Source organism: Micromonospora sp. WMMA1363 (assembly GCF_030345795.1).
Taxonomy (GTDB): Bacteria; Actinomycetota; Actinomycetes; order Mycobacteriales; family Micromonosporaceae; genus Micromonospora.
Window position 1 is genome coordinate 5,293,839 of the sequence record NZ_JAUALB010000001.1, and the last position, 111,136, is coordinate 5,404,974.

At 71.3% G+C, this 111,136-nt stretch carries 118 protein-coding genes, 2 tRNA genes and 5 pseudogenes (2 of these 125 only partly in view); 68 read left to right on the forward strand and 57 right to left on the reverse strand.

Features of this window, described 5'->3' with window-relative positions:
• From QTQ03_RS24695 to QTQ03_RS24705, 4 genes and pseudogenes are all read right to left on the reverse strand, one after another.
• A protein-coding gene (locus QTQ03_RS24695) for a ketopantoate reductase family protein (RefSeq protein WP_289280128.1) crosses the window boundary here: on the reverse strand, positions 1-419 show its beginning. The gene continues 505 nt to the left of window position 1, outside the view; 419 of the gene's 924 nt are visible here — the first part of the coding sequence; it begins with the start codon at positions 417-419; its stop codon lies off the left edge, out of view.
• 346 nt (positions 420-765) lie between these two features.
• Positions 766-916 (reverse strand): annotated as a pseudogene (locus QTQ03_RS30780) (DNA starvation/stationary phase protection protein); the annotation flags it as partial.
• A 141-nt stretch (positions 917-1,057) separates the two neighbouring features.
• Positions 1,058-2,086: an alpha/beta fold hydrolase gene (locus tag QTQ03_RS24700; RefSeq protein WP_289280974.1), complete on the reverse strand. Its 1,029-nt coding sequence runs from the start codon at positions 2,084-2,086 to the stop codon at positions 1,058-1,060.
• 145 nt (positions 2,087-2,231) lie between these two features.
• The gene (locus tag QTQ03_RS24705) at positions 2,232-3,065 is read right to left on the reverse strand and encodes an alpha/beta fold hydrolase (protein ID WP_289280129.1); all 834 of its coding nucleotides are present in this window, start codon (positions 3,063-3,065) and stop codon (positions 2,232-2,234) included.
• Between the two features lie 136 nt (positions 3,066-3,201).
• Between QTQ03_RS24705 and QTQ03_RS24710 the strand changes: the two genes are divergently transcribed.
• From QTQ03_RS24710 to QTQ03_RS24720, 3 genes are all read left to right on the forward strand, one after another.
• Positions 3,202-3,801, forward strand: a complete 600-nt coding sequence (locus QTQ03_RS24710) for a TetR/AcrR family transcriptional regulator (RefSeq protein ID WP_289280130.1) — start codon at positions 3,202-3,204, stop codon at positions 3,799-3,801.
• Positions 3,802-4,163: 362 nt separating this feature from the next.
• Positions 4,164-4,370, forward strand: coding sequence for a hypothetical protein (locus QTQ03_RS24715; protein WP_289280131.1), 207 nt, complete (start codon positions 4,164-4,166; stop codon positions 4,368-4,370).
• 74 nt (positions 4,371-4,444) lie between these two features.
• Entirely contained in the window at positions 4,445-5,017 is a 573-nt protein-coding gene (locus tag QTQ03_RS24720; protein ID WP_289280132.1) for a RodZ family helix-turn-helix domain-containing protein, read from the forward strand.
• Between the two features lie 228 nt (positions 5,018-5,245).
• On the opposite strand, the gene QTQ03_RS24725 is transcribed toward QTQ03_RS24720, so the two are convergent.
• On the reverse strand, positions 5,246-6,247 hold the full coding sequence (locus tag QTQ03_RS24725) for a 2-hydroxyacid dehydrogenase (protein WP_289280133.1): 1,002 nt from the start codon (positions 6,245-6,247) through the stop codon (positions 5,246-5,248).
• A gap of 291 nt (positions 6,248-6,538) precedes the next feature.
• On the opposite strand from QTQ03_RS24725, the gene QTQ03_RS24730 reads away from it, so the two are divergent.
• Complete coding sequence (locus tag QTQ03_RS24730) at positions 6,539-7,507, forward strand: aldo/keto reductase (protein ID WP_289280134.1); 969 nt, start codon at positions 6,539-6,541, stop codon at positions 7,505-7,507.
• A 151-nt stretch (positions 7,508-7,658) separates the two neighbouring features.
• Here QTQ03_RS24730 and QTQ03_RS24735 read toward each other — a convergent pair whose 3' ends face one another.
• Positions 7,659-8,114, reverse strand: coding sequence for a GNAT family N-acetyltransferase (locus QTQ03_RS24735; RefSeq protein ID WP_289280975.1), 456 nt, complete (start codon positions 8,112-8,114; stop codon positions 7,659-7,661).
• Positions 8,115-8,226: 112 nt separating this feature from the next.
• Here QTQ03_RS24735 and QTQ03_RS24740 point away from each other — a divergent pair, with 112 nt between their 5' ends.
• From QTQ03_RS24740 to QTQ03_RS24750, 3 genes and pseudogenes are all read left to right on the forward strand, one after another.
• Complete coding sequence (locus tag QTQ03_RS24740) at positions 8,227-8,829, forward strand: TetR/AcrR family transcriptional regulator (protein ID WP_289280135.1); 603 nt, start codon at positions 8,227-8,229, stop codon at positions 8,827-8,829.
• Between the two features lie 63 nt (positions 8,830-8,892).
• Positions 8,893-9,255, forward strand: a pseudogene (locus QTQ03_RS24745) (magnesium chelatase); the annotation flags it as partial.
• A 132-nt stretch (positions 9,256-9,387) separates the two neighbouring features.
• Positions 9,388-9,855 carry a hypothetical protein gene (locus QTQ03_RS24750; RefSeq protein ID WP_289280136.1) on the forward strand — a complete coding sequence of 156 codons (468 nt, stop codon included), beginning with the start codon at positions 9,388-9,390 and terminating at the stop codon, positions 9,853-9,855.
• A gap of 216 nt (positions 9,856-10,071) precedes the next feature.
• Here the strand turns inward: QTQ03_RS24750 and QTQ03_RS24755 are convergent, their stop codons facing one another.
• The gene (locus tag QTQ03_RS24755; protein WP_289280137.1) at positions 10,072-10,788 is read right to left on the reverse strand and encodes an RICIN domain-containing protein; all 717 of its coding nucleotides are present in this window, start codon (positions 10,786-10,788) and stop codon (positions 10,072-10,074) included.
• Positions 10,789-11,008: 220 nt separating this feature from the next.
• Between QTQ03_RS24755 and QTQ03_RS24760 the strand changes: the two genes are divergently transcribed.
• The 6 genes from QTQ03_RS24760 (at position 11,009) to QTQ03_RS24785 (ending at position 17,075) form a co-directional block, all read left to right on the forward strand.
• The gene (locus QTQ03_RS24760) at positions 11,009-12,391 is read left to right on the forward strand and encodes an FAD-binding oxidoreductase (protein ID WP_289280138.1); all 1,383 of its coding nucleotides are present in this window, start codon (positions 11,009-11,011) and stop codon (positions 12,389-12,391) included.
• Positions 12,388-13,731, forward strand: a complete 1,344-nt coding sequence (locus QTQ03_RS24765; protein ID WP_289280139.1) for a class I SAM-dependent methyltransferase — start codon at positions 12,388-12,390, stop codon at positions 13,729-13,731. The genes QTQ03_RS24760 and QTQ03_RS24765 overlap by 4 nt, the downstream gene beginning before the upstream one ends.
• 675 nt (positions 13,732-14,406) lie before the next feature.
• Entirely contained in the window at positions 14,407-14,679 is a 273-nt protein-coding gene (locus QTQ03_RS24770) for a hypothetical protein (protein WP_289280140.1), read from the forward strand.
• On the forward strand, positions 14,649-15,437 hold the full coding sequence (locus QTQ03_RS24775) for a CHRD domain-containing protein (protein ID WP_289280141.1): 789 nt from the start codon (positions 14,649-14,651) through the stop codon (positions 15,435-15,437). The genes QTQ03_RS24770 and QTQ03_RS24775 overlap by 31 nt, the downstream gene beginning before the upstream one ends.
• A 377-nt stretch (positions 15,438-15,814) precedes the next feature.
• The gene (locus tag QTQ03_RS24780) at positions 15,815-16,573 is read left to right on the forward strand and encodes a MerR family transcriptional regulator (RefSeq protein ID WP_289280142.1); all 759 of its coding nucleotides are present in this window, start codon (positions 15,815-15,817) and stop codon (positions 16,571-16,573) included.
• Positions 16,574-16,790: 217 nt separating this feature from the next.
• Positions 16,791-17,075 (forward strand): putative quinol monooxygenase, encoded by a 285-nt coding sequence (locus tag QTQ03_RS24785; protein ID WP_289280976.1) that lies wholly within the window; start codon positions 16,791-16,793, stop codon positions 17,073-17,075.
• Between the two features lie 28 nt (positions 17,076-17,103).
• Here QTQ03_RS24785 and QTQ03_RS24790 read toward each other — a convergent pair whose 3' ends face one another.
• Positions 17,104-18,651 carry a gluconokinase gene (locus QTQ03_RS24790; protein ID WP_289280143.1) on the reverse strand — a complete coding sequence of 516 codons (1,548 nt, stop codon included), beginning with the start codon at positions 18,649-18,651 and terminating at the stop codon, positions 17,104-17,106.
• 252 nt (positions 18,652-18,903) lie between these two features.
• Here QTQ03_RS24790 and QTQ03_RS24795 point away from each other — a divergent pair, with 252 nt between their 5' ends.
• Positions 18,904-20,058, forward strand: a complete 1,155-nt coding sequence (locus tag QTQ03_RS24795; RefSeq protein ID WP_289280144.1) for a hypothetical protein — start codon at positions 18,904-18,906, stop codon at positions 20,056-20,058.
• Between the two features lie 197 nt (positions 20,059-20,255).
• On the opposite strand, the gene QTQ03_RS24800 is transcribed toward QTQ03_RS24795, so the two are convergent.
• From QTQ03_RS24800 to QTQ03_RS24810, 3 genes are all read right to left on the reverse strand, one after another.
• Positions 20,256-20,624 (reverse strand): VOC family protein, encoded by a 369-nt coding sequence (locus QTQ03_RS24800; RefSeq protein ID WP_289280145.1) that lies wholly within the window; start codon positions 20,622-20,624, stop codon positions 20,256-20,258.
• A gap of 415 nt (positions 20,625-21,039) precedes the next feature.
• Positions 21,040-21,534, reverse strand: a complete 495-nt coding sequence (locus QTQ03_RS24805; RefSeq protein WP_289280146.1) for a flavoprotein — start codon at positions 21,532-21,534, stop codon at positions 21,040-21,042.
• Entirely contained in the window at positions 21,531-22,778 is a 1,248-nt protein-coding gene (locus tag QTQ03_RS24810; protein ID WP_289280147.1) for a helix-turn-helix transcriptional regulator, read from the reverse strand. Before QTQ03_RS24810 ends, QTQ03_RS24805 begins: the two co-directional genes overlap by 4 nt.
• Before the next feature lie 230 nt (positions 22,779-23,008).
• Here QTQ03_RS24810 and QTQ03_RS24815 point away from each other — a divergent pair, with 230 nt between their 5' ends.
• The 4 genes from QTQ03_RS24815 (at position 23,009) to QTQ03_RS24830 (ending at position 26,283) form a co-directional block, all read left to right on the forward strand.
• Entirely contained in the window at positions 23,009-23,263 is a 255-nt protein-coding gene (locus tag QTQ03_RS24815) for a hypothetical protein (protein WP_289280148.1), read from the forward strand.
• Positions 23,260-23,556 (forward strand): DivIVA domain-containing protein, encoded by a 297-nt coding sequence (locus tag QTQ03_RS24820; protein WP_289280149.1) that lies wholly within the window; start codon positions 23,260-23,262, stop codon positions 23,554-23,556. The genes QTQ03_RS24815 and QTQ03_RS24820 overlap by 4 nt, the downstream gene beginning before the upstream one ends.
• Complete coding sequence (locus QTQ03_RS24825) at positions 23,553-23,840, forward strand: hypothetical protein (protein ID WP_289280150.1); 288 nt, start codon at positions 23,553-23,555, stop codon at positions 23,838-23,840. Before QTQ03_RS24820 ends, QTQ03_RS24825 begins: the two co-directional genes overlap by 4 nt.
• Positions 23,841-23,901: 61 nt before the next feature.
• Complete coding sequence (locus tag QTQ03_RS24830) at positions 23,902-26,283, forward strand: acylase (RefSeq protein WP_289280151.1); 2,382 nt, start codon at positions 23,902-23,904, stop codon at positions 26,281-26,283.
• Positions 26,284-26,325: 42 nt separating this feature from the next.
• Here the strand turns inward: QTQ03_RS24830 and QTQ03_RS24835 are convergent, their stop codons facing one another.
• From QTQ03_RS24835 to QTQ03_RS24860, 6 genes are all read right to left on the reverse strand, one after another.
• On the reverse strand, positions 26,326-26,694 hold the full coding sequence (locus QTQ03_RS24835; protein WP_289280977.1) for a DUF4180 domain-containing protein: 369 nt from the start codon (positions 26,692-26,694) through the stop codon (positions 26,326-26,328).
• A 13-nt stretch (positions 26,695-26,707) separates the two neighbouring features.
• The gene (locus tag QTQ03_RS24840; RefSeq protein ID WP_289280152.1) at positions 26,708-27,136 is read right to left on the reverse strand and encodes a helix-turn-helix domain-containing protein; all 429 of its coding nucleotides are present in this window, start codon (positions 27,134-27,136) and stop codon (positions 26,708-26,710) included.
• Between the two features lie 121 nt (positions 27,137-27,257).
• Complete coding sequence (locus QTQ03_RS24845; RefSeq protein WP_289280153.1) at positions 27,258-28,115, reverse strand: ABC transporter permease; 858 nt, start codon at positions 28,113-28,115, stop codon at positions 27,258-27,260.
• Entirely contained in the window at positions 28,112-29,125 is a 1,014-nt protein-coding gene (locus QTQ03_RS24850) for an ATP-binding cassette domain-containing protein (protein ID WP_289280154.1), read from the reverse strand. The genes QTQ03_RS24845 and QTQ03_RS24850 overlap by 4 nt, the downstream gene beginning before the upstream one ends.
• The gene (locus QTQ03_RS24855) at positions 29,122-29,310 is read right to left on the reverse strand and encodes a hypothetical protein (RefSeq protein ID WP_289280155.1); all 189 of its coding nucleotides are present in this window, start codon (positions 29,308-29,310) and stop codon (positions 29,122-29,124) included. Before QTQ03_RS24855 ends, QTQ03_RS24850 begins: the two co-directional genes overlap by 4 nt.
• A 219-nt stretch (positions 29,311-29,529) precedes the next feature.
• Positions 29,530-30,066 carry a DUF1697 domain-containing protein gene (locus QTQ03_RS24860; protein WP_289280156.1) on the reverse strand — a complete coding sequence of 179 codons (537 nt, stop codon included), beginning with the start codon at positions 30,064-30,066 and terminating at the stop codon, positions 29,530-29,532.
• A gap of 115 nt (positions 30,067-30,181) precedes the next feature.
• Here QTQ03_RS24860 and QTQ03_RS24865 point away from each other — a divergent pair, with 115 nt between their 5' ends.
• From QTQ03_RS24865 to QTQ03_RS24880, 4 genes are all read left to right on the forward strand, one after another.
• Positions 30,182-30,697: an ArsR/SmtB family transcription factor gene (locus QTQ03_RS24865; protein ID WP_289280157.1), complete on the forward strand. Its 516-nt coding sequence runs from the start codon at positions 30,182-30,184 to the stop codon at positions 30,695-30,697.
• A gap of 156 nt (positions 30,698-30,853) precedes the next feature.
• Positions 30,854-31,984, forward strand: a complete 1,131-nt coding sequence (locus tag QTQ03_RS24870; RefSeq protein ID WP_289280158.1) for a serine hydrolase domain-containing protein — start codon at positions 30,854-30,856, stop codon at positions 31,982-31,984.
• A complete protein-coding gene (locus QTQ03_RS24875; protein WP_289280159.1) occupies positions 31,981-32,796 on the forward strand; it encodes a hypothetical protein in 816 nt (271 codons plus the stop codon). The genes QTQ03_RS24870 and QTQ03_RS24875 overlap by 4 nt, the downstream gene beginning before the upstream one ends.
• 280 nt (positions 32,797-33,076) lie before the next feature.
• Positions 33,077-33,727: a DUF6642 family protein gene (locus QTQ03_RS24880; protein WP_289280160.1), complete on the forward strand. Its 651-nt coding sequence runs from the start codon at positions 33,077-33,079 to the stop codon at positions 33,725-33,727.
• Between the two features lie 68 nt (positions 33,728-33,795).
• Here the strand turns inward: QTQ03_RS24880 and QTQ03_RS24885 are convergent, their stop codons facing one another.
• Complete coding sequence (locus QTQ03_RS24885; protein ID WP_289280161.1) at positions 33,796-34,437, reverse strand: NAD(P)-dependent oxidoreductase; 642 nt, start codon at positions 34,435-34,437, stop codon at positions 33,796-33,798.
• Between the two features lie 291 nt (positions 34,438-34,728).
• Here QTQ03_RS24885 and QTQ03_RS24890 point away from each other — a divergent pair, with 291 nt between their 5' ends.
• From QTQ03_RS24890 to QTQ03_RS24905, 4 genes are all read left to right on the forward strand, one after another.
• Positions 34,729-35,322: a pentapeptide repeat-containing protein gene (locus QTQ03_RS24890; RefSeq protein ID WP_289280162.1), complete on the forward strand. Its 594-nt coding sequence runs from the start codon at positions 34,729-34,731 to the stop codon at positions 35,320-35,322.
• A gap of 204 nt (positions 35,323-35,526) precedes the next feature.
• The gene (locus QTQ03_RS24895) at positions 35,527-36,450 is read left to right on the forward strand and encodes a hypothetical protein (protein ID WP_289280163.1); all 924 of its coding nucleotides are present in this window, start codon (positions 35,527-35,529) and stop codon (positions 36,448-36,450) included.
• A gap of 97 nt (positions 36,451-36,547) precedes the next feature.
• Entirely contained in the window at positions 36,548-36,985 is a 438-nt protein-coding gene (locus QTQ03_RS24900) for a nitroreductase family deazaflavin-dependent oxidoreductase (RefSeq protein ID WP_289280164.1), read from the forward strand.
• A gap of 302 nt (positions 36,986-37,287) precedes the next feature.
• A complete protein-coding gene (locus QTQ03_RS24905) occupies positions 37,288-37,569 on the forward strand; it encodes an adhesin (RefSeq protein ID WP_289280165.1) in 282 nt (93 codons plus the stop codon).
• Between the two features lie 7 nt (positions 37,570-37,576).
• Here the strand turns inward: QTQ03_RS24905 and QTQ03_RS24910 are convergent, their stop codons facing one another.
• Positions 37,577-38,674 carry a beta family protein gene (locus QTQ03_RS24910; protein ID WP_289280166.1) on the reverse strand — a complete coding sequence of 366 codons (1,098 nt, stop codon included), beginning with the start codon at positions 38,672-38,674 and terminating at the stop codon, positions 37,577-37,579.
• A gap of 234 nt (positions 38,675-38,908) precedes the next feature.
• Between QTQ03_RS24910 and QTQ03_RS24915 the strand changes: the two genes are divergently transcribed.
• From QTQ03_RS24915 to QTQ03_RS24925, 3 genes are all read left to right on the forward strand, one after another.
• Entirely contained in the window at positions 38,909-39,316 is a 408-nt protein-coding gene (locus tag QTQ03_RS24915) for a hypothetical protein (RefSeq protein WP_289280167.1), read from the forward strand.
• A gap of 258 nt (positions 39,317-39,574) precedes the next feature.
• Positions 39,575-39,979, forward strand: coding sequence for a cupin domain-containing protein (locus QTQ03_RS24920; RefSeq protein WP_289280168.1), 405 nt, complete (start codon positions 39,575-39,577; stop codon positions 39,977-39,979).
• 63 nt (positions 39,980-40,042) lie between these two features.
• Complete coding sequence (locus QTQ03_RS24925; RefSeq protein WP_289280169.1) at positions 40,043-41,839, forward strand: glycoside hydrolase family 15 protein; 1,797 nt, start codon at positions 40,043-40,045, stop codon at positions 41,837-41,839.
• A 60-nt stretch (positions 41,840-41,899) separates the two neighbouring features.
• Here QTQ03_RS24925 and QTQ03_RS24930 read toward each other — a convergent pair whose 3' ends face one another.
• Together QTQ03_RS24930 and QTQ03_RS24935 are read right to left on the reverse strand one after the other, a co-directional pair.
• The gene (locus QTQ03_RS24930) at positions 41,900-43,093 is read right to left on the reverse strand and encodes a threonine synthase (RefSeq protein ID WP_289280170.1); all 1,194 of its coding nucleotides are present in this window, start codon (positions 43,091-43,093) and stop codon (positions 41,900-41,902) included.
• Positions 43,094-43,120: 27 nt separating this feature from the next.
• A complete protein-coding gene (locus QTQ03_RS24935; RefSeq protein WP_289280171.1) occupies positions 43,121-44,164 on the reverse strand; it encodes a DNA polymerase ligase N-terminal domain-containing protein in 1,044 nt (347 codons plus the stop codon).
• 330 nt (positions 44,165-44,494) lie between these two features.
• Between QTQ03_RS24935 and QTQ03_RS24940 the strand changes: the two genes are divergently transcribed.
• Together QTQ03_RS24940 and ctaD are read left to right on the forward strand one after the other, a co-directional pair.
• Positions 44,495-45,601, forward strand: a complete 1,107-nt coding sequence (locus tag QTQ03_RS24940; protein ID WP_289280172.1) for an FAD-dependent monooxygenase — start codon at positions 44,495-44,497, stop codon at positions 45,599-45,601.
• A gap of 171 nt (positions 45,602-45,772) precedes the next feature.
• Positions 45,773-47,533: an aa3-type cytochrome oxidase subunit I gene (gene ctaD, locus QTQ03_RS24945; RefSeq protein ID WP_289280173.1), complete on the forward strand. Its 1,761-nt coding sequence runs from the start codon at positions 45,773-45,775 to the stop codon at positions 47,531-47,533.
• Positions 47,534-47,857: 324 nt separating this feature from the next.
• On the opposite strand, the gene QTQ03_RS24950 is transcribed toward ctaD, so the two are convergent.
• The 4 genes from QTQ03_RS24950 to QTQ03_RS24965 form a co-directional block, all read right to left on the reverse strand.
• Positions 47,858-49,072: an MFS transporter gene (locus tag QTQ03_RS24950; protein ID WP_289280978.1), complete on the reverse strand. Its 1,215-nt coding sequence runs from the start codon at positions 49,070-49,072 to the stop codon at positions 47,858-47,860.
• A 222-nt stretch (positions 49,073-49,294) separates the two neighbouring features.
• The gene (locus QTQ03_RS24955) at positions 49,295-49,876 is read right to left on the reverse strand and encodes an isochorismatase family protein (protein ID WP_289280174.1); all 582 of its coding nucleotides are present in this window, start codon (positions 49,874-49,876) and stop codon (positions 49,295-49,297) included.
• An 11-nt stretch (positions 49,877-49,887) separates the two neighbouring features.
• Complete coding sequence (locus QTQ03_RS24960; RefSeq protein WP_289280175.1) at positions 49,888-51,174, reverse strand: nicotinate phosphoribosyltransferase; 1,287 nt, start codon at positions 51,172-51,174, stop codon at positions 49,888-49,890.
• A gap of 4 nt (positions 51,175-51,178) precedes the next feature.
• Positions 51,179-53,869 carry a LuxR C-terminal-related transcriptional regulator gene (locus tag QTQ03_RS24965; protein ID WP_289280176.1) on the reverse strand — a complete coding sequence of 897 codons (2,691 nt, stop codon included), beginning with the start codon at positions 53,867-53,869 and terminating at the stop codon, positions 51,179-51,181.
• A gap of 276 nt (positions 53,870-54,145) precedes the next feature.
• Here QTQ03_RS24965 and QTQ03_RS24970 point away from each other — a divergent pair, with 276 nt between their 5' ends.
• The 11 genes from QTQ03_RS24970 (at position 54,146) to rdgB (ending at position 63,349) form a co-directional block, all read left to right on the forward strand.
• Positions 54,146-55,585, forward strand: a complete 1,440-nt coding sequence (locus QTQ03_RS24970; protein WP_289280177.1) for a P-loop NTPase family protein — start codon at positions 54,146-54,148, stop codon at positions 55,583-55,585.
• A gap of 82 nt (positions 55,586-55,667) precedes the next feature.
• On the forward strand, positions 55,668-55,958 hold the full coding sequence (gene clpS, locus QTQ03_RS24975) for an ATP-dependent Clp protease adapter ClpS (RefSeq protein WP_289280178.1): 291 nt from the start codon (positions 55,668-55,670) through the stop codon (positions 55,956-55,958).
• Positions 55,959-55,960: 2 nt separating this feature from the next.
• Positions 55,961-56,455: a DUF2017 domain-containing protein gene (locus tag QTQ03_RS24980; protein WP_289280979.1), complete on the forward strand. Its 495-nt coding sequence runs from the start codon at positions 55,961-55,963 to the stop codon at positions 56,453-56,455.
• A 55-nt stretch (positions 56,456-56,510) separates the two neighbouring features.
• A complete protein-coding gene (locus QTQ03_RS24985) occupies positions 56,511-56,999 on the forward strand; it encodes a M67 family metallopeptidase (protein ID WP_289280179.1) in 489 nt (162 codons plus the stop codon).
• Positions 57,000-57,070: 71 nt separating this feature from the next.
• Positions 57,071-57,412: a MoaD family protein gene (locus QTQ03_RS24990; protein ID WP_289280180.1), complete on the forward strand. Its 342-nt coding sequence runs from the start codon at positions 57,071-57,073 to the stop codon at positions 57,410-57,412.
• A gap of 11 nt (positions 57,413-57,423) precedes the next feature.
• Entirely contained in the window at positions 57,424-58,389 is a 966-nt protein-coding gene (locus QTQ03_RS24995; RefSeq protein WP_289280181.1) for a PLP-dependent cysteine synthase family protein, read from the forward strand.
• 281 nt (positions 58,390-58,670) lie between these two features.
• Complete coding sequence (locus tag QTQ03_RS25000; RefSeq protein ID WP_289280182.1) at positions 58,671-59,417, forward strand: MBL fold metallo-hydrolase; 747 nt, start codon at positions 58,671-58,673, stop codon at positions 59,415-59,417.
• Between the two features lie 92 nt (positions 59,418-59,509).
• Positions 59,510-60,655 (forward strand): glycosyltransferase family 4 protein, encoded by a 1,146-nt coding sequence (locus QTQ03_RS25005; RefSeq protein WP_289280183.1) that lies wholly within the window; start codon positions 59,510-59,512, stop codon positions 60,653-60,655.
• A gap of 106 nt (positions 60,656-60,761) precedes the next feature.
• Positions 60,762-61,910: a glycosyltransferase gene (locus QTQ03_RS25010; RefSeq protein WP_502889820.1), complete on the forward strand. Its 1,149-nt coding sequence runs from the start codon at positions 60,762-60,764 to the stop codon at positions 61,908-61,910.
• A gap of 43 nt (positions 61,911-61,953) precedes the next feature.
• Positions 61,954-62,682 carry a ribonuclease PH gene (gene rph / locus QTQ03_RS25015; protein WP_289280184.1) on the forward strand — a complete coding sequence of 243 codons (729 nt, stop codon included), beginning with the start codon at positions 61,954-61,956 and terminating at the stop codon, positions 62,680-62,682.
• 52 nt (positions 62,683-62,734) lie between these two features.
• Positions 62,735-63,349 carry an RdgB/HAM1 family non-canonical purine NTP pyrophosphatase gene (gene rdgB / locus QTQ03_RS25020; RefSeq protein WP_289280185.1) on the forward strand — a complete coding sequence of 205 codons (615 nt, stop codon included), beginning with the start codon at positions 62,735-62,737 and terminating at the stop codon, positions 63,347-63,349.
• A gap of 104 nt (positions 63,350-63,453) precedes the next feature.
• On the opposite strand, the gene hutH is transcribed toward rdgB, so the two are convergent.
• The 9 genes from hutH to rfbA form a co-directional block, all read right to left on the reverse strand.
• The gene (hutH, locus tag QTQ03_RS25025) at positions 63,454-64,992 is read right to left on the reverse strand and encodes a histidine ammonia-lyase (protein ID WP_289280186.1); all 1,539 of its coding nucleotides are present in this window, start codon (positions 64,990-64,992) and stop codon (positions 63,454-63,456) included.
• Entirely contained in the window at positions 64,989-66,164 is a 1,176-nt protein-coding gene (gene hutI, locus QTQ03_RS25030) for an imidazolonepropionase (RefSeq protein ID WP_289280187.1), read from the reverse strand. The genes hutH and hutI overlap by 4 nt, the downstream gene beginning before the upstream one ends.
• Complete coding sequence (locus QTQ03_RS25035; RefSeq protein WP_289280188.1) at positions 66,161-67,519, reverse strand: formimidoylglutamate deiminase; 1,359 nt, start codon at positions 67,517-67,519, stop codon at positions 66,161-66,163. The genes hutI and QTQ03_RS25035 overlap by 4 nt, the downstream gene beginning before the upstream one ends.
• A gap of 127 nt (positions 67,520-67,646) precedes the next feature.
• The gene (locus QTQ03_RS25040) at positions 67,647-68,861 is read right to left on the reverse strand and encodes an allantoate amidohydrolase (protein WP_289280189.1); all 1,215 of its coding nucleotides are present in this window, start codon (positions 68,859-68,861) and stop codon (positions 67,647-67,649) included.
• 16 nt (positions 68,862-68,877) lie between these two features.
• Complete coding sequence (gene hutU, locus QTQ03_RS25045) at positions 68,878-70,527, reverse strand: urocanate hydratase (RefSeq protein WP_289280190.1); 1,650 nt, start codon at positions 70,525-70,527, stop codon at positions 68,878-68,880.
• 12 nt (positions 70,528-70,539) lie between these two features.
• Positions 70,540-71,391, reverse strand: coding sequence for a MurR/RpiR family transcriptional regulator (locus QTQ03_RS25050; protein WP_289280191.1), 852 nt, complete (start codon positions 71,389-71,391; stop codon positions 70,540-70,542).
• 341 nt (positions 71,392-71,732) lie between these two features.
• Positions 71,733-72,800: an LCP family protein gene (locus QTQ03_RS25055; RefSeq protein ID WP_289280192.1), complete on the reverse strand. Its 1,068-nt coding sequence runs from the start codon at positions 72,798-72,800 to the stop codon at positions 71,733-71,735.
• 279 nt (positions 72,801-73,079) lie between these two features.
• Positions 73,080-73,697, reverse strand: a complete 618-nt coding sequence (locus QTQ03_RS25060) for a dTDP-4-dehydrorhamnose 3,5-epimerase family protein (protein ID WP_289280193.1) — start codon at positions 73,695-73,697, stop codon at positions 73,080-73,082.
• Entirely contained in the window at positions 73,694-74,581 is an 888-nt protein-coding gene (rfbA, locus tag QTQ03_RS25065) for a glucose-1-phosphate thymidylyltransferase RfbA (protein WP_289280194.1), read from the reverse strand. The genes QTQ03_RS25060 and rfbA overlap by 4 nt, the downstream gene beginning before the upstream one ends.
• Positions 74,582-74,668: 87 nt before the next feature.
• On the opposite strand from rfbA, the gene rfbB reads away from it, so the two are divergent.
• The 3 genes from rfbB (at position 74,669) to QTQ03_RS25080 (ending at position 77,722) form a co-directional block, all read left to right on the forward strand.
• Positions 74,669-75,682 (forward strand): dTDP-glucose 4,6-dehydratase, encoded by a 1,014-nt coding sequence (gene rfbB / locus QTQ03_RS25070; RefSeq protein WP_289280195.1) that lies wholly within the window; start codon positions 74,669-74,671, stop codon positions 75,680-75,682.
• Complete coding sequence (gene rfbD, locus QTQ03_RS25075; RefSeq protein WP_289280196.1) at positions 75,679-76,551, forward strand: dTDP-4-dehydrorhamnose reductase; 873 nt, start codon at positions 75,679-75,681, stop codon at positions 76,549-76,551. Before rfbB ends, rfbD begins: the two co-directional genes overlap by 4 nt.
• A 352-nt stretch (positions 76,552-76,903) precedes the next feature.
• Entirely contained in the window at positions 76,904-77,722 is an 819-nt protein-coding gene (locus QTQ03_RS25080) for an MOSC domain-containing protein (RefSeq protein ID WP_289280197.1), read from the forward strand.
• Positions 77,723-77,873: 151 nt separating this feature from the next.
• Here QTQ03_RS25080 and QTQ03_RS25085 read toward each other — a convergent pair.
• From QTQ03_RS25085 to bcp, 3 genes and pseudogenes are all read right to left on the reverse strand, one after another.
• Positions 77,874-78,389: pseudogene (locus QTQ03_RS25085) on the reverse strand (GNAT family N-acetyltransferase); the annotation flags it as partial.
• 164 nt (positions 78,390-78,553) lie between these two features.
• Positions 78,554-78,628, reverse strand: a tRNA-Leu gene (locus tag QTQ03_RS25090).
• 111 nt (positions 78,629-78,739) lie between these two features.
• The gene (gene bcp / locus QTQ03_RS25095) at positions 78,740-79,216 is read right to left on the reverse strand and encodes a thioredoxin-dependent thiol peroxidase (protein WP_289280199.1); all 477 of its coding nucleotides are present in this window, start codon (positions 79,214-79,216) and stop codon (positions 78,740-78,742) included.
• 290 nt (positions 79,217-79,506) lie between these two features.
• Here bcp and QTQ03_RS25100 point away from each other — a divergent pair, with 290 nt between their 5' ends.
• The 4 genes and pseudogenes from QTQ03_RS25100 (at position 79,507) to QTQ03_RS25115 (ending at position 82,159) form a co-directional block, all read left to right on the forward strand.
• Positions 79,507-80,223, forward strand: coding sequence for an energy-coupling factor ABC transporter permease (locus QTQ03_RS25100; protein WP_289280200.1), 717 nt, complete (start codon positions 79,507-79,509; stop codon positions 80,221-80,223).
• Entirely contained in the window at positions 80,220-80,612 is a 393-nt protein-coding gene (locus QTQ03_RS25105; protein WP_289280201.1) for a PDGLE domain-containing protein, read from the forward strand. The genes QTQ03_RS25100 and QTQ03_RS25105 overlap by 4 nt, the downstream gene beginning before the upstream one ends.
• A 10-nt stretch (positions 80,613-80,622) precedes the next feature.
• Positions 80,623-81,392 (forward strand): annotated as a pseudogene (cbiQ, locus tag QTQ03_RS25110) (cobalt ECF transporter T component CbiQ).
• Positions 81,389-82,159 carry an energy-coupling factor ABC transporter ATP-binding protein gene (locus tag QTQ03_RS25115; protein ID WP_289280202.1) on the forward strand — a complete coding sequence of 257 codons (771 nt, stop codon included), beginning with the start codon at positions 81,389-81,391 and terminating at the stop codon, positions 82,157-82,159. The pseudogene cbiQ and the gene QTQ03_RS25115 overlap by 4 nt, the downstream one beginning before the upstream one ends.
• Before the next feature lie 101 nt (positions 82,160-82,260).
• On the opposite strand, the gene QTQ03_RS25120 is transcribed toward QTQ03_RS25115, so the two are convergent.
• Genes QTQ03_RS25120 through QTQ03_RS25130 form a run of 3 tightly spaced genes read right to left on the reverse strand, consistent with a single transcriptional unit; the run spans position 82,261 to position 84,576 of the window.
• Positions 82,261-83,346, reverse strand: coding sequence for a hypothetical protein (locus QTQ03_RS25120; RefSeq protein WP_353890614.1), 1,086 nt, complete (start codon positions 83,344-83,346; stop codon positions 82,261-82,263).
• Positions 83,343-84,056, reverse strand: a complete 714-nt coding sequence (locus QTQ03_RS25125; RefSeq protein WP_289280203.1) for a DsbA family protein — start codon at positions 84,054-84,056, stop codon at positions 83,343-83,345. Before QTQ03_RS25125 ends, QTQ03_RS25120 begins: the two co-directional genes overlap by 4 nt.
• A complete protein-coding gene (locus QTQ03_RS25130) occupies positions 84,049-84,576 on the reverse strand; it encodes a MauE/DoxX family redox-associated membrane protein (protein WP_289280204.1) in 528 nt (175 codons plus the stop codon). The genes QTQ03_RS25125 and QTQ03_RS25130 overlap by 8 nt, the downstream gene beginning before the upstream one ends.
• Before the next feature lie 198 nt (positions 84,577-84,774).
• Here QTQ03_RS25130 and QTQ03_RS25135 point away from each other — a divergent pair, with 198 nt between their 5' ends.
• The 4 genes and pseudogenes from QTQ03_RS25135 to QTQ03_RS25150 all read left to right on the forward strand — a co-directional run.
• A complete protein-coding gene (locus QTQ03_RS25135; protein ID WP_289280205.1) occupies positions 84,775-85,059 on the forward strand; it encodes a hypothetical protein in 285 nt (94 codons plus the stop codon).
• Positions 85,047-86,711: a copper resistance CopC/CopD family protein gene (locus QTQ03_RS25140; protein ID WP_289280206.1), complete on the forward strand. Its 1,665-nt coding sequence runs from the start codon at positions 85,047-85,049 to the stop codon at positions 86,709-86,711. Before QTQ03_RS25135 ends, QTQ03_RS25140 begins: the two co-directional genes overlap by 13 nt.
• Positions 86,712-86,728: 17 nt before the next feature.
• Positions 86,729-87,454, forward strand: a complete 726-nt coding sequence (locus tag QTQ03_RS25145; protein ID WP_289280207.1) for a YcnI family copper-binding membrane protein — start codon at positions 86,729-86,731, stop codon at positions 87,452-87,454.
• 147 nt (positions 87,455-87,601) lie between these two features.
• Positions 87,602-88,060, forward strand: a pseudogene (locus tag QTQ03_RS25150) (hypothetical protein); the annotation flags it as partial.
• Positions 88,061-88,691: 631 nt separating this feature from the next.
• Here the strand turns inward: QTQ03_RS25150 and QTQ03_RS25155 are convergent.
• A complete protein-coding gene (locus tag QTQ03_RS25155; protein WP_289280208.1) occupies positions 88,692-89,933 on the reverse strand; it encodes a glycosyltransferase 87 family protein in 1,242 nt (413 codons plus the stop codon).
• Between the two features lie 68 nt (positions 89,934-90,001).
• Between QTQ03_RS25155 and orn the strand changes: the two genes are divergently transcribed.
• Together orn and QTQ03_RS25165 are read left to right on the forward strand one after the other, a co-directional pair.
• The gene (gene orn, locus QTQ03_RS25160) at positions 90,002-90,598 is read left to right on the forward strand and encodes an oligoribonuclease (RefSeq protein WP_289280209.1); all 597 of its coding nucleotides are present in this window, start codon (positions 90,002-90,004) and stop codon (positions 90,596-90,598) included.
• An 89-nt stretch (positions 90,599-90,687) separates the two neighbouring features.
• Positions 90,688-90,763 (forward strand) — tRNA-His (locus QTQ03_RS25165).
• Between the two features lie 890 nt (positions 90,764-91,653).
• Here the strand turns inward: QTQ03_RS25165 and QTQ03_RS25170 are convergent.
• Positions 91,654-91,884 (reverse strand): winged helix-turn-helix domain-containing protein, encoded by a 231-nt coding sequence (locus tag QTQ03_RS25170; RefSeq protein ID WP_289280210.1) that lies wholly within the window; start codon positions 91,882-91,884, stop codon positions 91,654-91,656.
• Between the two features lie 207 nt (positions 91,885-92,091).
• Between QTQ03_RS25170 and QTQ03_RS25175 the strand changes: the two genes are divergently transcribed.
• On the forward strand, positions 92,092-92,277 hold the full coding sequence (locus QTQ03_RS25175; protein WP_289280211.1) for a hypothetical protein: 186 nt from the start codon (positions 92,092-92,094) through the stop codon (positions 92,275-92,277).
• 28 nt (positions 92,278-92,305) lie between these two features.
• Here QTQ03_RS25175 and QTQ03_RS25180 read toward each other — a convergent pair whose 3' ends face one another.
• Positions 92,306-92,950 (reverse strand): NUDIX hydrolase, encoded by a 645-nt coding sequence (locus QTQ03_RS25180; protein WP_289280212.1) that lies wholly within the window; start codon positions 92,948-92,950, stop codon positions 92,306-92,308.
• A 129-nt stretch (positions 92,951-93,079) separates the two neighbouring features.
• Here QTQ03_RS25180 and QTQ03_RS25185 point away from each other — a divergent pair, with 129 nt between their 5' ends.
• From QTQ03_RS25185 to QTQ03_RS25240, 12 genes are all read left to right on the forward strand, one after another.
• A complete protein-coding gene (locus QTQ03_RS25185; protein ID WP_289280213.1) occupies positions 93,080-93,211 on the forward strand; it encodes a hypothetical protein in 132 nt (43 codons plus the stop codon).
• The gene (locus QTQ03_RS25190; RefSeq protein WP_289280214.1) at positions 93,208-94,131 is read left to right on the forward strand and encodes a DUF2637 domain-containing protein; all 924 of its coding nucleotides are present in this window, start codon (positions 93,208-93,210) and stop codon (positions 94,129-94,131) included. Before QTQ03_RS25185 ends, QTQ03_RS25190 begins: the two co-directional genes overlap by 4 nt.
• The gene (locus tag QTQ03_RS25195) at positions 94,131-94,310 is read left to right on the forward strand and encodes a hypothetical protein (protein ID WP_289280215.1); all 180 of its coding nucleotides are present in this window, start codon (positions 94,131-94,133) and stop codon (positions 94,308-94,310) included. The genes QTQ03_RS25190 and QTQ03_RS25195 overlap by 1 nt, the downstream gene beginning before the upstream one ends.
• A gap of 17 nt (positions 94,311-94,327) precedes the next feature.
• Positions 94,328-94,501, forward strand: coding sequence for a hypothetical protein (locus QTQ03_RS25200; RefSeq protein WP_289280216.1), 174 nt, complete (start codon positions 94,328-94,330; stop codon positions 94,499-94,501).
• 87 nt (positions 94,502-94,588) lie between these two features.
• Positions 94,589-94,720, forward strand: a complete 132-nt coding sequence (locus tag QTQ03_RS25205; RefSeq protein ID WP_289278874.1) for a hypothetical protein — start codon at positions 94,589-94,591, stop codon at positions 94,718-94,720.
• 107 nt (positions 94,721-94,827) lie between these two features.
• Positions 94,828-95,199 (forward strand): hypothetical protein, encoded by a 372-nt coding sequence (locus QTQ03_RS25210; protein WP_289278873.1) that lies wholly within the window; start codon positions 94,828-94,830, stop codon positions 95,197-95,199.
• Between the two features lie 10 nt (positions 95,200-95,209).
• Positions 95,210-95,671, forward strand: a complete 462-nt coding sequence (locus QTQ03_RS25215; protein WP_289278872.1) for a hypothetical protein — start codon at positions 95,210-95,212, stop codon at positions 95,669-95,671.
• 1 nt (position 95,672) lies between these two features.
• Positions 95,673-96,617 (forward strand): hypothetical protein, encoded by a 945-nt coding sequence (locus QTQ03_RS25220; protein ID WP_289280217.1) that lies wholly within the window; start codon positions 95,673-95,675, stop codon positions 96,615-96,617.
• Between the two features lie 84 nt (positions 96,618-96,701).
• Positions 96,702-98,606, forward strand: a complete 1,905-nt coding sequence (locus QTQ03_RS25225) for a hypothetical protein (protein WP_289280218.1) — start codon at positions 96,702-96,704, stop codon at positions 98,604-98,606.
• Between the two features lie 69 nt (positions 98,607-98,675).
• Complete coding sequence (locus tag QTQ03_RS25230) at positions 98,676-99,212, forward strand: hypothetical protein (RefSeq protein WP_289280219.1); 537 nt, start codon at positions 98,676-98,678, stop codon at positions 99,210-99,212.
• A gap of 60 nt (positions 99,213-99,272) precedes the next feature.
• Positions 99,273-100,532 (forward strand): DUF6745 domain-containing protein, encoded by a 1,260-nt coding sequence (locus tag QTQ03_RS25235; RefSeq protein ID WP_289280220.1) that lies wholly within the window; start codon positions 99,273-99,275, stop codon positions 100,530-100,532.
• A 33-nt stretch (positions 100,533-100,565) separates the two neighbouring features.
• On the forward strand, positions 100,566-100,973 hold the full coding sequence (locus tag QTQ03_RS25240; RefSeq protein WP_289280221.1) for a DUF8820 family protein: 408 nt from the start codon (positions 100,566-100,568) through the stop codon (positions 100,971-100,973).
• Between the two features lie 112 nt (positions 100,974-101,085).
• Here QTQ03_RS25240 and QTQ03_RS25245 read toward each other — a convergent pair whose 3' ends face one another.
• The 14 genes from QTQ03_RS25245 to QTQ03_RS25310 all read right to left on the reverse strand — a co-directional run.
• The gene (locus QTQ03_RS25245) at positions 101,086-101,340 is read right to left on the reverse strand and encodes a hypothetical protein (protein WP_289280222.1); all 255 of its coding nucleotides are present in this window, start codon (positions 101,338-101,340) and stop codon (positions 101,086-101,088) included.
• 25 nt (positions 101,341-101,365) lie between these two features.
• Positions 101,366-101,665 carry a hypothetical protein gene (locus QTQ03_RS25250; RefSeq protein WP_289280982.1) on the reverse strand — a complete coding sequence of 100 codons (300 nt, stop codon included), beginning with the start codon at positions 101,663-101,665 and terminating at the stop codon, positions 101,366-101,368.
• 10 nt (positions 101,666-101,675) lie between these two features.
• On the reverse strand, positions 101,676-102,518 hold the full coding sequence (locus QTQ03_RS25255) for a hypothetical protein (protein ID WP_289280223.1): 843 nt from the start codon (positions 102,516-102,518) through the stop codon (positions 101,676-101,678).
• A complete protein-coding gene (locus tag QTQ03_RS25260) occupies positions 102,515-102,979 on the reverse strand; it encodes a hypothetical protein (protein WP_289278865.1) in 465 nt (154 codons plus the stop codon). Before QTQ03_RS25260 ends, QTQ03_RS25255 begins: the two co-directional genes overlap by 4 nt.
• Before the next feature lie 10 nt (positions 102,980-102,989).
• A complete protein-coding gene (locus QTQ03_RS25265) occupies positions 102,990-105,746 on the reverse strand; it encodes a hypothetical protein (RefSeq protein ID WP_289280224.1) in 2,757 nt (918 codons plus the stop codon).
• 15 nt (positions 105,747-105,761) lie between these two features.
• Positions 105,762-107,837 (reverse strand): phage tail tape measure protein, encoded by a 2,076-nt coding sequence (locus tag QTQ03_RS25270; RefSeq protein ID WP_289280225.1) that lies wholly within the window; start codon positions 107,835-107,837, stop codon positions 105,762-105,764.
• A gap of 123 nt (positions 107,838-107,960) precedes the next feature.
• Positions 107,961-108,416, reverse strand: coding sequence for a hypothetical protein (locus tag QTQ03_RS25275; protein WP_289280226.1), 456 nt, complete (start codon positions 108,414-108,416; stop codon positions 107,961-107,963).
• Between the two features lie 22 nt (positions 108,417-108,438).
• The gene (locus QTQ03_RS25280) at positions 108,439-108,927 is read right to left on the reverse strand and encodes a hypothetical protein (protein ID WP_289280227.1); all 489 of its coding nucleotides are present in this window, start codon (positions 108,925-108,927) and stop codon (positions 108,439-108,441) included.
• Complete coding sequence (locus QTQ03_RS25285; protein ID WP_289280228.1) at positions 108,924-109,052, reverse strand: hypothetical protein; 129 nt, start codon at positions 109,050-109,052, stop codon at positions 108,924-108,926. The genes QTQ03_RS25280 and QTQ03_RS25285 overlap by 4 nt, the downstream gene beginning before the upstream one ends.
• Positions 109,053-109,162: 110 nt before the next feature.
• On the reverse strand, positions 109,163-109,579 hold the full coding sequence (locus tag QTQ03_RS25290) for a hypothetical protein (RefSeq protein ID WP_289280229.1): 417 nt from the start codon (positions 109,577-109,579) through the stop codon (positions 109,163-109,165).
• 70 nt (positions 109,580-109,649) lie between these two features.
• Positions 109,650-110,408, reverse strand: coding sequence for a hypothetical protein (locus QTQ03_RS25295; protein WP_289280230.1), 759 nt, complete (start codon positions 110,406-110,408; stop codon positions 109,650-109,652).
• On the reverse strand, positions 110,408-110,629 hold the full coding sequence (locus tag QTQ03_RS25300; protein WP_289280231.1) for a hypothetical protein: 222 nt from the start codon (positions 110,627-110,629) through the stop codon (positions 110,408-110,410). Before QTQ03_RS25300 ends, QTQ03_RS25295 begins: the two co-directional genes overlap by 1 nt.
• Before the next feature lies 1 nt (position 110,630).
• Entirely contained in the window at positions 110,631-111,044 is a 414-nt protein-coding gene (locus QTQ03_RS25305) for a hypothetical protein (protein WP_289280232.1), read from the reverse strand.
• On the reverse strand, positions 111,044-111,136 hold the 3' end of the coding sequence (locus tag QTQ03_RS25310; RefSeq protein ID WP_289280233.1) for a hypothetical protein. 804 nt of this gene lie beyond the right edge of the window; the window shows 93 of its 897 coding nt (coding positions 805-897); the start codon falls outside the window, past its right edge; the stop codon is at positions 111,044-111,046. Before QTQ03_RS25310 ends, QTQ03_RS25305 begins: the two co-directional genes overlap by 1 nt.

Here is a 111,136-nt window from a genome sequence, read left to right on the forward strand (position 1 = left end):
CCGGGACCAAGGCGGGTCGACTCCACGCGGATCACTCCGGGGGCCACCCGGTCGGGCTGGTAGCGAGCGCGGAGGGTCGCGGGGTGTTCGACGCCGTTCAGTAGCGGTACGACGAGGGCGTCGCCGAGGGCTGCGGGCGGGACGCGGGTGAGCGCGGTGTTCAGAGCGGTCTGCTTGACGGTGATCAGGCACGCGTCGACCGGCTCACGTAGTTCGGTGTCCGCTTCCACATCTGTGGTGAAGTCGCCGAAGTGGCGGCTACGGATCTCGATCCCGCTGCTCCGCAAGGTGTGTGCTGTGGCTTCGCGGGCCAGGCAGATGACGCGGTGGCCGGAGCGGGACAGCAGGGCGGCCAGCAGACCGCCGACGCCGCCCGGACCCAAGACGGCCACCGTGGGCTTGCTCGTCGTGAGCGTCATGAAGTTGTCCTCTCGTAGGTCGGCCCCGGTGATCGGTGGCCGCCTTCAAAGCGATCTTTGCAGAGGTGCGCGTTACGCGCGACTGGGGGTATCGACCAGAGCACGAAGGCGCCGTGTGCCCGCAGGGCGCCGCTGTCACAGCTTCCGACCGAGACGCCGGGGCTGCCCATCCCGACCTACGTGAACGGGCCGATGGGCCATGACCCGCCAGCGTTCCCTTCCACTCTGAACGGAGCGTTACGGACTGCCGGCCGGTACCCGATGTCGGGTGCCGGCGGCGGTGTGGGTGCTGTTTCGGGGTTCCTGGGCGGTGGGTGTGCTTGCCGCTGTGGACGTTTCGGTGTGGTTATCGCTGTGAGTGGAGGAGCCAGGCTTGTTGTTCGATGGTGTGGCCCGGTGGTGGTGAGGATGTCTTGGGTGATGGGGTCGTGGGTGGTGGCTTCGATTGCGCGGTGGATTCCGGTGGCGGTGGTGGTGAGGAGGTGGTGGATTTGGGTCTGCTGCACCTATCGGTGCAGCAGACCCGGTGCCTTTCGGTGTCGTGGTGGCTGGTGGTGGTGTCGCTGTGGGGGTTTGATGCTGCTCGGTGTTGGGGTGGTGGCTGGTGTGGCCGGCCCGCCCCTGCTGGGGGGTGGTGGTTATCGGAGGTTGTTGACGAAGGTGAGGAGGTCGTTGTTGAGTTGCTGCTTGTGGGTGTCGGTGATGCCGTGGGGGCCGCCGGGGTAGGTCTTGAGGGTGGAGTTCTTGATGATCTGGTGTGCTTCGCGGGCGGAGTTGTCGATGGGGACGACCTGGTCGTCGTCGCCGTGGATGATGAGGGTGGGTACGTCGATGCGGTTGAGGTCTTCGGTGAGGTCGGTTTCGGAGAATGCTTTGATCGAGTCGTAGGCGGCTTTGTGGCCGGCTTGCATGCTCTGGAGCCAGAAGGTGTCTTTCATGCCTTGGGAGACGTTGGCGTTGGGGCGGTTCGCGCCGAAGAAGGGTCCTTCGGCGAGGTCGCGGTAGAGCTGGGACCGGTCGGTGAGGGAGCCTTCGCGGAGGCTGTTGAACACGTCGATGGGTACGCCGTTGGGGTTGGTGGGGGTTTTGAGCATCAGGGGGGTGACCGCGCCGATGAGGGCGACCTGCGCGATGCGGTCGGTGCCGTGTCGGCCGATGTAGCGGGCGACTTCTCCGCCGCCGGTGGAGAATCCGACGAGGGTGGCGTTCCGTAGTTTCAGTTTGGTGATGACGGTGGCGAGGTCGTCGGCGTAGTGGTCCATGTCGTTGCCGGTCCAGGTTTGGGAGGACCGGCCGTGGCCGCGACGGTCGTGGGCGATGACCCGGTAGCCGTTGTCGGCTAGGTGCATCATCTGGGATTCCCAGCTGTCGGAGTTCAGTGGCCAGCCGTGGCTGAACACGACGGGCCGTCCGTCTCGGGGGCCCCAGTCCTTGTAGAAGATTTCCACTCCGTCGCGGGTGGTCAGGTAGCCCTCGTTCAGGTTCGATCGTTTCCCGGTCGCGGCGGCGGCGCCGGCTTGGGCCTGGTTGTCGTTGGTGGTGGCGATGGCGGTGCCACCGGCGGCGAGACCGACCGCGGTGACGCCGGCCAGCAGTGTGGTGACCATGCGGCGGCGGCTGCGACCAGCCGAACCGGTGTCGGTGGTGGGGGTGGTGTTGGTGTCCATGTCGGTGGTGTCCTCACGTGGTGAGTGGTCCAAGCGGGCCGGGTAGTGGATGAAGCGGGTGTTGCCTGGTTTCTTGTGCTTGCCCGGCAGGGGCGGGGCCGGCCCTTGTGAGAGGTGCGGGGGCCCCGCCCACCCGGGGTGGGGGTTACTTGGCGAGGAAGGTCAGCAGGGCCTGGTTGACCTCGGTGGCGTGGGTCCACAGCAGGCCGTGGGGGGCGCCGTCGATCTCGACGTAGTCGGCCTGCGGGAGGCGCTTGTGGAACTCGCGGGCGGTCGCGTCGATCGGCAGGATGTTGTCCGCGGTGCCGTGCAGGATCAGCGCGGGTACGTCGATCGTCGGGATGTCCGCGCGGAAGTCGGTGACCCAGGTCGGCACCGCCGCGCTGGAGGCGTACCAGGAGGCGCCGGCGGCGACGTTCCAACTGTTCCGTAGGGCGTCTTCGGACAGGCGGGTGCCGAGGGTGTCGTCGGTGTTGTAGAAGTCGCGGTAGAAGTCGGTGAAGTAGGCGTACCGGTCGGTGGTCACCGCGGCGGAGATCCCGTCGAACACCTCCTGCGGCACGCCGGTGGGGTTGTCGTCGGTCTGGAGCAGGAACGGCTCCAACGAGGCCAGGAACGCGGCCTTCGCGATCCGGGCCGAGCCGTAGCGGGACAGGTACCGGGCGACCTCACCACTGCCCATCGAGAACCCGACCAGCACCACATCAGTCAGGTCGAGGGTTTCCAGGACGGTGTTCAGGTCCGCGGCGAACGTGTCGTAGTCGTAGCCGACGGTGGGCTGACTCGACTGGCCGAATCCCCGCCGGTCGTAGGTGATCACCCGGTAGCCCGCCGTGAGGAGCGCCGCGGACTGCTTCTCCCACGAGTGCCCGTCCAGGGGGTAGCCGTGGATCAACACGACCGGCTGTCCCTGACCGTGGTCCTCGTAGTACACGTCGATGCTGGTGCTGTTCTCGGTCCCGACGGTGATGTATGGCATGACGGCCTCCCAGCCAAGTTCAGAACGCTCGTTCTCGGTTGCTCTGAGGAGTACAGTAGAGAACGAACGTTCCCGGCGCCAGTCAAACCAGCCACATCCCGCCGTGACCGTCGCCACACCACAACAGGAGAACCCCATGCCCACCACCACCCGTAACCGGACCGCAGCGCAGGCCGAGGAGATCCGCGAACACGTCCTGGACACCGCCGACCGGCTCTACTACAGCCGTGGCATCCACGCCGTCGGCATGGACGCCCTCCGCGACGAGGCCGGCGTCTCCCTCAAACGCCTCTACCAGCTGTTCCCCTCCAAAGACGCCCTCGTCGAAGCCGTCCTACAACGCCGCCGCCACATCTGGAACGCCCGCGTCGACGACGCCGTCACCGCCGGCGGACCCACCCCCCGCGGCCAACTCCTCGCCATCTACGACATGCTCGCCCGCTGGTCGAACGACGACGGCTTCCGCGGCTGCATCTTCGTCAACACCTTCAGCGAACTCGGCGCCACCACACCCCACATCGCCACCCTCATCCGCGACCAGAAAACCGAATTCCAAAACCGCCTCGCCAGCATCGTCGCCACCACCGGCGCCCCGGCCGCACTCGCCCACCAACTCGCCGTCCTCGCCGAAGGAGCACAAACCACCGCCGCCATCACCGGCACCACCGACCCCATCCACCACGCCCACACCGCCGCCACCACCCTCATCGACACCGCCCTCAACCAGAGCCACTGACACCCAGCAGGAAACCCACACCACGCCAGGCAAGACCACGCCGACCCTCAACCCGTGGCTCGTGGTCGACAGCAACCCCGACCACAGCAGGGTCACGGTGAACCAGGTCTTCGACTGGACCAGCGTTCGGCGCGAGGACCCCACCACAACGCGGCTACGGTCGTTGACCTACGTGGCAACGTCCCCGACCGGATCTGCCGGCGGCGGGCGTTGCCACATCCCGTCCACCGAGACCGCGGACGGACAGTGCGCTACCGGCTGGATCGGCTGCGCGGCGCCGGCCTGGTCGACGTGGTTCGCCCGGCCGCGAGTCCGGCTCGGCTCTTCGGCACGGGTTACCGCGTCCGGCCGGCGCCCGGCTGTTGGTCGGCACCGCCGCCGGCGACGGCCGCCGCCCGTCCGGGTTGTTCGTCGCGCACTCGGCTGCCGTCGCCGAGGTGTGGCTGGCGCTGCGCGAGCGCGGTCCGGCCGTCGGGCCGCGCCTGGTGGACTGGTGGGCCGACCGGGCCGGCTGGCAGGAGCGGGAAACCCGCTCATCCGGGCTCCGGGCTCCGGGCTGCGCCGGCTGACCCGGGCGCGGTCGCGCTGGTCGATCTGGCCGCCGCTGGCGTTGTGCCACTCGGTCTGCCAGTAAGATATGTCGATGTACGTCGATGAGAGGCGGCCGATGTCCTCGAAGTCTCTTATGGTCGGCGCGGGTGCTGTGGTGGCGATCCTGGTCAGCGGCGTGATCGTGGGCTATGCCCTGCTGGGTGGCGACTCCGAGCCGGTCGCGCCTGCGGTGGCCGGTAGCGCGACACCACTGACGGCCGAGCCGGCGGTCAGCGGCACGCCGCCGCAGGTGGCCGACCCAACGACGAGCAGGACGGTCCCCGCGGCGGCGCCAACCCGCACCAGTACGTCCCAGGTGGCAGTGCCCGCTCCCAGCGACCCGGCCCCGGTAGCCGACGCGCCGGCCTTGGACGTCGAGGTGCTGATGGCGTCCGCCGGCTGTGCCGGGGGGCTGCTCGATCCGAAGTCGTACTCCCGTGATGTGGGTCGATGCACGCTGTCTGGCCATGAGGTGACAGTGGCCGTGTTCGACGACAACGATCGGCGGGACCACTGGGCGGCGTACATCAAGGATGTGGGCGGCACGGTGGTGACCGGTGACGGCTGGGCGGTAGCCGGCATCGGTGCTGCGGGACCGGAGGCGTTCGCGGCAGCCGTCCGCTAGTGCTGGGTTGCCACCCGGGCGCGCCCTCCCCTACCCGCACAGCCACCCGTCCCACCGCGAACTGGCGGTGGCGGTACGAACCCGAACTGTCCGGCGGGGCCCAGTCCGACCGGGCCGACGTGGGGTGCGCCGGCGTCCTCGCACCGACCCCGCGGCCGTCGGGCCTGGCGTGGCCGCGTCGACGGGAAGGGTGCCGGCAGGCCCTTCGTCGCATGGCGAGGGCGGTGGTCAGCAGACCCGCGGTGGGCCGGTGACGGCGTCCGGGCCGGCGCGTTCGATCGCGGTCAGCTGCGCGACAGTGGTGCCGGCGATGTTGTGCAGCGCCTCCTCCGTGAAGAACGCCTGGTGTCCGGTGACCAGCACGTTCGGGAAGGTGTTCAGCCGGGAGAACTCGTCGTCGCCGAGGACGTGGTCGGAGAGGTCCTCGAAGAACAGGTCCGTCTCCTCCTCGTAGACGTCGAGGCCCAGGTAGCCGATGTGACCGCGCTTCAACCCGCCGATCACGGCGTGGGTGTCCACCAGCGCGCCCCGGCTTGTGTTGATCAGCATCACCCCCTCGCGCATCTGCGCGATCCGTTCGGAGTCGATCAAATGATGGGTGTCCGGTGTCAGCGGGCAGTGCAGGGTGACCACGTGCGCTTCGGCGAGCAGTTCCTTGAGCGGGACGTACTCGATCCCGAGAGCGCGGGCCTCGTCGCTTGGGTACGGGTCGGCTGCCAGCACCCGGCAGCCGAAGCCGGTGAGGATCCGGGCCACGCACATGCCGATCTTTCCGGTGCCGACGATACCGACGGTGCGGCCGTGCAGGTCGAAACCGAGCAGTCCGGTGAGGGCGAAGTTGTGCTCCCGCACCCGGTTGTACGCGCGGTGAATCTTGCGGTTGAGAGCGAGTATCAGCCCGACGGTGTGTTCGGCGACCGCGTGGGGGGAGTACTCGGGAACCCGGACCACGGTCAGACCCAGCTGGCGCGCGGCGGCCACGTCGACGTGGTTGAAGCCGGCCGAGCGCAGGGCCACCACCCGGACCCCGACGTCTGCCAGTGCCGTCAGCGTCGGTGCGCCGAGGTCATCGTTGACGAATGCGCACACCGCCTCCGCCCCGGCGGCCAGGCGCGCGGTCTGCGGTAGGAGTCGAGACTCCAGGAACGTCAGCTCGTGGCCGGCCGCTTCGTTCGCGGTAGAGAGAAAATCCCGGTCGTAGGGCTTCGTGCTGAACACCGCCACCCGCATGAGGTCACCTCCGTGCCCGACGTTACGGGCCGACGACGGTGTCCTGGCAGGGTCCACCGACCCCCCGTCGGCATGGCCTTCGGCCGTCCCGGCCCGTCCGACGCCGTCCTACGGTCTGACTCGCGTCGAGCTGTTCGCCGCCTGTGCCCGTGCCAGGCGGTGGGGAGGTGGACGCCATGCCGGTACAGCGCCTACCAGTTCCCGGGGGCCGAAGGGGTAGGAGTGTCCGGTCGGGGTGTGCCGCCGTCGCCTTGGGGCTGACGGTGGACTCGGCCCGGTAGTTTCGAAGACATGCGTTATGTGCCGCTCGACACCCCGAAGCCCCTGTCCGTCATCGGTCTCGGCACCTGGCAGTTCGGGTCCCGGGAGTGGGGCTACGGCCCCGACTACGAGCGCCAGGCGGCGCAGATCGTCCGGCGCGCCGTAGATCTCGGCGTCACCCTGTTCGACACCGCCGAGATGTACGGGTTTGGCCGCAGCGAGCGGATCCTCGGCGCCGCGCTCGGCGACGACCGGGCGAAGGTGGTGGTGGCCAGCAAGATTTACCCGATTTTCCCGGTGGCGCCGGTGGTGGAGCAGCGGGCGGTCGCCTCGGCGGCCCGGCTGGGCGTCACCAGCATCGGCCTCTACCAGGTGCACCAGCCCAACCCGCTGGTCGCCGACCGCACGACGATGCGCGGCATGCGGGCGTTGCAGGACGTCGGACTGGTCGGCGAGGTCGGGGTGAGCAATTACAGCCTGCGCCGCTGGCAGCTGGCCGAGGCCGCGTTGGGCCGCCGGGTGCTGAGTAACCAGGTGCGGTACAGCATGGTCGATCGCCGGCCCGAGGACGACCTGCTCCCGTACGCGCGGCAGGCCGGTCGGCTGGTCATCGCGTACAGCCCGCTCGCGCAGGGCTTCCTCTCCGGGCGGTACGACGCGACGAACCCGCCGGGCGGGGCGGCGCGTCGGGCCAACCCGTACTTCCTGCCGGAGAACCTGGAGCGTGGCGCCGCGCTGATCGAAACGCTGCGGCAGGTGGCCGACGCGCACGACGCCACGCCGAGCCAGATCGCGCTCGCGTACCTGTTACGCCACCCGAACGTGGTGGCGATCCCCGGGGCGTCGGGCGTGGAGCAGCTGGAGCGCAACGTGGCCGCCGCCGAGATCGAGTTGGCCGACGACGAGGACGCCGCTCTGGCCGCCGCCGCCCGCGCGTTCCGCCCGATTACCGGTGTGGCCGCTCTGCCGCGGCTGCTTCGGGCGCGGGCTGGGCGCTGATCGCCGTCGCCGGGCGGCGACCATGGATCGGCGCGCTCCCGCGCGTCGACCCCGATGAACTGGAACATGGCGGCCGGGCCGTTTCTGGTGCGGCCGGTAGGCCGGTAGCCGGTGGCAGCCGCGGCGTGGGCGTCAGGAGGTAGGTAGGGCGTCAGGACAGGTCGCGGGCGTAGCAGACGGAGAGCGGCTCGCCCCGGTACGGGCCGAAGTTGTCGATCCGGCGGTATCCTTCCCGCTGGTAGAAGCGCATCGCCTCCGGCTGGGCGGTGCCGGTCTCCAGCACCAGGGTGCGTACACCCGCGCTGCGGGCCGCATTCTCCAGGGCGCGCAGGATGGCGGTCGCCACGCCGGTGCCGCGGGCGGGCGGCTCGACGTACATCCGCTTGATCTCCGCCTCCCGGTCGCGAAGGAACCGCAGGCCGCCGCAGCCCAGCGCGGTCCCGGACGCGTCGCGGGCGACCAGGAAAACACTGACTGTCTCACCGTTCGGCGGCTCGCCCGGCTCGTGGTCGTCGTTGCCGTAGCGGGCGTCCAGCTCGGCGCGTTGCGCGGCGCGCAGCCGGCTGGCGTCGGCCGACTCCCACGGTTCCTGTTCCACCGAGATGATCTGGTTCATGCTGCCCACCGAGATGATCTGGTTCATGCTGCCTCAATTCCGTAACAGGCGTTACCGTAACGGATGTTACGCTACCGGATGAGCGGTGGCGAGGGGAGGCGCGGTGGGGCGACGGCGGGACCTGGCCGGCCAGCAGGAGCAGCTCTCGGCGGCAACCTGGTCGGTGCTCGCCGAGCACGGCTTGGCCGGCCTCACCCTGCGGGCGGTCGCCGAACGCGCTGGCTGCACCACCGGCATGCTGCTGCACACCTTCGTCGACAAGCGTGCCCTGCTTGCACACGCCCGCGAGCTGCTGCATCAGCGCACCGGGGAGCGGGCCGACGCCGCCGCCTCGGCGTCCGCTGATCCAATCGAGGCGTTGCGGGCGGTGCTCCTCCAGGCGGCGTCCATCACCGAGGAGAAGCGGGAGGAGGCCCGGGTGTGGATCGGCTTCCTGGCCGCCGCGCTGGCCGATCCGGTGCTGGCCGAGCTGCACCGGCGCTACAACCGCTCCTTCGTGGACCGGATCGGGCGGCTGGTCGCCGCCGCCTGTCCGGACCGGGCCCCGGCCGCCTGTGCCGCAACCGCCACAACCCTGGTCGCACTCGTCGAGGGGCTCAACACCCTCGCCGCCGTCGACCCGGGGACGTACAGCGACGAGGCGCAGCAGTCGGCCGTCGACGCGGCCCTCGCGCCGGTGGTGCCGGTCCGGCTGAACCGTCGGTGAACCCCGTGTTGAAGCCGGTTGTCGCGCCGGTCGCCGGCGGGCCGCCGAGATAGCGTTGGCCGGGTGACTGCGCCTTCCCCGGTTACCCCGGTCCCGCCCGCCGACCTGCCCGGCACGCTCGGCGAGCTGCGTGCGGCGGGCCACCGGTACCGTACCGTCAAGCAGGAACTCCGAGACAACCTCCTGGCTCGGCTGCGCGCCGGCGCCGACCGGTTCCCCGGCATCGTCGGATACGACGAGACCGTGCTGCCCGAGGTCGAGCGGGCGGTGCTCGCCGGCCACGACATGGTGCTGCTCGGCGAGCGGGGCCAGGGCAAGACCCGGCTGATCCGGTCGTTGGCCGGGCTCCTCGACGAATGGACGCCGGTGATCGCCGAATCGGTGCTCAACGAGCATCCGCTGCACCCGATCACGCCGGCCGCCCGGTGGTGGAACTTTCCGGCGGCATCAGGTCAGGCCGGCGTGCCGGGGCCGACCCCGTATCCAGAACGCCGTTGGCCACCGGCCGGCGTACGGAGTCCGGCCCGCCGGGCCGCTGATCGCGGCTAGCCTGAGCCGGTGGAGGTGGACAGGCTACGGCGGACGTACGAGGAACTGCTCGCCGTGATCGACGCCGGCGGCTTCGGGCCGCCGCCGGAGGGACAGCTCGGGGCGGAGCAGACCGTCGCCCATCTCGTCACCAACGACGAGCTGATGATCGAGGCGACCGAGGCGGTCATCGCCGGATCGCCGTACGCGTACTACGACCTGGAGACGGTGCACCGGCCCGAGGTCGATTCGCTGGTCGCCGAGTACGGCGGCCTGGCCGGCCTGGCTGCCCTGTTGCGTGCCACCAGTCAAGAGCTGGTCACCCTGGTGGACGGGCTCGGTCCGGCCGCCGAGACGCCCGTGGACACCCACCTGCGCGAGGGCTACGACCTCAACGTCGACGAGCCGCTGCCCTGGGGTCGTGTGCTCGACCTGCACGCCCGCGTCCATCTCCCGAGGCACCTGGCCCACCTCCGCACCCTGCGCCCCCATACCTGACCCGCCCCGGGAAGCCCCGCGATCGTGCGCTTTCCGCCGGACGGAACGGGCCGGGAGGGGCGAACTGCCACCCGGACGTGCAAGATCGGCGGGGCGGGTGGGAGTTCCGTGCCGCGGCCACGCTTCGTTCGCCGCTACCCCGACGAGGGTGCCGGTGCTACCCGTGCCGATCGTCGCGCCGGCCCGGCGGGCGTGGCGCTACCGGGGACTGACCGGTCAACCGAGCCGCCACTGCTGCTCGGGGACGCCCGCGCAGGTGGTCTGCCGGATGTCGGTGCCGGCCTCGGTGCCGCCGTCGTCGGGCCGCGCGCACCGGCCGCTGTGCAGCGCCGCGAGCAGCACCGCCCCGCCACCGGTCGGCACGAGTCGCCACTGCTGGTTGGCCTCGCCGTGGCATGGGTACTGTTGGAGTTTCGCCCCATCGTCGCCGTTGTTGCCCTCGACGTCGAGGCACATCCCGTACGCCTCGTTGGTCAACGTCACCAGGCCCGCGCCGACCGGGTTGGCGACCCACCGCTGCTCGGGGCCGCCGGTGCAGTCGGCGAGCTTCGCGACCGCCTTCTCTTCGCTGCCGTCCACACCGAGGCAGTGACCGGACGCCACGGTGCGGAACACCGTGGGGCCGGTGAGCGACACGGGCGGGGTGGTCGGGGCGGCGCTCGGAGTGGGGGACGGGGACGCCGGGCCGGTGGGGGCGGGTTCGCTCGGTGCAGGGGTGGAGGCGGTGACCGACGGGGTATCCGCGGCCACCGGCAGCGCGGGCGGATCCCCGCCGCCACCGAGCACACCGGCGGCGAAGAAGGCCCCGAGTAGGAGCCCGACCACGCCCACGAGAGCCGCCGCCCGCATCAGCGGGTCGCGCGGGAGCCCGGGACGGGTGGCCTGGCGGCGGTAGATCGTGCCGGTCGGGTCGGGACCTTCGGGGACGGACATACCGGCATCCTGACCCACTGCCCGGGTCCCCGGCCAGCCCGCCGGACCAAGGCGTGACTCAGTCGACGACCCGGACGGGCTTGCAGGGCGCCGCCCGGTCGCAGATCATCTTCGCCTCGAGCTCCGGGTCCGCCGCCCGTTGCCGTGCGGAGCCGGCGGACGCGAAGTGGCCATCGTGGACGTCCCACCGTGGTGGGCGCCGACAGCGTAAGGTGATCTCATGTATGCCGTGCGTGATCATGACCAGGCGGTGGCCCGTCTCCGGCGGTCGTACGCGGCCGTGCCCCCGGGGGAGCCGGTCCGGCTGGCCAAACGCACCACCAACCTGTTTCGCCCGCGCAGCGTGCCCCGGGCCCCGGGGTTGGACGTGAGTGGGCTCGGCAGGGTCCTGCACGTCGACCCGGCCGCCCGCACCGCCGACGTGCAGGGCATGTGCACCTACGAGGATTTGGTCGACGCCACCCTTCCGCAGGGGCTGATGCCGCTGGTCGTGCCGCAGCTACGCACGATCACGCTGGGCGGGGCGGTCACCGGCCTCGGCATCGAGTCCACCTCGTTCCACAACGGGCTGCCGCACGAGTCGGTGACCGAGCTGGACGTGCTGACCGGGGCGGGTGAGATCGTCACGGCCCGTCCGGAGGGGGAGCACGCCGACCTGTTCGCCGCGTTTCCCAACTCGCTGGGCAGCCTCGGGTACGCGACCCGGTTGCGCATCGAGCTGCAACCGGTCGGCCCGGAGGTGGCCCTGCGCAACGTGCGGTTCAGCCGGCTGGAGGAGTTGGCCGACGCGGTCGCGGAGGTGATCGCCACCCGGTCCTGGGCGGGCGAGCCGGTGAACGCGATGGACGGGGTGATGTTCAGCCCCGGCGAGGCGTACCTGGTACTCGCCAGGTTCGCCGACGACACCGGGCCGGTCAGCGACTACACCGGCCAGAACATCTACTATCGGTCGCTGCGCCGGCGCACCCGCGACGCCCTGACGGCGTACGACTATCTGTGGCGCTGGGACACCGACTGGTTCTGGTGTTCCGCGGCATTCGGGGTGCAGCACCCGGTGGTGCGGCGGATCTGGCCGGCGCGCTGGCGGCGTAGCGATGTCTATCACCGGCTGGTCCGCCTGGAGCACCGGCACCAGGTGGCCGCGCGGATCGACCGGTGGCGCGGCCAGCCGGCGCGCGAGCGGGTGGTGCAGGACGTGGAGATCCCGCTGAGCCGCACCGCCGAGTTCCTGCGCTGGTTCGCCCGGACGGTGGGGATGACCCCGGTCTGGCTCTGCCCGCTGCGGCTGCGGGAGCCGTCCGGCCGTGGGTCGGCGCGGGCCTGGCCGCTGTACCCGCTGCGGCCGGGGCAGGACTACGTGAACATCGGTTTCTGGGGGAGCGTGCCGGTCGCTCCGGGCGCCGTCGACGGCGACGTGAACCGGGCGGTCGAGCGCGAGGTGTCGGAGCTCGGCGGGCACAAGTCGCTCTACTCCGACGCCTACTACGACCGGGCGGTGTTCGACCGGCTCTACGGCGGCGACACCTGGCGGGCCGTCAAGGACCGCTACGACCCGGATCACCGGCTCACCGGACTGTACGAAAAGGCGGTAGCACGAGCATGAGCCTCATCGATCGAGATCAGGGAGCGGCGAGCGTTCCGGCGACACCGTCGGCGGGGAGCCGGCGTCCGGGTCCGACCGTGGCCGACATCATCCGCGCGATGACCACCGGGCCGCTGCCGGTTCGGGTCACCGGGTACGACGGCAGTGCCGTCGGCCCGGCCGACGCCGGCATCACTCTCGCCATCCGCTCCGAACGCGGCCTGTCGTACCTGCTGACGGCGCCGGGTGACCTGGGCATGGCGCGGGCGTACGTGAGCGGCGACCTCGGCCTGGAGGGGGTGCACCCGGGCGATCCGTACGAGGCGTTGCGGGTGGTCAAGGACCAGGTGCGGCTGCGCGTCCCGCCGGTGGCCGAGGCACTGCACCTGGTGCGCGGGCTCGGCTGGGAGCGGCTGCTGCCGCCACCGCCCCCGCCGCAGGAGGCGCTGCCCCGATGGAAGCGAGTCCTGAGCGGGCTGCGGCACTCCCGCTCCCGGGACAGCAGTGTGATCTCGCACCACTACGACGTGTCGAACGCCTTCTACGAGAAGGTGCTCGGGGAGTCCATGACATACACCTGCGCGGTGTTCCGGTCCCCGGACGACACGCTGGAGGTGGCGCAGGCGGCCAAGTACGACCTGGTCGCGCAGAAGCTCGCGCTCAAGTCCGGGATACGGCTGCTCGACGTGGGCTGCGGCTGGGGTGGCATGGTCCGGCACGCCTCCCGGGAGTACGGCGTCAAGGCGCTCGGGGTGACCCTGTCGCGGGCGCAGGCGCAGTGGGCGCAGGACGCGATCGAACGTGAGGGGCTGACCGGCCTGGCGGAGGTGCGCCATCTGGACTACCGGGACGCGCCACGCGAGCAGTTCGACGCGGTCTCCTCGATCGGGCTGACCGAGCACATCGGGGTGCGCAACTACCCGGCGTACTTCGGTTTTCTGCGTAACCGGCTGCGGCCCGACGGGCGATTGCTGAACCACTGCATCACCCGCGTGGACAACCGGGCGCCACACCGCTCGGGAGTGTTCATCGACCGGTACGTCTTCCCCGACGGTGAGCTGTGCGGTCCCGGCCGGGTGATCTCGGAGATCCACGACGTGGGGCTGGAGATACACCACGAGGAGAACCTGCGGCGGCACTACGCGCTGACCCTCGCCGCCTGGTGCCGCAACCTGCGGGCTAACTGGGACTTCTGCGTCTCGGAGGTGGGTGCCGGTACCGCCCGGGTGTGGGGCCTGTACATGGCCGGCTCCCGGATGGCGTTCGAAGGTAACAGCATCCAGCTGCACCAGGTGCTCGCGACCCGGACCGGCCCGGCCGGCGATACGAGCTACCCACTGCGTCCCGACTGGTTGCCCTGACCACTGCCATCCGAAGGCCGCGCCGCTGGTTGGCGCAGCCTTCGTCGCTACTGACAGTGAACGCACGGTGCGGGGTGTCGGAGCCGGAGGAAGCGGCCGGCTGAGCGTCCCTACGCATGCGCGGAAGGCAAACCAGGCTCGTCCCGCTCGCTGCTCCTCCCGGGGGCGTCAGCCTCGCTCTCGTCGTTGCGGGTGGTGGCCGCTGCTTGTGCGGCGGGTCACCGGGGTCGTCCGGGTTTCGACCCGGTCAGCCGCGGGCGGCGTCCGGGTTTCGCATCCGGGGGTCCAGGATGCGTGGGATCGTCGCCCCAGTCGGACCTGTCCGAAGAATCCCCTGATGGCTGGTTTACGAAGAACCTCACCTTCGCGTCGTGAATGTGTGACTATCTCACCAAAGGTGCTGTTTCGGCCGAGTGCTGTAGTTCATCACACTTCAGTTCGCGGTTGACCGGCGCCCCACCGTCGGCGTCCTCATTGGATAGACGGTGCTCTGTGGATGAGTCTGGCCAGGCATGACCTAGTGAGGAGCAGTAGTGATGATGGGACGTACCCGACTGTGGGCAGTTGCGCTGGTGGCCGGCGCAGCAGTCGTTTCCACCGCCGCCGCAGGGAGCGCGGCCATGGGCTACGAGGAGGGCGACCTCCCCGGCTCCCGTGAGTGGAGTGACTCCCGGGGTGAGCCGCGTGATCCCGGTGGCCCGGGTCGCCCGGGTGGCCCTGGTGATCTCGGTGGCCCGGGTCGCCCGGGTGGCCCTGGTGATCTCGGTGGCCCGGGTCGCCCGGGTGGCCCTGGTGATCTCGGTGGCCCGGGTCGCCCGGGTGGCCCTGGTGATCTCGGTGGCCCGGGTCGCCCGGGTCGCCCGGGTGGCCCCGGTGACCCTGGTGACTCGCGGGCTGAGCGGTTCAAGGTTCAGGCGATGCTCGACGGTTACCAGGCGAACCCGCTGACGCTCTCGACGTCGGGCAGCGGTCGGTTCGAGGCGCAGGTCGACGAGGGAAAGAAGGAGATCACGTATCGGCTCAGCTACGCGGACCTTGAGGGGAAGGTCCAGCAAGTGCACATCCACTTCGGGAGCGAGCACCAGAGCGGAGGGATCATCGCCTTCCTCTGCTCGGGTCCGAAGGGCGCGGAGGGTGGTGCGCCGAAGGGCGGTCGGGAGTGCCCGGAGACCTCTGCCACGTTCGAGGGAACGATCAGGCCCGGCGACGTCGTCGGCCCGGAGGGGCAGGGCATCAAGCCCGGCGAGTTCGACGAGGTGGTCGATGCGGTCAGGGCCGGCGTCACGTACGTCGACGTGAAGACCGACAAGTACCAGGTCGGCGAGATCCGTGGCCAGATCCTGACCGACGAGGAGACGGACCGCGAGGGCCGTGGCGAGGTGGGCCTGGGCGAGTTGGGCCGTCCTGAGGGCCGTGGCGAGGTGGGCCTGGGCGAGTTGGGCCGTCCTGAGGGCCGTGGCGAGGTGGGCCTGGGCGAGTTGGGCCGTCCTGAGGGCCGTGGCGAGGTGGGCCTGGGCGAGTTGGGCCGTCCTGAGGGCCGTGGCGAGGTGGGCCTGGGCGAGTTGGGCCGTCCTGAGGGCCGTGGCGAGGTGGGCCTGGGCGAGTTGGGCCGTCCTGAGGGCCGTGGCGAGGTGGGCCTGGGCGAGGACCTAGGGGCCCGGGACGGGCGCGATCGCGACTGGGGCGCCGGGCAAGGCGCACGGTAGCTTCCTGTCTGCTCCGTCCGATGCCCCAGGCATAGCTGAGACCCGTGGGCGAACCGGATCCGAAGGGTGTCCCCTCGACGTCAGTCGAGGGGACACCCTTCGCCCTGCACCGGCAGGGCCGGCGCGGCTCCGCGTCGGCCGGGGCCGGTCGGCTCGCCGATTCCGGCTTCACCGCGGGGGCTACGGACCGTGCTCTGGACGAGGACGTGCGTGATGGTGCTCGCTGTGTCGGGCTGCTCCGCCCGTGCGCCGCACCGTTGCGCTGCCGAGCTGTTGACGGGGAACCCTCTTACAGGGGCGTCAGGAAAGGGCATTCCTTGCGTTTGACCCTCACGTAACGGGAGGCGGAATCCTGGATCGCGGAAGGGAGGGAAACCATGGCCTACACGGTGGGACAGGTGGCGAAGGCGGCCGGCGTGACCGTCCGGACGCTGCACCACTACGACGAGATCAACCTGCTGTCGCCGAGTGGCCGCAGTAGCGCCGGCTATCGGCGCTACGACGACGCGGACCTGGAGCGGTTGCAGTTGATCCGCTACTACCGGGAGTTGGGTTTCCCGTTGGAGGAGATCGCCGTGATCCTGGACGACCCGGCGAGCGACCCGGCTGAGCACCTGCGCCGGCAGCACGAGCTGTTGACCGCGCGGATCGGGAAGCTCCAGGACATGGTCGCGGCGATCGAGTTCGCGATGGAGGCACGGAAGATGGACATCCCGCTGACGCCGGAAGAGCGGTTCGAGGTCTTCGGCGACGTCGACCCGGACGTGTACGCCGAGGAGGCGGAGCAGCGGTGGGGCGGCACCGAGGCGTATCGCGAGTCGGCCCGGCGCACCGCCGGCTACTCCAAGGACGACTGGCTGCGCAACAAGGCAGAAAACGACGACTGGAGCCGCCGGCTGGTCGAGGTGATGGCGTCCGGCGCGTCCGCGGACAGCCCGGCGGCGATGAAGCTGGCCGAGGAACACCGGCAGATCATCAGCCGATGGTTCTACGACTGCTCGTACGAGCTGCACACCTGCCTGGCCGACATGTACGTCGGGGACCCGCGGTTCACCGAGTACTACGAGAAGATCCGGCCGGGTACGGCGGAGTATCTCGCCGAGGCCATCCACGCCAACGCGATCAGCCGGGCGTGACGTACCGTGGCCCGGGCGATGCGCCCGTCCGGGCTGCGGCCGGCCGTCGGTCGCCGCCGCCGTCGGTGTTCCTCAGCCCGTGCGGTGGGGTCTTGCTTCCGGCGGAAGCCGGAGGCCGTAGCTCCAGGCGATCGACGTCCGTGGAAGGCTGTGGCGGGTGTCGGTGGTCTGTGGGACGGTGCTCGGCAGGATTGTCTACCAAGCGGAGGTTCGACACGTGTTCATCGTCGCCGGAAGCCTGTACGTCGACCCGGAAGACCGGGACGACTACCTCGCCGGATGCGTGGAGGTGGTGACCGTGGCCCGCGCCACTCCCGGCTGCGTCGACTTCGCGATCAGCCCGGACCTGGTCGAGCCCGGCAGGGTCAACGTCTACGAGCGCTGGGAGTCCGAGGAGGAACTGCTCGCCTTCCGAAGCTCCGGTCCGACCGAGGAGCAGCAGGTGGCGATCCGCGGCGCGGAGGTCCACCGTTACATGATCTCCAGCGTCGAGGCTCCGTGACGGGCTTCGGCCAGCCGGCCCGCGATCGTCAGGCGGGTGGTGGCGCTGGTGCTCGCTCCGGTGGCAGGCCCGGAGCGAGCCGGCGCAGCGATTGGTAGGTCGGGACGAGCGCCTCGTACAGCCCGGAGAAGAGCGGCAGCAGCGACGCGTACGTGGCGGCGGCAGCCGGATCGGGGTACGCCGTCTGCTCGATCTCGACCAGGTCGGCTGCGACGTCGATGGAAGCGACCAGCTCGATCGCTTCCATGCCGAGCAGGGCGGCGCCGAAGCCGGATCCCTCGTGGCCAGCCGGGAAGTGCACCGGCGTGCCGAGCACATCGGCGAGCATCTGTCGCCACAGCGGACTGCGGGCGAAGCCGCCGCTGGCCCGGATCTCGCGGACCTCGTTGCCGGCGGCCCGGATCGATGCGAGTACCAGGGCGAGCTGCTGGCAGACCCCCTCCAGCGCGGCCCGGACCAGGTGCGCGCGGCGGTGCCGGTGGGTCAACCCCACGTACGCGCCGCTGGGCAGGGCAGACCAGTGCGGGGCCCGCTCGTTGAGCAGGTACGGCAGCATGAGCAGACCCCCGGAGCCGACCGGTGCCTGTTCCGCGTGCGCGAGCAGCTTCTCCTTGGCGTCGGGACCGAGATCGGGGGCGAGTGCGTCGCCGGTCCAGCTGAGGACGACGCCGCCGTTGTTGATGGCACCACCGACCGCCCAGCGCTGCTCGGTGAGCGCGTAGCAGAACACCCCGCCGAGCGGGTCGATGCTGGGCCGCTCGACCATCACCCGCATCGCCCCGCTGGTGCCGATCGAGCATGCGGCCACACCCGGGGCGACCGCGCCCAGCCCCAGGTTCGCCAGCGGCCCGTCCCCGGCTCCGACCACGACGGGCGTGTCCCGGGGTAGCCCGGTCGCCGTGGCGGTCCAGGGGTTCAAACCCGGCAGCACCCGTGTGGTTGGGACCAGCTCCGGCAGCTGCTGGTCGGTGATCCCGGCGATGCTCAGCGCCTCGGAGTCCCAGGACAGCGTGTGGATGTCGAGTAGGCCGGTCGCCGAGGCGAGCGAGTGGTCGGTGACCAGCGTGTCGCAGAACCGCAGCAGCAACCAGTCCTTGATGCCCACCCAGTACGCGATCCGGGCGAAGAGCTTCGGGTCCTGCTCGGCGTGCCAGAGAAGTTTCGGCAGCGGTGCCATCGGGTGGATCGGGGTTCCTGTGCGCCGGTGCAGCGCCAGCCCGCCCGGCCCCGCCCGCAACCGCTCCGCCTGCGGGCTGGCCCGCGCGTCGGCCCAGGTGACCGACGGGGTGAGCGGCTCGCCGGCGGCGTCGAGCCCGATCAAGCTGTGCATCGCGCTGCTGAACGACAGCGCGGCGACCGGCCGGTCCAGATCGGCCACCGTGCGCCGGATTGCCTCGACGGCAGCGGCGTGGATGCGTCGCGGGTCCTGCTCGGCGTATCCCGGCTGGACCTCGTCGAGTGGGTAGCCGGCCGAGTGGTGGACGAGCTCGTGGCCGCTGGTGTCGTACGCGATGGCCTTCGTGCTGGTGGTGCCCACGTCGACGCCGACCACGACGCTCGGGAGCGTGCCGGTCATGGATTCCACCCCCTCGCTCCGCGAGCGTCACACGTCGCTGACGTTACCCACCATGAGCCGGGCGGTAGGGGGAAACCGAGCGGTGACTGTGACACGCCCGAGAACATGAATCGGTTTGGCGAAACCACCCTATCGTCCAGGTTGCTCCACTGATTGGGCAATTTGCACCTCGCAACCCGTCCCCGTGCAGGCCGGACCGGAGTTGTCAGATGTGACACCCCGGTTGGTGGCCTACGCGGCGGAGGAGTCGGCGTGGCAATGACTGATTCGACGGGTTCGACCTGGCGGTACCGCTGGGCACAGCGGCAGAACGAACAGCGGCGGCGGGTGTTCCGCGACGCCGACGAGGCATGGCGACGGCGTGACGAGGAACTTCGCCGCCTGCGTACCCTCGCCGCCGAACTCGAGGGCTCGGCCGACGCGGGCGCCGGCCTTCCTCTGGAACTCGCTCCCGGCGAGGTGGTCTTCTGGGTGCTGCCCGCCGCTCAGCTGGTCGAGGTGCGGCACAGCGGGGTGCTGCCCGCGCCCGACCTAACGGTCACCCCGCAGCGCGCGGCGCTGCGCAACCGGCGACCCGACGGCCTCCGGGTCGCCGGCGCCGGAATGGCGGTGATCACCAACCGCCGGCTGGCGCTGCTCGGCGGGCGCGGCCGCCGCGACTGGACGTACGCGAAGATGACCGGCCTGGCGCACGACGCGTCCGCGCCGGTCACGCTGATCCAGGTGCTCGACCGGCGTCGCGCCTCCGGGCTGCTGCTCCCGGTCGACGTGGCGGCCGACTTCCGGTTCAAGCTGACGTTGGCCTTCGCCGACGCGATCGAGCAGCGCAGCTTCGTGATCGCCCAGCTCGACGAGGCGATCGCCGAACACGCCCAGCTCAAGCCTTTCAGGCCGGCTATCGCCACGCCCGCTCAGGCGCGGCTGAGCGGCTTCGTGCCCGGCGGCCGGCGCACCGTCGCCGTCGCCGCCGGCATCGCGCTGCTGGTGCCGGTGGCGCTGCTGGAGTCCGACCCGTCCGACCCGACCCGCTCGGAGGTCGCGGTCGCCGCGACGCCCGCACCTACCGCGATTTCGATCGAAGCCACCCCGACCGAAGCCGTCCCGACGGAGACCGTCTCGGCCGAGGCCGTCGCGTCACCGACATCGCGCCGCGCGTCCCGGTCGCCCGCGACTCCGTCCGGCGGCCTCTGCGGGGCGCCGGCCAACCCGATGGGGTACGGCTTCTGCGACGGCAGCCGGATCCGTGAGCCGGCCGCCGACGTGTGCGACTGGTTCGACTGCGTGCCCGGTTTCTGGGCCGGCCGCGGCTACCTGGTGCAGTGCAGGAACGGCTCGGTCAGCCTCGCCGGCGGCAGTCCCCGGGCGTGCGGGGCGCACGGCGGCGTCCGCCGCGCGTTCCGGCGCTGACGTCGCGCGGATGGCCGCAGGCGGACTCCACCGCACCGCCCGTGACCCGTTGCCGAGCGACGTGGGTCGGTGCGGGGGCCGGCCAACCAACGGCTACCACCGCTGTCATGGCTTTCGCGGCGGGGGCCCACCCGGCGGTCACTCCGTCATCGATCAGGGCTCGCCGTGCCGAGGAGCGCCCGGCCCGCGGCGGGCAGTCACTCCGGGTGGTGGCAGACCGCTTCGACGTTGTTGCCGTCCGGGTCGCGGACGAACGCACCGAAGTAGGTCGCGTGGTACTCCGGCCAGAGCCTAGGGGCGTGCAGCACCTCGGCGCCGGCCGCCACCGCGGCGTCGTGGAACGCCTGCACGGCAGCCCGGTCCGGCGCGGTGAACGCGACGTGCGACTCGACGCCCCCGGCCGCACCGCCCAGCGGGCTGAGCCAGAAGCTGGGGGAGCTGCTGCCGTACCCGACCGCCTCCGGGAACTCCATCAGGCGGCGGGCACCGAGCGGGGCCAGGACGGCGTCGTAGAAGGCGAGACTGGCGGGCAGGTCACGCACCTGGATGCCAAGGTGGTCGAGCATCGAAGCCTCCTCGTGGGCGCTCCGGCCGCCGGGTGGACAGGGCCCGACCGGACGGGGCTGATCGTCGGATGGGCACAAGCTACGACCGGGGTACGACACGTTTCGCTGCGGCCAGCCGGTGGCACCTTCTCCACCCGTCTCACCTTCGTACCGGCCCGAGCAATGACGTCTCCTGGCTGTATGACGCGTTGGCCGCCCAGGCCGACAACTGTTCATGCGCGTGGATCGCTGCGTCGCAGAGCGAATCAGCGCCCATCTGGGAGTCCGCTCTGCGGAACTCTTCGGCGAGGGTTGAGGCGTAATGTACCTGATCCACGCCGATGGTCACGGGTGCGGCGGCCCACGAAGTGGGCAGTTCGATACGGCCATTGGTTTGGAGGCCTGCCAGCGCTGACTATACTTCCGCCGCACGGCGTCAACCAGAGCCTCGGAGCCGGGTGACGACCCCGTGCCAGTCGAGTTCTGCGGGTAGCGCTGCCACGATGACACCCGCGTCTTGCAGCAGCCGCAGGTGCGGGTCGTAACTCGGGTGGGCAGCCAACTGATCCTTGACGTTCGGGAACGCGTAGAGCGGCACGCCTGCACCGAGCGCCTCATTGAGGATGCCGAGCGCGAGTGTGTCGTTGATCCCCTGAGCCCACTTGTTGATCACATTGAATGTGGCAGGTACGACGGCGACGGCCGTGGCCGGCGGATGCGGCTCCGGCTCACCGGGTTTCCGCCAGTCCACTCGGACGGGGTAGCTGGTCTGCTCGGCAAGTGCCTCCCGGTCGATCCAGGTCGCGGCGGTCGGCGTCGCGGTGAGACAGACGGTCCAGCCGTCCGCCAGTAGCAGGTCGATAAGGTCACCGATCCGCAGCACCGGAGGTGCGGCACAGACGAGCAGGGCAAGCACACGCGGTTGGTTCATGCCAGCAGACCGGCCCGCCCTGCGAGTGGCCGCAGCCCTGGTGTTGCCGTCCCTCGCTGCCTCGCCAGCAGGTCGAGCAGGAGCGTGCGGGCCTGCACGTTCGCGTGGACCACCTCGGCGGCGACCCGCTCGGCTTCGAGTAGGTGCAGCACCGGAATCGAGCTGTCGCCGGAGGACATCAGCGCTGCCGCCGCCAGGTCGACGTGCACTTGCGCCCTTCGGCCGACCAGCATCATCGGCAGTCGCGACGTGTCGAGCCGTGTCCCGATCTGTATGGCCTGGTCCGCGTTGCCGGCGCGAACGGCGGCGGACACCGCGTGGATGACGACGTTCGTCGGACCAAAGCCGGTCCAGAGCCGGTTACGGTCAGCGCCCAACGTTGTCGCCAGGCCTTCGGCCCGGGTCAGGAACTGGCTTGCCTGCTTCTGGTTGCCCTGCCGGGCCGCCATGACGGCAGCCAGAAGCAGCAGCGCGCCCTGAGCCGATAGAAGGTCGGGATCGGTGACCGGACGGGCCGAAGTCAAGCGGTCGAGGCTGCCGACCGCTACCTGCTCCGCCTCAGCTGCCCTTCCTGGTTGCCGCATGAGCCCGCAGGCTGCCTGGCATGCGGCAACCGCAGCCAGCGCCGGATCGTCCGCGAGACGGGCGGCGGTGGACGCGCGGTCAGCAGTCAGCAGAGCCGCATCACCATCACCCACCTTGGCCGCGAGCTTTGATGCGGCGATATAGGCGGCGGCGAGCAGTCGAAAGGCGCTGCTGCGGTGGATGCCGGGGGCACTGCTGGTCAGGGCCGTTGCCTGGCCGAGCACGTCTGGCAGCAGGTCAGCGGCGCACGTGTATCTCGCGCTCTGGTAGAGACCGTGCACTCTGCCTACAGATCGCCGGATCTCGACAAGCGACTGTGCCGGCCGAGTAGGCTCTATCAGATAGCTGGCGAGAAAGGTCCGGAGGCGGTCCAAGAGATCCGGCCGGGCTGAGGCGGAGCCGGGATGACGCGTAATGTTATTCATGGCCCGCCCGCGATGCGCTACCACCGACACGTCAACGAGCATGTTGTCGAGTTGTTCGAGCGAAACTTTCAATGCGGAGGCGATTCGGGCTCGATGCCAAGGATGCGGGTCTGTGTCGGCATTCTCCCAGCGCACCACAGTCGACCGCTCCACGCCGAGGAGGTCAGCCAGACGCTCCTGGCTGTATCCGAGCGCCTTGCGCCGCTGGCAGAGCCGGTGTCGCTTCAAGGCCACGGCTGAGCTCCCTCCACTTCGCTGCCACTGTAATAGCACTCCGTCGATCGGCTGTACGTAGACGCTACATTTCTGCATCAGACAGGCCCCTCCGACGCTGTGGTTTCTGACCAGCTCCGCCCCGATGCTGGGTACGTCGTTTCGGGCGGGTTAGCGCTCCTGCCGTGTCGACCCGAGCGACGGCGGCCGTTTCCGTCGGCCCTGGCGTCGCCTGAACTCATTGGAGGGACATGGATTCGATCGACGAGGTCATGGGTGAGCTGCCGCTGCCGCCGTACGTGACCGCCGAGGACGTCGGGTTCGCCGTCAGGGCGTTGACCGTGCACGCCGCCGAGCCGTGGCCGGACGGCCCACGCTGCCGCAACGACCACGCGCCGCACCCCTGCCGGCTGCACCGGTGGGGCCGACGCGTCCTCGACCAACGCGGCCTCACCGACCGGCAGGTCCAACAGCTGATCACCGAGCACCAGGCGCCGCACCGATGATCTACCTGACCGGGCAACGCCCACACCCGCACCACGTCCGCGCCGCCACCTTCGACACCCGCTGGCGCGGCCTCGACCCCACCCAGGTCCACGACTACCTACACCGCGTCGCCGACGAACTCGACCGCCTACACCGCGACCTCACCACCGCGAACACCGAATCCGAACGCATCCGCCAGGCCCTACGCCAATGGCAGACCCGCCACACCCACTGCCACCACCACCCCACCAACGCACCTGATGCGACAGGCACCGGCACACCCGGCACGGCCAACAGCAGGTGGCCGCGATGACCACACCGCGCTGGATCATCCACCTACCCACCACACTGACCAGCCTCGACGAAACCACCACACTGGCCACGGCACTACGCGACTCACTCGGGCACCTCACCGTCATCGACTTCGGCGAGACCACCCTCAGCGAGGAAGACCACCAGTTCCTCCGCACCCGCGTCTGGTGCGACACCCGAACCGACGACGGACAACGCTGCCACCACCCCAACGACCACGACGGACCGTGCGGATCCCTCCGGGCGAACCCCGATGAGACTCGTGGCGATCAATGGGCGACCTGAGTAACTTTCATCACTAGCGTCGGTTGGGTGTGGACAGTCGACACCTCGGAGAGGACGTCGCATGAAGAAAACTGGTCGAAGGCCCAGCCGGCTTGCCGCCGCCACCACCGCCGTCGGACTGGTCGCCGCCGGTCTCACCGTCGCCGGCGGCACCGCCGTAGCCCACGGCCACGGCTACTCCGCCCTGATCCAGCGCGCATCGTACGGCGTACCGCACATCACCGGCCGCGACTTCGCCAGCCTCGGCTTCGGCGTCGGCTACGCGCAGGCCGAAGACAACGTCTGCCTGATCGCCGAGCGGATGGTGACCGTCCGCGCCGAACGGTCCCGCTGGTTCGGCGCGGAAACCGGCAACGTCGGCAGCGACCTCTTCCACCAGAAGGCCATCGACGACCGGGCCGCGGAGCGGCTGCTCGACGGACCCCGCGACGGTATCCGGGCACCCTCCACAGAGGTACGCGACCAGGTACGCGGCTTCGTCGCCGGCTACAACCGGTACCTCCGGGGCACAAAGAAGATCACCGACCCGGCCTGCGCCGGGAAGGATTGGGTACGCCCGATCACCGAGCTGGACATGTGGCGGGCGAGCTGGGCTCGGATGGTCCGGGCCAGTTCCGGCGCACTCGCCGACGGCATCGTCGCCGCCGCGCCACCCACCGCCGGCGGGATCGGCGCGCCACCCGTCGCCGGCGGGATCGGCGTGCCGGCGAGCGCCCCGCAGGCGGAGGCGGTCGTCGCCGCCCGGGACGGTGCGCCGGCCGGAGTGGGCAGCAACGCGTACGGACTGGGGCGGGACGGCACCGCCAGCGGTGCAGGCATGCTGCTGGCGAACCCGCACTTCCCGTGGGACGGTGCCGAACGCTTCTACCGGATGCACCTCAAGGTGCCCGGCCGGTACGACGTCGAGGGTGCGGCGCTGGTCGGCGACCCACTCGTCGAGATCGGCCACAACGGCCGGATCGCCTGGAGCCACACCGTCTCCACCGCCCGCCGGTTCGCCTGGCACCGGCTGGCCCTGGTGCCCGGCGACCCCACCAGCTATCTCTACGACGGCCAGCCCCGCGAGATGACCGCCCGCACGGTCACCGTCCAGACCCCCGCCGGCCCGGTCAGCCGGACCCTCTACGACACCCACTTCGGCCCGGTCGTCGTGGTGCCGGGCCGTTTCGACTGGACCGCCACCTCCGCGTACGCGATCACCGACGCCAACGCCACCAACAACCGCGCGCTCGACGGCTGGCTCGCCATGGGGCGCGCCAGGTCGGTGGGCGAGCTGCGGGCGGTGCTGAACCAGCGGCAGTTCCTGCCCTGGGTCAACGTCATCGCCGCTGACCGCGACGGCCGGGCCCTCTACGCCGACCACTCCGTCGTGCCCCGGGTGACCGACTCCCTTGCCGCAGCCTGCATCCCGGACTCCTTCCAGCCCCTGTACGCGAGCAGCGGCCAGGCCGTCCTCGACGGGTCCCGCTCATCGTGCGAGCTGGGCCGGGACCCGGACGCCGCGGTGCCGGGCATCCTCGGCCCGGCCAACCTGCCCACTCTGGTTCGCGGCGACTACGTGACCAACTCCAACGACAGCTACTGGCTGGCCAACCCGGCGCAACGGCTGGAGGGCTACCCGCGCATCGTCGGCGACGAGCGGACCCGGCGCAGCCTGCGGACCCGGCTCGGCGTGCAGCAGGTACGGCAGCGCCTCGCCGGCACCGACGGGCTCCCCGGGAAGCGCTTCACCACCGGCAAGCTGTGGGACGTGACGCTCGGCAACCGGGCGTACGGTGGCGAGCTGGTCCGCGACGGCCTGGTCCGGGTCTGTGAGGCGCGGTCGGCGGCGACCGCCTCCGACGGCACCACCGTCGACCTGACCGCCGCCTGCGCCGCGCTGCGCGGCTGGGACCTGCGGGTCGACCTGGGCAGCCGGGGCGCGCACCTGTTCACCGAGTTCGCCCTGGCCGGCGGGCTGCGCTTCGCCGACCCGTTCGACCCGGCGGCCCCGCTCGGCACGCCCAGCCGGCTCGCCGTCGACGACCCGAGAGTACGTACCGCCCTCGCCGACGCGGTCGGCAAGCTGGCCGGCATCCCGCTCGACGCCCGCCTCGGCGACCTGCAGACCGAGCCGCGCGGTGCCGAGCGTATCCCGATCCACGGCGGCCGTGCCGAGGCGGGCGTCTTCAACATGATCATCGGTGGGTTCGAGTCCGGCGTCGGCTATCCGAAGGTCCGGCACGGCACGTCGTTCCTGATGGCCGTCGAGTTGGGCCGCACCGGGCCGACGGGCCGGCAGATCCTGACCTACTCGCAGTCGGCCAACCCGACGTCGCCTTGGTACGCCGACCAGACCAGGCTGTACTCGGGTAAGGGCTGGGACACCATCAAATTCACGCAGAAGCAGCTCCGAGCCGATCCGAATCTGGTCACGTACCGGGTGTGGGAGCGGCGCCGCTGACCAGCGGGCAGGGACGAAGCATGACGCTGACGGTGGGATCGCTCAGGCCGCCCCGCGCAGTCGCTCGTCCAGTGTGTCCAGGTCGGGCACGAACCAGACGTGCCCGCCCCGGTTGGACTCGTGTACCAGGGCGCGCAGGGCGGCCGACTCGGCCAGGTGAGCCGCGATGTCCCCGACGATCGCCAGCCGTAGCCGGTAGTTCACGAACTTCTGCATGATCTCCCCGGCGAATCGGGTGCCCAGCGCGAAGAATCGTGTGTCCAGCCGGCTCGCTGGCACGGCCACCGCCTGTGCGCCGAGGAACGCCGACCCGATCAGGTCGAGCGCGTCCCGCTCGGTGGCGATCACCGGCCCGGCCGGGTCGAGTACCAGCACGGATACGCCGGCCCGCTGCTGGATGTGGTCAGCCACGGCTCGCCGCCCGTCAGTCATGGCCGATCACCCCGTCCAGTACCGAGTCGAGTAGCCGCAGCAGGTCGGCGGTGGCGGTCGGGTCGCCGAGGATCATGAGGGTCATCCGGTTCCGTTCGTCGTCGTGCAGGCTCTGGAGGCGCAGCGGGGGACCGGGGTGGTGGCGGGTGGCCGCCCCGGCCTGCAGGAGCGTGCCGAGCCGGTCGGCGGCGGCCCGGTCGACGCCGTCGACGCGGACGATGCTGGACACCTCGACCGGGCCGGCGGAGCCGGCGGCCGGCTCGGCACCGGTCAGCGCCGCCAGGTCGCGCGCGGCGATCCGGTACTGCTTGCCGATCCGCACCGCCCGCAGCCGCCCCGACCGGATGTAGCCGCGCACCGTGCGTACGTGCAGGCCGAGCCGCTCCGCCACCTGCTCTACCGAGTAGATTTCTTCCGTCATTGTTCCCTAAGCTTAGCCGATGGGGAAGCTTAGAGCATGATGAGGTCGGGTCAGGTTGGTCTTTGTCGTCGACTCAGGTCGGGTCGGCTCTTCCGGGTGGCCAACAGATCGATCGCCATCCTCATCGACGGTTGTAGCGGTGCATGGTCAGCGTGCCGAAGACGATCACGAAGCCGGCGCTCCACAGCAGCAGCCACATCGTGCTCGTCGGGTCCGACGAGCCGGCCATCACCGCCCGGACCGCGGCCACCAGATGCGAGATCGGGTTGACCTTGACGAACGCCTGGAGCCAACCGGGCATCGTGGCCGGCTCGACGAAGACGTTGCTGAGGAAGGTCAGCGGAAACAGCACCACCATGCTGACCCCCATCACGGACTTCTCGCTGCGCAGGGTCAGGCCGAAGAACGTCCAGACCCAGGAGAACGCGAACGAGAACACCACCAGCAGGCCGATCCCGGCCAGCACGCCGAGCGGCCCACCGTCGGGGCGGAAGCCCAGCACCAGCCCGACGCCGAGGATGACCACGGCGGCGAGAACGTAGCGCAGTACGTCGCCGAAGATCATCCCGACCAGGGCGGCCGGTCGCCATACCGGCAGCGTCCGGATGCGGTCGAAGACACCCTTCTCGATGTCGTTGTTGAGCCCGAGCCCCGTGTACATAGTGATCATCACGACGCTGGTCACCATGATGCCCGGCAGGAAGAACTGAAGATAGTCCCGGGGGCTGTCGGCGAGGGCACCGCCGAACAGGTACGTGAACATCAGCACCATGATGATCGGGAACGCCGTCACGTCGAACAACTGCTCGGGGACGTGCTTGATCTTCAGCATGGCCCGCCACCCGAAGGTCAGCGACGCCGCCACCGGGCCCGGCCTCGGCGGTCGTGCCCCGGGCGCGAGGACGGTGGCCAGCGCCTCGGCCGACGGGACGTAGACGGTCGGCGCCCGCCCGGTCGTGGTCGTCGCGGTGTCGCTCATCGGGCTGCCTCCAGCTGCTCGCCCCGCTCGTCGGTCGGGGTCGCGGGGTGGTCGGTCAGGGCCAGGAACACCTCGTCCAGGCTGGGCTGGCCGAGGGAGAAGTCGTCGACGACGATGCCCGCGTGAGCCAGATCCGCCAGGGCGCGGGCGGCCTGCTCGCTGGCGGCCAGGTCGGAGCCCTCGCCACCGACCCGGGCGGTCAGCGCCACCGGGTCCGGCTCCAGCTGCACCGGCACGTCGAGCGCCGCGCGTAGCACCTTCTCGGCGTCGGGTCGCTGCCCGGCGTCGCGTAGTCGCAGGTGGACGGTGCCCGACCCGACCGACGACTTCAACTCGCCCGGGGTGCCCTCCGCGATCACCCGGCCGTGGTCGACCACCGCGATGCGGCTGGCGAGCTGGTCGGCCTCGTCCAGGTATTGCGTGGTGAGCAGCACCGTGGTGCCGTGGGCGACGACCGCCCGGATGATCTCCCATACCTGGTTTCGGCTGCGCGGGTCCAGGCCGGTCGTCGGCTCGTCGAGGAACAGCAGGTCCGGGGTGTTCAGGATGCTCGCCGCGATATCGAGGCGCCGCCGCATGCCGCCGGAGTACTTCTTCACCTGCCGCCCCGCCGCCTCGGTCAGCCCGAACGCGGCGAGCAGGCTCTCCGCCCGCTGTCGGGCGGGCAGCTTGCGCAGGCCGAGCAGGCGGCCCAGGAGCACCAGATTCTCCATCCCGGTCAGATCCTCGTCGACCGAGGCGTACTGACCGGTGAGGCTCACCCGGGACCGGACCGCGTCGGCCTCGCCGACGACGTCGTGGCCGAACACCCGGGCCGTCCCACCGTCGGGGCGCGACAGCGTCGCCAGCACCCGCACGGCGGTGGTCTTGCCCGCCCCGTTGGGACCGAGCAGGCCGTAGACGGTGCCCGCCGGGACCTGCAGGTCGAGGCCGTCGAGCGCCCGGGTTGCCCCGAACGATCTGCGGAGGCCCGCAGCCTCGACCGCGAGGCCGGTGGTGCGCGTACTCATGTCTCTACCTCTCTTGTCCGGGTTGTCAGGAGCTGCACGGGCGGGCCGCGCTGCCGTCCGCAGCGCCAGCCCCACCACGTGAGCTGGTCGAGCAGTACCGCGCCGTCCCGGCGCCGCCGGTCCTCGGCCTGCCGGGCGGGCTCGCCGCGGTACAGGTCGACGCCGACGACGACGCGGACGGTCACGGTGCGCGGCGCGGCGAAGACCCGCGGGGCCGGTCGACCGCGTGCGGAACCAGAAAACCGCAGCAGTACGACAGAAACCGGCGGGCTCGACCTGCCACTGGTCGAAGCGTGGTCGATCGCCTGTTTCAACGACGCCGGGAAGCTGCGGTTGTAGGACGTCGTCTCCGACGTGCTGTGGCGTGACCGACGTCGGCGGACCGCCGCTTGCGGGTGGGGCCGTCACGCCGCCAGCTCAGCCAGCGCGCGCACCGACCGCCAGTTCCGGGTGGTGGCTACAACGCCGAGTCTCTTCTCCAGATGTGCGTTGGTGAACTTCGACCGTCCGTAGCCACCGTCCTGGTAGTGCAGGAACACCTCCCGCCCGGTCACCGTGAACGCCACGGTCTCGCCGGCCGGCGCCGCCAGCCCGGCCACCGCCGAGGCTTCCGGCGCGGTGGCGAGGAAAGCCACGAGCAGCCGGGTCGGGTCGGCCTCCCGGTCGGCGTACGGGTTGCCGCCCGCGATCGTCGTCATCTCGTGTGCGCTGCGGACCAGCACCGGAACGGTGACGTCCAGTTCGTCGGCGAGCGCCCGCTCGATGCCCCGAGCCAGGGCCCCGGGGTCGCGGACCGCGCTGCCGAACACCACGTTGCCGCTTCGCAGGTACGTCCGCACGTCCTTGTGGCCGAGGCCGGTGACCAGCCGGCGCAGATCCGCCATGCCGACGCGGACGCCACCGACGTTGACCCCGCGCAGCAGCGCGACCCAGCGCGTCATCAGTCCACTCCCTCCGCTCCGCGGCGATCCACTCCCGCCGCGCCGCGGCGCAGCCTAGCCCCGGCCGCCGACATCAACCCTTGCACGGTAATACGTAAGTTCGTAGTATCGATGCATGGCGGACGTTGAGCAGCGGTTGGCCGCACTGGAGGTGCAGGTCGCCGCGTTGACCGAGCAGGTCGGCGTGGCGGCGCCGGCTGCCGGCGCACCCGCACCCACACCAGCCGACGGAGCGTTGTGGGCACTCGACGGGCTCAAGCAGCGCCTGCCGGCGGACGGCAGCGGCGCGGTGCTCTACACCGGGACCGTCCACCTCGACGGCCAGCACTACGACTGGCAGGACGGGCTGCTCGTCGACGACGTGCTCACCGCCGACTGGACCGAGCTGGCCGCGACCCTGACCGCCCTGGCCAACCCGGTGCGGCTGCGACTGCTGCGCGAGGTGCTGGGTGGCCGGCACGGCACCAGCGAACTGGCCGAGATCGAAGGGCTGGGCACCACCGGTCAGCTTCACCACCACCTGCGTCAGCTCACCGCTGCCGGCTGGCTGCGCAGCACGGGGCGGGGCCGGCACACCGTGCCCGCCGGACGGGTCGTCCCCCTGCTGGCCATCCTCACCGCCGCCCGCTGACGGTGCAACCAGTCGGCCGACCCGGGCGGCGCTGCCCGCCGAACGACCTGTGCTGTCCCGGTCGCCGAGCCCCGCGCTTGACGCACCCCGCCTCGCCGCTCCACACCCGATCCGTGCCATCGCACCCCTCGCGGTGCTGACTCGTCAGGAGCTCCCTTGCGCAAGCCGATGATCATCGCCCTGGGCGTCGGGACTGTCGCGGCGGTCGCCGCCGCGGGACTGCTGCCCCGCGCACCGCGGCTGACCGCGCAGCAGACCGGCGATGCCGATCTCGCCGCCGCCGCCCGACGCGCGGTGGGCGACCCCGAGGGGCATCGCGGCCTCGCCGTCGCCCTGGTGGAGAGCGGGCGTGTCCGCACCGCCGGCCTGGGCGACCGCGACCCGGCGGGCGCGCCCGTCGAGGCGGGTACGCCGTTCGAGATCGGCTCCGTCACCAAGGCGCTCACCGGCATGCTGCTCGCCGAGCGGGCCGCCGCCGGGGCCGTCAACCCCGACGATCCGCTCGCCAGCGCGCTGCCCCGTGTCGCCGGCCCCACCCGCGAGGTGACCCTCGCCGAGTTGGCCAGCCATCGCTCCGGGCTGCCCCGGCTGGCGCTGTCGGTGCCCGAGATCGCGCGGATCTCGTGGGCCAACCTCATCGCCGGCAACCCGTACGCCCGCTGGGACGCCGAGCGGCTGGTGGCCGCGGCGAACGAGGAGGCGCCCGGCGAGGGACGCGGGCAGGTGTCGTACTCCAACGTGGGCATGGCGTTGCTCGGGCAGGCGTTGGCCGCGCAAGCCGGCACCGACTACCCGCACCTGCTGGACCAGCAGGTGCTCCGGCCACTCGGCATGACGCACACGATGATCGCCGGGGAAGGCCTGCCGCCGGACCGGGCGGTCGGCTCCAAAGCCGGCGGTCGGCTCGCCGACCCCTGGGTGAGCGGCGGGTACGCGCCCGCCGGCGTCGGCGTCTGGTCGACCGCGGACAACCTGGCCCGCCTGATCGCGGCGATGCTCGCCGGCACCGCGCCCGGCGCCGACGCCGCCACGCCCCGCTTCACCAAGGACGAACGTGATCGCGTCGGGTACGGCTGGTTCACCACCCGCCACGGCGACCGGGAGGTCGTGTGGCACAACGGCGGCACCGGCGGGTTCCGGGCTTACGTGGGGTTCGAACGGGCCACCGGGCGGGGCGTGGTGGTGCTCGGCAACACCGACCGTGCCGTCGACGGCATCGGGCTGCGGCTGCTCGGCGTATCCGAGGTGGAACCGATGGCGACGGCCAGGCGTTTCCGGTTTGGGTGAGGATCGGGATCGCCCTCGTGTTCCCCGTGCTCGGCGGGCTCGGTCCGCTGCGGACGCTACGCCGCCCCCCCCGGGGGGACCGGCTGACCCTGGTGCCGGCCGCCGTGTGGACGCTGCTCTACCCCGCGCTCGCCCACCGGCTGGGGGACTGGTCCACCGTCCCCGGCTGGCTCTGGCCGCTCGGCATGGTTCGAGCAAGCCGGATTGAACTTTCCGGCGGCGGTCGCCGTACCTACGACCGAGGATGTGGTGCGGCGCGTCTGCCGCTCCGCTACCGGAGCTGCGGGAGGCCTACGGTGCGAGTTGGTGAGCAGTCGACGGATCCCATCGATCAGGTACTGGGCGAGGTACCGGTCCCGGTGCCGCTGACCCCCGAGGATGTCCGGCTCGCGGTCCGGGCGGTCGTCGTGCACACGGCGGAGGAGTGGCCCTCGGGGCCGCTGTGCCGCAACGACGGTGCGACCTACCCGTGCCGGTTGCACCGCTGGGGTCGACGGGTGCTGTTGACCCACGGCCTCAACGAGCGGCAGATCGACGCGTTGGTGCGGCACGGCAACCCGTTCGTGCACGTGCCGTTCCCGTTCACCGTGAACGGACCCGCGCCGGCGCGACACGCGGCTCCGGTGGCGGCGCGCTCCGCCGGCACCGCGCCGCCCCGAACGGCAGCCGCCGCGCCGGCGCGTCCCGGGTACCCGGTTCGTGGCCAGGCGGCTGCCCGGGTGGTCGGGCCGGGCGCGCGGCCCGGGGTGCGGCCGGCCGGTCCGGGCCGTTCCACCCCGGCCACGGCGCCCCGTTGGCCCAGGGCGAGCTGAGCGGAGGTACGCCCGCGACGCTCGGCGCACGACGTCGGCCCGGCCAGGGGTCTCCCCAGCCCGGGCCGGGCCGGCGTCGCTGTCCTGTGCCATGGTCGGGAATCCCTGCGACTGGCCATGGTCGGGTAGCCCCTGCGACCGCGCGAATCGCCCGAACGGGTTGGCAAGCACAGGAATGCGGCAACGGTTGTGCAACCTCATGTCCCGCCACGCCACGGCCGATATGTCCGGGGGGCACGGAGCCCGGTAACGTCAGCGCCGCCGGCGAGGGAGGTGGGGCGTGGCGCGGGGCGGTGTCTTCTGCGTCGAGGGTCAGTGGCACCGCGACCTCAACGAGCGCGGATCCGTCCTCCCCACCCTGGAACTGCTGGAACGGCTCGGGAAGATCAGGTTCATCCACAAGGACGCGGCGACCCGGGACGAACTGTTCTACTTCGTCGACCGCTGGCTGCTCAGGCAGTACGCCGACTACCGCGTGGGGTTCTTCGCCATGCACGGGGAACCGAGCCGGCTCTGCCTGACCGACTGGGAGTCGGTGGCACTCGCCGACGTGGCCGAGCTGATGGCCGGCCGCTGCGAGGGCCGGCGGCTCTATTTCGGCAGCTGTTCCGTGCTGCGCGCCTCCGATGCCGTCCTCCGCGACTTCCTGAACACCACCGGAGCGGCTCTGATCTGCGGTTTCACCCGGGAGGTCGACTGGGTTGAGTCGGCCGCGTTCGAAACCGTTCTCCTTGACGTGCTCGCCAACGGGCAGCGGCACAACGCCGCGGAACTACGGATGGGCTCGGCGCACTGGGCGCCGCTCGCGGCGTACCTCGGCTTCCGGGTGATCTACGCCAGTGGCCGCGCGTGGCGACCTCCCGCCCGGCCCCGCGTCCCCGCCCAGTCCGCCCCGCCGCGTGGTCGCTCGACGGTGCCGCCCGAGCACTGATCCGGGTGACCGTCGGCTCGTGGTGTCCGATCGTCACCGGCGACGTCCCCGACCGCCGCTCCGACTGATCAGTACGCGACCGCGAACCGGGCGTTCTCGTGGTGCGGGTTCTCGATCTCGTCCACCACCGCCACCGCCAGGTCCTCGTAGCTGAGGACCGAGCGGCCCTCGTGGTCGATGACCGGCCGGTCGCCGCCGGTCCGGTAGCGCCCAGTGCGCTCGCCGGGATGGAACTCCAGCGGCGGCGGTGACACATACGTCCAGGTCACCCCGTCGGCCGCGGAGCGGTAGTAGTCCAGCGCGTCGGCCTGTCCCAATGCCGAGTCGCGGTACTCGTCGGGAAAGTCCGGCTCATCCAGATAGCGGGTGCCCTTCGGGGTCAACAAGGTCGACCCGCCGCCGATGTGGATGACTCTCGGGGCGTCCGGCGTCCCGCGCAGCGCCCCGACCACGGTCCGCGCCGCGTCGAGCCAGAGTTCGCGCTCGCCGCCGCCGATGGCCACCACCAGCGCGTCCGCTTCCGCCGCCAGCGCCCGGACACTGCGCTCGCTGGTGGCGTCCCCGGTGACGACCTGAACCCCCGCCGGGAAGTACGACGTGGCCTCCGGCCGGCGTACCGCGGCGGTGACCCGGTGCCCTCGGTCGAAGGCCTCGGTGGTGATCCGGGAGCCTGCGGTCCCGCCCGCCCCGAACACGACGACGCTACTCATACGCTGACCGCCTCCCACCGTCCCTGGCCTACCGGACGCCGCCCAGCCCAGGCTATTGAGTGGTCACGTCGGGCGTCGGCGGAACGGCGATCTCGCCGGCGGCCCGGGGTTGTCACCGGCGGCCGGGGCGCACCGGTGCGGGTGCTCGTCGATCCGCGTCAGGCGTGCCGGGGTCGACGCCGGGTTGGTCCGGATCGATGGCGCGGGCGCCGCTCGTGCCGGCGAACCTACCCGCCGGTATGCCGGCACCGGAAGTCCCGGATCGTCGGTCCCCCGGCCTACCCTGGACGGATGCCGGAGCTGACCGAGGGGACCACGTTCCGCGACGAGGACTGGTACGGCGAGGAGATCATCGACCGGCGCTTCGTCGACTGTGAGTTCCACCGGGTCGACCTGACCGAGGCGCTTACCCGGGGCGCGGTCTTCACCGGGTGCACGTTCGGCAATGTCAGCTTCAACGCCTCCCGGCACGTCGACTCGGCGTTCACCCGGTGCGTGTTCCGTCGCTGCAACCTCTTCGAGGCCGAGTTCACCGGCTGCAAGCTGGTCGGCAGCACCTTCACCGAATGCGATCTGCGGCCGCTGGTCGTCGACGGCGGGGACTGGTCGTTCGTCGCGCTACCCGGTGCCGACCTGCGCGGGGTGCGGGTCACCGCCCTCCGCATGCGGGAGGCCGACCTGACCGGGGCCGACCTGACCGGCGCCACCGTGACCGGAGTGGACCTTTCCGGGGCGTCCCTGCACGGCGTCCGTCTGGTCCGCGCCGACCTACGCGGCAGCGACCTCACCGCGCTCGACCCGACGCGGGTCGAGCGGACGGGGGCGATTCTCGACGTCGAACAGGCGATGGTGATCGCCCAGACGCTCGGGTTTGAGCTCGGCTGACTGGGCCGCCCGCGGTGATGGTCGTTCCGGCCCGCCGCCGACTTTCTGCGGAGCCTGCGAGAACACCACCATCGCGTAACACGACGAACACATAGGACGGATGTGGGGTGGCGGAAAGTCCGATCTGATGCAAACGTGTACGACGCCCGTCGGCGTAACGTTTCGCCTGACGTGAGCGCTGGGTCCGTGGAGAGTGGAGGGTCGGTGTCGGAGGAAGACCACACGCGGACAACGGCCCAGGGGCCCCGCCATGGCCGGTACTCCGACGCCCGCCACCGGCCGACCGCGTTGCGGCAGACCCGCACCGCCCTGCGTCGGCTTGCCCGCGACCGAAAGCGCCGACGCTGGGCGGTCGAGGGGATCACCGTGCTCGCCTGCCTGGTCGCCCTCGTCTCGTACCTGAGCTCAGGCTCCGGACCGGCGCCGGGGGAGCCGGTCGACGACGGCGTTCCGGCGGGGGTGAGGCGACCGAGCATCATCCCCGGGGCTCAGGACCCGCGGGACAGTCAGGCCTCACCTGGGCTGCGTCCCCGACAACGCCCGGCGAGCCCGTCGCCCACGCCGACCACCCCGCCGCCCGCCCCGCCGCCGCTCACCCTGACCCTCGGCGAGGTGCCGGCGGGAGTGGATCTGACCGTCGTGGGTGCTCGGGACTGGATGCACTTCGGACTGCGTGGTGGCGACTCGACGGTGCGCAAGCGTCTCGGCTCCGGTGAGATCCGCGATGAGGGCGGCAGGGGCCGCCGCGGGGCCTGGGACGGCAATCAGGAGATCTTCCGATGGCGCGACGGTGTGCCGGTCACGTCGGCCGACGGGACGTCGCACGGGGTCTACATCTGCGGCGCCGACAAGGGCTTCGCTCTCGCTGTGGCGGGCAATGGCCAACTGCGGACCGTCCACGTCTACGCCGGCATCTGGATGGCCCGGGGTCGCTTCGAGGCCCGACTCTCCAGCGGCGGCCCGACCCACATCCTGCGGCTGGAGGACCCGCACACCAGCCGGTCCGCCGATTTCACGGTCCGTTTCCACGCGCCGGACGGGGTTCGGCTCGTGATGACCTGGACCGCGGAGCGCACCTTCACCGACGATTGCGCCGGCGTCAACCTCCAGGCGGTGGCGCTGCAGTGAGCCGGGCCGCTTCTGGCCGGGGCCCGCTTCCCGGCAGGCCGAGGCCGACCGGGGTAGCGTGGTGCTGGAGCATCGACCACTGAGGATGGGAGAACCGATGGCGGGTGGCGATCAGGTGCTGGACAGTCCCACGGGCTGGGTGGCCGACCACGTCCGGCGGTACGTCGCGACCGACGGAGCTGAGGGGCACGAGTGGCGGCGCGGCGTCTTCACCCTGCTGCTGACCACGCGGGGGCGGCGCAGTGGCACCTTGCGTCGTACCGCCCTCATCTACGGCCGGGAGGGCGACGCGTTCCTGGTGGTGGCCTCGCAGGGCGGCGCCCCGAGGCACCCCGCCTGGTATCTCAACCTGCTCGAGGATCCGCTGGTGGAGGTGCAGGTCGGTCCGGATCGCCTCACCGCTCGGGCACGCACCGCCACGGCGGAGGAGAAACCTCGGATGTGGTCCACGATGGCGGCGATCTGGCCGGCCTACGACGACTACCAGGCGAGGACCGATCGGGAGATCCCGCTGGTGGTGCTGGAACGGGCCTGACCCCGACTCGGCCCGTGCGGCCGTGCGACGCCGTCTCGGCCCGATGGGCCGGGACCGGGCGGGGCCCGGAAGACCGATCAGCAGCGCCTAGCGCAGGCGCCACTGGCGGATGAGCTGATTGGCCGGATTTCATCCGATCGGGTACGGGCCGACGGCCTGGTTGACGGCGGGCCGGACAGGGGGCACCGTTGGCGGTGAGGGGCCCGGTCGTGGGCCCGAGCTGTGACGGCGACGTTCCCTGTCGCCCCGACCCGCCCGTCGGTGGCCGGTCGCGAATCCCAGGACCCACGAGGAGTTCCGCCATGCTCACCATGACCGACAACGCCGTGCTGGTAATCCGAGACCTCGCCACCCAGCAGGACGTCGCGGAGGACGGTGGTGTGCGGATCGCCGCCGGCCCGGAGGCGGGCTCACTCACCGTCGAACTGGTCGCGCAGCCGATCGACGGCGATCAGGTGGTCGACAACCAGGGTGCCCGGATCTTCCTCGACTCGGACGCGGCTGAACTGCTCGGGGACGCTTCCGTGGACGCCACCGTCGACGACGAGGGCATCGTGCAGTTCGGCTTCACCGAGAAGCCGTGACCGTGGCTCAGCCCGCTCGCCGGGCCGCCCCACCCTGGTTCGGCTGCGCGGGCCGTCCGGTGACCGGCCGACCGGGCCGCCATGGCCCCGGCCAGGCCTCCCGCGCCGGCCGGCGCAGCCTCGCCAGCACGTGAGCGAGGTGGTGCGAGGTGCACCAGGCCGCCCAGGCGTTGGCTGAACCAGCCCCAGCCACCTGCCGGGCCCGCCGGAGGATCTCGTGGTCGCCCCACGAGCAGGCGGCGCCGGCCGCCGGCCAGTGCGGGGCGGCTACCAGCGTGCGGCACAGGTCGGCGAATCGGTCGTCAACCCGGCCGCCCCGGCGGGACCAGCGGTAGATCCACCACGCCCCGTCGGTGGTGTACCGCACGGTGAGTAACCGGTCGCCCGTCAGGTCGGCGTTCCGTCCCGCCGGGTTGATGCCGTAGTCGGCATACCCGAGGCCGGGATCCGCCACGTCGCGCCACAGCGACCAGTCCCAGCGGTCGAGGCGGACCGGCTCGTCGGTGGGCAGGCGGGACAGGCTCGGCGGCATCCCGCCGGCTGCCACGCTGACCGAGCGCCAGGCGTGCCGGCGGGCCCAGTCCAGCAGTCGGCGGACCCGTGGCGTGGCGATCCGCACGTCGGCCCGACAGCACACGTCCGCGGCGTCGATCAGCAGGTCGCACTGCTCGGGGTCCAGGCGGGCCCACCGCCAGACCCGCTCCGCCGCTGTGGTGGCCGCGTCGGGACCGGCCCGGTCCGTGCCGATGCGTAGCCGGACCAGCGCGCGCCCGGCGTGGGCCCGGGCCGCGGCACCGTGGGCGACGAGTCGCCGCTCGCTGTCGCCGAGCCCGATCACCGGCACCAGCGGTACGCCCCACCGTGCCAGCTCCGTCTCGGGCGCGTCGGGCAAGGCGGAGACGTCGACCGCCGGGAGTAGCCCCGCTGGCAGCCGACCAAGGACGTCGACGGTGTACGCGCCCGGGAGGGACACCTCGATGACCGGGGTGAGCAGCGGCGTCAGGGCCGGGTCGAGGTGCCTGAGTGCCGCCAGCTCACCACGACGGTTGGCGAGAATGGGGCGGTAGACCGGCTCCGCCTCCCAGCCCTCGTGGACGGGCGCCATACTTCAGACTAGCCACGACATTCGCGTCGATCCCGCACTCCTTGCCACTCGGCCCGCTCCACTGCAGGTCAAAAGGGGTAGCGGTGCGTCAACTGTCCATGATCGGACACTTCTCCGGGTGGTTGCCACCGCGATCCGCGACCTAGTTTCGATGACAAAGGGTGCTGATCGCCGCTGATCCCCCTCAGCTGTTACAACTGCCTCATCGCGCCACCGACGCGGGGAAGGACCGTCATGTCGAGGACCAGACACCGGCGGCGGTCGGCGGCGCAACCCGCGCCGGGGGAGGACGACGCCGTCCGCGCGGATGCGCAGGTCACCACCTGCGCTACCACCGGTCTCCCCGTCACCGCTCGGGTCCTCTTCGCCGTCGTGAACTCCAGCGGGCTGCTGGTCCGGGGGCTCGGTGCCGCCGCGGCCAACCGGCTGGCCCCCGGGATGTACCAGGTGGTGTTCGATCAGGACGTGACCGCCGCCGGCTACGTCGGCACGGTCGGCCTCCCGGGCAGCGTCGGCGTGGCGCCGTCCGGGAAGATCGCCGTCGCCGGCCGGACCGGCATTCCGAACGCGGTTTTCGTCTCCACCTACGCCGTCGACGGCACCGCCGCCGACCGTCCCTTCCACCTGGCGGTGCTGGCCTGATCCGACCTGGCGGTGCTGGCCTGATCCGACCTGGAACGAGCGCACGGCGCCGCCCGACTCCTGGTCGAAGCGCCGCCGCGCTCTGGCCGTCTCCCACCACCGCAGCCGTACGGCGGTACGTCAGCAGGGACCTGGCTCGACCGGACCCGATGCGCCCCGGCCGGAGTCTCGATCCCCGCCCATCGAGCAGCCAAACCTCAGAATGGTGGGCAATTCAACCATTTTCGGCTCCTGGCGTGGTGCACGGCCGCAGCGGGTATGGACCGCGGCATGGAGCATTTCACGATCGCGACCGTCGCCGAGCAGAGTCCGGACTTCCGTCGGGTGCTGTGGACCGGGAAGCACACCCAGCTGGTCATCATGACGATCCCGCCCGGAGGTGAGATCGGTGCGGAGGTCCACGAGGACAACGACCAGATCCTCACCTTCGTCAGCGGCACCGGCGAGGCGCGGGTGGCCGGTGAGAAACGCGAGATCGCCCAGGGTGACCTGGTGGTGGTGCCCGCTGGCACGAAGCACAACTTCGTCAACACCGGGCCGAACCCGCTGGTGCTCTACACGGTCTACGGCCCGCCGGACCATGCCGACCAGGTGGTGCACCGCACCAAGGAGGAGGCCGACGCGGCCGAGGCCGCCGGCAAGGACGAGCCACCCACCTCCTGAGCCGGGGGCGTGGAGCACCCGATCCTGCGGTCTGGCCCTGGCCGATTCGGGTACCCGCAGCAGGTGCACCAGCCGGCGATCTCCGACTACGGGTTTCTCTCCGACTGCCGCTCCGGGGCGCTGGTCGGCCGGGACGGCTCGGTCGACTGGTGGTGCCCGGACCGATTCGACGCTCCCGCGGTGTTCGGACGGCTGCTCGACCCCGGGGCCGGCCACTGGCGGCTCGCACCGACCGGCGCGGGCGCCCCCGGACACCGCGCGCAGCGCGCGTACCTACCGGACACCCTGGTGCTGCGGACCGTGCACCACACCCCGGAGGGCAGCGTCGCGGTCACCGACGCGCTCGCCGCCGAGCTGGGTGCCCGGGGCCACCAACTGGGGTTGAACTCGCCGGCTGTGCTGCTGCGCACCGTGACGGGCCTGTCCGGGCGGGTGCGGATGACGTCGGATTTCGCGCCGCGTCCCGACTACGGTCTGCTCCGGCCGTACCTGCACGGCCAGCCGGACGGCGCGGTACTGGCGGTGGCCGGGGCAACGATGCTGGAACTCCGGTCGGACGGCCCACAGCTGCACGCCGGTACGGACCGGGTCCACACCGAGTTCGAGGTCGCCTCCGGTGACGTCGTCGGGTTCGCCGCCGCCCACGGCCGGTCGTACGGCGAGCAGCCGGCCCGGCTCGACCCGACCACGATGATCGTGGAGACCGCGCAGGCGTGGGAGGCGTACCGCGAGACCCATCGGTACGACGGCCCGTACACCGACCTGGTCCGGCACAGCGCGACCGTGCTCACCGGACTCACCTACGCCCGCAGCGGCGCAGTCGCCGCCGCCCTCACCACGTCGTTGCCGGAGCAGATCGGAGGCGACCGCAACTACGACTACCGGTACGCCTGGCTGCGCGACTTCTCACTGACCCTGCGCGCGCTCTGGGTGGCCGCCTGCCCGGCGGAGGCGTCCCGCTTCTTCGCCTGGGCGGCCCGCTCGATCGGTCAGGTCGGCCCGGAGCCGGTGCCGGTGCTCTTCGGCCTCGAGGGCGAGCGGGACATCTCCGAGCACGTCGCGACGCACCTGCGCGGGTACGCCGACAGCCGGCCGGTGCGCATCGGCAACGAAGCCTGGCGACAGCGACAACTCGACGTGCCCGGCGAGGTGCTGGCGGCGGTGTGGCGGCTGCACGACTACCTCGGCGAGACCTTCGACGAGGAACTGCGTGAGATGGTGGTGGGCCTGACCGAGCAGGTCGCCAACACCTGGCACCTGCCGGACCGGGGCATGTGGGAGACCCGGGACGCCGACCGGCACTACCTGTCATCGAAGGTGCTCTGCTGGGTGGCGATGGACAAGGCGGTCACGCTGGCACCTCGGCTCGGCGGGCGCGGCGACCCCCGCCGCTGGGCGGCGATCCGGGACGACATCCGGGCCACCGTGCTGCGGGAGGGGTGGAACGAGCAGGTCGGGGCGTACACCGGTGCTTTCGGATCCGACCAACTGGACGCCTCCGTGCTACTGCTCCCGGTGTTGGGCTTCCTCCCCGCCACCGACCCTCGGATGCGCGCCACGATCGCGGTGATCCAGCGTGAGCTGAGCACCGACGACGTGCTGGTCCGGCGCTGGGACTCCGATCCGGCCGGCTTTCTGCTCTGCTCGTTCTGGCTGGTGGAGTGCCTGGTGCTGGCGGGGGAACGCGGGCGGGCCGAGGCGCTGTTCGAGCGGGCGGTCGGACACGCCAACGACGTCGGCCTGCTCAGCGAGCAGATCGACCTGAGTACCGGCGCGTCGCTCGGCAACACTCCGCAGGCCTTCTCGCACATCGGCCTGATCAACGCCGCCTGGCGTCTCGCCGACCCGACCACGGACTAGGGCGCCTGTCCGCCGCGTGCGGGTTGGTGGAGGGCTCCTTGTCGACCACACGCGCCGCGGTCATGCCGGCAGCACCGACAGCGTCCCGACGTCCACGGTCTCCGGGTACTTCAGTCCGGCGCCGGTGTTCAGTACCACCACCCGTTCGCCGCCCCGGATCCAGCCGCCCGCCCGCAGTTGACGTGCGGCGGTCAGGCAGGCCGCGCCCTCCGGGCAGAGCAGCAGCCCCTCCCGCGCCGCGAAGTCGCGCAGGTCGGTGACGAGTTCCGCGTCCGGCACGGCGACCGCCGTGCCGGAGCTCTCCCGAAGCGCGGCCAGGATCAGCTCGTCGCCCAGCGGGGCCGGGACGGTGACGCCGAACGCCACAGTGTGCGCGTCGGCCCACGGTTCGGCCCGCTCCGCCCCGGCGGCGAAGGCCCGGACGATCGGCGCGCACCCGGTGGACTGCACCGCTACCAGGCGGGGCAGCCGGTCGGAGATCCAGCCCAGCTCGCGCAGCTCGTGCAGCGCCTTGTGGATGCCGAGCAGGCCGACTCCGCCACCGGTCGGGTAGACGATGACGTCGGGCACCTGCCAGCCGAGCTGCTCGACGATCTCGTACCCCATGGTCTTCTTGCCTTCGATGCGGTACGGCTCGCGCAGCGTACCGGCGTCGAAGACCGTGCCGTCGGCTTCGGCGACCAGCCGCGCCACGTGCCGCCCGGCGTCGTCGATCAGCCTGTCGACCAGCCGCAGGTCAGCCCCGGCCGCGACGCACTCGAGGCGGCAGGTGGCGGGCGCGTCCACCGGCATGACAATGGTTGCGCCCAGGCCAGCCCGGGCGGCGTAGGTGGCCCAGGCAGCGCCCGCGTTGCCGTTGGTCGGCATGGCGATCCGTGCGATGCCCAGCTCGCGGGCCCGGCTCACCCCGACGGCGGCCCCGCGTGCCTTGAACGACCCGGTCGGCGTCAGCCCCTCGTCCTTCACCAGCAGGTCCGGGACGCCGATCTGCGCGCCGTACGTCGGGGCGCGCCACAGCGGCGTCCAGCCCTCGCTCAGCGTAACGACCTGCCCTGGGTCCGCCACCGGCAGCAGCTCCCGGTATCGCCAGAGGTCGGCCGGCCGGAGCCCGAACCGTTCCGGGGTGATCACCTCGGCCACCGTCGCCAGGTCGTAGCGGGCCAGCAGCGGCGACCCGCACCCGCACAGGTTCTGCGGCTTGCCGGCGTCGTGCTCCCGGCCGCAGCGCGGGCACTCCAGGTGGGTCAGGTACACGGTGTCCCTCGCATCGTCGGCGGTCGGTCAGCTCGGGTCGATGCTCAACCAGTGCGGGCTGCGCCGGCCCGGTTCGTACGCGGAGTCGAGGCGTTTGGCCAGCACACCCGGCAATCCCTGGTCACGTGCGGTTCGCAGGGCCTCGGCGCCGGTGCCGGGGAACCAGGGCGGCGTCTGCCAGTGCGGGCCGGTCAGCGCCAGCCCGTCCAGTAGCTCCCGGCGCTGCCCGTAGGGCAGCTCGACGCTGGTCACGCCCTCCAGCCACAGCAGGTCGACCAGGAGGAACTGGGCGTCGGTGGTGGCCCGGCCGCCCCGGGCGGCCCGCACCCGACCAGCCCGGTCGATGCGGACCAGGATGCCGTCGAGGACGGCCTCCGTCGGGGCCAGCGCCTCGGCCAGCGCACGCAGCCACGGATACCTCCCGGTGATCTCCTCGTCGGTCGACGACAGCAACCGCAGCCGCCCGCCCGAGACGTACGCGACCGCGCGGACGCCGTCCCAGCGCAGCTCGTATCCCCACGCCTCCGGGTCGCCGGGCAGCTTCCGGGCCCGGGTCGGGTGCATCGGGCGGACCAACTCCGGCATGCTCTCCCAGCCGTCCGGCGGCGGGTCGGTGCGCCGGAGCATCCAGTCCCGCCCGTCCCGTCCGCCGGCTGCGAAGAGCACGTAGCGGCCCCGGGTTCGTTCTCCGTCGAGGGTCACGATCACCTCGTCGTCGCGCCACTTTTCGCAGCGGTAGGTGCCCCGGTCGTGAATGGTCATCCGACCACCGCCGTACTCGCCGGTCGGGATCTCGCCGGAGAAGTCGAGGTACTCCATCGGGTGGTCCTCGGTGTGGACGGCGAGGTGGTTGCGGCCGGTGTCGCGGGGCAGTCCCCGCGGCACCGCCCAGGAGGCGAGGACGCCGTCGTGCTCCAGCCGCAGGTCCCAGTGCAGGCTGTGGGCATGGTGTCGCTGGATGACGAAGCGGGCGCCGGCCGGGCGGCCGCGCTCCGGCGTCCCGGCCGGCACCGGTTCCGGGGTACGCGCGGCGTTCCGTTTGCGCCGGTACTCCGCCAGCCGGTCAGCCACACCCGCATTCTCCGATACCGGGACGGATTCCGCCCAGGGCTCGGCCCGGTTGGGGCGTCGGGGCCGATCGGCCGGTGCGCCGGGAGGCGATCACCGTTGTAGATATTTACATGTGTCTGAAATCCGCACGCAACAAGTTGACGGTAATGCGCGGAAAGGTGAGGTTTGTCACGTGGGTGACGGGTGGCCCGCAGGTGGGCCGCCCGGCGGACCGGCCCGCGCGGAAAGGGAGCGCCCTGGGCGAGCGAACTGACTCTGGTGTGCGCCGATCGCGCCGAGTAGTGTCTTGCCTCCAACGCGTGCCGAACCCCTCCGGAGGCGTACACCACCATGGGTGGCTCCCCCCTGCGCATCCTCGTCGTCGGTGCGGGCATCGCCGGCCTCGCCGTGGCCCGGGCGCTGCGAATGGCGGGTTTCCGGCCCGACGTGACCGAGAAACTCCCCCCGGGGGAGCTTCCAGACAACGGCCTCTACCTGCCCGGCAATGCTGCCCGAGCGCTGCGCCAGCTCGATCTCGACGGGCCGGTCCGCCCCCTCGGCCAGGTAGTTCACCGGCAGTACTTCCTGGACGCCACCGGCGCCCCGCTCTGCGAGGTCGACCTCGACGTGCTGTGGGCCGGTGTCGGGGAGTGCCGGGCGCTGCTCCGGGCCGAACTGCACCGGGTCCTGCTCACCGGCGCCGGCGGTGCCGTCCGGCACGGTGCCGAGGTCCGCGCCATCGACCTGCTGCCGCAGGGTGTCGGGGTCACCTTCGTCGACGGCTCCGCCACCGAGTACGACCTGGTGATCGGCGCCGACGGGCCGCACTCCTCGATCCGCACGCTCGCCGCGCTCGGCGGCTCGTCCCACCCCACCGGGCAGGTCGTCTACCGCGCCGTGGTGCGGGAGGGGCCGCCGGTGGCCGAGTGGACCGCGCTGCTCGGCCAGCGAGCCGGATTCCTGGTGGTCCCCATCGGGGCCGGGCGGCTGCACTGCTACGCCGACGAGACCGGCACGACGCCGCCGGCCGACCCGGTGGCCCGGCTGCGGGAGCTCTTCACTGACTACGGTGGTCCCGTGCCGGAGGTGCTGGAGTGCCTGGACCGCGTGCACGTCGGCGTGACCGAAGAGGTGGAACTGGGCCGCTGGTACCGGGGCCGGGTGCTGCTGGTCGGGGACGCCGCACACGCCACCGCGCCGACCCTCTCGCAGGGTGCGGCGATGGCCCTGGAGGACGCCGTGGTGCTCGCCGAGTCGCTCACCACGGCCGGCAGCGTCGAGGCGGCGCTGACGGCCTACGAAAGCCGCCGTCGCCCGCGTACCCGATGGGTGCGGGACCGGACCCGGGACCGCAACCGGACCCGCGACGTACCGCCGGCGCTGCGTGACCCGGTGCTGCGCGGGCGCGGCGGGCGTATCTTCGGCGCGCACTACCGGCTGTTGCTGGGGCCGTTGTGACGGCGCCGGGTTCGGTGTCCGGGCCAGACGCGCGCCGTCCGGGCGGGGTGGTGCAGGTTACCGGTCCACCCCACGCGGCACGGCCACCTACCGGGGACTATCCTCCTTGCGGATGACGGCCCGCAGACAACACGCGTGCCGAGCGGGACAACCCAGAACCGGAGGCCACTCGTGACCACCGTCGCACCCAAGCCGGTCGTGACCCGGCCCTGGCCGGTCCGAGCGCCGGTCAAGGGGTCGGCCATCGCGCGGCTGCTGCGGACCACGGACGCGAAGCAAATCGGGATCATGTACATGGTCACCGCGTTCGCGTTCTTCATGATCGGCGGCCTGATGGCTCTGATCATGCGGGCCGAGCTGGCCCGGCCCGGGCTGCAGTTCCTCTCGCCCGAGCAGTTCAACCAGCTCTTCACCATGCATGGCACGATCATGCTGCTGTTCTTCGCGACGCCGATCGTGTTCGCCTTCGCCAACTACATCGTGCCGATCCAGATCGGCGCACCGGACGTCTCCTTCCCGCGGCTGAACAGCTTCGCCTACTGGCTCTTCCTGTTCGGCGGATCGATGGCGACGCTGGGCTTCCTGACGCCCGGTGGCGCCGCCGACTTCGGCTGGTTCGCCTACACGCCGCTGAGCAGCGTCGAGCACTCGCCGGGCGCCGGCGCCAACATGTGGATCGTGGGCCTGGCCATCTCCGGTCTGGGCACCATCCTCGGCGCGGTCAACATGATCACCACGATCCTGACCCTGCGCGCCCCCGGCATGACGATGTTCCGGATGCCGATCTTCACGTGGAACATCCTGGTCACCAGCCTCCTGGCGATCCTGATCTTCCCACTGCTGGCCGCCGCGCTCTTCGCGCTCGCCGCCGACCGCATCCTGGGAGCCCACGTCTACGACCCGGCGACCGGCGGGCCGATGCTCTGGCAGCACCTGTTCTGGTTCTTCGGGCATCCCGAGGTGTACATCATCGCGCTGCCCTTCTTCGGCATCATCAGCGAGGTCATCCCGGTCTTCTCCCGCAAGCCGATCTTCGGCTACAAGGGCCTGGTCGCCGCGACCATCGCCATCGCCGCCCTGTCGATGAGTGTCTGGGCGCACCACATGTTCGCCACCGGCCAGGTGCTGCTGCCGTTCTTCAGTTTCCTGAGCTTCCTGATCGCGGTCCCCACCGGCATGAAGTTCTTCAACTGGATCGGCACCATGTGGCGGGGGCAGATCAGCTTCGAGTCGCCGATGCTGTTCTCGGTCGGCTTCCTGGTGACCTTCCTCTTCGGCGGTCTCACCGGCGTGCTGCTGGCCAGCCCGCCGCTGGACTTCCACGTGTCCGACTCCTACTTCGTGGTGGCCCACTTCCACTACGTGCTCTTCGGCACGATCGTGTTCGCGGTCTTCGCGGGCATCTACTTCTGGTTCCCGAAGATGTTCGGCCGGATGCTCGACGAGCGCCTCGCCAAGGTGCACTTCTGGCTGACCATGGTCGGCTTCCACACCACGTTCCTGGTGCAGCACTGGCTGGGCAACGAGGGCATGCCGCGGCGGTACGCCGACTATCTGCCGACCGACGGCTTCACCACGCTGAACACGATCTCCACGATCGGCGCGTTCATCACCGGTATCTCGACGCTGCCGTTCATCTACAACTGCTGGAAGTCGTACAAGGCGGGACCGGTGGTGGAGGTCGAGGACCCGTGGGGGCACGGCAACTCGCTGGAGTGGGCGACCAGCTCACCGCCGCCGCTACGGAACTTCGACCGGATGCCGCGGATCCGCTCCGAACGGCCGGCGTTCGACCACAGGTTCCCGGAACTGGCCGCCGGTGGCCAGTCGCTCGCCGGTCCGCCCGAGGGTGGTGCCAAGCCGTTGACCAGCGAGTCCGACGGTGGTGCCAGCTACCGGGAGGACGTGGCGAGCGACCGCGACCGCCGCTGACGCTCTTCTCGTAAGACGGGCGCCGTTCCCCCACCGGGGACGGCGCCCGTCGCCGTTTCCGGTCCGGCCACCTGCCCCGGCGCGGGCAGGTGCGCTACGGTCTCCCGCGGCGTCCGCGTCCGCCGACCCGGCCAGCCCCCGTCATTCGGACCCGGCCGGTCTCCTGCGCCCGTTCGGACCCGGACCGGTCTCCTGATCCACGGCGGGATCGTTCTCCGCGCGATGTGCCACGCATTCCGGGAAGCGCGCGGCGGCGGGCGCGCCGGCGGTGTGGTTGGGACACGGGCGGGAACCGGGTGCCCCAGGTCCCCGCGGTCGAAATCGTCAGGCGGCGGTGAGCTCGCGCTCGGGCTGCGGGGTGGGCTCCGAAAGCGCGGCGGGGGCCCGGCGGCGTAGCTCAGCCGGGAGCACGACCAGGGCGACCAGTGCACCGATCGCGCCGGTGATCGCGAAGCCCCAGGCCGGCGCGGACACGTCGATCACCGCGCCAGCCAGCGGGGCGCCGACCGCGATGCCGACCGTGATGGCCGAGCCGTGCAGGCCCATCGCCTCGCCGCGCGCGTCGGCTGGGGCGAAGCGGCTGACCGCATCCGAGGTGGCGGCGAGAGTCGGCGCGCAGAGCAGACCGGCGGGGACCAGCGCCAGGCAGAGCAGCCACCAGTGGGCGCCGCCCAGGCCGACCGGTATGGTGGCCACGCTGAGTGCCGCCATCAGAGCGAGCGGGGACCAGGAGCGGGTCGCCGCCCCGTACGCGAAGCCGCCGATCAGCGAAGCCACTGCCCAGATCGCGAGTACCACGCCGGTGAAGCCGACCTCGCCGCTGGACCGCAACACCGCGATCACGGCCACGTCGGTGCCGCCCAGCACGAGGGTGGCGGCCGTGCTGACGGCGAGTACGGAAAGCATCCGGGGCGTGAGCCGTTCCCGCCTGGGCACCTTCCGGCGTGGCCCGGCGGGCTCGCTTGTCGCCCGGACCGGCGGGTTGAGCAGGAAGAGCCCGACACCCGCCGCGACGATGCCGGCGCCGACCAGGTAGAGGGTGGTGCGGGCGGTGACGGCGGTGACCGCGGCCGTGGCGAGGGCGGGGCCGACCATGAACGACAGCTCGACCGACATCGAGTCCAGCGCGTACGCGGTCCGCCGCCGGTCCGGCGGGACCAGGGCCGCGATGGACTGGCGGATCACCGAAAAGATCGGGACGGCCAGCGACCCGGCGAGGAAGGCGGCCGGCAGCAGCAGTGTGTACGACAGCATCGGTGCGGTGCTCCAGAAGGCCGCCTCGGCGATGCCGGTCAGCACGAGCACCGGACGCAGGCCGCGCCGGTCCACCAGCCGGCCGAGCAGCGGGCCACCGATCGCCGCCCCGATGGTGATCGCGGCACCGACCAGCCCGGCGGCCCCGTAACCCCGGCCGAGTTCCTGGACGACGAAGAACGTCAGCGTCACCCCGGTCGCGGTGAGCGGAACGCGGGCGAGGACCGCCACGAGCAGCAGCGACCGGAGACCGGGCAGGCTGAACGCCTCCCGGTAGGGCTTCATGTTCACGTCGGTCCGTACCTCCGCGGAACATCCTCGACCGCGGATACGATTGCCGCCAACGGTTTAGGGCCCGACTCACAGTTGCCGGGCCCGGCCCGCGCCGGCCCGGGCCAGGCCGAGGGTCCGGCTACGACGTCGCAGTCCGGACCCCTTCTCCGGCTTAGCCGGCCGACGCCTGGACCGCGGCCCGGCTTCGGCCCACACCTGTGGTCAGACAGTCGCTCACGCCGCCCCGACCGCAGGTTCGCCGCGGGTGGCGACCCCGGCACCCGCCAGAGCCTGCAGCGCCGCGTCGGTGGTGTCCGGGGCGACACCGGCGGTCAGGTCCAGCAGCACGGTGGTGTCGAATCCTTCGCGGGTGGCGTCCAGGGCGGTCGCGCGGACGCAGTGGTCCGTGGCGATTCCGACGATCTCCACCCGGTCGACCCCATGCCGTCGCAGCCAGTCGGCGAGGCACTCGCCGTTGTCGGTGTGCCCCTCGAAGCCGGAGTACGCGGCGGCGTGCTCGCCCTTGTGGAAGATCGCCTCGATTCGGCCGGTGGCCAGGTCGGGATGGAACTCCGAGCCCGGGGTGCCCACCACACAGTGCCGGGGCCACGAGTCGACGAAGTCCGGCGGGTCGCCGAAGTGCTCGCCCGGGTCGATGTGGTAATCCTTCGTGGCGACCACGTGGTCCCAACGGTTCGGCTCGGCGGCGAGCAGCCGGCTGACGCCGGCCGCGACGCCGGCCCCGCCGCCGACGGCCAGCGAGCCTCCCTCGCAGAAGTCGTTCTGCACGTCCACGATGATCAACACGTTGCCCATGTGACGTCCTTTCAGTCGGCCGGCACGACCGTGACCGGAATGGCCGGATCGCCGGCGGAGAGCTTCAACCCCTCCCAGGGGATCGAGATCAGACACTGCCGCAGGTGTTCCCGCGACTCGTCGAGCGTCGGCAGCGGGAGCAGCTCGCCGCCGGCCACGTACGACCGCTGGAGCAGCCGGTCGTGTGGCCGCCGGTCCGGCACACCCTGTGGCACGATCACCTCCTCGGTGGCGGTGCCGGTCGGCTTGTGCCGGCGAACCGCCACCTTGCGCCCGCCGATGGTGGCCTTGCGCTCCGAACGCTTGACCACCGGGCGGCCGCCGACATCGACGAGCTTGTAGACCAGACCGGCGGTGGGGGCGCCGGAACCGGTGACCACCGCGGTGCCGGCGCCGTACATGTCCACCGGCTCGGCGGCGAGCGCGGCGATGGCGTACTCGTCGAGGTCGCCGGAGACGATGATCTTCGTCTCGGTGGCGCCGAGCGAGTCGAGCAACTCGCGGGACTGCTGGGCCATCACCGCGAGGTCGCCGGAGTCGATCCGGACGGCGCGTAGGTCCGGCCCACCGACCGCGATCGCGGTACGGATGCCCTGGCCGATGTCGTACGTGTCGACCAGCAGTGTGGTGTCCGTGCCCAGCGCGTCCACCTGCGAGCTGAACGCCGCCCGCTCGTCGTCGTGCAGCAGGGTGAACGCGTGCGCGGCGGTGCCGGCGGTGGGGATCCCGTGGCGCTTCCCGGCCGCGAGATTGGAGGTGAACCGGAACCCGGCCAGGTAGGCCGCCCGGGCCGCCGCGACCGCCGCCTCCTCGTGCGCCCGCCGGGAACCCATCTCGATCAGGGCGCGCCCGCGGGCCGCGGTGACCATCCGCGCGGCCGCCGCGGCGACGGCGCTGTCGTGGTTGAGCACCGAGAGCACCAGGGTCTCCAGCACCACGCATTCGGCGAACGTGCCGGCGACCGTGAGGACCGGCGAGCCGGGGAAGTACAGCTCACCTTCGGCGTACCCGTCGATGTCGCCGGTGAAACGGTAGTTGGTGAGCCACTGCGCGGCGGCATCGTCCACCACCCCGGTACGCCGCAGGTAGTCGACCTCGTCGGCGTCGAAGCGGAAGTTGCGGATCAGCTCGACCAGGCGGCCGGTCCCGGCGACCACGCCGTACCGTCGGCCGGCGGGCAGCCGACGACTGAACACCTCGAATACGCATTGGCGGTCGGCGGTGCCGTCCCGGAGGGCGGCGCTGACCATGGTCAGCTCGTAGTGGTCGGTCAGCAGCGCGGGGCGAAGGGTGCTCACGGCCTCAGCCTAGAGTCGAGTCCGGATCCTCGCCGTCGTGGCCCGGGATCGCCCGCAGCGCCGCCCCCAACTCCGCCCGTCCGGACACGCCGAGCTTGCTGTAGACGCGTTGGAGGTGGTTCTCCACCGTCCGCGTGGAAAGGTAGAGCTGTTCCGCGATCACCCGGCTGGTGCCACCGTCGGCGGCCAGCCGGGCCACCTGCCACTCCCGATCGGTCAGCGTCGGCGTACCGGCGCACAGGGCGGGGGTGCGGACCTGGTTGCAGCGCCCCAGCAAGGCGGCCAACCGTTCCCGGGCGGCGGTCGCCGCCGGCGACCGCCGGTGCCGCAGAAGACGCAGCGCGGTCGCGGTGGCCTCGGCGGCCCAGACGGTCAGGTCCAACCCGGCGAAGGCGTCGGCGACCGCGAGCAGGTCCGCCGCGGAACCGTCGGCCACCGCACGCCCGTGCCGAGCCAGCAGCGGCGGCAGCACCCCGTCTACCTGTTCGGAGAGTTCGGTCAGGCGCTGGGCGGCGGTCCGCCGGCTGCCGTCGGAGCATGCCGGCCCGACCGGAGCGGTGGCCTGGTCCAACCGGACGAGGTCGTGCAGCGCGTGCACCTCGTGCGCGGCGAAGCCGTCGGCGCGCAGCCGATCGGCGAGCTCCGACAGGTACTTGGCCGCGGTGGGGAGGTCCCCGGCTGCGGCCAGGGCCGCCGCCCGCGCCTGCTCCAGCCACGGGTAGAGCACCGCCATGCCGCGGGCGTGGGTGCGGTCGGCCTCGGCCATCGCCTCGGCGGCCTGCGCCGCGTCGCCGCGCAGCGCCGCGGCCTGGGCCCGCTCGGCCTGGGCCAGGCCGGCGTAGACCCGGCTGGTGGCCAGTACGGCGCACGCGCCGAGGCTGGTCCGCAGCGCGGCGTCGGCCCGACCGCGAAGTCGAGCCGCGTACGCCTGGAGGACCGCCAGGTAGCCGGTGCCGAGCCGGAAATCCCCGGCGTCCGCCAGGTCGGCGAACTCGTCGGCCACGATCGCGTCGATGCCGGTCAGGTCGCCGGCTAGCGTGAGCTGGGTGCCCCGGACCTGCTCCAGCGCCAGTTGCAGGTACGGCATGTCGGCACGCCAGCGCCCCGCCTCCGCCTGGACCAGCTCGACGGCCGCGACGCCGCGGTGTAGGTGCCCCTGGACGGTGTGCAGGTAGGCGATGGTGCAGCGGGCCAGTTCCCGCGCGGCCACGCTGGCGGCGGGACGGTCCAGCACGGTCTGCCCGAGGCGGAGCGCGGCGGCGGTGTCCATGCCGTGTAGCCGCATGACGGCCTCGAAGGCGAGCACCCGGGCCTGGGCGGCGGAGTCGCGCAGGTTGGCGCCCTGGAGGGCGAGCTCCTCCACCGTGGACTCCCGGCTGAGCCCCCAGTAGCTGACCATGCCGCGTACGGTCAGCCACCGGCTGCGTCGCCCGTCGTCGCCCAGGTCGGCGGCGACCGTGTCGAGTACCTCGATCGCCTCGTCCGGCCGGTCGGCGAACATCAGGAGGGTGGCCAGCAGCTCCGCGGTGTTGAACCCGCCGCCGGCGTCGAGCGCCGCCCGGGCCAGCCGAGTCGCCAGTGGTACGTCGTAGCGGGTGAACGCCTGCGCGGCGGCGCCCAGCAGAATGCCCTCGTCCTGAGCGGTGCCCGACTCCAGGCGCCAGACGGCCACCCGCAGCAGGTCGTCGCGGCGGCGTGTGCCGGTCTCCTCCAGCAGGTGGGCGAGGCGGGCCTGCAGGCGCCGGGTGCGGCTGACCGGGCACTGCCGGCGTATCACCTCGCCGTACAGCGGCTGGGCCAGCCGGACGTCGAGCCGGCGGTCGTCCTGGACCACGGCGATGAGGCCGCGTTCCTCGGCGGTCTCCACGTCGCCCGGGTCGACCGCCTGCCCGAGTAGGTGCAGGCCGAGCGGCTCGCCGAACGCGACCAGCTCGACCACCGCCCGCACGCCCGGGGTGAGCTGGCCGATCCGGGTGTCGATCAGGTCGGTGAGGCTCGGTGCCAGCTCCAGCCGACCGGTCCACTTCCAGACGCCGTACGCGCTGGTCAGCTCCCCGCTGCCGAAAGCGGCGTGGACGAGTTCGCGCAGCAGCAGCGGATTACCGGCGGAGAGTCGTCCCAGCCGGTCGGCGGTGCCGGCGTCGATCGGTCCGTCGAGGATCGCGGCGAGCAGCCTGGCGGTGTCGGCCGGGTCCATCGGGCTCAGCTCGGCGTGGTCGACCAGGTCGTCGGTCCACAGTGCGCGGATGGGCAGCGGAATCTGTTCGCCGTTGCGTAGGGTGCCGACCACCGTGGCGTTCTCCGACCGGGCGACGAGATGCACCAGCGCCGCCGACGGCGGATCCAGCAGGTGCGCGTCGTCGATGGCGAGCACGATGCGGCGGCCGGCCGCCTGTTGACGGAGCACGTCCGCGGCCCACCGTAGGACGCCGGCCGGTGCCAGCCCCGGCGGGTGGTCGGTGGGGAGCAGCTGGACCAGACCGCCGAACGGCAATGCCGCGGTGGTGGCACTCGCCGCGACGAACCACACCGCGTTCCGGTCGCGGGGCAGCGCCCCCACCCCCTCGCGGAGCAGCCGGCTCTTGCCGATGCCGGCGCTGCCGCTGAAGAAGAGCCCGCGCCCGTCGAGGTCGGTCGCCGCCGACAGCAGACGGTCGAGCTCGTGGGAGCGGCCGACGAATCTCCACCGACTCATCCGCGCAGCATATCGATGGATTTTCCGGACGCGCGCATTCCGTCACACACCGAAGTTGAGTAACCTCGTCATTACCGCTGAGTAGACTGGCTATTCCGCGTCCGTCCCGGATCGCCCGTACTCTCCCGGCATCCGGGTTCACCCATCGGAGTTCCCCGCGGCCGGCCACCGCCGGCCATCGATCTCGGGAGGCAGTCTGTGACGCCGGGTCCGCTCGCTACCGTCGACCTGCCGCACGGTCGATCGCTGAACGCCCGGCCCGCTTCCACACCCGCCGTGGACGAACCACTGGGTGTGCTGGCCGTGGGCCCCGCCGGCGCCGGCCGGGCCGAGGTGCTCGGCGCCCTGCTCCGGCTGGATCCCGCCATGCTCGCGGTGCCGGCGGGCAGTTGGCTGGTGCTGCGCGACGCCCGGGTGCCGAGCCGGGCCGCGTACGTGCCGGGTTACCGCCAGCCGCACTCGTACGGCGCCGACCGGCTGGCCGCCGGGCCGGCGCTCGCCCGCCCGCCGCGCCGAGTCGAGCTGGCCGTGCCGGAGCCGCTGCTGCGGCACTTCGCCCTGGTGGACACGCCAAATACCGACACCGTCGGGGTGGCCAGCGGCCGGGTGCTGCTGGAGGCGGCGGGCCGGGCCGGCGCCGTGCTCTTCGTGATCGCCGCCGACCAGGCGTTCACCGCGACCGAGCTGCGCCTGCTCACCGAGCTCGCCGGGGCGCGGGTCGAGGTCTTCTTCGCCGTGACTCCGGGCGCGGATGGCGGGTCGCCGCCAGCCGGCGAGTCGACGGTGGACGGCACCGGTGCGGCCGTCGGGTCGACCGGGGCGCGGCCGGCGGTCGACCCGGTGGGCCGGGCCGCGGTCGCCGTGGCGGCGCACCGGGCCGCCTTGCTTGTCGCGGTTCCCGGCCTCACCGCCGCCCGGTGGTTCTCGGTCGGCTCCGGCGACGCCGACGACCTGCGACGGGCGTTGGTCGGCTGGGCCGCCGACGAGGTGCTGCGCCGGGCGAGTGCCGATCCACCGGTCCTGCCAGGGGCGCACGGGCGGGTACCGGTGCGACCGGCGCCGGGCCCGTGGTCCGACCAGCTCGAACGGCAGACCCGCTCGGTTGTCCAGCGGATCCGCCAGCAGGTGGCCCTGGAGTTGGCCAACGCGCATCTGCGGGTGGTGCAGGAGATCGTGTTCGGAGTTGGTTGCGCCGGTCTGCCGCAGCTGCTCGACCGCGAGATGGAAGCGCTGTCGCTGTTTGCCACCACGCAGTGCGACCAGGCGGTGCGTAACCTGCTCGACGAGGCCGCCGGGCAGGTGCTCGGCGCGCCGCTGGCGCCGGGGGTCCGCCAGCGGATCGCCAACGCGGTCCGCTGGGGCCTGGGTGACCACAGCGCCGGCGAGGAACTGGACCGGGTGCTCCTGGTGACCAGCGGCGGCGCGGTGACCGGCCTGACCGGCGCCGGCGCGATCGACGCCCTGACCGGCTATCCCGGCGCGGCCCGCGACGGCGTGCTCCCACCGGTGGCGGTGGCCCTGTCCGGTGGCTGCTGGCAGCACTGGCGCAGCCCCGGCAACAACGATCCGAACGCGGCGCGGGCCTGGGCGCAGCGGGCCCTGCGCGAGGTCGAGCTGGAGCTGACCCGCGAGGTGTCCCGACGGTTCGACGTGATCCGTCTCTCATTGGGCGTGGTGCTTTCCGATGCTGTCGATCACGGCATCCTCCTGGCCTGAGGCAGCCGGGCACCGGGAAGATCCGCGACGGGCCGGCGTTCCGGTTCCTCAGTTCGCCGGATCCGGTGGCACGATGGGGGGCATGGCGGCTCCGCAGGTTGCACCGGTCGAGACGCCGGACACCGACGAGGTGCCGGCTGCAGACCGCCCGTGGGTGACGATCGTGTGGGATGACCCGGTCAACCTGATGACGTATGTGACCTGGGTCTTCCAGAAGCTCTTCGGTTACAGCCGGGAGAGGGCCGAGCAGCTCATGCTGGACGTGCACCACAAGGGCCGGGCGGTCGTCTCCAGCGGCGCCCGCGAACGGATGGAGCACGACGCGTCGCAGCTGCACGCGTACGGTCTCTGGGCGACGGTGGATCGGGCGTGAGCATGTTCCGGCGTCAGGGCGACCGCTACGTCGCCACCTTCGCGGTGGACGAGGCCCGGGTGCTGCGTAAGGTCGCCACCGAGGTGGTCGGGCTGCTCACCGACGGGTTCGACCACTCCGACCCGGTGGTGGGGCGGCTCTTCCCGGAGGCGTACCCGGACGACGCGGCGGGCACCGCCGAGTTCCGCCGGTACACCGAGGGTGACCTCAAGACAGCGAAAATCGACCAGGCGGGTGCCATCCTCGCGGCGTTGCCCGACTCCGGCGGCGCCGAGGTCCGCCTCGACGCCGAGGCGGCCGAGGCCTGGCTGCGGGCGCTCAACGACGCCCGGCTGGCGATGGGCGTCCGGTTGGAGATCAAGGACGGTACCGACCTCGGCGCCGAGCTGGACGACGCGGTGGCCGAGGACCCGACCTCCAGTCGGGTGTTCCAACTGTCGGTCTACGCGTACCTGGGCTATCTGCAGGAATCCCTGCTCAACGCTCTGATCGACTGATTCGTGACGGCCGCCACCTCGCCGCGTCGCTCGGGCAGGCGTTACGCTGGTCGGCGTGCTGAGCATCGACCGGTCGATCGTCGACGCGATCGTCACCCACGCGCGTCGGGACCACCCCGACGAGGCGTGCGGCGTGGTCGCCGGCCCCGCCGGCAGCGACACCCCCGCCCGGCACGTCCCGATGGAGAACGCCGCCCGTTCCATGACGTTCTACGAGTTCGACTCGATGGAGCAGCTGCGGGTGTGGCGGGAGATGGACGACCGGGACGAGGAGCCCGTCGTTATCTACCACTCGCACACCGCGACGGAGGCGTACCCGTCGCGTACCGACATCTCCTTCGCCGGCGAGCCCAACGCGCACTACCTGCTCGTCTCCACCCGTGAGCCCGACACCGAGGAGATCCGGTCCTTCCGGATCGTCGACGGCGTGGTCACCGAGGAGCCGGTCCGCATCCTGGAGCCGGGGGTGGACCCGCACGCCGTGCAGTCCTACATGTTCGGGCAGAGCCCGGCGACGGTCGACTACGAGTGTTCCGGCCGCTGATCCCAGCGCCGCAACGCCCCTGTCACGTCCCGTCACCATTTCGGCACACCCGACTCAAGGAGCACCACATCATGGCCATCGAGGTTCGCATCCCTACCATCCTGCGTAGTCACACCGGCGGCGCGAAGGTCGTCGAGGGCGCCGGCGACACGCTGGGTGACCTGCTCACCGACTTGGACTCCCGGCACGCCGGCCTGAAGGCCCGACTGGTCACCGAGGCCGGCGCCCTGCACCGCTTCGTCAACGTGTACGTCAACGACGAGGACGTCCGCTTCCTCGGTGCGCTGGAGGCCAAGCTCAACGACGGCGACAGCGTGACGATCCTGCCGGCCGTCGCGGGCGGTGCGTTGGGCTTCGCGGCCGCAGCCGCGATCAGCCAGCACCGCACGACGCCTTCCGTCGCCGCTCGCTGAGGGCGGTCACCATGGCGCGGTACGACAGCCTCCTCGACGCCTGCGGTGGCACGCCCCTGGTCGGGTTGCCCCGGCTCTCGCCGACGGTGCCCGACGGGGCGCCGCCGGTGCGGCTGTGGGCCAAGCTGGAGGACCGGAACCCGACCGGCAGCATCAAGGACCGGGCGGCGCTGTTCATGGTCCGGGCCGCCGAGCGGGCCGGCCGGCTGCGTGCGGGTGACACCATTCTGGAGCCGACCAGCGGCAACACCGGCATCTCGCTGGCCATGGTGGCCAAGCTGCGTGGCTACCGGCTGGTCTGCGTGATGCCGGAGAACGTCTCCACCGAGCGCGTGCAACTCCTGCGGATGTACGGCGCGGAGATCATTTTTTCACCGGCGGCGGGCGGCTCGAACCAGGCGGTCGCCACCGCCAAGCAGATTGCCACCGAGCACCCCGACTGGGTGATGCTCTACCAGTACGGCAACGAGGCCAACGCCCGGGCGCACTACGAGACCACCGGCCCCGAGTTGCTGCACGACCTGCCGACGATCACCCACTTCGTGGCCGGGCTGGGCACCACCGGCACGCTCATGGGCACCGGGCGCTACCTGCGCGGGAAGGTCGACGGTGTCCAGGTCGTCGCCGCCGAACCGCGGTACGGCGAACTGGTCTACGGGCTGCGCAACATCGACGAGGGGTATGTTCCCGAGTTGTACGACGCGACCGTGCTCACCCGGCGTTTCTCCGTCGGCACCCGGGACGCGGTGCTGCGGACGCGTCAGCTGGTGGAGGTGGAGGGAGTCTTCGCCGGCTTCTCCACCGGCGCGATCCTGCACGCCGCCCTGGCGGTGGCGCACGAGGCGGTCCGCGAGGGGCGCCGCGCCGACGTGGCGTTCGTGGTCTGCGACGGTGGCTGGAAGTACCTGTCGACCGGGGCGTACGGCGGCACCCTCGCCGACGCCGAGGAAACTCTGGAGGGCCAGCTCTGGGCCTGACCGCTGACGGGGCACCCATGACGGGGGCGCCGGGCACGTGCCGGTGCCCCCGTTCCGTCGCGGGGCGAATGGCCACTGTGGGACGAGACGGCGGGTCCGGCCGAGCGCCGCGGGGGCGACCGGGAGCGGGTGTCACGTTCGTGACATCTTCCCACGGATGATTCATCCGCTCCCGCCCGCAAGCGTAGGCTGCGCAGCGTGGCCTACGCGTCGGTAGAGATCATGCTCGGCGGAGCGACGGCCGGCGCGGACACTACACGAAGCGACAGCGAGACAACTCGATGCGACTGACCGTCCTGGGCTGCGCGGGGAGCTTCCCCGGCCCCGAAGCCCCCTGCTCGGCCTACCTGATCGAGGCCGAGGGCTTCCGACTCCTGGTGGACTTCGGGCCCGGGGCGCTGTCCACCCTGCAGCGGTACGCGGGGCTGCACGCCCCCGACGCCATCATCCTCACCCATTTGCACTGCGACCACATTCTCGACGCCGCGTCGTACGTGGTCGTCCGCCGGTACGCCCCGGATGGCCCGCGTCCGCCGCTGCCGGTGTACGCCCCGTCCGGCGCGCCCGACCGGCTTGCCGCGGCCTACGGGCAGGAGGATGCCACCGTCGAGGACGTGTACCAGTTCTACGCCCTTCAGCCGGGGACCTTCCCGATCGGCCCGCTGACCGTCACCGTCGACCGGGTCAACCACCCCATCGAGACGTACGGTGTGCGGCTGGAGCACGGCGGCCGCGTGCTCTGCTACTCGTCGGACACCGCGCCCTGCGATGCCCTGCTGCGGCTGGCCCAGGACGCGGACGTGTTCCTGTGCGAGGCGAGCTACCTCGACGGGGTGGAAAATCCACCCGATTTGCACCTGACCGGTCGGGAAGCCGGCGAGACCGCCACCAAGGCGGGCGTCGGCCGGTTGCTGCTGACCCATCTGGTGGCGGCCTGGGGCAGCGAGGCACACACCCTCGAGTCCGCCGCCACGGCGTACGCCGGCCCGCTCGAGGTGGTCCGGCCGGGCGCGAGCTACGAGGTCTGACCCCCTTCCGGGGGCGGCTCTTGCCGAACTGTTCGCCGGCTGGTCAGCATCTCGTCGTCTGGCGCACCCATGGCACCCGCACGGTGAGGGGCATGCGGATCGCCATCGTCACCGAGTCGTTCCCGCCAGACGTCAACGGCGTCGCACACTCGGTGGTCCGGGCGGCGGAACACCTCGTCGCCCGCGGCCACGAGCCGGTGGTCGTGGCACCGGCCCCGCCCGGGTCGCGCCGGCACGAGTTGGACCGATACCCGTACCCGGTGGTCCGGATCCCGAGTGTCCCGCTGCCCCGCTACCAGGGTTTCCGACTGGGCGTGCCCACACCGGCCCGACTGGCCGGGGCGCTGTTGTCGTACAACCCCGACGTGGTCCACCTGGCCAGCCCGTTCGTCCTCGGGGCGCGAGCCGCCGCCCTGGCCGGGCGGCACGGCCTGCCGACCGTCGCCGTGTACCAGACCGACGTCGCGTCGTACGCCCGCGCGTACCGGGTCGGCTGGGGCGAGGCGGCAGCCTGGCGGCGGCTCCGCGAAATCCACAACTCCGTCCACCGCACGCTCGCCCCCTCCACCCGGGCAGCCGCCGACCTCATCGCCAACGGGGTACAGCGGATCTGGCTCTGGCGCCGCGGCGTCGACGCCGAGCGCTTCCAGCCGGCAAAGCGGAGCGAGGACCTGCGGCGCATCCTCGCGCCCCAGGGCGAGCTGCTGGTCGGCTACATCGGCCGGCTTGCCCCGGAGAAGCGGGTCGACCTGCTCGCGGCCACCGCCCGCCTGCCCGGCGTCCGGGTTGTGGTGGCCGGCGACGGCCCGGCGCGGCGCCAACTGGAGCGGGCTCTGCCGGAGGTGACCTTCCTCGGCGTGCGGCAGGGCGAGGACCTCGCCCGCCTGTACGCGAGCCTCGACGTCTTCCTGCACACCGGCCCGCATGAGACCTTCGGCCAGACCATTCAGGAGGCGCTGGCCAGCGGCGTGCCGGTGGTGGCGCCGGCGGCGGGCGGACCGGTGGACCTGGTCGAGACCGGGGTGACCGGGACGCTGGTGCCGCCCGACGACACCGACGCGCTGGCCGCCGCCGTCGCGGCGCTCGCCGCGGACGAGTCGCGCCGACTCGCCTACGGGCAGGCGGCCCGCGCGGCGGTCAGCCGCCGGAGCTGGACCGCGGTCGGCGACGAGCTGATCGGCCACTATAGTGCGGTCCGGGCTGCCGCGCCGGTGCTCGACCTGCCCGCGGCGTCATGACCGCCGACCGGGCCAACCGGACGCGACCGGCCGGCACCGGCCGCGGCCGGTGCCGCGACGGCGTGGACCGCCGGGCCGGCCGACGGTGCACCGAGCCGGTGACGCCGTGAGTGGCCTGCGCATCGTCCGGCTGGCGAACTTCGTCACCGGACGTTCCGGTGGCCTGCGGACGGCGCTGTGCCAGCTCGGTGCGCAGTACCAGGCGGTCGGGCACGATCCGGTCCTGGTGGTGCCGGGGCGGCGCGACGCCGACGAGTGGCACCCGTGGGGCCGTGTGATCACCCTTGCCGGTCCCGAGGTGCCGCGCACCGGCGGGTACCGGCTGCTGACCGACCGCCGCCGGGTGGCCCGGGTGCTGGCCGGGCTGGTGCCGGACCGGATCGAGGTCTCCGATCGTTCGACGCTGCGCTGGACCGGCGACTGGGCACGGGCGCACGGGGTGCCGTCGTTGATGGTGTCCCACGAGTCACTCACCGGGCTGCTCGGCGAGTGGCGGGTGCCGCACGCGCTGCGCCGCCGGATCGCCGACCGGTTCAACGGGGAGACCGCCCAGGCGTACGACCGGGTCGTCTGCACAACCCGGTGGGCGGCCGACGAGTTCGAGCGGATCGGCGCGCCGGTCGAACTGGTGCCGCTCGGGGTGGACCTGGACACGTTCCGGCCGGACCGGGCGGATGCCCGGCTGCGCGAGCGGCATGCCGACCCGTCCGAGGTGCTGCTGGTGCACTGCGCCCGGATGTCGGTGGAAAAGCGGCCGGAACTGGCCGTGGACGCGCTCGCCGAGCTGCGCCGCGCCGGCGTGCCCGCTGTCCTGCTGATGGTGGGTGACGGGCCGCTCCGCCCGGCGCTGGCGCGGCGCGCCGAGGGGCTGCCGGTGACGTTCACCGGGTTCCTGCCCGACCGGGCCGCGGTCGCCGCCCTGCTCGCCAGCGCCGACGTGGTGCTGGCGCCCGGCCCGGTGGAGACGTTCGGCCTGGCTGGCCTGGAGGCGCTGGCCTGCGGAACCCCGGTTGTGGTCAACGCGGCCAGCGCCCTGCCGGAGGTGGTCGGGTCGGCCGGGGTGGCCGCGTACGGCTCGGCGGAGTCGTTGGCCGAGGCGGTGACCCGGCTGCTCGACCGGCCGGAGGCGGAGCGGCGACGGTCGGCCCGTGCCCGGGCCGAGGAGTTCGGGTGGCCGGCGTCCGCGGCCGGGTTCCTGCGGGTACACGACGCCCTGCCCGCCGAGCCGACCCGGCTGGCGCCGGCCGCAGTGTGAGGCCCCGGGGCGCCGCGATCACGACACCACATAGGGTGCAGGCATGGCGCGACCTGACGGGCGGCTGCCCGACCAACTCCGACCGGTGACCCTGACCCGAGGCTGGAGCGCGCACCCGGAGGGCTCCGTGTTGGTGGAGTTCGGCGCCACCCGGGTGCTGTGCACCGCGAGCGTCACCGAGGGGGTGCCCCGCTGGCGCAAGGGGTCCGGGCTCGGCTGGGTCACCGCCGAGTACGCGATGCTGCCCCGCGCCACGAACACTCGGTCCGATCGGGAGAGCGTGCGGGGGAAGATCGGCGGGCGGACCCACGAGATCTCCCGACTGATCGGTCGCAGCCTGCGGGCCTCCATCGATCTCAAGGCGCTGGGTGAGAACTCCATCGTGCTCGACTGCGATGTGCTCCAGGCCGACGGTGGCACCCGCACCGCCGCGATCACCGGCGCGTACGTGGCCCTGCACGACGCGGTGACCTGGCTCGCCGCGCGCAAGGCCCTCACCGGCCGACCGGAGAAGGTGATGCACCGCTCGGTGGCGGCGGTCAGCGTCGGTGTGCTCGGCGGCGAACCGCGGCTGGACCTCAACTACGACGAGGACGTGGCCGCCGAGGTCGACATGAACGTGGTCTGCACCGGCGCCGGTGAGTTCGTCGAGGTGCAGGGCACCGGCGAGGCGGGGGTGTTCGGCCGCGATCAGTTGGACGCCCTGCTCGACCTGGCGGCCGCCGGCTGCGTGAAGCTGGCCGAAGCCCAGCGAAAGGCGCTCGGCTCGTGAGCGCGAGAAATGAGCAGGCAAGCCCGGCAGTTCCGGACGAAGGTGGTCTCCGATGAACAAGGTCCTGCTCGCCACCCGGAACCGCAAGAAGCTCATCGAGCTGCAACGAATTCTCGACGGCTCGCTGGGCTCGCACCGGGTGGCCCTGATCGGTCTGGACGACGTCGAAACGTACCCGGAGCTGCCGGAGACCGGCCTGACCTTCGGCGAGAATGCGCTGATCAAGGCGCGGGAGGGATGGCGCCGCACCGGGCTGCCGACGATCGCCGACGACTCGGGGCTGGCTGTGGACGCCCTCAACGGCATGCCGGGGGTGTTCAGCGCCCGGTGGGCCGGCCGGCACGGTGACGACCGCGCCAATCTCCAGCTGGTGCTGGACCAGATCGCCGACCTGCCGGACGAGCACCGGGGTGCCTCGTTCGTCTGCACCGTGGCACTGGTGCTGCCCGGCGGTAAGGAGCACCTGGTCGACGGCCGGCAGTCCGGCCACCTGCTGCGGGCGCCGCGCGGCGAGGGCGGGTTCGGCTACGACCCGATTTTCCTGGGTGACGGGCAGGACCGGACCAACGCCGAGCTGACGCCGGAGGAGAAGGACGCGGTCAGCCATCGGGGCAAGGCGTTGCGCGAGCTGGCCAGGCTGGTGGCCAAGGTCCTCCCGCCGGCCTGACCCAACAGTCCTCGTCTTTCCCGGACTTTCCGGGAAGCCCGTTTCGGGACCCCCCGGGGAAAATCGGGACCCCCCGGGGGGAAAGATGTGGGTGACCGGTCGGGTCAGGCCAGGTCGCCCACCTCGCGTTCGATCGTGGTGCGCAGGTCCGGGCCGGCGATGACGGCCCGCGCGACCTCCATCACCGGGGCGAGGAACACGTCCGGGCCTGGCTCGCCGGCGGCCGCACCCAAGGCGGCCACGGCGGACCGGCCGGCCGGGGACGGCTCCAGTGGCGCCCTCAGCTGGAGCCCGCGCACCGCCGCGAGCAGCTCGACCGCGAGCAGACTGGTCAGGTTGTCCAGGACGGTGCGCAGCTTCTTCGTCGCCGCCCAACCCATCGACACGTGATCTTCCTGCATGCCACTGGTGGGCAGCGAATCCACCGAGGCGGGCGCGGCGAGGCGCCGGTTCTCCGCGACGATCCCGGCGGCCGTGTACTGGGCGATCATCAACCCGGAGTTGACCCCGGCGTCGGGGGAGAGGAACGCGGGCAGGTCCCGCGACCGGGTCACGTCGAGCAGCCGGTCGACCCGCCGCTCGGCGATCGCACCGACCTCGGCGGCGCCGATCGCCAGGAAGTCCGCGGCGAAGCCCAGCGGCGCGCCGTGGAAGTTACCGGTCGACTCGACCCGACCGTCCGGCAGCACCACCGGGTTGTCCACCACCGAGACCAGCTCCCGGTCGGCGACCTGACGGACGAAGTCCAGGGTGTCCCGGGCCGCCCCGGCGACCTGAGGGGCGCACCGCATCGAGTACGCGTCCTGCACCGCGTGCGCGATGTCGTCGCGGTGCGAGTCCATCACCGCGGAGTCCTGCAGGAGCCGGTAGATGTTAGCCGCGGACGCGGCCTGCCCCGGGTGCGGACGGATGGCGTGCAGCTCGGGCCGGAAGGGTCGCTCCGAGCCGAGCATCGCCTCGACCGCCAGCGCGGCGGTGACATCCGCCATGGTGAACAGGTGGGCGGCGTCGTGGATGGCCAGCAGCAGCATGCCCAGCATCCCGTCGGTGCCGTTGATCAGCGCCAGCCCCTCCTTGGCGGCCAGCTCGATCGGCCTCAGCCCGACCCGGCGCAGCGCTTCCGCGGCCTCGATTCGCTCGCCGGCCGGACCGAGCACCCAGCCCTCACCGAGCAGCACCAGAGCACAGTGCGCCAGCGGTGCCAGGTCCCCCGAGGCGCCCAGCGAACCGTGCTCCGGCACCCACGGGGTCACCTCGTGGTTCAGCAGGTCCACCAGTGCCTCGGCGACCAGCGGCCGGACGCCGGAGCGGCCGAGCGCGAGGGAGCGGACACGCAGCAGCATCATCGCCCGGACCACCTCGCGCGGCATCGGCACGCCGACGCCGGCGGCGTGCGAGCGGATCAGCGCGTGCTGGAGCTCGGCTCGCCGCTGGGGCGCGACGAAGGTGTTCGCCAGCGCCCCGAAGCCGGTGCTGACGCCGTACACCGGTCGACCGTCCGCCTCGATTCCGTCCACGATGGAACGGCTGGTGGCCATGGCCTCGACCGCGGCCTGGTCGACGACGACCTTGGCGGTGCCGCGGGCCACCGCGAGCACGTCGGCGGTGGAGATCCCGGTGGGTTGGATGGCGACGGTTGTCATTGCAGTACTCCGTTGTGCAGGACCTGGCGGATCAGTGGCACCCCCGGCCGGTAGGCCAGGTGCAGGTACGACGGGGCGTCGAGGATCATCAGGTCGGCCCGCGCGCCCGGCGCCAGCCGTCCCACGTCGGTTCGGCGCAGCGCCGCGGCCCCGCCGGCGGTCGCCGCCCAGACGGCCTCGGCCGGGGTCATCCGCATCTCGCGTACGGCGAGGGCGATGCAGAACGGCATCGACGACGTGTACGACGACCCGGGGTTGCAGTCGGTCGCCAGCGCCACGGTCACCCCCGCGTCGAGGAGCCGTCGGGCGTCCGGGTAGGGCGACCGGGTGGAGAACTCGGCCCCGGGTAGGAGCGTGGCGACCGTTGCGCCACTGCTCGCGGCCAGCGCGTCGACGTCGGCGTCGACGAGGTGAGTGCAGTGGTCCACGCTGGCCGCGCCGAGTTCGACGCCGAGTCGCACGCCCGGGCCGGGGCCGAGCTGGTTGGCGTGCAGCCGCATCCCCAGTCCGGCCGCCTGCCCGCAGGTCAGGACCGCGCGAGCGTGATCGGCGTCGAATGCGCCCCGTTCGCAGAAGACGTCGATCCAGCGGGCGTACGGGGCGGCGGCAGCCAGCATCGGCCCGCACACCAGGCCCACGTAGTCGTCGGGGCGGTCGGCGTACTCGGCGGGGACGACGTGCGCCCCGAGGAACGTGGTCTCCTCGCTCACCTCAGCGGCGATCCGCAGCGAGCGGGCCTCGTCGGCGACGGTGAGACCGTACCCACTCTTGACTTCGATGGTGGTGGTGCCCTGCCGCAACGCCTCGTCGCGCAGCCGGCGGACGGTGGAGCGCAACTCGGCGTCGACGGCGGCACGGGTCGCTCCGACGGTGGTGCGGATGCCGCCGCCGGTGTACGGCTCGCCGGCCATCCGGGCGGCGAACTCGGCGGCCCGGTCGCCGGCGAAAACCAGGTGCGCGTGGCTGTCCACGAAGCCGGGCAGCACGGCAGCCCCCTCGGCGTCGATGCGGCGGTCGGCGGCCGGGGTGTCGCGGGCTGGTCCGACCCAGGCCACCTGCCCGTCCTCGACCAGCAGGGCGGCGTCGCGCCGCACACCCAGCGGCCCGCCGTCGCTCGCACCGGGTGCGTTGGTGACCAGTTCGCCGACGTTGTGCACCAGCAGGCTGCTCACGGCGTCACCTCGGCGATCGACGCCGCCAGCTCGGCCGGCACGTCCACGGTCAGGTGCCGGCCGTCGCGGACCACGACCCGGCCGTCCACCACGACCTGGGCGACGTCCGCGGCGGTGGCCGCGAAGACCACGCCGACCGGCGGCACGCCGGCGGTGCGGGCGCTGTCCAGGCGCACGGTCACCAGGTCGGCGCGGTCTCCGACGCAGAGCCGGCCGGCGTCGCCCCAGCCGAGCGCGACGTGCCCGGCGGCGGTGGCGGCGGTGACCAGCTCGGCGGCGGCGAAGTGGCCCCGCCTGCGGGTGCGGAGTCGCTCGTCCAGCTCGACCGCCCGGGCCTCCTCGAAGAGGTCGACGACCGCGTGGCTGTCGGTGCCGAGGCTGAGTGGACTACCCGCCTCGGCCATCCGTCGCGCCGGCCCGATCCCGTCGGCGAGGTCTCGTTCGGTCGTGGGGCAGAGACAGACCCCGGTCCGGCTCTCGCCGAGCAGCGTCACGTCCGCACTGGTGGGGTGGGTGGCGTGGACGGCGGTGGTGTGCCGGCCCAGCACGCCGTGGTCGGCCAGCAGCCGGGTTGGGGTGCAGCCATGCACCGCCCGGCAGGCGTCGTTCTCGGCCGGCTGCTCGGAGAGGTGCACATGCAGTGGCGCGCCCCGGCGGTGCGCCCAGTCGGCCACCGCGGCCAGCTGCCCGGCCGGCACCGCGCGGACCGAGTGGATCGCCCCACCGACCCGGGCGTGCGCGCCGTCCGGTGCGAACGCCGCCACCCGCTCCGCCCAGCGCAGCGCGTCGCCGTCGCCGAAGCGCCGCTGCGGCCCGGTGAGCGGCTGCCCGTCCACCGTCGCGGTCAGGTACGCGGCGTCCAGCAGCGTGACCCGGACACCGGCGTGTGCGGCGGCCTCCACCAGCGCGGCGCTCATCGCGTTCGGGTCGTCGTAAGGCGTCCCGTCCGGCCCGTGATGCAGGTAGTGGAACTCGCCCACGCAGGTGATTCCGGCGAGCGCCATCTCGGCGTAGCCGGCCCGGGCCAGGGCCAGGTACGAGTCGGGGTCGAGCCGGGCGGCGACGGTGTACATCGCCTCCCGCCAGGTCCAGAAGTCGCCGCGCCCGCCGTGGGTACGCCCGCGCAGCGCCCGGTGGAAGGCGTGCGAGTGCGCGTTGGCCAGCCCGGGCAGGGTGAGCCCGGGTAGCCGTACGGCGTCGGTCAGCACCTCGACCCCGGCTGGGGGGCGGCTCCCGGTGGTCAGCGGGGTGACCCCGGTGATCCGTGCGCCGTCGGTCTCGATCAGCACGTCCGGGGTCGGTTGGCTCTGCTCGGGCAGCCAGGCGTACTCGGCGAGCCAGCGGGTCGCGGTCATCCGGCTCGCCGCCTCTGGAGCTGAGTCGGCCGTGGCATCACCCGATCATGCGGGTTGCCAACGGCCTGCGTCATCAGCTTCGGTGCCCCGGCGCGGGCCGGCGTCGGCCGGCCCGCACCGGTTGACGTCACCGGCATGCGAGTTCCTCCAGTACGCGGGCCAGCGCGGTCACCCCGGCCGCGCAGTCGTCGTCGGTGGCCGACTCGGCGGGGGAGTGCGACACCCCGGTCGGGTTGCGCACGAAGAGCATCGCGGTGGGCAGATGTCCGGCGAGCACCCCGGCGTCGTGGCCGGCCCCGGTGGGCAGGACCGGCACGCCGAGGAGCGTGGCGAGCCGGTCGGCCAGCCCGCCGTCGAACGCGACCAGCGGCGTCGCCGGCTCCTCGGTCAGCTTGACCTCGGTGCCGTCCCGCCGGGCCCGCTCGGCGGCCTTGCCACGGACGGCCTCGACCAGCCCGGTCAGGGTCCCCGGATCGGCCGCCCGGGCGTCCAGCCAGCCGGTCACCTTCGACGGGATCGCATTGGTGGCGTTCGGCTCCACCGCCACCCGGCCGACGGTGGCGTGGGCGCCGCGCAGCCGTGCCTCCTTGTTGGCGGCGAGCACGGTGAACGCGTACGTGAGCATGGGGTCGCGCCGGTCGAGCATCCTGGTTGTGCCCGCGTGGTTGCCCTCTCCGGTGAAGTCGAGGCGCCAGCGGCCGTGCGGCCAGATCGCGCTGGCCACCGCGACCGGCGCGGCCAGCTCGACCAGGCCGCGACCCTGCTCGACGTGCAGCTCGACGAAGGTCGCGACGCGGCCGAGCAACTCCGGCCGGGCCCCGGCCGGCCGGGCACCCAGCGCCTCGGCGAAGCTCACCCCGGCCGCGTCCCGCAGGTCGGCCGCGCGGTCGGTTGCCAGTGCACCGGTGAGTAGCCGCGAACCCAGGCAGGGCACGCCGAACCGCGCTCCCTCCTCCTCGACGAACGCGGCCACCGCGACCGGCCGGGCCGGCGTCACGCCCGCCGCGCGTAACTCGTCCACGGCGAGGAAGGCGCTGACGATGCCGAGCGGCCCGTCGTACGCCCCGCCGTGCGGCACCGAGTCGAAGTGACTGCCGGTGAGCACCGCGTTCCCCGCCACCGGGTCCCCCCACCAGGCGAACAGGTTGCCGTTGCCGTCGTCGGTCACCCGCATCCCGCGCTGGTCGGCCTGCGCGTGGAACCAGCCCCGGAGGCGCGACTCCGGCTCGGTCAGCGCGTACCGCAGGTAGCCGCCGCTGCCAGCGTCCCGACCGATGGGCGCGATCTCGTTCCACAGCTCCCGGAACCTGGTGGGAAGGGAGCCGCCCGCTACCGAATGCATCGACAAGGGCCCTTCCTCACACCTCGGCCATCGGAACGTGGACGCCGGTGCGCTCGGCGACCTCGCGCGCGGTGCCGTAGCCGGCGTCGACATGGCGGATCACGCCCATCGCCGGGTCGTTGGTGAGCACCCGCTCGATCTTCTGCCCGGCGAGGGTGCTGCCGTCGGCGACGCAGACCTGGCCGGCGTGGATAGACCGGCCGATGCCGACCCCGCCGCCGTGGTGGATGGACACCCAGGACGCCCCGCTGGCGGTGTTGACCAGCGCGTTCAGCAGCGGCCAGTCGGCGATCGCGTCGGAGCCGTCGGCCATCGCCTCGGTCTCCCGGTACGGGCTGGCCACGCTGCCGCAGTCCAGGTGGTCCCGGCCGATCACCACCGGCGCGGACAGCTCCCCGGAGGCGACCAGCTCGTTGAAGCGCACCCCCGCCTGGTCCCGCTCGCCGTAGCCGAGCCAGCAGATCCGTGCCGGCAGGCCCTGGAAGGCCACCCGTTCGCCGGCCATCCGGATCCACCGCGCCAGGGACTCGTTCTCCGGAAACAGGTCGAGGACCGCCCGGTCGGTGGCGGCGATGTCGGCCGGGTCGCCGGAGAGCGCGGCCCACCGGAACGGCCCCTTGCCCTCGCAGAACAGCGGCCGGATGTAGGCGGGCACGAAGCCCGGGAAGTCGAAGGCCCGCTCGTACCCGCCGAGCTTCGCCTCGCCCCGGATCGAGTTGCCGTAGTCGAAGACCTCCGCGCCGGCGTCGAGGAAACCGACCATCGCCTCGACGTGCTGCGCCATCGACGTGCGGGCCCGGTCGGTGAACTCGGCCGGCTTCGCCGCCGCGTACTCCCGCGCGTCGGCCAGCTCGACTCCCTCGGGCAGGTACGCCAGCGGGTCGTGCGCGCTCGTCTGGTCGGTGACCACGTCGATCGGCGCGCCCCGGCGCAGCAGCTCCGGGAAGACCGTGGCCGCGTTGCCGACCACGCCGACGCTGAGCGCCCGCCGGTCGCGCTTCGCGGCGAGCACCCGCTCGACCGCCTCGTCCAGGGAATCGGCGATCTCGTCCAGGTACCGGTCGTGCGCCCGGCGCTCCAGGCGGGCACGGTCGACGTCGACGACGAGGCAGACGCCGCCGTTCATCGTCACGGCGAGGGGCTGGGCGCCACCCATCCCGCCGCAGCCGCCGGTCAACGTCAGCGTGCCGGCCAGGCTGCCCTCGAACCTCTTGGCCGCCACGGCCGCGAACGTCTCGTACGTACCCTGGAGGATGCCCTGGGTGCCGATGTAGATCCAGGAGCCGGCGGTCATCTGCCCGTACATGGTCAGGCCGAGCGCCTCGAGGCGGCGGAATTCCGGCCAGGTGGCCCAGTCGCCCACCAGGTTCGAGTTGGCCAGCAGGACCCGGGGCGCCCACTCGTGGGTGCGCAGCACCCCGACCGGCCGGCCGGACTGCACCAGCATCGTCTCGTCGTCCCGCAGGTCGGTCAGGGTCCGCACCAGGGCGTGGTACGACGGCCAGTCCCGCGCGGCCTTCCCGGTGCCCCCGTAGACCACCAGATCCTCGGGGCGCTCGGCCACCTCCGGGTCGAGGTTGTTCATCAGCATCCGCAGGGCGGCCTCCTGCGGCCAGCCACGGGCGGTGCGTTCGGTGCCGCGCGCGGCGCGGACGGTCTGCGTCACGTGGATCTCCTCCTAACCGAGGAACAACTGACGACGGGCGGCGGAGGCTTCGAACGCCTCCAGCCGGCGCTGGGTTTCGGCCGGCGCGGCGTCGCAGATTGCCTGCAGCAGCACCATGGCCAGGGTCATCGGAGCGGTGTGCAGGTCGAACACGAGCTGGGCGCCGACGGCGGCGGGCAGCACCACGTCGGCGTAGTCGGCGGCCGGGCTGACGGGCGAGTCGGTGATGGTCACCACTGTCAGGCCGGCGTCCCGCGCGTCGTGTAGGGCGTCCAGCGTCTCGCGCGGGTGCCGGGGCAGCACGAAGGCGAGCAGGGCGCGCGCGCCGGCCTCGGCGGCCTGTTCGAGGCGGTCGGTGAGCAGGCTGCCGCCGTCGTCGAGCACCCGCACGTCCGGGTGCACCTTCGCGGCGAAGTACGCGAAGTACGCGGCCAGCGGCGCGGCGGCGCGGAGGCCGAGCACCGGCAGCGGGCGGCTCGCGGCGAGCAGTCGCCCCGTCTCGGCGATCCGCTCCCGGTCGGCGAGCTGGCCGGCGAGCCGGTCGAGGTTGCCGATCTCGGCGCGTACGGCCTGTTGGAGCTCGTTGCCGGCGTCCGCGCGCCCGTTGGGTGAGCCCACGGTCAGTTCGCGGAGGCGGCGGCGCAGCGCGGGGTAGCCGTCGTGGCCGAGCGCCACCGCGAACCGGGTCACCGACGGTTGGCTGACCCCGGCCCGCTCGGCGACCTCGGCCGCCGACAGGTAGGCGACGGCCGGCCCGTGCTGCACGAGGCAGTGCGCGATGCGGCGCTGGGTGGGGGTGAGCCGGACCCCCTGGAACAGATCCAGCACGGGGTCCCCGGGCGACGCCATGCCCCCGTCATTCATGGCCCGACTCTATGCATGAAAACTTTCACAATGCAACCGGTCCCGGTCTCCGAAGGTGGCCAACCAACGGGCGGGCGGGCGCCGGTCGGTGCGATCCGCACTGCCGCTGCTGGTCCCGGGCCACCGCGTGCCCGAGATGCACAGCTGATCCTGAATCATTCAGCGGGTGGTCACCGATCCCGACGCTCCGGATCGGTGACCACTCCCCATCGTCGGTGGCGGCCCCGTGGAACATCTACCAATCAGTCGTTGTCGAACCGTGCCTGGCGGAGATGGAGGGTGACCGCAGAAGCCGACCGGGCCGGACCCCGCCGCCGCAGTAAGGAAGACCAGTCGTACCCCTACTTCGCGGCGGCAAGGATCTCTGGCACCGCGTCGCGACGAACCGCGTCGAAGAGCTGCTCGGATTTCTCCTCGTCGACCAGCACGACGCTCTCGTTGCCGATCCGGCCGGTTCCCTTCGTGGGGCAGGTGAAGAACTGGAGGTTGCCGCTCCGCAGGTGGCGGAGCTCCATCGCCAGGTCGAGTAGAGACATCTCCCGGTCCACGGCCACCGCGTCGGCGGTGGCCTGCACGAACGAGTTCAGCTTGGTGGGGCTGCCCAGCGTGCCGCCGGCGGCCGCCCGGTCCAGGACCGCCTCGATCACCTGCTGCTGGTGTTTGATCCTGGTGAAGTCGCCGTCGGCGAAGGCGTAGCGCTCGCGGGCGTAGTCCAGCGCGGCAGCCCCGTCCATGCTCTGTCGACCCGGGACGAACTCCCGTCGGCCGTCCGCGTTCAGGGAGTGCGTCGACGTGAAGCCCTTGTCCACGGTGATCTCGACACCGCCGAGGGCGTCGACGATCTCCTTGAAGCCGGCGAAGTCGACCATCGTCACGTGGTCGATGCGAACGCCGGTGAGTTTCTCGACGGTCTGCACCATCAACGGAACGCCACCCCATGCGTACGAGGCGTTGATCTTCGCGTCCCGACCGCCGCGTCCCGCTCCAGGCTTCGGCACGTTCACCCAGCTGTCCCGAGGGATCGAGATGAGCTGGGCGCTCGACCGGTCTGCGGGAAGGTGGGCCAGGATGATCGTGTCGGCCCGGGAGCCGGAAGTGTTGTTCGGGTCGCGAGAGTCGCTGCCCAGGATCATGATGTTCATAGCGTCTTGTGCCGCGACCTGCGGACGGAACTCCTCCGGCACGCCGTCGAAGGCGTCGACCCGTTCGATGCGAGACTCGACCGACCGCAGGTACAGCCCGCCGGCGGCGACGCCGGCGCTACCGACGAGCGCCACGACAAGGAAGGCGACTAGCGCGACTCGCCGCCACCGGGGACGCCGTCTGCGGGGCTTGTCGGTCGGTTCCGGTTGTCGCTGGAAGTCGAGAATCCGAGTCTCGGACTCCGCGTACGCCTGGCGTTCTCGCATGGCGTGATGGTACTGACTTCGACTCGCTGCCGAGTACCCCGTCAGAGGCGGTCGGATCCCTGTTGAACCAGCACTTTCGTGCCATCGTTTCGGGCCGGTAGAACGATCCCGCCGAGCGAATCACGTTCCAGCGGGCTTACGGCCTGCGTCACGCCCCGGTCGACGCCGTCCACACGTCTGCGGCGGCGGTCGGCTACGACGCAGGGTGCTGCCGGTGCGGCTGAGCGCCACCCACCCGACCCGTCAAGGCTCGCCACGTGCTCGGCACGCCACCGACCGTCAACGAGAAGGCTGGCTGGCTCCCGAATCCAGGCCGGCGCTGAACGAGCGGCACGTCCGGTGGTCCGGCAGCAGTCCCGATTCCCGCACCTCGGCCAGGCTCGGGGCGGCCGCGTCCCGGGCCGACAGCTGCGGCGAATCCGCCGGCCAGTCGATGGCCAGGTCGGGGTCGAGAGGGTGCACGGCGTGCTCCGCGGCGGGGTTGTAGAGGGCGGAGCAGAGGTAGCTCAGGGTGGCGTCGTCGGTCAGCGCGCAGAAGCCGTGGCCCAAGCCCTCGGCGAGGTAGACGGCGCGGCGGTCCGTGTCGTCGAGGCGGACCGCTTCCCACTGGCCGAAGGTCGGCGAGCCCACCCGGAGATCCACGACTATGTCCAGGACCGCTCCGCGCACGCACGTCACGTACTTGGCCTGACCGGGTGGCACGTCGGCGAAGTGGATGCCGCGGACCACCCCGCGCGCGGAGACCGAAAGGTTGGCCTGAGCGAGTCGGAGCGGATGCCCGACCACGGCGGCGAGCCGGTCGAAGCGGTACCACTCTGCGAAGAGCCCCCGTGGATCGCCGTGCTGCTGTGGGGTGACCTCCCACGCCCCATCGATGCTCAGCGGCCGGATCTTCATGGGCGCGGGCCCCCGTTCCTTTGGTCGGCGAGCAGGCCGAGCAGGTACGACCCGTAGCCGCTCTTCGTCAGCGGCTGGGCCAACGCCCGCAGTTGCTCATCGTCGATCAGGCCGGCCCGCCAGGCGACCTCCTCGACGCAGCCGATCTTCATACCCTGGCGTTCCTCGATGACCCGCACGAACTCGGCGGCCTGCATCAGGGAGGTGAAGGTGCCGGTGTCCAGCCAGGCGGTGCCGCGGTCCAGCACCGTCACCGACAGCTCGCCCCACTCGCGGTAGGTCTCGTTGACCGCGGTGATCTCCAGCTCGCCACGGGCGCTGGGTGTGAGCTTGCCGGCGATGTCGACCACCCGGTTGTCGTAGAAGTAGAGGCCGGGCACGGCGTAGCGGGATCTGGGGCGGGCGGGCTTCTCCTCGATCGACAGCACGCGACCAGCCGGGTCGAAGTCGACCACCCCGTACGCCTCTGGATTGGCCACCGGGTAGGCAAAGATCCGGCCGCCGACCAGCCCGTTCTGGCCGGTGAGCTGCCGGCCCAGGCCGACGCCGTGGAAGATGTTGTCGCCGAGGATGAGTGCCACGGACTCGTCGCCGATGAACTCCGCGCCCAGCACGAACGCCTGAGCGATGCCCTCTGGACGCGCCTGGGTGACGTACTCCAGCCTCAGGCCCCACTGGCTGCCATCACCGAGTAACCGCCGGAACTGGTTCCGCTCCTCCGGTGTGGTGATGATGAGGATCTCCCGCACCCCCGCCATGATCAGCGTAGCGAGCGGGTAGTAGATCATCGGCTTGTCGAAGACCGGCATCAGCTGCTTGGACACTGCCCGTGTGATCGGCCACAGCCGGGACCCGGTGCCACCAGCGAGAAGGATTCCGCGCACGATGGGAGAGGCTACCGACAAGCCGTCGGTGCCGGTGTCGGTGATGCGACCAGACAACGAGGTCCGATCGCGTAGACTTCCGGACCCGTGAGGATCCTCGTCACCGGCGGCGCCGGCTTCATCGGTTCCGAGTACGTGCGCATGCTGTTGGGGGCGCCGGACGGTGCCAGAGCGGGGGATTCGCAGCTTGCGCCGACCGCGATCACAGTGCTGGACAAGCTGACCTACTCCGGCAACCTACACAACCTCACGGCCGTTTGGGACGATCCGCGACTGCGGTTCGTGCAGGGTGACATCTGCGACGCTGCCCTCGTCGACGAGGTCACCCCGGGTCACGACGTGGTCGTGCACTTCGCCGCCGAGTCGCACGTCGACCGCTCCATCGCCGGAGCCGCGCCGTTCGTCACCACGAACGTGCTGGGCACCCAGACCCTGCTCGACGCCGTGCTGCGGCACGGGACTGCCCGGTTCGTGCACGTCTCCACCGACGAGGTGTACGGGTCCATCGACGTGGGTTCCTGGACCGAGGAGTGGCCGCTGTCGCCGAACTCGCCGTACTCGGCGTCCAAGGCCGGCTCGGACCTGCTGGCACTGGCGTACCACCGCACCCACGGCATGGACGTGGTGGTCACCCGCTGCTCGAACAACTACGGGCCGTACCAGTTCCCGGAGAAGGTCATTCCCCTGTTCGTCACCAACCTGCTAGACGGCGGCACCGTACCGCTGTACGGCGACGGCGACAACGTCCGAGACTGGCTGCACGTGCACGACCACTGCCGGGGCATCGCGCTGGTCCAGGAGAGGGGGCGGGCCGGCGAGGTCTACAACATCGGCGGCGGCACCGAGTTGACCAACAAGGAACTCACCGGCCGGCTGCTGGAGGCCTGTGGAGCCGGGTGGGACCGGGTGGTGCCGGTCGCCGACCGCAAGGGCCACGACCGTCGTTACTCCCTCGACATCAGTAAGATCAGCAACGAGCTCGGCTACACCCCCAGCATCGATCTGGACCACGGCCTCATTCAGACCGTCCAGTGGTACCGCGACAACCGTCACTGGTGGCAGCCCCTCAAAAACAAGACCACCACCCCGGCCGCCGGATGACCCGGCTGCTGCTCACCGGCGCTGGCGGGATGTTGGGACGGGACCTGCTGGCCGTCCTGCGAACCCGGGGTGACTTGTCGGTCACGGCCGCGACCCGCGCCGACCTCGATATCACCGACCCGGCGGCGGTCCGAGCCGCCGTCACCGGCCATGACGTCGTGATCAACGCCGCAGCCTGGACCGATGTGGACGGCGCCGAAACCCGGGAGCGAGCGGCCACCACGGTCAACGGCGACGCCGTGGGCTATCTGGCAGACGCCTGCGCCGCGACCGGTGCCCAGATGATCCACATATCGACCGACTACGTCTTCCCGGGCGACGCCACCGAGCCGTATCCGGAAAACGCTCCCACCTCGCCGGTCAACGCCTACGGGCGCAGCAAACTCGCCGGGGAGCTCGCCGTCCGTCGGCTCCTGCCCGACGCTGGCTACGTCGTGCGCACCGCCTGGCTGTACGGCGAACACGGACCGAACTTCGTCGCCACCATGCTGCGACTGGCCGGCGAGCGCGAACACCTCGACGTGGTCAACGACCAGCGGGGGCAACCCACCTGGTCGTACGCGCTGGCCGAGCAGCTCGTCGCGCTGGCCGACGCCGGAATCGCCGGCCGCGCCGCGTCCGGGGTCTACCACGGCACCGCCTCAGGTGAAACCACCTGGCACGGCCTTGCGCGCGCCGTGTTCACCCTGCGTGGACTCGACCCCGACCGCATTCGTCCGGCCACCAGCGACCACTTCCGCCGCCCTGCCCCCCGACCGTCGTACAGTGTCCTCGCTCACGACCGTTGGGCCGCTGCCGGCCTGCAGCCGCTCCCGGACTGGCACTCGGCCCTCGCTCAGATGCTGGCTACCGAGCCGTCGGGCGGGTAGGGAGGCGACGCGAGGGCGGGGAGTGTCGTCTGCGACAGCCAACCCGGCCCGGCGCCGCCCGTCTGCTCAGCGACCTCCGCCGCGGAACACCTCCGTGACCGTAGGAAGCACGATCCTGAAGTCTAGCCAGAGCGGCCAGTTCGTCTGGGAAGGCCACCGTACGAGCAGCGTTGGCCGGCAGGGATCGCCAGGTCCGACCGTGCGGCGCCGTCCTGCTCGCCGACGACGTGCGTATCGGCAACGTCCTGGCCCAGCACGCCGGGCGCGCACCGGACGGAAGTTCCCCGCCTACCGGGAGACGCCCGCCGACCCCTGGTACCCGGAGACGGCATCGGCGTGGCATGGTGAGCCGGTGCGGCTGAGCGCGATTCACACGTATCCGGTCAAAGGGTGTCACCGGCTCGACCACGACGGCGCCGAGGTGCGGCCCTGGGGCCTGGCCGGCGACCGGCGTTGGATGATCGTCGACGCCGCCGGCATCGGCGTCACCCAACGCGAGGTCGCCGGCCTCGTCGCGCTGCACGCGGTGGCCCACGACGGTGGCCTCGAACTGCGCGCCGCCGGCCAGCCCGACCTCGACGTCCCGGAACCCGCCGCCGGCGACCCGGTTCCCGTGCGCACCTTCCGCAGCCGCAAACTGCCGGTACCCGCGCTCCCCGCCGGGCCGGCCGCAGACGTGTGGCTCAGCACGCTCCTCGACCGTCCCGTCCGCCTGGTCTGGCTGGCCCGGCCCACCCGGCACATTCCCGCCGGCGACCGGGAGCACGACACCGGGGACCAGGTCAGCTTCGCCGACGCCTACCCGCTGCTGCTGGCCAACGCGGCCTCTCTCGAGGTGCTCAACGGCTGGCTCGCCGACGCCGGGGAGTCGCCGGTGTCGATGACCCGGTTCCGCCCGAATCTGGTCATCGAGGGTGCGCCGGCCTGGGCGGAGGACACCTGGGCCGGGCGGCAACTGCGGATCGGGGAGGTTTTCCTCCAGGCCGCCGGGCCGTGCGCCCGCTGCGTGGTCACCACGACCGACCAGGAGACCGGGGTGCGCGGCAAGGAGCCGCTGCGCACGCTGAGCCGGTACCGGAGCGTTGGGCGGAGGCTCATCTTCGGGCTGAACCTCGTACCGATCACGACGGGCCGGGTCGCCATCGGTGACGACCTGAATGCCGACGCGTGACGGGGTGCCCTCGGGCTTACGCCGACAGCGGCCCCGCCCGGCCCGCCGCCGCCCGCGCCTGCTGATCCGGCCGCGCCAACTGATCCGGCCGGCTGACCGCCTGGGCGGGCGCACGTCCGGCCGTCGTCGCGGCCCCGTCGATCGAGGTCCCGGTCAGATTCCGCCACATCAGAATCTCGTCCCGGTCGTCTCCCGCTGCCACCCGCAGCGCTCCGGGTAGCCGCCCGATCTCCCGATAGCCGAGCCGCCGGTAGAACCGGTCCAGGCCCAGCCCGTCCCGGACGGTCAGGTGCAGCGCCTCGTGGCCCAGCTCGCGGCCGACGCGTTCGGCCTCCCGCATCAGGTCCAGCCCGTACCCGCGGCCCTGGGTGTCCGGATGGACCATCACCCGCTTCAGGACGCACCAGTGTGTCTTCAGGTGGAAGCGGTTGTCGCCGAAGATCAGCATGGCGGTGAGCCGTTCGGCCGCGTACCCGACCAGGAGCCGGTCCGGGCCGTCGATGATCCCGGTGAAGGTCGGGCCGGCGAGACGGTGGACGTCGGCGGGCGTCACCGGCGGGACGAAGCCCACCGCGCCACCAGCGTTGCTGACGTCGACCCAGAGCGCGACGATCTCCGCGCGTAGTTCGGGGGTCAGGTCGGGATCGAGGACGAAGCGCAGTGCCACGGCGCAATCCTGACCGCTTGGCAGGTTCGGAGACCGGGATGGTGACGCGTCTTACACCCGCCCCAGCCCGAGCCGCGCGCGGGAACCCGGCACCAAGCTGAGCTGCGTGAACCAGTGTTTCCGCCAGCGACCAGAGAACGTGGGAGCGACCAGAAGCGGAGAAGTAGGGCCGGCGGGACTCGAACCCGCACTGGTGCGGACCTAAACCGCATGCCTCCTGCCAGTTGGGCTACGGCCCCTTCACCGCGTTGGTGCTCATTCTCCACGGCCGGTGCACCGGACGACGACCCGGCCTGCGGACGGGACGGTTGCCGACGTGGCCTACGGATCGTAGACCACGTCCGGACAGGTCAGTCCAAGCCGAGGTCGCGGCGCAACTTGGCGACGTGGCCGGTGGCCTTGACGTTGTAGAGCGCCCGCTCGATCTTACCGTCGGCGTCGATGACGAAGGTCGAGCGGATCACGCCGGTGACCGTCCTGCCGTACGACTGCTTCTCGCCGTACGCACCGTACGCGGTGAGGACTTCCTTGTCAGGGTCGGAGACGAGCGGGAAGGTGATGGCGTCGCGCGCACGGAATTTCGCCAGCTTCTCCGGCTTGTCCGGGGAGATGCCGACGACCTCGTAGCCGGCGGCCTGGAGCGAGCCGAGTGAGTCGCGGAAGTCGCAGGCCTGCTTCGTGCAGCCGGGGGTCATCGCGGCCGGGTAGGCGTACAGCACCACCCGGCGGCCGCGCAGGTCGGCCAGTGAGAGCGGGTTGCCGGTGTCGGTGGGGAGGCTGAATTCGGGGGCGGGATCGCCGGGGGCGAGACGGGCAGGCGCGGTCATGGCCCTGACCCTACCGCCGCGTCGGCTTCGCCTTCGGACGTGCCGTGACCGCCCGCTGCCGCCCTACCCGTTGCGGCGTGGACGGGTAGGGCGAGGCGGCCGGTGCGGGTCCGCCGGGACGCCAACCCCGTCCGGAGGTCGATGTTTCAGGTTCGCCGTGTTCCAGACCGCTGTCAGGTGGCCACCGTGATCGAGACCATGGCTTGTTGCCAGATCTTGGCAACAGCGGCCTGGGCAAAATAGGCTGGCCCCGCCGGCGTGGACGGGCCCGCCGACGCGTGGGAGGTCGCGTGGAAACCCTGGCGTTGCACATCTCGAACGGGATCATCAACGGCCCGGTCGCCGCGGTGTTCGCGGCGATCGCGTTGGCCGCGATGACGTTCTGTGTCCTGCGCGGCCGGCAGGACCTGGACGACCGGCTGGTGCCGTTGGCCGGTCTGGTCGCGGCCTTCGTCTTCGCCGCGCAGATGCTCAACTTTCCGATCTTCACGGCGGCGGTCAGTGGTCACCTGATCGGCGGGGCGCTCGCCGCGATACTGGTCGGCCCCTGGGTCGGCGCGCTCTGCGTGGCGGTGGTGCTGATCGTGCAGGCGCTGGTCTTCGGTGACGGCGGCGTCGCGATGCTCGGCCCCAACATCACCAACATGGCGCTCCTCGGCACCGCCGCCGCGTACCTGCTGATCGCCGTGCTGCTGCGCATCCTGCCGCGCACCACGGGCGGGCTTGCCGTGACCGCGTTCGTCTCCGCACTGTTCAGCGTGCTGGTGGCCGCCATGGGCTTCGTCGTGCAGTACCAGCTCGGCGGCACCACCGACCTCGGCGGCAACCTCGCCGGTCTGGCCGGCACGATGGCCGTCTCCCACCTGCTGATCGGCATCGGCGAAGGTCTGATCACCGCGACCACGGTGGTCACCGTGGCAAGGGTCCGGCCCGATCTCGTGTACGCGCTGCGCGCCCGCAAACCGGTCGCGGCGGCGACCGTCCCGGCTGTCGGAGGTGTTCGGTGAAGACCCGTTCCCAGGGTTTCCTGATCGGCGGACTGCTGGTCGCCCTGCTGCTCGCCGGGGTGGTGAGCAACTTCGCCTCGGCACACCCGGACGGGCTGGACTCGTCGCTCCGGGAGGGCTGCACGTTCGACGCCGACGACAACATCACCGGCGGCAGCTGCCCGGCGCAACAGGAGCGGGAGCACGAGATCGGCGGTCCGCTGGCCGACTACGGCGTCGCGGGGATCGACAACCCCTACGTCGCCACCGGGCTCTCCGGCGTACTGGGCGTCCTGCTCACCTTCGCCGTGGCCGGTGGCGCGTTCTGGGTGGTGCGCCGCCGTGGGGCGAGGACCACCGAGGTCGCCGACGCGGCGCCGGAGCAGACCCCCGCCGGCCGGGCGCGCTGAGGGTACGACGATGGGCGCCGGCCACCACCACGTGCTCTACCGGGAAGCCGGCTCACCGGTGCACCACCTCCCGCCCGAGGTGAAGATCGCTGCGATGGTGGCGTTCACCCTCGCCGTGGTCGCCACCCCCCGGAGGCGTTCTGGGCCTTCGGGGCGTACGCGGCGCTCATCGCGGTCGTCGCGGCGGCCGCGCGGGTCGGCCCGGGCTGGCTGCTGCGCCGCTCGCTGATCGAGCTGCCGTTCGTCCTGTTCGCCTTCGCCCTGCCGTTCCTCGGCGCGGGTGAGCGGGTGGAGGTTCTCGGTGTGCGGTTGTCGCAGGACGGGTTGTACGGGGCGTGGAACATCCTCGCCAAGGGCAGCCTGGGCGTCCTCGCGTCGTTGCTGCTCGCCGCGACCACGACGACCCGGGACCTGATCGTTGGCCTGGACCGGCTGCGCTGCCCGCAGATCCTCACCCAGATCGCCGCGTTCATGCTCCGGTACCTGGAGGTGCTGATCGGCGAGGCCCGCCGGATGCGGGTGGCCCGAATGTCCCGGGGTGACGACCCGCGCTTCGTGTGGCAGCTACGCGGCCTCGCCGCCGGCGTCGGCGCGCTGTTCCTGCGGGCGTACGAGCGGGGTGAACGGGTGTATCTGGCGATGCTGTCGCGTGGCTACACCGGGCGGATGCCGGCGGTGTGGCGGGGCGCCGGCGCGGCAACGGCCGGGCAGTGGGCGGTCGCGGCCACGGTGCCGGTGGTGGCGGCCGGCGTCGCCGTCACCGCGCTGGTCCTGACATGATCGCAGGCGTGCAGCCAACTCCGAGCCTGGACGTCCGCGGCGTACGGTACGCGTACCCGGACGGGCACGTCGCGCTGCACGGGGTGGACCTCACGGTGCCGCGCGGTGACCGGGTGGCGTTGCTCGGACCGAACGGGGCCGGCAAGACCACGCTGGTGTTGCACCTCAACGGCATCCTTGCCCCCACCGAGGGGAGCGTTACCGTCGGCGGCCTGACGGTCAGCCAGGAGCGGGCCACGCTGGGCGAGGTGCGCCGCCGGGTGGGCATCGTCTTCCAGGACCCGGACGACCAACTGTTCCTGCCGACCGTTGCCGAGGACGTGGCGTTCGGTCCGGCCAACCTCGGGCTGCGTGGTGCCGAGCTGGCGGCCCGGGTGGACGAGGCGCTCGCCGCGGTCGGGATGAGCGCGCACCGGGACCGCGCTCCGCACCACCTGTCGTTCGGGCAGCGGCGTCGGGTGGCGGTGGCGACCGTGCTCGCCATGCACCCGGAGATCCTGGTGCTCGACGAGCCCTCCTCCAACCTCGACCCGGCCGCCCGCCGCGAGCTGGCCGGGATCCTGCGCGGCCTGCCGGTGACCCTGCTGATGGTCACCCACGATCTGCCGTACGCGCTGGAGCTGTGCGACCGTTCGGTGATCCTGGACGCGGGCAGGGTCGTCGCCGACGGCCCCACCCCGGACATTCTGGCCGACGAGAACCTCCTGTCCCGTCACCGCCTGGAACTCCCCTACGGTTTCACCCCGCACCGGTTCACCTCGCGCTGACCCACCGCGATCGTGCGCTCTCCGTCGTGGCAACAGCCTCACGTCGGGCTGATCCGGCGACCGGGACCGCATGATCGCGGGGTTGGCCGGGGCCGGCGTGACTAGGGGGAGGCAGGGGTTCGGGGGGTGGGGGTTCGGGGGGCGGCGTGGAGACGCAGGGCGCCGGCTGCCAGCGCGCCGGCGCCGGTGATCAGGATTGCGGCGACCAGCACCCGGGCGGTCGTGGCGGGCCAGGGGACCGGGGCGACCGAGCGGGTGAACACCGCCGCGTTGGCGACCCCGGCGAACAGGGCGAGGCACGCCCCGGCGAGCGCCACCGCGAACTCGCCCGCCGGCCGGCGGGCCAGCGCGTAGACCCCCGCCGCGATCGCGCCCAGCCCGGTGACCAGCGGCCAGACCTGGCCGCCGAGCAGCCCTTGCAGCAGCCCGCCGATCCCCTCCGCCCCGGCGTCCAGTTCCCGGCCCACGATGTACGTCACGGCGGCGATCCCGCCGGCGACCAGGAGCGCACCCAACCCGGCGAGGGCCCGCCCGCCGGGCCGTGACCGGGCCGGAAGCAGACCCAGCGTGGCCACGGCGAGCAGGCCGACGGTGACGGCCACCCACCAGGGGTACGGGTCCGGCGGTGGCACCCAGTCGAGCGTGCCGCGGATCTCCAGGGGGTCGCCGTCGACGCGCAGCGGCACCCCCCAGTCCCGGACCCGGTGCTCCCGGTCCGGGGCGGCGCGCACCTGCGGCGGTGGCGTGGACTCGAGCCACAGCGCCCGCTGGTCGTGCCAACGCGCCGTCGTCGACTCGTCGACCCGCCGCCAGTCCGGCGGGGCGGCCGGGTTCGCCTCGGTCGGGATCCGGGTGTCCCCGGCGAGGGTCCGGTTCAGATACGTTGCGGGGGAGCGCAGGTTCTCGTACACCCCGTCCGGGCCGATCCGCAGGTACGGCTCGCCGGAGTAGCCGATCACCTCGACCGGTCGGGCCCCGGTGTTGGTCAGCTCGAGCCGCGCACCCGCCTCCACCGCGCGTACCGTGAGCCCCGGCCGGGCCGGGGTGACGCCCGTGACCGCGGTGCGGTAGTCGGTGCCGTCGGGGGCGTCCGCGCCGTGTGCGGCGGCCGGCGCGGCGAGCGCGAGCGTCGCGGTGACCGCGCCGACGAGCACCAGGCCCGCACGGGTGAGCAGGGTACGGATCAACCGGCCGCCTCCACCGCCGCGCGGATGCCCTCCGGGGAGCGGTCGGCGACCGGCTGCCCGTTCACCAGGATGGTCGGCGTGCTGGTGACGTCGGACCGGCTCGCCTCCGCGGTGACGTGTTCGGTCCATGCCCGGTACGTCCCGTCGTTGACGCAGGAGCCGAAGGTGCCGCGGTCCAGACCGACCTCCACCCCGATGTCGACCAGCTGTCCGTTGCTGAGCTGGGCGCCACCCTCGGGCGGCTGCCGTTCGAAGAGTATCCCGGTGAACTCACGGAACTTCCCACCTGCCGACGCGCAGCCGGCCGCGGCCGACGCGCGGGTCGAATACTCGGTGGTGGAGAAGCGGTTGAGGTAAGCCACGGGGTGGAAGACCACGAGCGCCTTGCCCTCGTCGGCGAGCTGGTCGATCGTTTCCCCGCTGACCTGCTGGAACTGCTTGCAGGCCGGGCAGAGGTAGTCCTCGTACAGGTCGATGGTCGCCGGCCCGGATCCGAAGACGATGCCGGTGCCGGCGTCGTTGGCGCCCGGCGGCGGGGTGAACTCGTCGGAGCGCTGGCTGGACCAGACGCCCCACCCGATCAGACCGGCGATCACCAGCACCATGACGGCACCGACGGAGACCCACAGCGTCCGCTTGCGTCGCTGCTCCCGGGCGATCTGTTCGCGAACGACCCGGGCCGCGTCCTTGCGTCCCTTGCGACTACTCATCCTCGTCCTCCACGGCGGGTTCGCCCGTCAGCCAGCCGTCCACCGAGAACGGGGTGCGGGGCCAGATCAGCAGGAACCCGGCCAGCGCCAGGAATCCCAGGTCCCGGAGGATCTCCGGGAGGTAGCTCGGCGCCTGTCCCTCGGCGAGCTGCCCGCCGCTGCCGAAACAACCACAGTCGATGGCCAGCCCGCGCGACCAGGCGGAGGCGATGCCGGCGACGAAGACCACCAGCAGTGCGGCGGAGACGCCGGCGCCCAGTCTGGTGGCCAGCCCGAGCAGCAGGAGCACCCCCAGCGCCAGCTCGACGAACGGCAACGCGGCGCCGACCACGGTCGCCGCGTCGTACGGAAGGATCTGGTACGCGTTCACCGCCCGGCCGGAGGCGGCCAGGTCACCGACCTTGGACGCCCCGGCGATGAGCCACACCGCGGCCAGGCCGAGCCGGGCGGCGACACCGATCCAGGGACGTATCGCGAGCCAGCGGGCGGCCTGGGTGCTCGGGGCTGCGGTCATGGTCATTGGTCGTTCCTCGTCCCGCGGAGGTTCCCTGCTAACCGGCCAGCGCCTCGTCGGACGCCTCGACGAGATCGGCGCGCGGGGCGGGGATCACGACAGTCCAGGTTACGCGGAGCGCTGGGCGGTGGGAGGGCCGTTCGGCCCTTCCATGGTCTGCGCCACGTCGGGAACTTTTCCCGGCTCGGAGCCGACTAAAGGCTCGTGACCTGCGAGGACGTTCGCGAGGCGCGCTCGGCGCGGCTCGACGGTGAGGAGGTGTCCGTGGCGTCGGCGACGCTCGACGCACACGCCGGTGGCTGCCCGGCGGGTCGGGTGTCGCTGGCTCGTGCCGAGCACGTCACCCGGCTGGTCCGGGTCCAGCCGGGGGCGGTGCCGGATCTGACCGCACCGGTCCTCGCGGCGGTGGCCGCCGGCACCGAGAGCGTCGTGTCGTCGCGGTCCGGGTTGGGCGTGGCGGGGGGTTCTGGGCGAGCATGGCCGGCATGACTGCCGCCCTCCGCCGCTGGTTCGCCCGGCTCATCGGCACCGCCGGCCTCCTGGTCGTCCTCGTCGCCCTGCTGATCGCTCCGGCTGGCCCCGCCAACGCCCACGCGGTGCTGGTGAGTAGCAGCCCGGTCGCGTCGGCCGTGGTGCCGAGCGGGCCCGCCGAAGTCGTCCTCACGTTCAGCGAGTCCGTCCGCAAGGTGCCTGGCAAGATCCGGGTCATCGCGCCCAACGGCTCGCGCGCCGACCGGGGGGAGCCCAGCTTCGACGGTGCCGTCGTCACCATCCCGGTCGACCCGGCCGGCGACCGCGGCACCTACCTGGTCACCTACCGAGTTATCTCGGCCGACAGCCACCCGGTCTCCGGGGCGTTCACGTACTCGGTCGGCGCCCCGTCGACGCCGCCGGTGGACACCGGGGACGACAGCCGCGCCGACCCGGTGGTGGGCGCCGCGGTCAAGGTCACCAAATACCTCGGGTACGTCGGCCTGCTGCTCCTGGTCGGCCCGGCGCTGGTGCTCGCCGCGCTCTGGCCGCGCCGGTTGTCCCGCCGCGGGCCCACCCGCCTGGCGTGGACCGGCCTGGGCCTGGTGGCGTTCGCGACCCTGGCCTCGCTCTGGCTTCAGGTGCCCTACACCGTCGGCGGCGGGGTGTTCGACGTCACCGGCGAGGGGTTCAGCACCGTGCTGGGCGGCCTGTTCGGCGCGACCCACCTGGTCCGGCTGGGTCTGCTCGCGGCGGCGGCGTTCCTGCTCCGCCCGCTGCTGGCCGGACCGGTGGGCCGCACCGACGTGGTGATCCTGGGCATCCTCGGTGCGGCGACGCTGCTGACCTGGCCGCTGGCCGGGCATCCGGCCGCGTCGCCGGCCCCGGCCGTCTCCGTCGTGGTCGACGCCGTGCACCTGGGCAGCATGGCGGTCTGGCTGGGCGGGCTGGTGATGCTCGCGGTCTTCCTGCTGCCCCGGGCGGACGAACGGGAACTGGGGGCGATCCTGCCGATCTGGTCCCGCTGGGCGGCGCTGGCCGTGTCCGCGTTGCTGCTCGCCGGCACCGTGCAGGCCCTGATCGAGGTAGCCACCCCGAGCGCCCTGGTCGGCACCACCTACGGTCAGCTACTGCTCGGCAAGATCGGGCTGTTCGCGCTGGTGATCGTGGTGGCCGCGTACTCCCGGGCACTGGTGCGCCGGTGGACCACCGCCGGCCGACCCGCGCCCGTGCGGCGGGCGATCTGGGCCGAGCTGGCGATCACCGCGGTGATCCTCGGCCTGACGGCCTCGCTGGTGCAGACCACCCCGGCCCGGACCGCGGCGGACGACACCGCCGGCGTCGGGGACGGCTATTTCTCCACCACCCTGTCCAGCCCGCTGTTCTCCCTCCAGGTCGAGGTGGACCCGGCCGAGCGGGGAAACAACTCGGTGCACTTCTACGCGTACACCCCGGACAACCGTCCGCAGCCGGTGGCGGAGTGGCGTGCCACGGCCGGGCTGCCGGCGGCGGGAATCGAACCGATCGAGGTGCCGTTGCTTCCGCTGACCGACAACCACGCCACCGGTGAGATCAACCTGCCGACGTCGGGGGAGTGGGAGCTGCGCATCACGGTCCGCACGTCCGAGATCGACCAGGGCACGGTGACCGCCACCGTGCCCGTCCGTTAGGGGAAGGTAATCACTTCATGATCCGTTACCGGCGTACCACAACGGCCGCCGCCACCTTCGCGGTCGGTGCCGTCGTCGCCGCTGTGATTGGCTTCGCGGCGCCCGCGTCGGCGCACGTCACCGTGAACCCGACGGAGGCGACGCAGGGCGACTACGCCCGGCTCGCCTTCCGGGTGCCGAACGAGAGCGACACGGCGTCCACCACGAAGGTCGAGGTCTTCCTGCCGGAGGACGCACCGGTCGGCTCGGTCTCGACCATGTCGGTCCCCGGCTGGACCGTAACGGTGGAGAAGCGAAAGCTGGACCAGCCGGTCGAGATGCACGGCAGCCAGCTCACCGAGGCGGTGTCGAAGCTGACCTGGACCGCCGACCCCGACGCGGTGATCGAGCCCGGGACCTTCCAGGAGTTCCCGGTCTCGATGGGTCCGCTGCCCAAGGCGGACCAGATGGTCTTCAAGTCGCTTCAGACGTACTCGGACGGGACCGTCGTGCGGTGGATCGATGTCCCGGAATCGGGCGGTGCGGAACCGGAGAGTCCGGCGCCGGTGCTCACGCTGACATCCGCCTCACCGTCGACCGCCCCTGCGGCCGACGCCGCCGACACCGCGGCGGACGACGACGCCGAGGACGCCGGGCTGGCCACCGGCCTCGGGGTCGCCGGCCTGGTGGCGGGCCTGGGCGGCCTGGTGCTCGGTGGGCTGGCGTTCGCCCGGAGCCGGCGGGAGCCGGCGGCCAGGGCGTGACCCTCGCCCCGCTCCCGCGCACCAGCCCGTCGGACCTCTCCGGCGGGCTGGCCCCGTTCTGTGGCCGGTGCCGTGGATATCCCCTGGTCGGACGGTCGGTGTCGGTAAGGTCGGCCGGGTGTCCGGCTACGGAGAGGGACGAGGCCAATGCGGATGGTGCGGGTGTTCGGCGGGGTGCTGCTGCTGGTCGTCGGAGTGCCGGCGCTGGTCGCGGGCGCCGCGCTTGGGGCGGACCTGACCCTGGATCTGCGCGCCGAGTTGCGCGCGGGCTGGGCGGCTCCGGTGACCGCCGGCCTGCTGTCCGGTGGCGTGCTGCTCGTTGCGGCGGCCCTGTTCCTGCTGTTGCGGCCGGTACGCCCGCGTGAGGTGGTCTTCGTGGTCGAGCCGGACCAGGTGCCGGTCCTGGCCGGCCGGCTCGGGGTGACCTCGCTGAGCGGGCTCGGCGCCGCGCCGACCCGGGACGGCGACCCGGCCGTGACACCCACCCGCCAACTGATGTCGGTCGGTGCCCCGCTCGGTGGGCCCCCGGCGATCGAGCCCACTCCGGCTGGTCGGCCCGGCACCGGGCCGACGCGGGCTGGCCGCCCGGCGACCCTGGCGGACCTGGTCGGAAGGCGGGACGGGGGCGAGCCGACCGGATCCGACGGGGGGCCGCGGGGCGGTGACGACGACGTCTGGCGCGGGCGGGGTGGTGCCCGCTGCGTCGCGTCGCTGCGGCCGTCCGAGGTGGACCTCGTCCTCGCCTGGCCGCCCACCGAGCCATCGGGCGCCGTACCCCAGCCGGCTGGGCCGGCCCAGCCGACCGAGCCAGCCCGGCCCGCGGCGGGTGTCCGGCCTGCGGAGCCGGTTTCGTCGGCCGTGCCGGTTTCGTCGGCCATGCCGGTTTCGCCTGCGGAGCAGGTTTCGTCGGTGGAGCCGGTCTCGTCCCCCGAGCCGCGGACATCGGTTCTCGCACCCGAGGTGCTGGCGTCACCGGGGCAGGCGGTGCGGCGAGAATCGCCGGTGGGCCGGCTACGCCCGGCCGTCCCGGCCGGTCCGGGCCGCTGAACCTCAGATCTCCGGGTAGTGCCACCCGGTGCGCGGTAGCTGTCCAGGCCAGCGTAGAACGGGGGCGGGATACGGGCGGCCCTCCGTGCCGTCAACACGGAGGGCCGCCGTCACCGGGGGATCGGTGCTACCACAGCCTTGTTGTGGCAGTTAAGTCCAGATTAGCGGTTAAGAGAGCTAGTCGGGAAGTTTATCCGTTTTGGCGGTGGACGGTCGGTGTCGTCCGCACTGGCAGGCCGATCAACAACAGCAGGCTGATCAGCACATATGCGTTGCGGACCAGGAACTCGCCGACCGAGTCGGTGGGTGCCTGGGCAATGCCCCAGTCCTGGAACGACACCACTCCGTACACGATGACGGCGGTCGTGCCGACGGCGGCGGTCAACAGCCGGCGGCGCTCGCCCCCGGTGGCGGCGAGGGCGGCGTCGACCAGCACCACCACCGCCGGGACGAACCAGTAGACGTGGTGGGTCCAGGTGATCGGGCTGGCCAGCGCGCCGACCAGGCCGGTGAGGGTGAGGCCGGTGAGTGCGTCCCCGGCCCGGGCAGCCCGCACCGCCCGCCACAGCCCGTACCCGGCGACCAGTGCGACCAGGGCCAGCCAGAGCAGCCGGTTCGGCTCCTGTGGTGTGGTGAGGCGGCTCAGTAGCCCGAACAGTGACTGATTGCCGGTGTAGTCGGTGCGGCCGACCCGGTCCGTGGCCCACAGTTCGTGGGTCCAGAACCGCCACGAGTCGCGGGGTGCGACCGCCGCCGCGAGCAGCGTCGCCGCGGCCGCCGTCGCGCCGGCCACGACCGCCGCCCGCCACCGCCGCGTGGCCAGCAGGTAGACGATGAAGATGCCCGGGAAGAGCTTGAGCGCCGTCGCCAGGCCGACGCCGACGCCGGCCCAGCGCCCGTTCCGGGGTGCGGCGAACAGCAGATCGGCCAGGATCAGCACCACCAGCAGCATGTTGATCTGCCCGAAGGTGATGGTCTCCCGGGTGCTCTCCACCGCGAGGACCAGCAGCACCGCCACGGTGAGCGTGAACACGCGAGGCAGGTGGTGCCGGACGATCACCGGCTCGACCAGCCAGCGGGTGGTGACCGCCACCGCCAGCCCGGTCAGCAGCGTGAAGATCGCCACGGTGGCGCCGAGCGGCAGCAGAGCGAACGGGCGCAGCAGCAGCGCGCTGAACGGGGGGTACGTGAAGTAGAGGAAACCCTGTACCCGGTCCGGCTGGACGTAGTCGTAGAGCGGGTTGCCGGCCGCCCACCAGTCCATCGCCCGCATGTAGATCTTCAGATCGAAGAAGTCGTGGACGAGTCCCGGCAGGTAGAGCGCCGGCAGCACGGCGGCCAGCGCCAGCACTGCGACGATCCGGCGGACCGTACGGCCGCTGGCGTCGCCGTCGTCGGTGACAGCGAGCGGTGCGACGGGTTCGGCGGGCACGGGGAAACCCTAGCGGGAGCGCCCCGGCGCGGTGCGCGACGCGCGGGCCTCTCGGCTGCGCGTAGGCTGTGCCGGTGGCAGATCTTCTCGTCTGGATCGACTGTGAGATGACCGGCCTCGATCTCGGCCGAGACAAGCTGATCGAGGTCGCCGCGCTCGTCACCGACCCGGATCTCAACGTGCTCGGCGACGGGGTCGACGTGGTCGTCCACGCGGACGACGCGGCGCTGGACGCGATGCCCGAGATCGTCGCGACGATGCACGCAAAGTCGGGGTTGACCGACGAGGTCCGCCGGTCCACGGTGACGTTGGCCGAGGCGGAGCAGTTGGTTCTCGACTACGTCACCAGCCATGTCAAGGATCCCCGCGCCGCCCCGCTCTGTGGGAACTCCATCGCCACCGACCGGGGCTTCATCGCCCGGGACATGCCGCGCCTCGACGCGCACCTGCACTACCGGATGATCGACGTCTCCTCGATCAAGGAGCTCTGCCGGCGTTGGTACCCCCGAGTGTATTTCGGGCAGCCGTCGAAGGGGCTCGCGCACCGGGCGCTGGCCGACATCCGGGAGAGCATCCGGGAGCTGGAGTACTACCGGCGGACGGTCTTCGTGCCACTACCCGGGCCGGATGTGGAGAGCGCGAAGGCGATCGCCGCGGAGCTGTAGCGTCGTGCGGCCGAACCCACTGGACGGGTCGGGCGGGAGTGGGGCTATTATTGATCCGCGCCGCCCGGGGTAACCGGGGCGTAGGCATGGTGGCTGTAGCTCAGTTGGCAGAGCACCGGGTTGTGGTCCCGGTTGTCGTGGGTTCAATTCCCATCAGTCACCCCACTTGTGGATCTCCTCCACGACAGGTCAGGCCCCCTCGAACGAGGGGGCCTGACGCGTTGATAGGGGCGTGGTAGGGGAAGTCAGCTCGTTCCGGTCCCTTCGCCGCGGCGGGCGAACCCGTCGACGTATCCCTCCGCGTAGCCCTGCAAGAGGGCCTCTTCGAGGGCGGTAACCGCCCGATCGTCGACCTGGGTTGTCGCGCCGCGGCGAGTAGATCTCTGGGTCGCCCGAGAAATCCGACCAGGGAGTTGAGGCCGCGACGTGGGAACGTCAGCGTCCGTAGATGGGGGCGCTTCGTTCGTAGGTCTCTCGCCGGCGACCTGGCGAACGGTTATCGCAAGGCTGATGATGGCGAGCCATCCGGCGATGGCTAGGACACCCGGGCGGATGTGGCCATGGATAGGCCAGAGGGCGCTGAGAGCGTAGGTACCCCAGAATAGGACAGCAGCCACGACGAGAATGTTGGCAGCGGTGTACTTATTTCGCGCCCGACGTGCTTGGTCGGTCTTGCCGGAATTCACGGTGTCTCCGATCAAGGTGAGATTGGGGAGGGGCATGATCGGAGGTCGGACGGGGGGTGCGCGCCGGCCTCCCGAGGGTTGCCGCTGGCGGTGCGGTCCCCGGTCTGCTATGGGAGAGTGTGACTGCTGGATGGTGGCCACCTCCCCCGGTTGGTGGCGGTCCCACGGATGGGACTGCCGTGCGGATCTCTGTGCAGGGGATTTAATCTGCTCTTCAAATTCACGTTATGCAAGTCGTACACACGTATTAGGTGTCGTGGAACTCGCGGGGATCTTGCATCGATGTCGGACATAGCCGACGCCTGATCGGCTGCCTGTCCGCTATCTGACTATCACGACCAGCCGTGCAAGGCCGACAACTGTCACCATCTACGCATCCGGCTGGCGGGGCGCCACGAAAGATCCTCGGCCCTGGTGCACCTCGATCCAGCCCCGCTCGTCGAGCAGGCGCAGCGCCAGCCGGATCGGCTGCGGCGACGCCCGATACTGCACGCACAGGTCGGCGATGCTCGGCAGTTTGTCGCCCGGTCGGAGCGTCCCGGATCGGATGGATGCGGTGATGTCGTCGATGACCTGGGCGTAGACGGGTTGTCTGGGCATGGTGGGGCCGCCTCTCGTCAGCGCCCCGAGCATCCCACCGGCGGTGACAGACGGTGCATGCTCTGTTGACTCTGCATGCACTGCATGCAAGGCTGCGGCTGGGTCTCTCGTCAGCAGCCTGGGGCCCTCTGGCCGGGCGGGGTAGCTCCCCCCTGTGGCGCCTCCCGCCCGGCACCCCACCGCCCAACCACAAGCCGGGGGACGCCTGTGACCAGCATGTGTGACGAGCCGTCCGCGACCGAGGTGGCCCGCCTGGCTGCTGTGATCGTGTCCTGGCATCGGGATGGCGGCCGGTGTGGGGAGTGCCGCCCGGACGGGTGTTGCGAGATGGCGTGGGCCGTCCCGGAGTGGGAGGCGTGGCAGCAGGAGAGGGCGGCCACCCGCAACGGGTAGCCGCCCTCGACGCGCCGGATCAGCCCGGTCAGCCCAGAGTTTGCTCCAGATGTGCGCGCACCGGCTCGTACAGGCCGGGCAGCAGCTCCAGCGCCTCCGGTAGGGGCGCCCACCGCACTTCGGCCAGTTCGTCTTCGTCGCCGACATGGACGTCCAGGCGTCCGGTGGGCTGGCAGGCCAGGTAGATCATGGTGCGGCCCGTCTTTGGATGTACCCGCCGGCCGATCTCCCGCTCTGCGGCTTCGACCGTCAGCCCGGTTTCCTCTTTGACCTCGCGGACTGCCGCGTCGGCGGCGCTTTCGCCGGGTTCGATCTCCCCGGCGATGAGGGTCCACAGCGGTTTGCCGTCGTGGCGGCGGCCGATGAGGACGCCCAGGGGGCTGGTGACGACGCCCGCGACGACGGGGCTGGGTTCGGGTGTGGTGGCGGGATCGGGCACGTGTTGCCTCCTGTCCTGCTCGCCGCGGCGCCGGCGGGCGATGAGTCGGTTGACGGCTTCGGTGCCGATCATCCGGTACCGGCCCCGTTCGGTGAGGTACCAGTCGACGCCTTCGGTGCCGAAATGGCCGGAGTCCACGAGGCGGCGAATGGTTTGCCCACTGTCGCGAAAGCCAGCGGCGATTAGGCGGGCTCGGACCTGGTTGATGGTCAGGTAGCCGCCCCGCTCGTCCACGCACTCTCCCAGGTCTTCCAAGCCTTTCAAGTTGACCCATGGTCGCATGGCGAGGCTCAGGGCGGCAGTGAATCGTGGGCCCAACATGCGAGCACTCTACCAACCTTTCCAACCTTTCCAAGGTGTGTCATGCTGTCCGGCATGGACCTCCCCGACTGGCCCGACTGGATCGGCCTGGTGCTCGACGTGGCGCCGGCATACGCCCGGCATGTCGCGGTCGGCGCCAGGATCGTCGGCGCCCGGGCGGAGGTGACCCGGTGACTGCCCCGACACCACCCCGAAAGGGCTGGGAGACGTACGTGCCGGTCGCCATCGCGCTGCTGCTGATCGCAGGTGTGTGGCTGGCCGGTGCCGTCTGGTCATTTGAGGAGCAGACGCACTACGCCAAGGCAAACGGCTTCACCACCCCGGAGCTGCTGCCGCTGGTCCTCGACGGGATGGCGGTCGCGATGGCCGCCGTGTCGTGGGCGGCGAGCCTCGACGCCCGACCGGCCATGTTCGCCCGAGCCATGACCGCGGTGGCGATAGCGGGCAGCTCGGCCAGTAACGGGGCGTGGGCGTGGACCCGGTCGGACGGCGACGAACAGACGATTGTCCTGGCCGCCGCGGTGCCAGTGCTGGCGATGCTGGCGTTTGAGGTGCTGCTGTCGGAGGTGCGGCGTCAGGTGATGCGTCGCCGCGGACAGCCCGGTCCGGTGGTGGTACCACCGCCGCGTCTGATCCGCGTCACGCTCGCCCCGTGGTCGACGCTGCGGTCGTGGCGGCAGCTTGTCCTCGACGCGACTGACCCGCGTAAGGCGTTCGCGACGCGGCCGGTTGACGCACCCGCGCCGCAGCGCGGTGCAGCAGTCCCGCCGTGTCCGGTGACGCACCCAGTGGACGCGACACAGCCTGCGCAACCTGCGTTGACGCGGATCGTGACGCAGGCTGACGCGCTACCGCGACGCACTCGTGAGGTGTTGATGCGTCGCCCCGTGAGCGCACCACCGGCGGATCGTGACGCGGCGATGACGCAGGCGCTTGACGCGGTGCTGACGCAAGGCGTCTCGATCCGCGGTGCGGCGCGTGACGCCGATGTACCGGAGGCGACGTTGCGTCGAGCGGTTAAGGAGCGTCGCGAGGTGACGCAGACCAACGGCCACCAGTTCGAGGTGGCCGGGAAAACGATGGAGGGCCTCTGATGTTCCAGGTTGTTCGCGCCCGCCGGTTCGCGTACCGGCTGCGCCTCAAGGAGTTGGAGAGCGCGGTCAGGCGGTGGCCTGACGGCGAGGACGCGCACACGATCGCGCAGGCCCGGGTCCTGTCCGCCCGGTTGCGACTGCCGTGGTGGCTGCGCATCGACATTGACCTAACCGCCTAACCGAGGGGGAGACCTAGATGGGCCTGTTCAGTAAGGACCTGCAGAAGACCGAGGCGATCCGGGAGTACAAGGAAGCCCGTCGTGAGCTGGAGCGTGTCAGCCGTGGGATCACCGAGGAGACCGACGAGTACCTGGCCGCTAACCGGCGTGTCATCGACGCGGAGAAGCACGTCCCGTGGTGGCGGCGCTGACCGTCTGACCGCGAAGCTGCGGGGCCCGGCCCCACCTACCAAAGCCGGACCGGGCCCCGCCTCCAACCCCGAGAGGAAGGAACACCAATGTCCCACACCAACGGCAAGCGCCGGGGTGACACCAGCCTCGCGTGGCTCGCGCTCACCTACCTGGTGCTGCTGGTCGTGACCGTGCTGGCCGCTGGCGCGCTCGGCGCGTCCCTCGGGGGCCACCAGTGACCGCAGATGTGACGCAGCGTGAGACTGCACTCTGCAATGCAGACTCCGCCGACCTGCCCTCTGAGCGCGAAACCGGCCCGGAGACGCCGGAAGGTCTGCACTCTGCAATGACGGACAGTGACCGTCGTTCGTTGGATTCGCGGGCGTGGCTGTCCCGGTTCGGCGCGTACTGCACCCCGCCGGCCCTGCTGACGGAGCGGCGGCCGGCGCTGGACACGATGCGCCTGTACGCGGAGCGGGGCCGGTACACCGACAGCAGGCGCGGGCTGGTGCGTGCGTTCGGGCGGGCGTGGCTGGCCCTGGTGGCGGTCCCGGCTGTGGCGGCGGCCCGCCTGTTCGAGTGGCTGTTGGAGCGGCCGGCGCGGTTCGGGGTCGCGGTTGTCACCGTCAAGCTGCTGTCCACACTGCCCCCGGCCGTGTGGTTGGTCGATCACGTCATCCACCCCGGCGCCGACCTGGCGCTGTGGCTGTTCCTGTAAGGAGGCCTTTGTGGCGAAGCACGTGAATATCAGGTCGATTCGGCAGAAGGGGGTGAAAACCCTCGCCTGGCTGTCGTTCGGGCTCGCCTTCGTCGGTGGCGCGTTCGGCGCGGAGACGTTCGTCGGTGACGGAATCGAGTGGGTGCTGGAGGCGCTGCCGTGGGCGTGGCTGCCGGTGCTGCTACTGATCGTCGCCGTGGTCGGCACCCTGATCGACTCGTTCGTTGATGGCGTCCCGAACTGGTTCGCGGTCGGATCCGCGTTGTTGGCTCCGTCGATTGCGACAGCGGTGGACGGGAAGTTCGGCGACACGATCTCCGCCTGGGCTGACGGCGCGCAGGGGTGGGTCAACGGTCTGCTGACGGAGTGGACCGGTGAGCAGTCGGCGGTGGGTTTGACGTTGGCGTGCGCTGTGGCGTCGCTGTTGATGGCACGCCGGGTCATCCGCAAGTCGTCGACGGCGGAGGCGTGAGATGGGCCTCGACGTCCTGTTTTGGATCATGCTGTTGACCTGGATGGCAAAGCGGTCAGCCGAGGATGTGACGTACGCGCTGAAGGGGCAGACGCCGCCGCGTCACCGTGAGCGCATGGAGCGCATCAGGCGGGGTGAGTCGCAGTCCCGGTACGGGGTGCGCGGTTGGCTGGACGACGCGACGGAGGATTTCCTGCGGGCTAACACCGGGTGGCGGCGTAGCCGGGCGGCGAAGAAAGCGGCGCAGCGGCTGAACGTGCCGGTTGACGACATGGTCGACGTGGTCCGCGAACCCCGGCCGGTGTCGGAGCGGCGGCGCGACCGGCATCCGACCGACCCGAACAACACCCGTAACTGTGCGACCTGTGAGGGCTCGGTGGTGCTGGATGGGCGGCCGTGTCCGCGCTGCCTGGCCGAGCAGCAGCGCCGTAACGCCGAGTGGGAAGAGCAGCAGCGCCGCAACGCCGAATGGAAGGACGGCATGCGCCCGATCGGTGACGTCGAGAGGCCGACGTGCGTGCGGTGCCGTGTGACCTACGCGCAGCCCGGCTCGGCGAACTGCCCCGCCTGCGACCGCGCCGAGGGCAACTACCCCACCGACACCCCCACCGCTCGCATCTACCTGTTCCCCGACGTCAAGAAGATCGAAAAGGAGATCGACATGGCTAACGCCGAGGTAACCGGCCTGCCTACTGCCATCGCCTACGCCGCTGAGGTCGCCGCGACCCACCAGCAGTTCAACTCCGAGGGCTACGCCGGGGCCCTGCAACGACTCGGCTTCGGCGACACCGTTCTGAGCCTGGAGGGCGAGGCGCGGGAGGCGTCGGCGACCGCGACCGCGAAGTGGACCGCCCTGGCGGAGGAGATGCAGAAGTTCCACGGCGGCCGGGAGTTCTACCAGTCCAACCCGGACGCGCCGGACAAGGAGGCCCTGGTCAACGAGTGATCCGGGCTTCTTCCGTGGGGCGCAGACCGGGCTGGTCTGCGCCGCCGCGGTGGAAGCCTGGGGAGCCTGCTTGAGGGAGATGCCGTGGACACCCGATCCGAGCCGGTAGCCGGTGGGCTGCGTCCGCAGCTCGTCCCGCACGCCGCCGTCGGCGCGCTGGTGGTCGCCGCCGGTGCGGCGCGCATCGCTGTGCATGTGACCGGCGACGAGCAGCAGGTGGCCGTGTGGGTGGCCGGTGCCGCGTTCGTCATCGCTGTTGTGGCCGCGACGAAGGTGCGGGGGCGGGTGTTCGACCGGCGTGCCCGCCGACGGGCGTACACGTTCGCGGCGGTCGCCGGGGTGTGGCTGGTGTCGGTGACTGTCGCCGGTCTGTCGCTGGGCGCGGTCGGCATCCTGATGGCGTTCGGGTACGCCTTGTCGACGCACTGGTGGCGGTCCCGCCCGGTGGGGTTGATCCAGCAGAAGACGTCGAGGTCGGAGTATCAGCGGCTGTGGGCGGAGAACGTGGGCCGCCCGGACGGCGCGCTGCCCGGGTCGTCGCTGCGTGACCCTCAGCCCATCAAGGCCGGCATCCGGTACACGCTGCGGCTACGACCCGGCAAACAGGATCTCGGCATGGTGATCGCGGCGGCGAAGAAGCTACGCGGCGGGCTGCGGTTGCAGGCGGATCAAGAGTTACTCATCGAGGCCCACCCAACTGAGCGGGAGCCGGACGTGCTGCTGACGATTGTTACCCGTTCCCCGATCCGTAGCAGTGTGTACTGGCCTGGGCCGGAGGCGTTCGACTCGGCCTCCGGTCGGGTGATCCTCGGCCCGTACGCCGATGGGGAGGGCCGGGCCGCCTGGCGGGCGTACACCGAGAACCGGTTGTGGGGTGGGTACGTGCAGGGCGGAACCGGGTCGGGCAAGTCGCGGCTTATTGAGTCGGTGGCCATGTCCCTCGCCGCGAGCGCCAGCCATCCGACGGTGATCCTGTACGGCGACGGTCAAGGTGGCGCGTCGTCGCCGCTGCTCATGGCGCACGCCGACTTCAGGGCCCGCACCCACCAGCAGATCCTCGTGATGCTGGAGGGCATGCATCTGGTGATGCTGCTGCGGCAGGACGAGAACGCCATCGCGGCGCGCGAAGGGTTCACCCCGACCGACGATCGGCCGGGGCTGTTGGGCATCATCGACGAGTGTCACAAGCCGATGTCGAAACTGGAAAACGCAGGGGCGTGGCAGCGCGTCCAATACCTGGCGTCGACGATCGCCCGCGAGGGCGGGAAGGTCGGCGTTGCGCTACTGCTTGCGTCGCAGGCACCGACGCTGGACGCGTTTGGCGGTGCGGGCACGCCGAGCGCTGAGGCGATCAGATCGAATCTGCTCGCCGGTAACGGGGTGATGATGCGGGGTAAGGACCCGAACGCGAAGACGGTTTTCAAGGTAGACGTAGACCCGTCCCAGTTCCCGCTGCTGCCTGGGTACGGGTACCTGATCGACCCCGCCCCCGGGGCCCGGTCGGCGCAGTTCCGCAGCTACTACTTGGGCGATGAGCAGCGGCAGGTGTGGCCGAAGCGCATCGCCTGGCGGTCGCTGGATTCGGGTTCGGCGGCGGCGTGGGGTGTGACGTACCTGCGTCGGCACCAGATGGCAGAAGAGGCGGTGGCGGCTGCCCGCCAGCGAATCGCCGCCCGCCGGGCAGGTGTGGCGCTTGACGTGTCGGTCGCTCCGGTGCCGCCTTCGACCGTGGGCGCCATCGACTTGCAGGTGTTTCCGTCGTGGCAGGAGTTCGTGGCACGGGCTGAGCAGGAGGCGCAGCGGGCATTGCGGGAGGGTCACCAGCGTGTGTTGGCGGCGATCCGGTCGGGGTGCACGGGCCCGAAGGCGATCCAAGCGGCGACGCGCTACTCGGAGCGGCAGGTGCACAACCTGCTCGGTGATCTGCTGGAGGCGGGGGAGATCGCGAAGGGCGGTTACGGCCGGTACGAGCTGACTGGGGCCGCCTGACCCTGGACACCAGCGTATAGCGCGCTATAGAGCAGGTGCATCAAGGACGACGACCACAAGGAGCCCGCGATGACCATCGACCCGACCGCCGAATACATGATGGACAGCGAGTACGTGATCGACGACGGCACCGACGCCAACACCGACGCCGGTGCCGCCCGGATGCAGCGCCGAAACGAGATCGTCCGGATGCAGCGCCGAAACGAGATCGTCCGCGCATGGGACGAGGCAAACCAGCCGGTCAAGGCCCAGATCCCCGCCGCCCGGCGCGACCGCCGAGCCCAGCGCGCCCTGTCCGCCGAGTTCCAGTACAACCGGGAGCTCGCCGAGGAGGCGTTGCGCGAGCTCGACTACGAGGTCATCGGGGAGAACGGCGTCACCACGGTCATCGACCTGCGGGACCCCCGCCAGGTGCTACAGGCTATCGCGTGGTGGGAGCAGTGCCGCAGCGACGCCGAAGAGCAGGTCAGCATCCACACTGGCCGGCGTGACGAGCTGATCCCGGCGGCGATGGCCGCCGATCCGCCGCTTCCGTGCGCCGCCATCGCCCAGGCCGCGCGAGTGTCGGAGCCTCGGCTGTACCAGATCCGCGACGGCCGCCGCTAATCCGATCAAATCGACCGAGAAACCCCCTAGGCGGGAGAGATTGACATGCGTACAAGTCTGATGACTGCAGACGAGCTGGGGGCGGTCGCCGTATACCGGGATGAGTGCCTGGCCCGGGGGTGGGCTACCGGCCCGACCGACCGTGCTGCCGCGGAGGCGGCGGTGCGGGATGTCTATCGGTGCCTTGGCCTGGAGTGCCCCGCGATGGTGTGGATGGACTCCCCGCTAGGAGGGGTGTACGCCGCGACGGCACTCCAGCTCGGGGGCCCGCTCAGGGACCAGCTCTGGAACCAGCTCTGGAACCAGCTCTGGAACCAGCTCAGGGACCAGCTCGGGGACCAGCTCGGGGACCAGCTCGGGGACCAGCTCGTGGACCCGCTCAGGGACCAGCTCAGGGACCAGCTCGGGGACCAGCTCGGGGACCAGCTCGGGGACCAGCTCTGGAACCAGCTCAGGGACCCGCTCGGGGACCAGCTCTGGGACCAGCTCGGGGACCAGCTCAGGGACCAGCTCGGGGACCAGCTCAGGGACCAGCTCGGGGACCAGCTCTGGAACCAGCTCGGGGACCAGCTCGTGGGCCCGCTCAGGGACCAGCTCTGGAACCAGCTCTGGAACCAGCTCAGGGACCAGCTCGGGGACCAGCTCGGGGACCCGCTCGGGGACGCCATGTGGGGTGGACAAGAGCTGCACTGGCTGGCCGTCTACATCTTCGCCCGCCGCTTCGATGCCACATACACGCCCGCCGACACAGCCCTACTAGCCGCGCTGCACGACACGTGCGACATCGGATGGTGGTGGCCCTACCAAAACGTCGCCGTCCTCACCGACCGACCCACCGAGATCCACCGGGACCCGCAAGGCCGCCTCCACAACCCCGACGGACCGGCCATCTCCTACGCCGACGGATGGGCCATCCACGCCTGGCACGGCGTGCGTGTCCCCGCCGACCTCATCACCAAAGGCTGGGACGTCGACCGGATACTCACCGAACGCAACGCCGAGATCCGCCGCTGCGCCATTGAGCGCATCGGATGGGACCGGTTCATCAGCCAGTCCCGGATGCGGAAAATCGCGTCCGCCGACGACCCCGGCAACCCCGGCCAAACCATCGCCCTCTACGACCTACCCAACGACCTGGCAAACCTCTATGGCCAGCCGGCGCGGATCCTCCTGTGCACCAACGGCACTATCGAGCGGGACGGCACCCGCCGCCGCTTCGGGCTGCCGGTGCCCGCGCGTCACACCGACCCGGTGACCGCCGCCGCCGACCTGTACGGGGTGCCAGTACAGGCGTACCGGCAACTCGCCCGCCGGACCTGAATCGACCGTGAGAACCCCAACGAAAGGAGCACCATGATCAAGCTCGCTGACGCTATCACCCGGTTCACGGTCGAGGTGGACCCGCACCTCGACCGGCAGGCCACCATCCCGATCGTGACCGGACCACAGGTGCAGGGAGACGTGTTCGTCCTGCCCGTCACCACCAGCCACCCGGGCGCCGCCATCCCCGCCGCCGGTATCCCTGTCATCCGCGGCGAGGCAGGAGGGAACACCCACGTCTTGGTCGCCGATGGACCCGCCACCTGGACGCCCGCCGGACCCCACGACGGGGATTTGGTGCTCGGGTTCCTGACCGTGACCGACGGCGCCGTCGCCTACCTGGCGCATCCGGAGCACGGCTACAGCGGCATCGGACTGGGCAGGTACCAGCTATCACGGCAGCGGGAGTACGCCGGCGAGTGGCGAATGGTCGCCGACTGACGCCCCGGAATCCCGCAAGCACGAAAGCGCCCCCCGGCCCGAAGGCCGGGGGGCGCTGTGTTCTTTGGTCGATGCCGGCCGGTCCGGACCCAGCGGCACCGCACCCATGATCCTACCGGGGCGGCACCGCATATACCGGCGCCGACCGCCGGCCGAGCAGCAGCCCGAACCACGGCCACAGGGACTCCAGGGCGCGGACCAGCGCGTAGTAGACGGCCACCGCGGCGGCGACCACACCGGCGGTCAACGCGGTCGACGAACCCTCGTCGAGGACAATCCCGGCCCGGGAGGCCAGCCAGGCGAGGACAGCACCAACCGCGACGGGCACGGCGGTGCGAATCAGTGAGATCAGGTAGTCGTGCAGCACGTCAGTCCTCCTGGGCGTGGGTGAGTCAACGAGGGTCGGCGCCGGTGGCCTGCGCGATCCGCCCCACCTGATCCTTGATCGACCGGCCGCCGTCCGGACGCAGTTCCTCAAGCGCGTCCAGGCGGGACTCGATACGGGCGAGGCGCCCCATCAATCCCGGCCGGCCCTCCGGGTACTCGGGGCTTGGCGGCTCCCCGAGGAGGTCGTCGGCGAGCCGGGAGAGTTTTCGCACGGTCCGGATCATCCAGCCCACCGTCCGGCGTAGCACTTCGGCCGCGGCCCCGATGACGGCGATGGCCCCGGCGGCGTACAGCAGGTGCTCCAGTGCCACACCGCTACTCCGCCAGGCGGCGGGCCAGCTCGTCCGCGACCTGCCCGGCCAGGTCGTCCGGGATCGCCGAGGCGATCGCCTCCGGGGTGAGAGCGGCGAGGATCCCCGCAACCACCTCCTCCTCGCTCACCAGGTCCTTCGCGGCGAGCGCGGCCAGCACCGGTGCGACGGTCAGCGCCTGCAGGTTGGTCCGGATGGCCTTGCCAATGGAACCGGGCCCGGTGTAGGCGAGGTCGCGGTAGGGCTGGCCTTGGGCGGCCACCCACAGGGCGTCGTAGATGCCCCTGGCGGTCGCTGACCGCACCTTGTCGAGGTCTTCGGCGGACAGGGCCATAGCGTCCTCCAGCAGGCCGATGGTGGTGAGGTAGCGGCGGAACAGCGGAGTCTGGTCCCGACCCGCCTTGATCGCGTCCCGGTGGAAGGAGAAGTGCGTGTGGTAGAGGTGCGACAGGTCCCCGGTGGCGCGGCGTCGGAGCCGGTCCCAGCGGCGCACTGTCCGCCCGTCCGGGCTGTAGATGATTTCGCGGATGTCGCGGGTGTCCGGGGCGTTCGCGGCGCACTGGCGGACGCACCAGGTGGAGAAGCTGCGCAGGTCGTGGCCGCTAGCGCGGACCTCGAACATGCCGACGTCCAGGCCGGCGGCGTCGAGGGTCAGCCCGGCCCGGTCCCGCGGCGACTCGATCACCGAGTAGTCGCCGGAGATCACGCGATCCTCACCGCAGTGGTAGCCGCCCCGGTGGTTGGCGTTGCCGACGATGCCGACCTCGCCGCCGGTGAGCCCGTGCGACCCGAGGTGGTCGAGCAGCAGCTCGCGGACCGCGAGGAGGGTGGCGGGTGCGCGGGTCATGTGAAAGCGGGGATGACGGCGACCCACCGATCGTCAACCGCCGCGGTGTCACTGACCGCCCGAAACTGGGTGATCACGTTGTAGTCGGCGCCAGCGGTCAGGCCGGTGACCTTGTGCCATATCGACGCCTGGGCGTACATGTAGGAGCTATTCGTGGTTTGTTTGTACAGTTTGATCGCACGTGCGTCCGACGGCGTGAGTACATCCGTCCCGGACCCGATCGTGGAGCCGGTGCGGACGTAGTCGCTCATCAGTGTGCGGAGTCCCTCCGATGTGCTGTTGTTGCCGACCAGTCCGCCGAACCCGATCCAAACGCTTCCGCTGGTGGGTGGCACGAACGCCACCCCGTGTAAAGTTCCGTCAACATAGCTCGTCGATGTGGTCGTGTCGTTCGCGGTCTCCAACGCGTACACGTCGCCTTCGAAGTCGGTTATCAGGATCTCCTCGCCGGCAAGCGGCATAGCCCCTCCCTCACAACGCGTATCGACCCGGCGACCACAACCTGACGGGTGTGCCCGCGGGGATGCTCTTGGCGACGCCGTTGACCGTCGCCGCGTTGACCGTCGCCGTCTGCGATGCGGTGGTTCCGGAGATCGCGGTAACCCGCACCTGCGCCCCGCCGATGTCCCAGTCCCACGACACCGATCCGTCGATCCACGGCGACCCGACGGTGGTGGTCACCGCCACCGACGTGTCCGTGCCCGCCACATACGGTGACGCCAGCTCGCAGCCACCCGTGTCGTACAGGCTGGTCTCCCACACCCCCACCTGGTAGGGGCCGGCCGGGGAGCACACCAGACGCAGATCCCACACGTACTGGGCGAGCGTCTCCGTGCCCCCCTCCACGTGCTGGTCGATGGTGTCGGGGGGCAGCCACGCCGGCGGGTCGGCGATGGTCAGCCGGTCTCCGACGTCCAGGGCGGCGGCGTCCGCCAGCAGCGCGGTTTTGCCGGCGTTGCCGAGCGCGGCCAGATTGACCCGGATGGTGGGGTAGCGGGCCTCGTCCCAGGTGCCCAGGTGCGCCCGCCACGAAGCCTGAGACGGTAGCCGGGAGTCGGCGGACACGTGCAGCGTCGCCTCGTGGTCGTAGCGGCCGACACCATCCGGCGGGTCCGCCACGGACAGCGGCCCCGATGTCACCTCGTACTGGTGCGACGACCCGCCCGACCGCGACGCGGTGACGTCGTTACAGATATACCGGTCGTCGTCGACTGGCTCCAGCGGCGGCGCGACCTCGCCATCCGCGCCGTAGGTGAGGGCGAGGGTGACCGGCTGGTTGTACAGGGACCGCACCGTCCGGTACGCCAGCCCCAGCACCTCGCGCGGCTCGTACAGGATCCCCCCGTCGGCGTCCTCGCACTGGCGCAGCAGCTCCAGCAGGGTGGCCGTTGACTGCACGCCCATGACCGCCGACTCGTCAGGGTCGCCGACGATGTGACAGGCGATGCCCTCCTCGTGGCACAACCGCTCAACCCGGCGGCCCGCCGTCTCCCCCACATGCCCGATGATGGCCTGCTCAATGAGCAGGGACCAGGTGGCGGCAAGCGGCGCACGCCACACACCGACGTGCCCGCCGCCGGCGGTGTCCGCCGACCTCGACCGGACCAGCAGCCGCTCCGGCACACCGGGCGTGCCGGAAGTGGAGGTGGAGTCGGCCAGACTGCCGTCGATGTACAGCGCGTGGCCGACGTCGCCGCTGCCGGCGTCGTACTCCCACACCTCGATCCAGTGCGGCTCACCGTCGGAATAGTCACCGAAATCGACCAAAATGAGGGTGAGGCTGGACGACTCGGGTGAGCGGTCGATGCCGGTGACCTCGACACCTGACGACGACACCTCCACCGCGATCTCGTCATAGAGGCCGTCCGTGACGTACACCGACAGGACATCCCAGTCGGTGGAGCCTGTGTATTGCACCAGGAGGCGTACGCACCAGTCGTCGCCGGGCATGACGCCGTTGATCGCTCCGGTCAGGCTGCCGGTCTCCTGCGACCAGTCCGGTAGCGGCGCCGAACCAGGGGAGGCGACCGTCGCCCACGCGATGTCACCGGTGGCGCTCAGAGTGCCGCCGCCGGGCAGCCCGGACGCGGCTCTGGTCGTGCCGGACTGGTCCTCCAGCGGCCAGTACGCCACCGGGAGCAGGCTCTGCACGGTCGAGGCTCCGGCAATCGCCCGCCGCAGCGGTGACTTGAGAGGTGACGATCCTTGCTGGAGGCGGCGTAGGATCCCCGCGCCGTTGATGGGCACCCACACGTCGCTGCCGGTGACGTCCCACCGGATGGGCCACGCCGGCACCTCTACCGTGGCCCGAATGCCCCAGTCGTTGACCCCACTGAGCACGTACAGGGCGGCCTGGTTGTCCGCCGCACCGGTCGTCGAGATCCCAGCGAATATCACCGTTTGGGCGCCGGCGAAATTGACCCTGCGCCCCCAGATCCGGGCATGCAGGTAGGTGGTGGTCGAGCCGGCATACAGGCCCTCGATCACGTCTGAGTCGGCGAGGAGGATCCAGCCGCCGTCCCCGCCGTACGGGGCGTCCGGCATAGGAGCGCCGGTGGCGCCCACCCAGCATTGCACCGCCACCAGCCACCAGCCGGCCTGCGTCCCCGGATCCGTGGTCAGGGTGATGTCCGCCAAAGTGTCGTTGGTGGACGACAGCGTCTCCTCCACCGAGATCGAGGAGCCGTGCACGACAGCGGACGCCGACACGTAACCGTGAGACGCGGACGCGGTCGCGGTGCGGGTACCGGTCGCTCCCGCGGTCACCGCCTCGTAGGCGGTGACCATCGTGGAGTAGGTGCCGTCGGTCTCTGATGGTCCGGCCGTCATCGACCCGGGGATCGTGTAGTTGAGCGGATCATCAGCAACCCACGCGGAGATCATCAACCCTGCTGCGGTCGCCGTCACAGACGGGGCGACATGCGACGTCCCCGGTGTACTGGCGCCGCCGGCGGCACCCAGGTGCCCGGTGCCGGTGTACACGCGGGCTCGGGTGTTCCGGGCCAGCACACCGTAGTACGGCCCCGTCGGGTTACGCGGCGAGTAGTCGCCTGTGGTGTTGCGGATCGCCATGTCGCAGGTGGTGGGCGCCGATTCGGAGCCCTCCGACATGCGACCCCGACCGATCGTGATCTGACTGCGGCCGGACAGGACATCACTCGTGATGTCCGTCCAGCCGCCGACATCAAGTTCGACTGTCACGTCCAGCGGATCGGCGGGAAACGCCACGGACACCCCTCCCCGTCAGGCCGGCTGTACTCGGCCCTGTTGTGCCGTGAGCCGGATCGCGCCCGTGCGCACCAAGCCGAGGAACATGTCGGCGAACGCCCGCTCCGTTGGTCCGGCCGAACCAGACTCGACCCGCACCACAAGCTCCCCGCCATTGCCGGATCGGGTGACCCGGGCGGCGGGCACCACCCGCTCCCCGCGGTGGATGACCGCCAGACCGGATTGCAGCACGTCACCACCGGCGGCTAGGTACGGGATGTTCGGTGTGGACAGGGTGCCGCCGCCGACCGAGCCAAGCCCGGGGATGGACACCGAAGGCAGCCGGAACGACAGGCCATTCCACCGCCCGATGATCCAGTTGATCGCCGTCCGGAACGCATCGCGGACACCGCCGAACATGCCTGACGCTGCGCTTCGTATCCGCCCTGGCATGCCACGCACAAACGACACGATCGCGTTGAAACCGGTCCGAATGTTGTTCCACACGGCGCCGGCTGCGTTACGCGCGGTGTTGAACACCCACACGTATACCGACAACCACCGTCTAACCCCGCTGGTCAACACGTTCCAGACGGCCGACGCGGCGCTCTTCAGCCAGGACCACACAGCCGCCGTCGCGTTTTTGAGGCCGTTCCACACGGCAACGTAAATGGCCAGGTAGCGCTTGAGCCCGGTAGCCAGGAAATCCCACACCGCCGCCGCGGCGGACTTGAGCCAGTCCCACACCGCAGCCGCCGCGCTCTTGATCGCACCCCAGGCGACCCGCCAGATCGTCTGGAACCACGTGGTTTTCGTGGCGATCAACACAATGACCGCCACGAGGGCGATCACCGCCAAAATGATCAACACGATTGGGTTGGCGGACATGGCGACATTCAGCAGCCAATGCACCCCCGCCCAAACCTTCGTCGCGGCGGCTGCGACGGTTTGGATCGTCGTCCACGCCGCCGTGACCGCGTTGACGACCAGCATCGTCGCGGCGACCCCGGCGATCACCCCACCGAGAATCATGAACGCCCGGCTGTTCTGCTGGACGAAAACGCCAACTTTCTCGATCGTCGGCACTGACGCGGCCAAGGTCTCGATCAGCGCGACCTGCGCCTTTCGCCGGAACTTGTCCAGCCGGGCACCAGCCGAATCTCCCATCTGCTTCGCGGCCTTGTCAGTCGCGCCGCCGAGCCCGTCCATCGCCTCGGACGCTTTGTCGACATCCAACGCGAAGATCGCCGCCCCCAGATCCTCACCAGGGCCACCGAACAGGCCCTGGATGACCTGAGCGCGCTTCGCCGACGGCGGCATAGCCCGCAGCTTGTCCAGGATCTGGTCAACAGCGCCGGCCGCCCGCGGGCCACCGGCGGCGATGTCAGCCGCCGCCTTCTTCCCGCTCACCCCGAGCGCTTTGAACGCCGCCGACGTCGCCGTCGAACCGTCCACCGCCCGAAGCGACAGCTCCTTCAGCGCGTCAACAACTTTGTCCGCGTTCGGCGCACCAGCCTCGAGGCCCTGCGATACCAGGCCCATCGCTGTCCGACCGTCAACGCCAATCGTTTTCAGGATCGTCGGATACTCGTTCAGCGTGTCTAGGAGATCCTCGTTCATGTTCAGGCCACGCTCGGTGGCTGTCACGAGGATGTCCATCGCCTCCTGCGCCGACCCGGCCATGCCGGTACGCAGCATCTGCGACACCGCGGCGGACACCCGACTGGTGTCCTCCTCCATGACCGCCCCGACGGTCAGCAGGTTCTCCGTCACCTTCTTAGCCGCGTCACCGGACAGATTGTCCAGGTCCACCAGGCCGTTCTGCGCCGCCGTTTTGATCGCCGCAGACACGCCAGGCAAATCCTCACCGAAACCAGCCGCGTACACCTGCCCCGACAGCTTGCCGAGTTGCGCCGCCTGCTCCGGTGTCGCCCCGAGTTGCGCCGCGAGTTTCGCGTCAAGCTTCGACTTCTCGATCGCCTGCGCCACACCACCGGACAGGGCGGCGCCGATAGCCGCGCCAGCAACCAACGCGGTACCACGTAGCTTGTCGAACGCCTTCGATGCCTTGTCCCGGGCGAGGATATTGAAAACGAGGCTTGTATCCGCCACGATGTCACCCCGCCTTCCGGATTTCCTCGCGGATCTGATCCACCGCCGCGCACGCCTGCGCGAACTCGTCCACGGTCAACTCGTCGAGCTGCCGGGGGCTGATGTGCAGATGGTGGGCGATGTCTAGCCAGTAGCGTCGCCGCTGTTCGGCGAGGGCGCTTTTCCCGCCGCACCGTCCAACTCGGCGATCCCCTCGCGGGCCATCGCGTCGGTGATCTCGATGTCGAGGGCAGCGGCCATCTGCTCCCGCATCGACTCGTCGTCGACTTTTGCTTTGGCGAGCCGGTCGCGTAGCTCCAGCAGCTCAGCGACGGAGTGCTCGACCAGTAACTCGGCCATGAGAAAGTCGGGGGTGTCCTCGTAGCGCAGGCGGGGATGTTCGCGGCGGAGGAGGTGCCACAGCAGCACCCTGCGTGCTTTCGCCGACCCGGACCTGACGTCGTTGCGCCACGTGTCCCAGTTCGCGCCGTACCGCTTTTCGATGATCTCCGCTTCGGAGGTGCGCACCCGCTCCGAGTTGAACTCCCACCGCTGCTCGGCCTCGTCCGGTTGATCCTCCGGACGGTATGTCACCCACATGTGCCCAGGTCTCCTGTCGTTTTTACGTCCGGGCGGCGATCCTGGCCGCGGTAGCGTTCATCGCGGCGAGGACCGCCGCCCGGTACTCGGACCGCCGCTCCGTGAGCGGATCGTCGAAATATTTGGGTTTGCCGATCTGCCGCACCCACACGTCACGGCCGTACACCCGGTGCCGCCAGCCCCGCTTACGGTTGAGGCGGCGGGCGGCGAGCGCGAACCCGCGCGGACCGCGTTTCTTGATCCGCACCCGCGCGCCCGTCGACCGGCCGGACAGCCTGGCCTCCGCCTTGAGGTGTTTGAGTACCTCGGTGCGCAGCGGTCCGCCTTCGGTGGGGATCGCACCGGAGGCGGGCATGGCCATCAGCCCGGAGCGGATCTCACCGAGCGCCGGCTGTAGCGCGTCGCGGAGGCTTTGCGCCAGGTCGCGGCGGAGGTGTTTACCGTCTGCTTCGGCTTTGAGCGCGCGGCCGAGCGCCTGTAGCGCCTGCTGGTCGACGGACAGTTCGATCATCGCGGCGGCGTCCAGCCGAGTGAGATCAACACCTCGCGTGTGTGCTCGGGGATGACGACGGTTACCTCGCCGTCGAGGTCGTAACCCTCGACCATCGGAAGGTCCAACTCCAGTACGGCGGGCACACCGGCCGTAGCCCGGAGAGTTAATGTCCGTACAGCATTGGCCACGTCATTCCCGTCGAGCAGGATGCTTCCAACAGCCCCAGACTTACCGACATGAATCTCAGTGCGCATCAGCTTGTGGCCCTAGAGACGGCACCCGATGTTGGCCACGACACGTCCATCTCAGCGACGTCACCGACCGACCCGTTGACGGGCTTCAGTTCCTTGATCAGTACGGAGCCGGAGTACGACGGATTGTTGGTGGACGCCGATGCGGACGTCGGCCTGGTCGCGAACGTCACCACCGTGCCGAAGATCGCCCACAGGTCCTCGTCCAACTCGTTGTCCACATAGTCATTTTTGAACGTGACCGCGAGGGTGCCCTTGGCAAGACCGCCGAGGACCTCCATCCACCCGGCTGACCCGAACGTGGTCACGTCTTTCTCGTCGACCTCTGTGGTCAGCTCGATCTTCGAGCACCAGTCGGAGATGTCGACCGAGTTCAGCGTCAGATGGGTGGTTTTCAGGACAACAGCGGTGTTGGGCATTGCTCCTCCTTCGGGGGCATGACGGACCGCCCGGACACCGCAGGCGCCGGGAAAACTGGAACGGGTCAGATCAGGTGGAGACGCCCAGCGTCACCAGGAACAGGAAACTGGGGTCGGTGCCGGTGATCGTCCACGTGGCCCGATACCAGGTGTCCGTGATCGCCCCGGCGACGCTTTTCGACTGGCCCCCTATCGCGGTGGCCGCGTCGAACGAGATCCGGGTCGTCTCCCCACCCGACCAGGTGTCACTGGCGTCGGACTCGATCACCACCGTGATCGTCGGCGTCGACGTGCCCGACACGGACAGCACGTGCAGGTTCGCGTACAAGTTTTGGCCGGCCGCGACCGCGACGTGCTCGACGCCGGTGCCGTCACCGGTCGTGGTACGGGCCGTGCCCGGCGGGTGCAGTACCACCCCGCGGGTGATGGCCCCTGTGGTCGACGCGTTCGCCTCCCACGGCGCGACATCCCCCACCGCGTCCAGGATCTTGTAGTTGGCTTGCAGCGCCTGTGTCACCCAGCCAACCGCGCCCAGATCGGCGGTGTCGGGGCACCACGACCAGGCGCCGACACCGCCCATGCCCGGCCACAGGTTGTCGTCCACCTGGTCGGAGGTGCCCGCCGACCAGAACCCCGACGCCTGGACCGTGCCTTTGGCGATGCCGCCGATCACGCTGGTCCAGTGCTGACCGGACCCGCTGGACCGATAGACGGTGACGTCTTTCGCTTCCACCTCCGCCACGAACTCCAGCTTGTTGTTGGCGGAGGTGAGGTCGCAGCCGCCGGTGAACAGGCGAACGTCGGTGAGGATCGTCGGGGTTAGAGGCATCAGTCGTCACTCCTCGCCGCGTCGTACGCCCGGCGTGCCGCGTCGGCGAGGGCCTCCCGGACAAGCTTCGGCCGGGCCCGGCCAGGGCGGTTACGCCACGCCTCGTACGCCCCCGCAACGGCCGACATGACCGCCGTTTCACGTCGGGCATCCTCAACAGCCCGGACCGTGGCGGATGTATCGGCTTTGATCTCGGCGGTGGCGCGTTTCGTGATGGGCATATCAGCTCCCTGACCCGACGACGAAAATCTCCAGCTCAGCGCCGGTGAACTGGGTGTCGCCGAAGGTGTAGAGACGGCGACCAGTCACCCGCACCACCCGCAGGTCATGGCAGGCTCCGCCCAGCGTGGGGCTGGCCTCAATGACCTGCTTCAGCGACGTCAACCCCGAGCCGGACAGGTAGTCGTTCAGCTTCTTCTGCGCCGCCCGGTCATCTGACCGGCCGACCAACACGATCGGTTTGATCGTGATCGCGTCCATACCGCGCCCGAACGTTCGATCAAACTCGACGGTCACGTCACCGGGCAAAAACGCAGGCTCAACGATCGCCTCCGCCGCATAGTCGTACGCCGTCAACCCGGGGATCGCCGCTGCGACCACCCCCGCCAGCCCTTCGATTACCGCGTCGAGGTCCATCAGCCCACCGCCGGCACCACGAGATGCGCGATCAACGCCTGCACGTCCGGGTCGATGCGGGACAACCGCACCGTGCCCCACTCGGCGTTACC

Bases quoted from the DNA above. Each gene is read 5' to 3' on its own strand.
- QTQ03_RS24850 (WP_289280154.1), bottom strand. From the start codon at position 29,125: ATGAGTACGCGCACCACCGGCCTCGCGGTCGAGGCTGCGGGCCTCCGC.
- QTQ03_RS25290 (WP_289280229.1), bottom strand. From the start codon at position 109,579: ATGCCCAACACCGCTGTTGTCCTGAAAACCACCCATCTGACGCTGAAC.
- QTQ03_RS24910 (WP_289280166.1), bottom strand. From the start codon at position 38,674: ATGGCGCCCGTCCACGAGGGCTGGGAGGCGGAGCCGGTCTACCGCCCC.
- QTQ03_RS24900 (WP_289280164.1), top strand. From the start codon at position 36,548: ATGGCGGGTGGCGATCAGGTGCTGGACAGTCCCACGGGCTGGGTGGCC.
- QTQ03_RS24865 (WP_289280157.1), top strand. From the start codon at position 30,182: ATGGCGGACGTTGAGCAGCGGTTGGCCGCACTGGAGGTGCAGGTCGCC.
- QTQ03_RS24840 (WP_289280152.1), bottom strand. From the start codon at position 27,136: ATGACGGAAGAAATCTACTCGGTAGAGCAGGTGGCGGAGCGGCTCGGC.
- QTQ03_RS24775 (WP_289280141.1), top strand. From the start codon at position 14,649: ATGCTCGACGGTTACCAGGCGAACCCGCTGACGCTCTCGACGTCGGGC.
- QTQ03_RS24720 (WP_289280132.1), top strand. From the start codon at position 4,445: ATGTACGTCGATGAGAGGCGGCCGATGTCCTCGAAGTCTCTTATGGTC.
- QTQ03_RS24990 (WP_289280180.1), top strand. From the start codon at position 57,071: ATGGCCATCGAGGTTCGCATCCCTACCATCCTGCGTAGTCACACCGGC.
- QTQ03_RS25295 (WP_289280230.1), bottom strand. From the start codon at position 110,408: ATGCCTCTAACCCCGACGATCCTCACCGACGTTCGCCTGTTCACCGGC.
- QTQ03_RS25275 (WP_289280226.1), bottom strand. From the start codon at position 108,416: ATGTGGGTGACATACCGTCCGGAGGATCAACCGGACGAGGCCGAGCAG.
- QTQ03_RS24955 (WP_289280174.1), bottom strand. From the start codon at position 49,876: ATGGGCAACGTGTTGATCATCGTGGACGTGCAGAACGACTTCTGCGAG.
- QTQ03_RS25000 (WP_289280182.1), top strand. From the start codon at position 58,671: ATGCGACTGACCGTCCTGGGCTGCGCGGGGAGCTTCCCCGGCCCCGAA.
- QTQ03_RS24845 (WP_289280153.1), bottom strand. From the start codon at position 28,115: ATGAGCGACACCGCGACGACCACGACCGGGCGGGCGCCGACCGTCTAC.
- QTQ03_RS24705 (WP_289280129.1), bottom strand. From the start codon at position 3,065: ATGCCATACATCACCGTCGGGACCGAGAACAGCACCAGCATCGACGTG.
- QTQ03_RS25230 (WP_289280219.1), top strand. From the start codon at position 98,676: ATGACCATCGACCCGACCGCCGAATACATGATGGACAGCGAGTACGTG.
- bcp (WP_289280199.1), bottom strand. From the start codon at position 79,216: ATGACCGCGCCTGCCCGTCTCGCCCCCGGCGATCCCGCCCCCGAATTC.
- QTQ03_RS24830 (WP_289280151.1), top strand. From the start codon at position 23,902: ATGAAGAAAACTGGTCGAAGGCCCAGCCGGCTTGCCGCCGCCACCACC.
- QTQ03_RS25280 (WP_289280227.1), bottom strand. From the start codon at position 108,927: ATGATCGAACTGTCCGTCGACCAGCAGGCGCTACAGGCGCTCGGCCGC.
- QTQ03_RS25240 (WP_289280221.1), top strand. From the start codon at position 100,566: ATGATCAAGCTCGCTGACGCTATCACCCGGTTCACGGTCGAGGTGGAC.
- clpS (WP_289280178.1), top strand. From the start codon at position 55,668: ATGGCGGCTCCGCAGGTTGCACCGGTCGAGACGCCGGACACCGACGAG.
- QTQ03_RS24825 (WP_289280150.1), top strand. From the start codon at position 23,553: ATGACCACACCGCGCTGGATCATCCACCTACCCACCACACTGACCAGC.
- QTQ03_RS25125 (WP_289280203.1), bottom strand. From the start codon at position 84,056: ATGAGTAGTCGCAAGGGACGCAAGGACGCGGCCCGGGTCGTTCGCGAA.
- QTQ03_RS24765 (WP_289280139.1), top strand. From the start codon at position 12,388: ATGAGCCTCATCGATCGAGATCAGGGAGCGGCGAGCGTTCCGGCGACA.
- QTQ03_RS24965 (WP_289280176.1), bottom strand. From the start codon at position 53,869: ATGAGTCGGTGGAGATTCGTCGGCCGCTCCCACGAGCTCGACCGTCTG.
- QTQ03_RS24920 (WP_289280168.1), top strand. From the start codon at position 39,575: ATGGACCGCGGCATGGAGCATTTCACGATCGCGACCGTCGCCGAGCAG.
- QTQ03_RS24700 (WP_289280974.1), bottom strand. From the start codon at position 2,086: ATGGACACCAACACCACCCCCACCACCGACACCGGTTCGGCTGGTCGC.
- rfbD (WP_289280196.1), top strand. From the start codon at position 75,679: ATGACCCGGCTGCTGCTCACCGGCGCTGGCGGGATGTTGGGACGGGAC.
- QTQ03_RS25200 (WP_289280216.1), top strand. From the start codon at position 94,328: ATGGGCCTGTTCAGTAAGGACCTGCAGAAGACCGAGGCGATCCGGGAG.
- QTQ03_RS24820 (WP_289280149.1), top strand. From the start codon at position 23,260: ATGATCTACCTGACCGGGCAACGCCCACACCCGCACCACGTCCGCGCC.
- QTQ03_RS24725 (WP_289280133.1), bottom strand. From the start codon at position 6,247: ATGCGGGTGGCGGTGTTCAGCACGAAGCCCTACGACCGGGATTTTCTC.
- QTQ03_RS24780 (WP_289280142.1), top strand. From the start codon at position 15,815: ATGGCCTACACGGTGGGACAGGTGGCGAAGGCGGCCGGCGTGACCGTC.
- QTQ03_RS25185 (WP_289280213.1), top strand. From the start codon at position 93,080: ATGCTGTCCGGCATGGACCTCCCCGACTGGCCCGACTGGATCGGCCTG.
- QTQ03_RS24905 (WP_289280165.1), top strand. From the start codon at position 37,288: ATGCTCACCATGACCGACAACGCCGTGCTGGTAATCCGAGACCTCGCC.
- QTQ03_RS25300 (WP_289280231.1), bottom strand. From the start codon at position 110,629: ATGCCCATCACGAAACGCGCCACCGCCGAGATCAAAGCCGATACATCC.
- QTQ03_RS25060 (WP_289280193.1), bottom strand. From the start codon at position 73,697: ATGAAGATCCGGCCGCTGAGCATCGATGGGGCGTGGGAGGTCACCCCA.
- QTQ03_RS24940 (WP_289280172.1), top strand. From the start codon at position 44,495: ATGGGTGGCTCCCCCCTGCGCATCCTCGTCGTCGGTGCGGGCATCGCC.
- hutH (WP_289280186.1), bottom strand. From the start codon at position 64,992: ATGACAACCGTCGCCATCCAACCCACCGGGATCTCCACCGCCGACGTG.
- QTQ03_RS24760 (WP_289280138.1), top strand. From the start codon at position 11,009: ATGTATGCCGTGCGTGATCATGACCAGGCGGTGGCCCGTCTCCGGCGG.
- QTQ03_RS24815 (WP_289280148.1), top strand. From the start codon at position 23,009: ATGGATTCGATCGACGAGGTCATGGGTGAGCTGCCGCTGCCGCCGTAC.
- QTQ03_RS25035 (WP_289280188.1), bottom strand. From the start codon at position 67,519: ATGACCGCGACCCGCTGGCTCGCCGAGTACGCCTGGCTGCCCGAGCAG.
- QTQ03_RS24730 (WP_289280134.1), top strand. From the start codon at position 6,539: ATGCGTTATGTGCCGCTCGACACCCCGAAGCCCCTGTCCGTCATCGGT.
- QTQ03_RS24805 (WP_289280146.1), bottom strand. From the start codon at position 21,534: ATGAACCAACCGCGTGTGCTTGCCCTGCTCGTCTGTGCCGCACCTCCG.
- QTQ03_RS25305 (WP_289280232.1), bottom strand. From the start codon at position 111,044: ATGGACCTCGACGCGGTAATCGAAGGGCTGGCGGGGGTGGTCGCAGCG.
- QTQ03_RS25205 (WP_289278874.1), top strand. From the start codon at position 94,589: ATGTCCCACACCAACGGCAAGCGCCGGGGTGACACCAGCCTCGCGTGG.
- QTQ03_RS24790 (WP_289280143.1), bottom strand. From the start codon at position 18,651: ATGACCGGCACGCTCCCGAGCGTCGTGGTCGGCGTCGACGTGGGCACC.
- QTQ03_RS24755 (WP_289280137.1), bottom strand. From the start codon at position 10,788: ATGTCCGTCCCCGAAGGTCCCGACCCGACCGGCACGATCTACCGCCGC.
- QTQ03_RS24800 (WP_289280145.1), bottom strand. From the start codon at position 20,624: ATGCTCGACCACCTTGGCATCCAGGTGCGTGACCTGCCCGCCAGTCTC.
- QTQ03_RS25235 (WP_289280220.1), top strand. From the start codon at position 99,273: ATGACTGCAGACGAGCTGGGGGCGGTCGCCGTATACCGGGATGAGTGC.
- QTQ03_RS24915 (WP_289280167.1), top strand. From the start codon at position 38,909: ATGTCGAGGACCAGACACCGGCGGCGGTCGGCGGCGCAACCCGCGCCG.
- QTQ03_RS24860 (WP_289280156.1), bottom strand. From the start codon at position 30,066: ATGACGCGCTGGGTCGCGCTGCTGCGCGGGGTCAACGTCGGTGGCGTC.
- rph (WP_289280184.1), top strand. From the start codon at position 61,954: ATGGCGCGACCTGACGGGCGGCTGCCCGACCAACTCCGACCGGTGACC.
- QTQ03_RS25130 (WP_289280204.1), bottom strand. From the start codon at position 84,576: ATGACCATGACCGCAGCCCCGAGCACCCAGGCCGCCCGCTGGCTCGCG.
- QTQ03_RS25170 (WP_289280210.1), bottom strand. From the start codon at position 91,884: ATGCCCAGACAACCCGTCTACGCCCAGGTCATCGACGACATCACCGCA.
- QTQ03_RS25055 (WP_289280192.1), bottom strand. From the start codon at position 72,800: ATGCGAGAACGCCAGGCGTACGCGGAGTCCGAGACTCGGATTCTCGAC.
- QTQ03_RS25145 (WP_289280207.1), top strand. From the start codon at position 86,729: ATGATCCGTTACCGGCGTACCACAACGGCCGCCGCCACCTTCGCGGTC.
- rdgB (WP_289280185.1), top strand. From the start codon at position 62,735: ATGAACAAGGTCCTGCTCGCCACCCGGAACCGCAAGAAGCTCATCGAG.
- QTQ03_RS24890 (WP_289280162.1), top strand. From the start codon at position 34,729: ATGCCGGAGCTGACCGAGGGGACCACGTTCCGCGACGAGGACTGGTAC.
- QTQ03_RS24950 (WP_289280978.1), bottom strand. From the start codon at position 49,072: ATGAAGCCCTACCGGGAGGCGTTCAGCCTGCCCGGTCTCCGGTCGCTG.
- QTQ03_RS24980 (WP_289280979.1), top strand. From the start codon at position 55,961: ATGTTCCGGCGTCAGGGCGACCGCTACGTCGCCACCTTCGCGGTGGAC.
- QTQ03_RS25140 (WP_289280206.1), top strand. From the start codon at position 85,047: ATGGCCGGCATGACTGCCGCCCTCCGCCGCTGGTTCGCCCGGCTCATC.
- QTQ03_RS24995 (WP_289280181.1), top strand. From the start codon at position 57,424: ATGGCGCGGTACGACAGCCTCCTCGACGCCTGCGGTGGCACGCCCCTG.
- QTQ03_RS25195 (WP_289280215.1), top strand. From the start codon at position 94,131: ATGTTCCAGGTTGTTCGCGCCCGCCGGTTCGCGTACCGGCTGCGCCTC.
- QTQ03_RS25005 (WP_289280183.1), top strand. From the start codon at position 59,510: ATGCGGATCGCCATCGTCACCGAGTCGTTCCCGCCAGACGTCAACGGC.
- QTQ03_RS24710 (WP_289280130.1), top strand. From the start codon at position 3,202: ATGCCCACCACCACCCGTAACCGGACCGCAGCGCAGGCCGAGGAGATC.
- QTQ03_RS25260 (WP_289278865.1), bottom strand. From the start codon at position 102,979: ATGCCGCTTGCCGGCGAGGAGATCCTGATAACCGACTTCGAAGGCGAC.
- QTQ03_RS25255 (WP_289280223.1), bottom strand. From the start codon at position 102,518: ATGACCCGCGCACCCGCCACCCTCCTCGCGGTCCGCGAGCTGCTGCTC.
- QTQ03_RS25115 (WP_289280202.1), top strand. From the start codon at position 81,389: ATGATCGCAGGCGTGCAGCCAACTCCGAGCCTGGACGTCCGCGGCGTA.
- QTQ03_RS25040 (WP_289280189.1), bottom strand. From the start codon at position 68,861: ATGCATTCGGTAGCGGGCGGCTCCCTTCCCACCAGGTTCCGGGAGCTG.
- QTQ03_RS25210 (WP_289278873.1), top strand. From the start codon at position 94,828: ATGACGGACAGTGACCGTCGTTCGTTGGATTCGCGGGCGTGGCTGTCC.
- QTQ03_RS24885 (WP_289280161.1), bottom strand. From the start codon at position 34,437: ATGAGTAGCGTCGTCGTGTTCGGGGCGGGCGGGACCGCAGGCTCCCGG.
- QTQ03_RS25220 (WP_289280217.1), top strand. From the start codon at position 95,673: ATGGGCCTCGACGTCCTGTTTTGGATCATGCTGTTGACCTGGATGGCA.
- QTQ03_RS25050 (WP_289280191.1), bottom strand. From the start codon at position 71,391: ATGAATGACGGGGGCATGGCGTCGCCCGGGGACCCCGTGCTGGATCTG.